Below are 112,905 nucleotides of genomic sequence, written 5' to 3'. Positions count from 1 at the left end.
GACAGACGGGAGGCCGACTTGGAAACGGGCATGGCGAATCCTTCGAGGTGAGAGGGGTGTTGGGTCGCGGTGCCGGGCACGGATCGGCGCGGCACGCGGTGAGGTGATGTCAGTGGTGGTACGGGCAGCCGCGCGGGCGGTGCGGCCCGGGGATCAGTGCTGGGCGCCCAGCGCGGCCAGGGCGGTGAGCAGCGCGGCGTCGGTGCCGGTGTCGTGCGTCGGGCCGGGGCGCTCCGCCAGCTCGTCGAACTGGAAGAGTGTGAGGGCGGTGCCCTGCTGGAGCGCGTAGACGTGGTTGGTCTGCCGGTCGGGGGCCGACATGCCGCCGACTCCGGTCCACTGTCGCGACCATGACGTTCCGTCGGACGTCTCGGCGGTGCGGGTGACGGCTGCGTCCTGGGTGACCCCCTGGCGGGCCTGCAACTGCCGCGACGCGGTCTGGCAGGCGCCCATGTCGGTGACGAGCTGCTGGTAGGCGGCGTGCGCGGCTTCGGGGGTGGCGAAGCTGAACAGCTGCTGCCCGGCCGGGTTCCTGGCCGCGCTGACGTAGCCCTGCTGCTGCCAGGTGGCGGCTCCGGAGACGGCCGCGCACTCGTTGAGGGTGATCTTCCGGCCCTGGATGTCCTGGCTGCTGAGCGGGCCGTCGGGCTTCCACCCGAAGGTCGACGCGATCGGCAGCTTGGCGAGTCCGGCCGGGGCGACGGCGGCCGTCAGCGGGGTCTCCGGGGCCGCGGTGCCCGCGCCCTGCGGTGCCGCCGGGGCCGGGGGTGCCGCGGAGGCGCGGGGCGTGGGCGCACTCGTGCCGCCGCGCGCACCGGGGGCGCTGGTGGCCGGTGCGGGCGCTGCCGTGGAAACGGGCGGGGCCGCCTGGTCCGCCGGGGGCGGCGCGGTCTCGCCTGCGGTCGGCGTCGCGGAGCCGGTAGGTGGCTCAACGGGCTTGTCCGTCGGCGGAGTCGTGGTGGCCGCGGGCGTCCCGGTGGCGGGCGCGGCGGCCTTGGGGGAGTCCGCCTGCGCGGCGGCGCAGGCGGTCAGTGCGGCGGCGGACAGGACGAGGGCGGCGGCCGAGACGGCGGTGCGGGTCGAGCGGCGAGGGCGTGCGGGCATGACGGCTCCCGGGAGGGCGGCGGGTGGAGAAGGAGAGGGCTCGGCGCGAGGGCGTCGGCGGCAGCGGCAGCGACAGCGGCAGCGTCGGCGGCGGCGGGCGCGGTGTCGGCGGCGGGCGTGGCGCCGGCGGATGCGGCGCTCAGCGCCGGTCGAGCGTGAGGCCGTGCGAGGCGAGCGGCCCGTGGACCCGGGTCAGCAGCGCGTGCATCTGGGTCATCGCGGCCGCGGTGGAGGCGGCCCGGACGAAGAGGTAGAGGTCCAGCGACCGGTCCGTGGTCACGGCCCGGACGTGCTCCAGACCCTCGGAGGGCCGGGCGTGCGCCCAGATCAGGTCCTGGACGGTGGCCGGGGCCGGGTCGTGCGGTCGTGCGGTCGGGGCTTGGTTCAGACGGGCCATCACGACCCGCATCGAGCTCAGTCCCACCCGATGACCGAGGAGGCGACGCCGGTGGGGGCCGCCGGAACCGGGGCGGTCGCGGCGGTCGCGGCCGGGGCGGCGGCGAGCAGCAGCAGGGCGGCGAGAGTGGCGGTGGCGAGCGACGAGACGGTGCGGAACATGGCGATCCCCCTGGACGGTTCGGTACTGGACTTCGGGCCGGTCCCGGGGCGCTTTCCCTCGCGGCCCCTTTCCGGTGAGCACCATCCTGCTGGTCCGAACACCCCTGCGGAATGCCTCCGCCCTGGCACCAAGGAGCCCTGGCACCTTGGTGACAGCGGCCCGGGTCCGGACCCTCGCGGAGGCGCCCGGTGGGTCCGGCCGCTGCCACGGGCGCGGCGACTGCGATCGCCACCCCGGTGGCCGGTCGCCTCGCCCTACCCGGGGCCGGTGCCGGTCCTTCGCCCGCGGGCTCGCTCATAGGAGCGCTCATAGGAGCGCCGTGTCGGGCGGGCTGACGAAGAGAAAGGGAGGTTGATCTCACCGACAGGGTGGCGATTATGATCGTCATGGTTGGGGTTCGCCGACACCGACGTAACGCTGGGGGATGCACGGTGCTGGACGTTTTCGGACTGGACACTCGCACGGAGGCCGTCTACCGGGAGATGCTGGAGGGGCCTTCCGGTGGCGTCGCGGAACTCGCGGCAAGGGTCGGTACGACCGAGACGGAGGTGCGGGAGGCGCTCGACCAGCTGGTCGAACTGGGCCTGCTGACGCCGTCCCGGGAGGCCGTCGGCGGACTCCGCGCCGTCAGCCTGGAGGTCGGGCTGGCACATCTGCTGCGCCGGCAGGAGGAGGAGGAACTGGCCCGGCACCACCGGGCACTGGCGGTCGGGAAGGCCGCTGCGGCCCGGGCCATCGCCTCGTACTCGGCGCTGCAGCCGGGCACCAATCTGGAGGGAAACGAGCGCCTCCTCGGACTCGACGCCATCCAGGCCCGGCTGGAGGTCCTCACCCGGGGGCTCAGGGTGGAGTGCCTCTCGATCATTCCGGGCGGTGCCCAGTCCGAGGCGAGTCTGGAGGCCTCCCGGCCCCTGGACGAGGAGGCCCTCGACCGGGGTGTGCGGTTGCGCGCGGTCTACCAGGAGAGCGTCCGCAACGACCCGCCGACGCTCGCGTACGCGCAGTGGACCACCGACCACGGGGGTGAGGTCCGCACCAGCCACGTGCTGCCCGCCCGGCTGCTGATCTTCGACCGGACGACGGCCCTCGTCCCGATCGACCCGGACAACTCCCGGCGCGGAGCGCTGTGCACCACCTCCCCCGGGATCGTGGCCACGCTCGTCGCGCTCTTCGAGCAGACCTGGGAGGCGGCCGTTCCGCTGGGTGCCGCGCGGGTCGGCTCCGGCGAGGACGGGATCAGCGAGGGGGAGCGGGAGCTGCTGAAGCTCCTGGCCTCGGGGATGACGGACGAAGCGGCGGGCAAGCGCCTGGGGGTGTCGCTCCGCACAGTGCGCCGGCAGATGTCGGGGCTGATGGAACGGCTCCAGGCGGCCAGTAGGTTCGAGGCTGGGCTGAAGGCGGCCCAGCGCGGCTGGCTGTGACGACGCGCCACCGCTCCCGCTTCGGCCACCGCTCCCGCGTCGCGCCGCCCTACGCCTCGGCCCCGCTCCGGCCGAGCTCCCGGTAGGCGTCCGCGACGGCGAGCACCCAGGCGATCTCCTCGGGCAGCGAGCGCCCGCCGGCGGTGGCGTCGAGCACGGCGGGCGGCGCGGGGGCGGCGAGGCCCCGGGCCCGGTGCCGGACGGCCGTCCGCAGCCAGCGGGCCTCGACGCGGGCGAGGCCCTCACCCGCGTCGAGGTGGACGTCGGCGCCCGCGGCGGCCCTGGTGTCGACGGCCGGGCCGCCCCCGGCGCCGCCGGCCGTGCCGGTCGCCGGGGATCCGCCGGTGACGGGGGAGTCCTCCCGCAGGACCAGCGCCGCGTCACGCAGGGCGAAGGCGCGGTGCGCGAGCTCGACGGAACGGTCACCGGGCGTCAGCAGACCGCGCAGCCGGCTGCCGGGGGTGCCCAGCACCACCTGCGGCACGGCCGTGGTGACGTCCGCCCAGAGCGGGTGGAGCCGCCACAGCGCGTACTGGTCGCGCAGGTAGCCGGCCAGGGAGCGGGTGGGCGGGATGGTGACGCCGAGCACGAACAGGACGATCATGAGGGCGGGCAGCAGTTCGGAGACGGTGTCGGTGAGCGGGACGGGCTTCCCGTCCGCGTCGAGCCGGGTGGAGTCCCCGCTGCTGAGGACGAAGTAGACGCGGTAGACCGTGTAGACGAGTCCGGTGGCGCTCGCCGCCGCCAGGCAGGTGACCCCGGCGCGCATGGCGCCGGGCGGAACGCTCGCCCGGTTGGACCAGAACAGGACGGCGGCCTGCGCGGCCGCGACCGCGAAGACGGTGTCGAACACCCCCAGGTACAGCTCGACCCCGGGATCGCCGTAGTGCGCGTCGATGCCGAAGGCGCCGTCGTGGTCGTGTGGCAGGGCGAGGAGGAAGAGCAGGGTGAGCGCGACGGCGGCGGCGCCGGTGAACAGCATCCGGGCCCGTGCGGCGCCGGGCCGCTGCGGACGGCCGCGGACGGCCTGGACGTACTCCAGCATGAAGTAGCCCGCCACCACTCCGGCGAGGTGTTTGACCAGCAGCGTGATGTCCCGGACGCCGCTCAGCTCCGCCAGGGCGCGCTCGACGGCAGCGGGCCGGACGCTGAGCCCGGCCGCGATCGCGGCGAAGCCCGCCCAGATCGAGCGGTTGGCCCGGGTGGTGAAGGCCGACGGTGTCCGCCAGAGCACGACGCTCCAGGCGAGCGTCGGCATCAGCCAGGTGAACAGCGGGCGCATCAGGAGTTCCTCCACCGGTGCGGGCGTACGGGGTGCGCGAGGCTCTCGGCCAGGCGGCCGGGGCCCGGGCCCGGGTCGGCGGCCGTGCCGATCAGGCCGGCCAGCAGGAGGGCGATCATCTCCGCCTCCTGCTCCTCGGCGGTCTCGTAGCTGGTCCGGCCCGCGCCGAGGACCTCGCCGACGAGCTCCGGGGTCAGGTCGGGCAGCAGGGAGGCCAGCCGGGACAGGTCGAGGGAGCCCTGGTGCCCGCACAGGACGTGGCCGAGCTCGTGGAGCTTGATCAGGTCCTGGTGCGCGGGGCTGGTGCGTTCCTCGTAGTAGACGACGTCGATGCTGGGCAGCGCGATCCACAGGCCGCAGGGCAGGTCGGCGCCGAGGGCGGGCAGCGGTTCCAGGACGATGGGGCGCCCGCGGAGCCGTTCCAGGGCGGCCCGGAACGCCTCCACGGTGAAGGGGTCCGGCAGTCGGAGACCGGCGAGGCGCCGCTCGCATCGCCGGCGCAGGCCGCGGGGGAACGCCATGGGCAGGAGGCTCTTTCGGAGGTGGCGGGGAGGTGGCGGAGGTGGCGGGGCGGGTGCGGGGCGGGCTGCGCGGCGCGGGGCTCAGGCCCCGGCCGCCACGGGGCCGGGGCGTACCTGCACCCCGGTCATGTCCCGTCGGCCGTGGGGCCGGTCGCCTTGCCGGTCGACCCGTCCGCCGCCCCGTCAGCCGGACGCCTGGTCCGTTCCGCCGCCTGTTCCTCGACCTGGCGCAGGTTGTCGGCGAGGGCCAGCAGCACCCGCAGGCTGCCGTTCGACAGCGAGGAGGCCCGCTGGACCAGGTTGACGACCCCGTCGTTGCCGAGCGCCTGCCGCAGCTCGCCCATGCGCTCCAGCTGCTCCAGCTGCTCGTCCACCACGGCGGCCCTGGCGTCGTCCAGGAAGTAGCTCGCGCCGGCGCTGATGCCGAACCCCCGGCCGAGCCAGTCCAACGTCTCCACCGTGGGGTTGGAGGCCTGCCCCTTCTGGTTGAGGCCCAGGTGCAGGTTGCGGACGGTGTCCCGCGAGATGACGTCCCGGCCCGCCAGGCGGTTGATGCGGTCGGCGAGTTCCCGGTACGCCGGGGGCCGTCCACCGGACCTGGCCGCCTCCCGGGCCATCAGCCGGTCCAGCCTGCCGGCGATCGCCGAGGCGCGGTCGGTCGGCTGATCAGGCCCGCCGGTCGTTGCTGCCGCCACCTCTACCCCCTCCCCGAGCCCTGTCACGATACCGGACGCCCGGCGCGCCGCGTCCGGTCACGGGAGGAGCCTGGCGGTGTGGGCGGCCAGCCGGGCGCGGAGCTCCTCGCGGGGGGTGGCCAGCTCGCCGGCCAGGTGCTCGACGAGGTCGGCGCGGGTGGCGGCGAGGAGGGCGTGGGCCGTGAAGTCGGCCTCCGCCGGGGGGAGCAGCCCGGTCAGCAGGTCGCGGAGGAGGGCGTGCCAGTGGGCGTAGTGCTCGGTGCCGTAGGGGCTGTCGGCTCCGGTGCCCTCCAGGGCGAGGGCGAGGTGCCGGTGGTCGAGCTTGAAGCACAGCAGCGCGTCGAGCAGGGCGGGTACGCGTTCGGCGGGCGTGGCGGCGGGCCCCAGGGGCGGGGGGCCCTCCGCCACGGCGGCGGTCAGGGGGCCGAGCCGCTCCTGGTAGAGGGCGCGGATGAGGCTCGTGCGGTCGCCGAAGGCCCGGAAGAGCGTGCCCTTGCCGACGCCGGCGGCCGCGGCCACGTCGGACATGGTGACGTCCTCGGGCCGCCGGGAGCCGGTGAAGAGCGTGTCGGCGGCCGCGAGGACGGCCGCCCGGTTGCGGACGGCGTCCTTGCGCGGCTTGCGCTCGGGCGGAACTGAGGGATCGGGTGCGCTGACGGGCATGGGCGGGTCCACCTCCGGTTGCGATACGGACCGGCGGTCCGTATCTTTCACTGAAGCGGACCGCCGGTCCGTATCTTATGCGACGGAGGCACCCATGCCCGCGAACACCCCACCGTCGGTCGACCTCCCGCCGTCGGCCGGCACTCCGCCGGTCGAGCTCTTCCGCCACGGCCTGCGTCTGCTCCTGGAGCAGGACGTCCCCGGCTGGGTCGCGCTCTGGGCCGAGGACGGCGTCATGGAGTTCCCCTTCGCGCCGCCGGGCTGGCCGCGGAGGCTGACGGGGAGGGCGGAGATCGCCGCCTACATGCGCGACTACCCCGAGCACATCGAGCTGCACGACTTCCCGGACCTGGAGATCCACCGGACCGCGGACGCGGAGACCATCGTGGTGGAGATGCGCGGGGTGGGTCGGCTGGTGCGGACCGGCGGCCCCTTCGACATGACCTACGTCGCCGTGGTGACCGCCCGGGGCGGGCGGTTCACCTCCTACCGCGACTACTGGAACCCGCTCGCCGTCCAGCAGCCCGGCCTCGGCTTCGCCGGGGGTGCGGCCCGATGAGCGGCACCGGCACCACGCTCGTCATCGGGGCCACCGGCACCACCGGGAGCCGTACGGCCGCGCGGCTGCTGGCCGGCGGACACCGGGTCAGGGCCGCCGGCCGCCGCGGCGCACCGTGGGTCGACGCCCCGTCGTCCGCCGCGGAGGCGGCCGGTGCGCCCTCGTCCGCCGCGCCCTCGGTCGGTGCGGAGTCGGTCGGAACGCCCTCGGCCGCCGCGGAGTCGGTGCGCTTCGACTGGTACGACCCCGCCACCTTCGCCGACGCCGTGGCCGGGGCGGACCGCGTCTACCTCGTCCCGCCCGTCGGCGAGCCGGACCCACTGCCGGTCATGCTGCCGTTCCTGCGCCGCGCCCGTGCCGCCGGTGTGCGGCGCGCGGTGCTCCTCAGCTCCTCGGCCGTGCCCGAGGGAGGGCCCGCGGTGGGGCAGGTGCACCGGGCGCTGCCGGAGCTCTTCGAGGAGTGGGCGGTGCTGCGGCCCTCCTGGTTCATGCAGAACTTCACCGGTGAGCACCTCCACGCCCGGAGCATCCGGGAGCACGGCACCATCCTGACGGCGGCCGGGGCCGGGCGGGTCGGCTTCGTCGACGCCGAGGACATCGCCGCCGTGGCCGCGCACGCGCTGACCGACGAGCGCGCACCCGACCGCGACCTCGTGCTGACCGGGCCGGAGGCGCTCAGCCACGACGCCGTCGCCGCGGTCGTCGCGGAGGTCACCGGGCGGACGGTGGTCCACCACCGTCTGACCCACGGGGAGCTGCGGGAGAGGCTGTCCGCGCTGATGCCGCCGGCCTTCGCCGGGCTGCTGGCGGACCTGGACCGCGCCATCGCGGCCGGTGCGGAGGACCGCACGACGGACACCGTCCGGCTGCTCACCGGGCGCGCGCCGAACGGCTTCCGGCAGGTCTTCGAACGGGAGTTGACGGCGGCTCGGTGAGCCGTGACGTCCCGCCCGGGCCCTTGCCGCCCAGGTCGGGACGGTCGGGTCACTCGGAAGGCCGCCCTCGGTCATTCACCATCTGTTCATTCGGCATCCATCATCTAGCCTTGTCGTATGCCAATCCATCGCGTTCTGTCCGAATCGGTCACCGCGACGCTGCGCGGGGCGGGGTTCCCGATCGCCGACGGCGCGGGCGGGACGGAGGGCATGATGGTGGTCAACCACGCCCACGGCGTGACGGTCTCCTGGCGGGACGGCCTGCGGTCCGCGTCCGCCGAGCCGCCCGCGTCCGCCGGGAGCCGGCCGCACAGCGGTGCCGACGTCCGCTCCCGGCCCTTCCAGCTCACCCTGCGGGTCGCGGCGCTCCTGGCCGACGTCGGCTACTGCAGCGAGCACCTGGGCAACCGCGTGCTGGTCAGCGAACGCGACGGCCGCTGACCGCCCCCGCGAGGGGACCGTCAGCGGCCGTCGGGGTGCCCGGGCCGGGTGTGCCGGGTCTACATCGGGGTCGGCCTGATCATCGCGAACGGGGCGCCCTGCGGGTCCGCGACCACCGTCATCCGGCCGGCCATCATGTCGAACGGCGGGGCCAGCACCGTGCCGCCGCGCTTGACGAGGGCGTCGACGGTGGAGTCCACGTCGTCGACGGCGAAGTAGGTCAGCCAGTGGGCGGGGGTGCCGGGCGGGTCGTTCGCGAGCAGGGTGGCGCCGCCGACGGCGCGGTCGCCCACGTTCAGCGCCCAGTAGTCGACCTCGGCGTCCTCCATCCGCTTGACCTCGATGCCGAGGGCCTCGCCGTAGAAGGCGGTGGCGGCCGCGACGTCGCTGGTGTGCAGTTCGTTCCAGGTGAGCGCGCCGGCCTCGTTGACGATCCGGGCGCCGAAGAAGGTGCCGGGTTGCCAGACGCCGAAGACGGCGCCCTGCGGGTCGGCGGCGACGAGCATCCGGCCGAGGTCGCCGACGTCCATCACCGGAACGATCAGGGTGCCGCCCGCGGCGACGATCGCGTCCTGGGTGGCCTGGGCGTCGCTGCTCGCCAGGTAGCTGGTCCAGACGGTCGGCGGCTCCGGCATGCCCTCGGGGGCCATCGCCGGGCCGATACCGGCGACGGCCTTCCCGGCGAGCTCGCAGACCGCGTACCCGCCGAACTCGGCGGGGCCGGGCTGCCCCTGCCAGCCCAGCAGGTCGCGGTAGAAGTCCAGCGCCTGCTGCTGGTCCTTGGCCATCAGGTCGACCCAGCACGGGGTGCCGGTCGCGTACGGAGTGGTGACCTCGGGCATTCTCGCTCCTTCCACTGGCGGCCCCCGGTGGAGCCCCCTGTCGGTCACCCTTCCGCCGTGGGGTGCGGCCTGCCACCCGACACGCCGCGCGGCGGCGGGCGGACCGCGGTGCGGTGCGGTGCAAGAGCGGTGACGGAGCGTCGGGCACCGGGGCGTCGCGCGTCGGCCCGGCCGCCGGTCGCCCCGGGGGGGCGTCCCCGCGTCCGGGGAAAGGGTGGATCGGTGGCGCGGGTGAGGGTCGGAAGCGTCCGCGACACCCTCTCACCGGCCGGTCGCCGTCACCCCCGGCTGACGCGATGCAAGCCCAAGAGTTGACCTCATGAAAGCGGGCCCGGAACGCCACCTGCGGCGATCCGCGGGCGATCGTTCATCCATAACGAATTGGACAGCGGAAATAACGAAGACTCCTTCACTTATTGACGTGACGGCCCGGTGGCGCTTGACTCCCTCCTCTGTCGCTGCACCGGTGCGGCACAGGACAGGAGGCACCCCCCACATGAACAGACCCATGCGTCGCGCGGCCCAGGGCACGGCCGTGATGTCCCTGGCGCTCACCCTCGCCGCCTGCGGGCAGGGCGATGCGACGCAGAAGCCCCAGGCGGCCGGGAACGACCGCACCATCGGTCTGCTGCTGCCGGAGAACTCCTCCTCGACCCGCTACGAGGCGTTCGACGCGCCGCTGATCAAGGCCGGTGTGGCGGGCCTGTGCCCGGACTGCAAGGTCGAGTACGCCAACGCGGACGGCAACGCGGCCGCCCAGAAGAAGCAGTTCGACGACCTGCTGGCCAAGGGCGTCAAGGTCATCCTGCTCGACCCGGTCGACTCCAAGACCACCGCGCCGTGGGTGGAGGCCGCCGCGGCGAAGGGCGTGAAGGTCGTCGCGTACGACCGGCTGGCCGAGGGCAAGGTCGCCGCGTACGTCTCCTTCGACAACGAGCGGACCGGCGAACTCCAGGGCCAGGCCCTGCTCGACGCGCTCGGCCCGAAGGCCGCGGCCGCCAACGTGGTCATGATCAACGGTGCCGACTCGGACCCGAACGCCGCCAGTTTCAAGGCGGGCGCGCACCGGGCGCTGGACGGCAAGGTCAAGAAGATCGCCTACGAGCAGTCCGGCGAGTGGAAGCCGGACGTGGCCGCGGCGAAGATGGGCGAGGCGATCAAGAGCCTCGGCAAGGACGGCATCCAGGCCGTCTACTCGGGCAACGACGGCATGGCCGGTCCGATCATCGACACCCTGAAGTCGGCCGGCATCAAGAACGTGCCCGTCGGCGGCCAGGACGCCTCCATCGACGCGGTGCGCCGGGTCCTCACCGGCGAGCAGGCCTTCACGATCTACAAGCCGTACAAGCCCGAGACGGACGCGGCGGCCAGCATCGCCGTCCAGCTGGTCGAGGGCCTGGACATCAGCACGGTCGCGAGCTCGGACACCGTCAGCGCCGGGCAGCACATCCCCTCACTGCTGCTCACGCCGATCGTCGTGACCAAGCCGAAGGTCGCGGTCACCGTGGTCGGCGGCGGGCTCTACAAGGCCGCCGACATCTGCACCCCGCAGTACGCGGACGCCTGCGCGGCGGCCGGCGTCAAGTAGCACCCGCGGCGCGACGCGCGAGGACCGGCGGGGAGCGGCGCCCGACAGCGTACGGGCGCCGCTCCCGCCGTCCGTCGCACGACCACCGTGACGGCCACGGCCCGCCGCGCCCGACGGCCGTGACCGGGTGCTCAGCGGACGGCGTCCGGGGCCGGCTGCCGGAGCAGCGCGAGGCGGCTGGCGGTGCGGTCGAGGTCGCGCATCAGGGTGGAGCCGTCCGCGAGGCCGGCGAGCGGGTCGGCGCCGATGAGGATGAGCGGGACGTCGCGGTCGCAGTGGACGTCGACCAGGTTGGCGAACCGCCGGCGGCCGTCCGGGGACGCCTCGACGAGCGGCGGGACGCCGTCCAGGACGAGGGCGGGGAAGCGTTCGGCCAGCGCGAGGTAGTCCTGGACGGCGGTGCGGCCCTCGCAGAGCTCCTCGAAGCCGAACCAGACGAGGTCGTCGCGGACCGCCAGGGCCGGCAGCTCGCGGTGGTGGGCGGTGACCGGCCCGGCCTCCTCGGGGCGGGGCCGGGTGAGACCGGCCGAGGCCTCGTCGCCGGGGCGCAGCCGGGCGCCGAGCGCGAACCCGTGGGCACCGGCCGGCCGGGACCGCCGGAAGTCGGTCGTCCCGCAGACGTCGAGCACGTCCATCCGCTCCTCGATCAGCCGGATCGTCGGCTCGAAGAGGTGGTGGTAGAGCGGGTCGGGCATCAGCCCGGCGGGCGGGTAGTTGGACGTGCTGACGAGGGTGATCCGCCGCTCCAGGAGGGTGCGGAAGAGCCGGGCGACGAGCATGGCGTCGCCCGCGTCGTGGGCGTGGAACTCGTCGAAGACGAGGATCCGGCAGTCGCCGAGCAGCTCGTCCACGGCCCGGTCCACCGCGGCACCGTCCGAGGCCCTGGCGCCGCTGTGGTGGGCGACGCCCTCGTGCAGGCGGCGGAAGAAGTCGTGGAAGTGCAGCCGCCGCTTGCGCGGGGTCGGCAGGCCGTCGAGGAAGGTGTCCACCAGCCAGCTCTTGCCGCGGCCGACGGGGCCCCAGAGGTAGAGGTGGCGCGGCGGCCGGCGCAACCGCCAGGCCGGGTGGGCGAGTTCGCCGGCCAGCCGGCTGAGCCGTTCGACCGGGGCCTCCTGGGCCGGGTCGAGCGTGAATCCGCGCCGGTCGGCGGCCCGCCGGAAGTGGTCGCGCATGGCCTCGTACTGCTGGTGCACCCTGTCCGTCACGGATCCGGACCCTAGCAGGGCGTCAGAACCGGCAGGATCGTGGGGAGTTGCCGGGACGGGCCGGCCCCCGGGCCGTACGGGCGCGGCCCGGGCCCGGTGGGGGGAGGGCCCGGGCCGCGGGCGGGGAGCGGGTGGGGTCAGCCGAAGTCGGGGATCGGGTGGCCCGGGGCGAGGGCCGCGGCGATCCGCTGGGCGATCGTGTGGGCGGTGTGGCCGCCGGGGGCCTTCGGGCCGTTCGTGGTGGAGACGGCGATCGCCAGGTGCTCGCACGGGAGGTAGTCCTGGGAGGCGGAGTACCCGAAGAACAGCGGGTGCTGGGAGATCCAGTCGTCCAGCACCACCACACCCATGCCGTAGTGGGTGGCCTCGGTCTGCGGGATGCAGACGTCCGCCGCGCACGTGTCGGTCGGGTGGCCGAGGCCCACCGTCCCCGGGTTCAGCAGCTGCCGGTAGGAGGAGGGGGAGAGCAGCTCGCCCGCGCCGATGCCGACGGCCCCGCGGGCGAGGTCGCAGATGTCGGTGGTCTGCACCGCGCCGGGGGCGGTGGTCCACGACGGGTTCCAGAAGGTGGACTCCTCGTAGGTGCCGCGTTCGGAGGTGAAGGCGTGCAGGACGGGGGTCGGGATGTCCGGCGTGTAGCTGTTGCGGGTCTCGTGGAGGCCGAGCGGGTCCATGATCTTCTGCTGCAGCAGGACGTCCAGCCGGGTGCCGGTGATCCTCTCCAGCGCGGCGCCGAGGAGGACGAAGTTGGCGTGCGAGTAGCTCCAGTTGGCGCCGGGCTCGTACAGCCGCGGCAGGCCGGTGGAGATGGCCACCAGCTCCTCGGCCGTCCACTGGCGGAACGGGTCGGCGTAGACCGCCTCGCCGAAGCCGGGGGCCTTGACGTAGTCGACCAGGCCGGTGGTGGAGGCGCCGAGCATCCGCAGGGTGATGGCGTCCCCGTGCGGCAGGTCGGGCAGCCAGCGGGAGACCGGGTCGTCGAGGCCGACCACCCCCTCGTCGACGAGCCGCAGCAGCGCGGTGCCCATGTAGCTGATCGCCACGTTGCCGTTGCGGAAGTGCATGTCGGGCCGGGCCGGAACCCCGGTCATGGACTCGCCGAGCGCGGCGGTGAGGACCTCGCGGCCGTCGGCGGTGACCCGCAGGATCACCGACTTGAGGTCCAGCTCCTCCTTGGCCTGCTCGGCGATCCGCAGCGCGTCCAGCGCCGGCCCGCGCTCGGGCGCCGGGGAACCGACGCAGGGGCGGTGGCGGTCGGTTTCACCCGTGGCGCCGGCGGTGGTGGCCGGGGCGCTGACGGCGACGAGGGCGGTGACCGCGGTGAGCGCGGCCAGGCGGAGCAGGGATTTCGGGCGGGTGGGTGTCATGCCCGCAGTATCGGCGGGGGGTGTCGCGGCACCGGCGCGGCGGCCCGCCGCGCCGCCGGAACATCACCCGTCGGGCCCGCGCGGGCCGGGGGCGGAGCCGGAGTGTTGCAGGTCCGTTGCCCACGAAGTGGTGCGGGTCACTGCCGATCGGGCCGGGTCGTGATCGCATCGGATGATGCGTCAGTTCGAGAGGTCCCCCCGTTCGCTCCCGGTGCTCCGCCCCGTCGCGGCCGCCGCGGCCCTCGCGGTGGGCGCCGCGCTGCTCACGGGCTGCGGCTCCGGGTCGGGGCTCGCCCCGGCGTCCGCCGGTGGCACCGGTCCGTGCGGCGCGTCGTCGTCCGCACCGTCCTCGCCCCCGGGGTCGTCGGCCGCCCCGGGGCCGGCGGCCTCCGCGCAGTCGGCGGACGGGCGGGCGCCGGCCACCGCGCGGATCACCGCGGCCGGCGCGTCCTGCGCGGAGTACGAGGTGACCAACACCGGTGATCCGGCCGAGGGGCCCGCCGACGTCACCGTGCTGTTCAGCCGGCTGGCGGCGGACGGGGGCGTGCTGGACACCGAGACGCGCACCGCCACCGGGCTCGCCCCGGGGGCCACCGCGACCGGCCGGATCGACCTGGACGGGCGCCCGACGTCGCGGCCGGGGGACGTCGCGACCGGGCCGCTCGGCCCGATCCGGACGACGCCCGGCGCGGCCCGGCAGGTGAAGGTCTCCAAGGTCCGCAGCGTGCCCACCGCCGAGGCCCCGCGGCCCGGCGGCCCGTGCCCGGCGTCGGGCCTGCGGCTGTACGCGGACGAGGGCGACGCCGCGATGGGCCTGCGGGTGATGGGCCTGCACCTGCGCAACTGCGGGGACTCCACGGTGACCGTGAACGGCTACCCCCGGCTGCAGCCGCTCGACCTGAAGCACCGGCCGATCGACGGGGTGCGGGTCCTGTCCGGCGGCGCCGCGATCGCGAGCGGCACCGGTGCGGACAACCCGCCGCAGGAGATCGCGCTGCGGCCCGGCGAGGGAGCCCGCACCACCCTGGTGTGGCGCAACACCGCCGAGGCCGGCAGCGACCCGGTGAACGCCACCTACCTGCGGGTGCGCGCAGGCGAGGGCGCCGCCCCCGTGATGCTCACCCCGGAACTCGACCTGGGGACCACCGGGCGCCTCGGCGTCGGAGCCTGGGCCAGGGAGGACGACCGGTCCTGACGGCGCGCGGCCGGCCCGCCGCCGCCCCGGCCCGCGGTCACCGCAGGTGGCAGACGACCAGGACCAGGACCTGCCCGACGGCCGGCCCGGCGACGCGGTGCGCGCGTCCGGGCCGACCCGGGCCCCGCCCGGGAACCGGCCCGGCCGCCGACCGCCGTGGCGCCCCCTCAGCAGGGCTTGGGGGAGTACGGCCCGGAGGAGCCGCCGTGCGGGCCGCAGTCGCCCAGGCATTTGGCGGCCTCCGCCATCACCTCCTCGACCGTGTGCTCCCGCAGCTGCTTGCAACGGGCCTCCCGCCCCTGGTCCTGGCACGCCCGCACGGCCCGCCACCCCTCCAGGACGGCCACCGCCTCCCAGCCCTTCAGGACGTGCAGCAGCGTCCGGCACAGGCAGTCGACGTACTCCTGGACGCCCGGGAAGCCGTTCCACACGCCCTTGGCGGCCCGGTCCAGGACCAGCAGGCGCACGTACAGCTCCAGCGGGCTGCGGTTCGGGTCGGCCGCGTCGGCGGTGAGCTGGGCCGCGTCCGCCTTCAGCCGGGCGGCGCGCTGCGGCAGCGCGGTCTGCTCGGCGACCAGCTCAAGGAAGAACGCCGAGGCGGCGTCGATCTCGCTGCGGTAGTGCGCGATCAGCCCCGCGAGCTTGCCGGTCGGGTCGTCCTTGTGCCCCTCGGTGCCGAACTCGCACGGGAACTCGCGGCAGCCGGGCTCCCCGGCACAGGCCTCGATCCGGGTCTGCACCTTCTGCTCCGAACGCTCGGCGCAGTCGCGCTGCTCCTCGTCGAGCCGGCAGCGCAGCTGCTCGCGGATCGCCTTCAGCTGGGCGTCGGCCGTCTTGACGTCGTGCCCGGCGGCGGTGCGGGCGGCGCCGTAGTCCTTCTTCGCGGTGGAGAAGGCGGCCTTGAAGGGCTCCAGGGTCTTGAGGCTCTCCTGGATGACGTCGGCCCGTCGCCGGATGCCCTGCGCCTTGCAGGCGAGCGCGTCGATGGCGTCCGCGTCGCAGCAGCCGGAGTGTCCGGGAGGATGCGTGGTCTCGTAGCTCATGGCGTCTCCGCGGTGCTGGGGGAGCTCCCGGGTGCGGGAGCGGGCGGCCCGTCGAGTCTGGGCCGGGCGGTGTCACCGCACCGTCGCCCGGCCATCGCCGGCCGGCGGCAACGCTGCGGTGACGTCCGGGGCCGAGCATCGGACCATGGCTGGATACCGGGCACTCGCCGCCGTCGGACGCAGCGTGGTCGCGCTGCTGAACCGGCGTTTCGAGGAGGAGATCCCCGACGGCGCCGGGCGGCGGCCGCTCGCCGTCCTCGCCGGGCCGCTGGACTTCGAGCAGGTGGACACCGCCGGTGCGGTGATCCGCCACCCGGCCGTCTCCGTGTACTGCTACCGGCTCAGCATCGACCGGGAGACCCGGGCCGGCTGGGGCGCCGTCTCCGCGCAGGACGGCGTGCCGCGGCTGCCGCTGCGGATGCACATGATGATCGCCGCCTGGGACCAGTTCGTCGAGGCCGAGTTGGAGTGGCTCGGCCTGGTGGCGCGGACCCTGGAGGACGAGAGCATCCTCACCGGGCCGCTGCTCGACCCGAGCGGCGACTGGGAGCCCGGGGACACGGTCCAGGTCGTCTCGGACGAGCTCGCGATGGACTCGCTCAGCGAGGCGTTCCAGGCGATGAGCACCGACTACCGGCTCTGCCTGCCCTACCTGGCCCGGGTGGTGCGCATCGACGGCGCACGCCAGCCCCGCGCCGAGGAGGTCACCACGGTGGCCGCCCGCCTCTCCGGGATCCCGCGGTGACGGCCGGCGCCCGCCGGCGCGACGGGGCGGCCGCCGCGGGCGCGGTCACCGCCGCGGCCGCCGCCACGATCGAGGTCGACGCCGGCCCGGTGGCGGTGCGGCACCGGCTCGCGCTGGCCGTCCGCCCGCTCGACGCACGCACCACCGCGCCCGCCGCCGGCCTCCGCGTCGGGTACGAGGCCCCGCACCCGGGCGGCGCGGTGCGTCCCCTGGAGAACCACGGCGCCTCCGGCTGGGTGCTCCGCCACGGCCCCGGCGGCATCCGCGGCCGCAGCGTCCTGCTCCGGCTGGACGACCCGGCCCGCCGCCTCGTCCCGCGCCGCCTCCGCGTGCCGCTCTGGGCGCTCGACGAGCTCACCGGCGCCGACGACCGCCCGCCCACCGCCGGTTACGTGCCGGCCGCCTCCCGGCTGCTGCGCCCCTGGCTGCTCCCCGGGGCGGCGTACCCGGTGACCGGCGGCCTGACCGGCCTGCGGTTGCGCGTCACCCTCGGCGGCCGGCCGGTGCGCTGGCCGCGGGTGGAGGCCTTCGGCGCCGGCGGGGTGCGGATCGGCTGGGCGCACGGCGACCAGTTCGGCCAGGTCCTGCTGCTGGTGGACGGCATCGGCGGGCTGCCGCACCCGCCGCCCTCCGCCCTCGACGTCGCGCTGCGCACCGCCGTCCCGGACCCGGCGCACCCGCCGCCGGTCGATCCGCGGGACCCGCTGGCCGACCTGGTGGTCGAGGAGGTCGCCCGCAGCCACGCCCCGCCCGCGCCCGGGGACCTCGACAACCCGGTGCTGCGCGGCGTCGCCGCGCCCCCGGGCTACCGGACCGCCACGCGGGACGCCGTCCGGAGCCTGACCGTCGGCCGGGTGCTCCCCGAGACCGACCTGCCGCACGGCTGATCCCGTGACAGCCGGCCCGCGGCGCCCGCGCCGCAGCACCCGACCCGCGACCGAGGAGGCCCGTGCATGCCCGAGTACCTGACCCCAGGCGTCTACGTCGAGGAGACCAGCTTCCGCTCCCGGTCGATCGAGGGGGTGCCGACCAGCACCTTCGGCATGGCCGGGCGCACCGCCTACGGCCCGGTGCCGTACCTGGCCAACGGGCGGGTCCTGGTGCCCGGCCCGACGCTCGTCACCAGCTTCACCGAGTACGAGCGCGCCTTCGGCGGGCTGACCCTGGGCGACGGCACCCCCTGCCGGCTGGCCCTGGCGGCCCGCGCCTTCTTCGCCAACGGCGGGCGCCGGCTGTACGTCTCCCGGGTGTTCTCCTTCGTCCGGACGACCGACGCCACCCCGGTGGTCGACGGCCCGGCCAACTTCGCCTCGCTGACGGTGCCGTCGACGGGCACCGCGGTGCTGCGCTGGTGGGCCCGCTGGCCCGGGCTGGCCGGAGCCGGCATCAGCGTCGCGGTGGCGTTCCGGCGGAGCAAGAACGTGCTGATCCCCGCCACCGCGAACGGCGCGGCCGCCCTCCGGCTGACCGGGGTCCAGCCGGGCGCGGCCGTCGAGGTGCTGCCGCTGGCCGGGGGCAGGCCCCCGGCGCCCGACGACCGGACGAAGCCGCGGGCCGCCGACGTCCGGATCGTGGCCCGGGCCGCCGACGGCAGCCTCGGCTACCTGGCCGCGAACGGCACCGACGTCGACCCGCCGGCCGCGGGCACGGCGGCCTTCCACATCACCCTGGCCGTCACCGTCCGCTCCGGCGCGGACCGGCTGGACGTCTACAACGAGCTCGAACTGGACGAACGGCACCCGCGCGCGGTGACCAGGGTGCTCGGTGCGAAGGAGCCGGCCGACGAGTTCTCCCTGGTCTGGCTGGCCGACCTGACGGCGGCCGCCGCAGCCGCCCCCGTGACCCCGGTGACCCCGGCGGTCCCGCCGCCGCTGGTGGGCCCGCCGGTCCCGCTGGCGGCGGCGCCGCCCACCGCCGGGGACCGGCTGACCGCCCTGCTGTCGCTCGACGCCGCGCACCCCGGCTTCCTCCTCGGCGGCGGTGACGGCCTGGACCCGGGCGTCGCGGACCTGCTGGGCGAGCCCGCCGACCCGGACGACCTCAACCGGCCCGCCACCGGCCTGGCCGCGCTCGGCGAGGTCGACGACATCGCCGTCGTCGCCGTGCCCGACACCGTCGACCAGCCCGAACCGCAGCAGCAGGAGGCGGTGGACGGCCTGATCGCCCACTGCGAGCAGCTGCGCTACCGGATGGCGATCGTCGACCCGCCGAAGGACAGCGCGATCTCCGGAGTGCGCCGCTTCCGGGCCCAGTTCGACAGCAGCTACGCGGCCCTCTACTACCCGTGGCTGCGGATCACCGACCCCACCCGGCGCCCCGACCCGGGCGCACCCGTCCCGATGCTGGACGTGCCGCCCTCCGGGTTCGTCGCCGGGATCTACGCCCGCAGCGACACCGAGCGCGGGGTGTTCAAGGCCCCGGCCAACGAAGTGGTCCACGGCATGGGCGAGTTCGTCACCAACGTCACCTACGACCGGCAGGCCGTGCTGAACCCGGAGGGCATCAACGCGCTGCGCTTCTTCGAGGGCCGGTCCCACCGGGTGTGGGGCGCGCGGACGATGAGCTCGGACCCGGAGTGGAAGTACGTCAACGTCCGCCGGCTCTTCATCTACCTCGAGCACTCCATCGACAAGTCCACGCAGTGGGCCGTGTTCGAGCCGAACAACGAGCGGCTCTGGGCGTCCGTGCGGCAGTCCGTCGAGGACTTCCTGCTCGTCACCTGGAAGAGCGGCGCGCTGATGGGCAGCAAGCCGGAGGAGGCGTTCTTCGTCCGCTGCGACCGCACCACGATGACCCAGAACGACATCGACAACGGCCGCATGATCTGCCTGATCGGGGTCGCCCCCACCTACCCGGCCGAGTTCGTGATCTTCCGGATCGGCCAGTTCACCGCCGACGCGCCGGCCGCCTGACCGGCGCCGCGCCCGCACCGACCCCCGACCGGGAGGCAGCACATGGCCGTCCGCAACAACCCGTACGGCGCCTTCAACTTCCTCGTCCGCCTCGGCGACGCCGGCGGCGAGGACCAGATCGCCGGCGGCTTCTCCGACTTCACCGGCGCGGCCAACGAGGTCAAGTTCTCCGAGTACCGCAACGGCAACGACAAGGAGAACCACGTCCGCAAGATCGCCAACACCAACATCACCGACGACGTCACCCTCAAGCGGGGCATCATCGGCGACCTCCGGCTGTTCAACTGGATCAAGGACACCCGGGAGGGCAACTTCGACCCGCGCACCGTCGTCGTGACGCTCTACGACGAGGCCCGCACCCCGGTCTGCGCCTGGACCCTGCACGCCGCCCAGCCCAAGAAGTGGATCGGGCCCACCCTGGCCGGCAAGGGCGGCGGCGAGGTCGCGATGGAGGAACTGCACCTCGTCGCCGAGCGCATCGACTTCGCCTCGCTGTGAACGGCCCCGTGCCCGGCGGCCCGTCGAACGGCCCGGCGACCGACACGTCGAACGGCCCGGCGGCCGCCCGGGCCGCCGCCCCCGGGCTGCGGCTCGGCGCCCCGGGCGTCTACCGGGACACCCGGCGCCCGGCGCCGGCCCCGCGGCCGGTCCGGCTGGACGTGGCCGGCTTCGTCGGCGTGGCGCCGCGCGGCCCGGTGGACCGGCCGGTCGCCGTCGAACGCTGGACCGACTACCGCCGGGTCTTCGGCGGCTTCGAGGGCCCCGGCCTGCTGCCCCACGCCGTCCGGGCGTTCTTCGCCCAGGGCGGCAGCCGCGCCCACGTCCTGCGGGTCTCCCCGCTGCCCCGCGCCCCCGACCCGGCCGCGCTGGCCGCCGTCGCCCGCTACACCGTCCGGCTGGCCGGCCCGGAGCCCGGCGCAGGCGCCGTCGAGCTCGGCCTGCGGGCCGCTGACGAGGGCAGCTGGGGCGGACGCCTCGCCGTGCGCTGGGAGTTCGACGCCGCCGGGCAGTTCACCGCCCGGGCCGACGGCACCCGGCTCCCGCTGCCCGACGCGCTCACCCTGCCGGCCGGCACGCTGCTGCGGGTCCGGGGGCCCGGACTGCCCCCGGCCGGCGAGCTGCTCCACGTCCGCACCGTCGAGGACACGCCGCCGCGCGGCCGGGCGGCCCTGCTGGACCGGCCGCCCGGCGCCGTGCCGCCCGACGCGGGCCTGACGGTGGACGTCGTCACCGCCACCGTCACCGTCACCGACGCCGACCCGGGCCTCGCCCGTGCGGAACGCCTCACCGGCCTCGGACTGGCCGCGGCGCACCCGCGCTTCGTCCGGCGGGTCCTCGCCGAGGAGTCCCGGCTGATCGCCCCCGACGGCCCCTGGCCCGAGCGGCTGGCGCCACCGGACGCCTCCCTGCCCGCCGTCGACGCCGCCCCGGCCGGCCCCGGCGCGGACCGCTGGGCCTGCGTCACGGCGGCCAGCCTCTTCGGCGACACCCCGCCCGAGCTGCTGCCCGTCGGCGGCGACCAGCGCGTCGACGAGGACGCGCCCGCGTTCGTCGGCATGGACCGGCTGGCCCTGGAACCGGAGGTCGCCCTGCTCTCCGTGCCCGACCTCTACTGGGACTACCGGGTGCCCCCCGCCACCACCGACCCCCCGGAACCGCCCCGGCCCGGCGCCGACGGGCGCTGCCCGCCCCCGCCCGTCCCGCTGGTCTACCCGGCGCCGCCGGAACGGGCGGTGCTGCTCGACGGCCGCGACCCGGAGGCCCTCGCGGAGGTCCTGCGCCGCCAGCGCCGGCTCGTCGACCTGGCGGAGCGCCAGCGCCGTTTCGTGGCCCTGCTGGACGTGCCGCCCGGACTCCCGCTGCAGCTGACCGCCCGCTGGCGCTCCGGCTTCGACAGCTCCTACGCGGCCGCCCACCACCCGTGGCTCGGCGTCGTCGACCCGGCGGACCCGCAGCGGGCCGTCCTGGTGCCGCCCTCCGCCTTCGCCGCCGGGATCACCGCCGACCGCGAACACCGGCTCGGCATCCCCTGGGGCCCGGCCAACGCCCTCGCCGCCGGCGCCGTCACCGCCGCCGACCTGCCCGGCCCCGCCGAGCGCGACGAACTCCACCTGCTCGGCGTCGACGTCTTCGCCGCCGAACCGGACGGCTTCCGGCTGGCCTCCGCCCGGACCCTCTCCCGTGATCCGGACTACGCCCAGCTGAGCGTCCGTCGCCTGATGACGATGCTCCGGCTCACCCTCGAACGCCAGGCCCGCGGCCTCGCCTTCGAACCCGACTCGCCGCAGCTGCGCACCGAGCTGACCGGCACCGTGACACGACTGCTGCGCGACCTGTTCCGGGCCGGGGCCTTCGGCGGGGCCACCGAGGCCCAGGCCTTCTTCGTCCGCTGCGACGAGGAGCTCAACCCCGCCTGGTCGCAGGGGCTGGGCCGGCTGGTGGCCGAGATCGGGGTGGCGCCCGCACGGCCGCTGGAGTACCTCGTCCTGCGGATCGCCCAGGACGCCGACGGCGACGTACGAGTGGCGGGGTGACCGATGGCCGCGCTGGTCCAGGGCTTCAACTTCCGGGTCTCGCTGCGGCTGAGCGGCACCCCGGGGCCGACGGCGACGCCGCCGCCGGCGCTGACCGGGCAGGCCGCCGGGGCGCCCCGCCCCGGCGCCGGGGCACCGGGCCCCGCCGAGGGCCCGGCCGAGCGGCTCGGTGACGGCGGCTTCCAGGAGTGCACAGGACTGGAGCTGGAGCTGGAGCTGGCCGACCACCCCGAGGGCGGCCGCAACGACGGGACGGTCCGCGGCATCGGCCGGGTCAAGCTCTCCCCGGTCGTGCTCAAGCGCGGCATGCTCGCCCCGACCCCCGGCGGCCGGGCCGACACCGCGCTGTGGGACTGGCTGCACGGCATCGCCACCGGCGAACGACGCGCCGCCCGCTACGACGGCGACATCGAGGTCCTCGACCCGACCGGGGCGCGGACCGTCGCCCACTGGCGCTTCACCCGAGGGCTGCCCGTCAAGCTCACCGGGCCGTCGCTCAACGCGCGGACCGGTGAGATCGCCCTGGAGGAACTGCACATCGCCCACGAGGGCCTGCGACTGGAGGGCTCCTGATGGCCGAACTGGCACACGCGACCCTGCAACGCCTGCGGGTGAACCGGGCCTCGGCGAAGGACGCGCCACCGCTGGTCAGCGGCGACGGACCGGCCGTCGGAGTCCAGTTCAACCCCGTCTCGCTGCGGCTCAGCCGGAACAACAACGTCGACCGGGGCGGGACCAGCACCCGCACCCAGAAGCGCCAGAACCCCGCGCAGGAGGGCGCCACCCTCGCCTTCGACCTGGCCTTCGACACCGCCGAACAGGGCGGCCCCGACGGCTACGTGGACGTCCGCGAGTGGACGGCCGTGGTCCGCCAGTTCGTCGAGCCGCCGCCGGACCGGAAGGGCGACCCGCCGCCCGTGGTCCGCTTCGTCTGGGGGACGTTCCGCTTCGACGGGATCGTCACCCAGGTCAGCGAGGAGCTGGACCTCTTCGCCCCGGACGGCACCCCGCTGCGGGCCAAGGTCGCCGTCACCGTCGCCGAGCAGGACTTCGCCTACGAGGCCAACGAGAAGGGCGCCGGTCGGCGCGACGCCCGGGCCGCGACCGACCCGGGCACGCCCCGGCCCGGCGCCACCCCCGGCACCGCAGGGACGAACCGGCCGCAGCAGGTGGTCCAGGCCCTGGCCGGGGAGAGCGCCCAGCAGTTGCTGGCCCGCCTGGGACTCGACCCGGCGGCCTGGCGCGGGGCGATGAGCGGGCTGGACAGCCCGCTCGCGCTCACCGCCGGGTTCGGCGTCCGGCTCGGCGTCGAGGTCGAGGCGGGCGGCGGCGCCGGGCTGACGGGCGGTTTCGCGGGCGCGGCCGCGGCCACCTCGGTCGCCGGGCTCGCCGGGGCCCTGGGCCTCGGCCCGGAGGGCGCACCGGAGGGCACCCCGCCCGCCCCGGGCACCCCGCTCGCTCCGGGGGGCGGTGGGACGGCCGGGGCGGGGGCGGGCGGTCCCGACGACGCCACGGCGGCGGCCTTCGCGCTCTCCGCCGGCGGCGGGATCGCCGCCTCCGTGGCGACGGTGGTCGCCGCCCGGGCGGCCCGGGCCACCGACCAGGCCCGCGCCGCCTTCGCCGTCCCCGCTGCGCCCGGCGCGGCCGCTCCGCCGCCGGGCGCGGAGCCGGCGGACCCCGCCCCGGGCACCCCGGCGGCCGACCCGCGCGCCCTGACCTACGGCCGCGGCGTGCCACTGCGCGGCCGCGCCGACCCGGGCACCCTCGCCGAGGGCGCCACCGGCGGCGCCCGCAGCCTGGCCGGCCGCGCCCGGGCCCAGGAGACCCCACCGCCCGACGGCCCGACACCCCCGTGGGAGCGGCTGCCCGCGGACACGCCCGCCCGCACCGCGGCGGACTGCGAGCAACGCCGTCGTGACGCACCGCCCAGCACCCTGAGGTGGCGGCCCTAGGGTCGGTCTTCGCCCTCCCGGCGTCACCCGCAGACCGACCCGGGGCCGCGTCCGACGAGCTCCCGGCGGGCCCCGACGAGCCCCCGGCGGGCCGGCCGCACCCGGCGGGAACCGGTGGAGCAGTCCCGAGGAGGCCTGCGATGAGCGTGCACATCGGCGAAGTCCACACGGACGTCGTCCCCGTCGGCGCCGCGGCGGCCGCCCCGGCCGCCGACCGGGGCGGCCCGCTCCGGGAGGCGGAGCGGGCCGGACACCTGCGCGCCGCGCTTGAACGGGCGCACTGGCTCGCCGCGCGGGTCGCCGCGGAGGGCTTCGATGACTGAGCCGGCCGTCACCGCCGTCGCGCCGGTCTTCACCGTCGGCGGCGAACTCGTCCGCGACCTCGGCCGGGACTGCGTCCGCCTGGAGGTCCGCGAGGGCGTCGAGGGCCTGCGCACCCTCCAGGCCACCTTCCTGGCCAGCGGCATCGGCGCCAAGGGCCCCCAGGAGCGCCTGCTGCACCTGGACGGCCGCACGATCGACCTCGGCAGCGCCCTCAAGGTCGCCCTCGGCCCCGACGCCGGGCAGCGGACCGTCTTCGAGGGCACCGTCTCCGCCCTGGAGCTGGTCCTCGGCGACGGCGACCCGCCGGTGGTGGTCGCGCACGCCGAGGACGCCCTGATGCGCCTGCGGATGACCCGCCGTTCGCGCAGCTACCCGCGGGCGACCGACGGCGAGATCGCCGAGGCGCTCGCCCGCGAGCACGGCCTGAGCGCCGACGTCGACGTGCCCGGCCCGCGCTACGACGTCGTCCAGCAGCTCAACCAGAGCGACCTCGCCCTGCTGCGGGAACGCGCCCGGCTGCTCCGGGCCGAACTCTGGTGCACCGGCACCACCCTGCACCTGCGCACCCGGGAGACCAGGCCCGGCACCGCCGTCACCCTCGTCCTCGGCCGCGACCTGCTGTCCGCCCGGCTGACCGCCGACCTCGCGCACCAGCGCAGCGAGGTGGTGGTCACCGGCTACGACGCCGCACGCCGCGAACCCGTCGAGGAGCGGGCCGGGCCGGAGGCGGTCGAGGCGGAGACCACCGGCGGCCGCACCGGCGTCCGCCTGCTGGGCCGGGCGCTCGGGCCCAGCACCTCGCTGCGCGTGCGCGAGGTCGCCCTCGACGCCGCCGAGGCGGCGGCCTGGGCGCGCGCCGAGATGCTGCGCCGCGGCCGGCGGTTCGTCCTCGCCGACGGCCTGACCAACGGCACGCCCGACCTCGTCGTGGGCAGCCGGCTCACCCTGCAGGACGTCGGCGCCGCCTTCGACGGCGGCGGCTACCACGTCACCCGGCTGTGCCACGGCTTCGACCTGGAGCACGGCTTCCGCACCCGCTTCGAGGCGGAGCGGGCCACCCTGAACGAGGTGAACTGATGGCCCTGCCAAGCCCGGCCGACGGCGCCGCGCCCGGCTACCACGGCGCCTACCCCGCCCTGGTCACCGACATCGTCGACGAACAGCGGCTCGGGCGGGTCGAGGTGCGCTTCCCCTGGCTCGGCCTGGACGGCGACCGGGACGTCCGCGCCTGGGCCACGCTCTGCTCGCCGTACGCCGACCACGAGCAGGGCCTGCTCGTCCTGCCGGAGGTCGGCAGCCAGGTGGTCGTCGTCTTCGAGGCCGGCAACCTGCGCCGGCCGTACGTGCTCGGCGCCGCCTGGAACGGCCGGGAGAGCCTGCCGCACGAGCCGGAGGCGGCGAACAACGTGCGGCTGCTGCGCTCGCGCGCGGACAGCCGGCTGGAGTTCGACGACACGGCCGGCGCGGCGAAGGTGCGGATCACCATGGCCTCCGGGCACCAGGTCAGCCTCGACGACGCGGCCCAGACCGTCACCGTCCGGCACGCCGGGGGCTGCGAGATCCGGCTGACGGCCGCCTCGGTGGAGATCAGGGCCACCACGTCCGTCGACGTCACCGCGCCCGTGGTGAACGTGGACGCGCCGCTGGCCGCCTTCAGCGGCACCGTCCAGGTCGGCACCCTGGTCGCCGAGCAGATGGTGATGTCGCCGGCCTACACGCCGGGCGCCGGGAACATCTGGTGACGGCCCCGCCGCACGGGTTCCGGCTGCGGGCGCCCTGGTACGTCTGCGAGAGAGGCGGCTTCGACCGCTTCGACCCGCGGGCCGACGCGCCCGCGCTCCAGAAGTACGACGCCCCCGACTTCGTCCGCCGGCTGGTCGCGGACCCGCGCGCCTCGCTCGCCTTCGACCCGGTGGAGGACGTGTACGCCTACCCGGTGGCGGTGCCCGCCGGGCAGACCGGGCGCGGGCGGCTGCGCTTCGCCACCCACACCATGGCCGTGACCCCGCTGCGCAAGCTGTACCAGCCCGCCCACCAGCGCTTCTACGCGGTGGTCGTCGAGCTGTTCTGCGACCGGCCCGGCCTGCCCCGGCCGGGGGCCGCGGCCGACGGGGCGCAGCTGCGGATGGTCCTGCGGCGCCAGGAGCGCACCGTGCCCGACGCCGGGCGGGCGGCGGTGCGCCGGCTGGCGAAACGGCTGACCACCGACCTGCTGGCCGCCCGGGGGCTGCGGCCCGGGCACCTGGCCGACCGGGACCTGCAGAACCTGCTCTGGGCCGACGACGCCTACCGGGCCCGGTTCGAGGCCGAGCACGCGGACCTGCTCGCCGGGCTCGCCCCGCCCGTCGTGCAGAGCTGGACCACCGGCCCGAAGGGGCCGCACTGGGTGCCCACCGGCACCGCCGGCCCCGACGGCCGACCGGAACCGGAGCAGGAACTGACGATGTGGCGGCTGCCGCGCCCGGGCGGGGAGTGCGACCGGGCGGCCACCCGCTCGCTCTGGTTCGGCCTCGTCCCGACCCTCTCCGGCGAGCACGACGACGAGGGCCGGCCCAAGCTGGACGACCAGCACGTCTACGAGATCCACTGCGTCGCCCGCCGGCCGCCGGAGCCCGGCCACGAGCACTGCCCGCCGCAGGAATCCTGGAGCGCGGCCACCGAACCGTTCAGCCTGGCCGCGTTCTACGACCCGGAGGGCACCAAGAACCGCAGGGTGTCGATCACCATGCCGGACCTCAGGGCCCTCGCGGCCCGCGCCGGCCGCCCGGCCGGCCCCGGCGGGGTCGCGGTCACCAGCCCGCCGGGCTCCCAGCTGCCGGTGACCGGCGAGATCCCGAAGCCCGGCAGCGGCCAGGCCGGCGGCACCGACTTCCGGATCTGCACCTTCGCCCTCGAACTGTTCACGATCGTGGCGTTCTTCCTGTTCAGCCTCTTCCTGCCGATCGTGGTGCTCGCCTTCCAGCTCTGGTGGCTGCTCGCCCTGCGCTTCTGCCTGCCCCCGGACGCCGTCGCCCTGGGCGCCCTCCAGGCCTACTTCAACGCCCCCGGCCACGACCTGGAGACGCTGCTCACCGGGCCGGGGGCGGACAACCCCGGCCCGGACGGCCTGGACCGGCTCCTCGGCCGGCCCGGAGCGACGGCCGCCGCGGCCGCCACCGCGGAGTTCCGGCCGACCGCGGCCGGGGCCGACCCCGCCGCCCAGGCCGCGGCCGCCGACCTGGTGGCCGCGCTCGACCCGACCACCGCCGTCGTCGCGGCCCCGCCGCCCGTCGAGAGCTCCCCGCCCGATCCGCTCTGCGGAGGTGACCGTTGAACCCGGACCCCACTGCCCTGGCAGCCTGCTGATGGCGGCCGCGACCGGGGCCCGCTACGTCAGGGCGCCCGCACCCGTGCCCAGGGCGGCGCCGCCCGCACCCGCCGCGGCCCCGGCGGCTCCGGCGGCCGGCGGCCTGGCCGACCGGCTCTCCGGCGTCGTCCCGCGGAGCCCGGCCACCGCGCCCGCCCCGCCCACCGCAGCCTCCGCGATCGCCGCCGAGGTGCCCGAGGACGTGCTGGAACTCCAGGGCGGAGCCCTGGCGCCCACCCCCGCGGTGACCGAGTACCTGGACCGGAAGGGTGCCGAGGGCGGCCCCGTACGGGCCCGGCTGGGCACCCTCGCCGCCGGGACCCTGCACCTGCGCAGGACCGACGAGGGCCTCACCACCGGCCCCGGCCGGGACCACCGGACCCTGCCGCTCGCCCACCCCTTCCTGCTGCCGCTCACCCGGTACGGCATCGAGCCGGTGCTCGCCGTCCGCGTCCAGGGCGGCGTGCTGGAGGGCCACGCCTCCGCGCTGGTGAAGGGCAGACTGCTCACCGGCCCGGCCGACCTCCTCGGTCAGGTCGTCGCGCACGCCGAGCAGCTGGGCCTCGCCGGGGTGGGCGGGCTGACCCTGCCGGCGGTGGAGAACCGGTTGGACGGGCCCCGGCTGCTGGTCCGGGCGAACGGGCTGCACTTCCGGCTCGGCGGCTTCCTCGACGCCACCGGCTCGATCGGCCTCGCCGACGAGCTGGTCGCCTTCGACGCGACCGCCACCGGGACGGTGCCCGGCCTCGGCGCGATCGTGCTGCCGGTCAAACGGGAGCCGGACGGCCGGCTCTCCGGCGAGGCCAGGGTCGAGGTGGCCCTGCGGGGCTTCCAGGGCACGGTGACGGCGGCCTTCGCCGGCGGCGCCGTCGACGTCCGCGGCACCGTCCACTACACCAACGACAAGTTCGACGGGGAGGTGACCCTGGTCGCCACCGACGAGCGGACCGCCGACCGGCTGACGGGCGAGCAGGTCACCGCGGCGGGTGCGAAGGCGGCCGCGCCGCCCGTGGCCGCCGCCGCACCGGTCGAGGCCGACGGCGGTGCCCCGGCCCCGGCCGGACCGCAACCCGGTCCGCGGGTGGTCGCCGGCTGGGGCACCGTCCGGGTGCGACTCGCCGAGTGGTTGAGCGGCGAGGCGCTGGTGGTGGTCGACCACCACGGGGACGTCACCCTGGTCGGCAGGATCACGCCCCGGATGACCAGGCCGCTGTTCGAGCAGAAGGACTACGTCAAGGCGCTGCCCAAGCTGGAGGTCCGCGCCCTCTACGGCATCCCGTTGGTCGGCAACGTCTTCGTGTTCGCCGACATCGGCCTGGAGCTGCTCGCCAAGCTGGGCCCGGCCACCCTGGACCGGATGGAGCTCACCGGCACCTGGTCGACCAAGCCCGAGGTGCTGCGGGACTTCGGCGTCACCGGCACCCTCAACGTCTCCGCGTTCGCCGGCGTCCGGCTCGTCGCCGAGGGCGGCGCGGGCCTCGAACTCGTCGGCCACGACATCAAGGCCGGGGTCGCGCTGAACGCGCTCGCCGGGATCCGCGGCTACGTGGAGGCGACCCCGCGGATCGGCTATCGCGAGGTCGCCGACCCGAAGGCGGGCAAGCAGGGCGAGTTCTTCATCGGCGGCCACCTGGAGGTGGCCGCCCAGCCCTTCCTCGGCCTCGGTGGCGACCTCTTCGTCGCCCTGGTCAGCCCCTGGTGGTCCCCGGCACCGAGCCACCGCTGGACCTGGCCGCTGTTCCAGCTGGAGTACCCGCTCCCCGGCGAGTTCGGGATCGGCGCCGACGTCGAGCACGTCCTCGGCTCCGGCCGGGTGCCCGAGGTCACCTTCGGCGAAGTCGCCTTCAGCGCCGACAAGTTCATGACCGACCTGCTGAACGACCAGGTCCCGAAGAAGACCGGCCGGGAGGAGCGGAAGGCCGGGTCCTGGGGCGAGGGCCCGCGCTCGGCGCCGGCCGCCGGGAGTGCCCCGGCCCGGGCCCCGGCCGCCGCCGGGAAGCCCGCAGCGGGGAAGACGGGGGCCGGAAAGCCCGGACCAGGGAGGGCAGGGGCCGGGAAGCCCGGGCCGGGCCGGGCCGCACCGGCGGCCGCGAAGCCCGGGCGGGCCGGGGGCCGGGGCGCGGACGCCGGCGAAGTCCCCGACCAGGCCAAGGAGAAGCGCTGGCAGGGCGGCCTGCAGGCGATCGGCGCCCTGGCCCAGGAGTCGCTCGCCGACCCCTTCGAGGAGGAGGAACTCCAGGAGGCGCTGGCCGGGATCAGGAAGACCCACGGCTTCACCCGGCTGGCCGCCGAGCGCGAGGGCGGCGAGTGGCTGATCGACGCCCGGATGAGCCCCGAGACCAAGCGGAAACCCCGGCTCAGGGCCACCAACCACGTCTACCGGGGCGGCCCCTACAACGAGTTGGGCAAGGCACCGGCCAAGAAAGGCGGGCGGCGGCGCGCCGTCAAGGGCACCGAACGCAACCACATGCCCGCCTGGAAGGCGGTCAAGGACGCGCAGTCCTCCGGCGGCAAGGCCACCGCGGCCAGGAACAAGCTGAACGGCATCACCCGGTACACGGCCCCCGCCATCGAGATGGACACCGCCGACCACCGCAGGACCAGGAGCTGGGGCTCGGGCGCCGACGCCGCCGACTGGCGCAAGCAGCAGACCGACCTGCTCCTCGCCGGGAAGTTCCGCCAGGCCGTCACCAAGGACGTGAACGACATCCGCGGCTTCCTGCCCGCCGGCCGGAAGGACAAGTACGACGACGCCATCAAGGAGATGCGCGCCACCCTCCCGCCGGGCTGGTGACCGCCGCCCCGCAGCCCGGGCCGTCCGGGCCGTCCGGGCCGTCCGCGCCGTCGGGACCGCCGCGCCGCCGGGGGCCTCCCGCCCTCCCGCCGCCCCGGCCATAACGCGCCGGTGACGCCCCGCCGAGCATCATCGACGGCATGGCAGCAGCTGACGCTCCGGCAGGAGCACCCGCCGAGGAGTGGCTCGGCACCGGGATCCGGCTGCCCTTCCGACCGCAGGCGGGTGCCGGCGGGCCGGGCGGGGGGCTGGCCAGGGTGAGCGGGGCCGAGCTGATCCGGCAGTCGATCGAGACGATCCTGGACACCGAGCCCGGCGAGCGCGTCATGCGGCCCGACTTCGGCTGCGGACTGCGCCGGTACCTGATGGCGCCGAACACCGCCGCCACCCGGGCCGCGCTCCGGGAGGAGATCGAGCGGGCGCTGACCCGCTGGGAGCCGCGGATCCGGGTGACCGGGGTGTCCGTCACCCCGGGGGAGGAGCCGACCATGGTCTGGATCGACATCGGTTACGCCCGCCTCCCGGACCTGCGGCCCGACAACCTCGTGTACCCGTTCTACCTGCGATGACGAACAGGGGGTGAGCCAGCCGTGGCCCTGATCGGTCCGATCCTCGACGACCGCACCTTCGCCCAGCTCCGCGACGAGCTGATCAGACGCATCCCGGTCTACAACCCCGAGTGGACCGACCACAACGCCACCGACCCCGGCGTGGCACTGCTGGAACTGTTCGCCTACCTCGGCGAGTCCCTGCTCTTCCGCTTCAACCAGATCCCCGACACGACCAAGGCCGCCTTCCTGCGGCTGCTCGGCGTCCGCCCGCGGCCCGCCGCGCTCGCCCACGCCCTCCTGGTGCTGGACACCGAGCGGCCCGAGGGCGTCCAGGTCCTGCGCGGGACGGAGGCCCGCGCCGGGGCGGTGCCGTTCGAGACCGAGGGCGAGGTGGTCGCCTGGCCGCTGGAGACCCTCGCCGTCGGCAAGACCGCCGCCCCGCACGCCGAGGCCGACAGCGCCGAGGCCCGCCGCCGGGAGGACGCCGTCGCCGCCCTCCCGGCCGGCCCGCGCAGCCTCGTCGAGGCCGGCACCGCACCCGGCTTCTACGTCACCACCGCCGTCCCCGCCGACCCGCTGGCCGCCGACCAGCCGCCCCTCGACGTCTCCGGCACCCTCGACGGGTGCCTGTGGATCGCGCTGCTCGGCAAGCCCGCCACCGACCCGGCCCGCCTGCGCAACCGCGCCGTCTTCCTCGGCGTCGTCCAGGACGGCGAACTCCCCAGGCCCTTCGACCTCGAGTCGCGCGACCCCGACCGCTCCCGGCTGCGCGCCGCCGACCTCACCACCGACCCGCCCGCCTTCCTCTGGGAGCTGTGGAACGGGCCCGACCGGGCCGGAAACGCCGCGACGGCCTTCACCGACCTCGCCGTCCTCGCCGACACCACCCGGGGCCTCACCGCCACCGGGGTCGTCACCCTGCAGCTGCCCGACGCCTTCCCCACCCACGCCAAGGCGCCCACCACCACCGGCGACCTGCACAGCCCGCCCCCGCTGGACGACGAGAAGGCCGCCGCCCGCGTCATCGGCTGGCTTCGGGTCCGCCGCCCCGCGACCGAGAACGACGCCATCCACCGGATCCGCTGGGTCGGTGCCAACGCCGTCGGCGTCGTCCAGGCCCGCGCGGCCGCCCCGGAACTGGTGGGCACCGGCACCGCCGACGCCGACCAGGCGTACCGGCTGACCAACCGTCCCGTCATCGGCGGCACCGTCCGGCTGGAGGTCGAGGAGCCGGACGGCTGGCAGCCCTGGACGGAGGTCGAGACCTTCGCCGACAGCGGCCCGCTCGACCGGCACTACACCCTCGACCCGGCCGCCGGCCTCGTCCGGTTCGGCACCCGCAGCCGGGTGCCGCAGATCGGCGAGCGGATCAGGGCGCTCTCCTACCGCTACGGCGGCGGCGCGGCCGGCAACGTCCCGGCCGGGGCGATCGGCAGCCTCAGCGGCGTCGCCGGGGTCAAGGTCAGGAACGTGCTGCCCGCCGCCGGCGGCGCCGACCAGGCCTCGCTCGCCGACGCCCTGGACGCCCTCCCCGCCGAGCTCCACCGGCGCGACCGGGCCGTCACCGCCGACGACTTCCGCGCCCTGGCGCTCGAAGTCCCCGGCGTGCGGCGGGCCGAGACGCTGCCGCTGTTCCACCCCGACACCCTGAGCCGCACCGCCGCCGGGGTGGTCAGCGTCGTCGTGTTCCCCACCGAGGACCTGCGCGACCCGGGCGCGCCGCTGCCCGACCTCGCGCTGCTGCGCCGGGTCGCCGCCCACCTCGACCCGCGCCGGCTGCTGACCACCGAGCTCTACGTCGTCCCGCCGACGTACCTGGACGTCGCCGTCTCGGTCGGCGCCCACGTCCGGGACGGCTACCAGGTGGACGCCGTCCGCCGCTGGGTCGAGCTGATCCTCCGCCAGTACCTGGCGCCGGTGCCCCCGTACGGGCCGGACGGCACCGGGTGGCCGCTCGGCCGGGCCGTCCGGCGCGCCGAACTGGAGGCCGTGGCCGTGCAGGTGGACGGCGTCGAGTACCTCGACGGCGAGCTCGGGCTGGCCACCCGCCCCGGCCCGGCCGCGCCCTGGACGGCCGCCCCGCTCGTCCCGCTCAAGGCCTGGCAGGTGCCCCGGCTGGTCGGGATCACCGTCGTCACCGGACCGCCGCTGCCGCCCGGCACCGGCTACGGGACCACCCCGCAGCCCGGCGGCGACCCGGTCCTCGTCCCGCTGCCCCCGGAGGTGTGCTGATGGACGGCGACCGGTCGGTCACCATCCTCACCGACCCCGACCAGTGGGCCCGCTGCGCCCACGACGGCACGGCGCTGACCGACGGGGGCGGGGTGAGCCTCGCCTGGACCGCGGACCCCGGGCCGGGGCCGTCACAGGATCCGTCGCCGGACGCCTCGCCGGGGGGAGACACCGCGGCCGGGCTGGCCTTCGACCGCTGGGGGCGCGCCTATCGCTCGTACCCCGCGCTCGGGCGGGTCGACGTCCTCGACCCGAAGGTGCCCACCGCCCCCGCCGACCACCACCCCGGTGGCCTGCGCAGCCCCCGCGGCCTCGCCGTCGACGGCGCGCAGCGCCTCTACATCGCCGAGTCCTGCGGCGCCGCCGTGCACGTCGTCGACCTCTGGGCCGAACGGCTGCTGCGCCGGGTGCCCGTGCGCACCGCCGCCCACCGCGCCCGCCGGCCCCTGGACGCGGCCGCGTACCGCGACGGCGCCGTCGTCCTGCTGGCCGACCCGCCCGGCCTGGTGCTGCTGCGCGGGCGGCGCGGCCCCGGACGGGGCCCGGCGCTCGGCGGACCGCTGCTCGCCGCGGGCCTGCGGCCCACCCGGGTCGCCGCCCTGGCCGACCGGCTGTACCTGCTCTGGACGGCGCCGCACGGCGGCCGGGCCGTGGTCGCCCGCCCCGACGGCGGCCACCGGCTCGAAGTCGGCCCGGCGAGCGACCTCGCCCTGTCCGCCGACGGCCTGCTCACCGTCGCCGGGCACCCCGGCGAGCCGTTCCGCCGCTACCGGCCGGACGGCGACGGCTGGACGGAGGTCGAGCCCGTCCGGGCCCCCCGCTACGACGGCGGCGCCGTCGAGACCACCCCCGACGGGCGGACGGCCTACACCTCCGACCGGGGCCTCGCCCGGACGGCCGGCCCGGCGGCGCGCCACACCCCGGCCGGGCGGGTCGTCAGCTACCGGCTGGACGCCGGCGCCCACCGCACCCGCTGGGGCCGGATCTTCCTCGACGCCTGCATCCCGCCGGGCACCGACGTCTGGGTGGGCTTCCTCAGCAGCGACGAGGACACCGTCCCCGACCCGCTGCCCTGGACGCCGCCCGTGCAGGGGCGGCGCGCGGTGCGCCACGGTGAGCTCACCCCGCCGCTGCCCTCGCAGCTCCGGCTGGACCGGCTCGACCGCCTCGGCGGCCTGTTCCGGCGCCCCACCGGCCGGGAGTGGCCGTGGGCGCAGATCGCCCCCGACGACGCGTTCGAGACCTACGAGGCGCCGGTCGACGCGCCGCCCGGCCGCTACCTCTGGGTCGTGCTCGACCTCAGCGGCACGGCCCGGCTCACCCCGCGGATCCGCTCGCTGCGGGTGGAACGCCCCGGCCACCGGCTGCTGGCCCAGCTGCCCCGCTCCTTCAGCCGGGACGAGGCCGACGCCGACTTCCTGCACCGCTACCTCGCCCCCGCCGAGGGCCTGCTGCACGAGCTGGACGGGCGGGCGGCGCTGCGGACCGTCCTGCTCGACCCGACCGCCACCCCGCAGGAGGCCCTCGGCTGGCTGGCCGGCCTGCTCGGGCTCGCCCTCGACCGGCGCTGGCCGGTCGCCGCCCGGCGCGCCCTCGTCGCCCAGGCCCACGAGCTGTTCCGGATCCGCGGCACCCTGACCTGCCTGGAGCGGATCCTGCGGCTCTACCTGTCCGTGCCGGTCGCCGTCGTCGAGAACTGGCGGATGCGCGGCCTCGGCGGCGCCGTCCTCGGCAGCGGGCCGGGCGGGCCCCCGGCTCCCGCGGTCGGCGGGGCCACCGCCACGGCCACCCTCGGCCGGTTCGCCGTCGGCGGCCTCCGGCCCGGTGAGGACGGCTACACGGCGACGGCCCACCGGTTCACCGTCCTGATCGCCGCGCCCCTGCAGGGCGAGCCGCTCGACGTCGTCCGCGGCATCGTCGAGGCGCACAAGCCCGCCCACACCCTGGCGGAGATCTGCCCGCTCGGCACCGGCATGCGGGTCGGCCGCGGCCTCTACCTCGACCTCACCTCGGTGGTGGGCCCCGGCGCGGCCTGGGGTCCGGCCGTGGTCGGCCGGGTCCGGATCGGCGAGGACGGCGTGGTCGGCGTCCCCTCGGCGGCCGCGCGGGTCGGCGAGTCGGCGTCGGTGGGGGCGGTGAGGGTGGGATGAGCGCTCCGACGGTGGTGATCGGACGGTTCTCCGCGACGCTGCACGACACGGCGCCCCGGCCCGACGGCGGCCCGCACCCCGGCGCCACGGCCGGCGGGTCCACGGCCGACGGGCTGCGGGAGCCACTGCGGTGCGTCCTCGACGGTGGCCTCGAACGCGCCCTGACGGGGGTGCGGCTGCCGCCGGGCCACTGGTGCGTGCGGCGGCTGCGGCTGACCGTCCCGCTCGACCTCGGCCGGCCCGGGCCGGCCGCCGGGCAGGACTGGTCCACGGCACTGGCCGCCGCGATCGAACGGACAGTCCGCGAGGGCCGCGGCGAGGTCGTCCACTACCGGGACGACGTCGAGCTGCTCGCCGACCTGCTGGCCGGGGTGGCCGCCGGCCGGACGGAGCGGCTCTGGGCCTGGCGGCAGGCGGGCGCCGTACGGCCCACCGACCCGGCGCCCACCGCCGAGCCCCTCGCCGCCGTGCTGGCGGCGCTCGGCCGCGCCCCGCGGCACGCGGCGGCCGCGCTGCTCCGCGCGGCCGGAGCCTGCGGGCTGCCGGCCCTGGACCGGCTCCTCGGCGCGCCGGGCTGGCAGGCCGTGGCCGGGCTGGCGGCGGTGGCGTCCTGGTGCGCCCCCGGCGACGGACCGTCCGGTGACGGCACCGGCGGCGACGCGGGCGCCGGCACCCCGCCGAGCGCAGCGGCCCGCGACCTCGCCCGCACCCTGCTGGCCGGCTCGGCGCTGGCCGCCCTCGCCCGGTCGGCCCGGCTGCGGCCCGGACCGGCGACGCTGGCCGCCTGGGCCGTGCTGGTGGCCGCCGAGGCCGACCCCGGCTCGCTGCACCGCCGCCCGCACCCGGGGCTGCCGCACGCGCTGGCGGCGGAGCTGCGGACGCTGCTCGGGCCGGCCGCGCCCTCCTCGCACGGGCCGGCGGCCACCCCCGTCCCACCCCCGGACACGGATCCCGCGAAAGGTGTCGGGCCGTCGCCCTCCACCACCAGGGCCACCGTGGCCCGGCCGGACCACTCGCCGGCCCCGGCCGCGGCACCGCCCGCTCCGGCGGCCGCCCCGGCCGGGGCACCCGGAGACGGCGGGCCGGCCCCGGACCGCGGCAGTGGCGCACCCACCGCCTGGGCCGGGCTGCTCTTCCTGCTCGCGAGTGCCGCCGACGCCGGGCTCCCGCAACGGGCCCTGGACGACGGCGCGCTGACCGCCCGGCCGCTGCGCTGGATCCTGCACCGCCTCGGGTCCGACCTGCTGCCCGAGGCGGACCCGGCCGACCCGGCCCTGCTCGCCCTGGCCGGCCTCGGCCCCGCGCGGGCCGCGGCCCTGCTCGCCGCCCCGCCGCCCACGCCGGCCGAACGGGCCCGCCTGCGGACCCTTGCCACCGGGTGGGCCGCGGCCACCGCCGCCCGCCTCGATCCGGCGGCCGGTCCGTCCGCCGATGCACCGGCCGGTCCGTCCGCCGGTCCGTCCGCCGGTCCGCCGGCTCGTCCGTCCGCCGATCCGTCCACCGCTCCTGACGCCGCCCCGGCGGACGGCCGCGCCGCCGTCCGTGCGATCGCCCGCCGCGGCGGCGAGGTGGCGGCCGAACCCGGCTGGATCGAGGTCCGGCTCGCCGCGGCCGACATCGACCTGACGGTCCGCCGGGCCGGGCTGGACCTGGATCCGGGGTGGGTGCCCTGGCTCGGCGCGGTGGTGAGGTACGTCTATGCCTGAGCCGTCCGGAGCACCGCTCGGCAAGCCCTCGGACGCCCATCCGGCGCCCGAGGCGGTCAGCCGCGAACTCACCGCCCGGGCGGCCGGCCCGGCCCGGCGGCTCGCCGGGCTGCTCCACGACACCTGCGGCACGGACTCCGGCGACTCCTCCGCCCGCTTCCTGCGGGAGTGGGCGGACGCCGCCGCAGCGGGCGGCCCGGCGGAGCACACCGGCCCGTCGCCGGTCCGTCGTCTCGTGGAACGGCTGGGCCTCACCGCGGCGGAGCTCGACCTGCTGCTGCTCGCCGGGCTCCCGGAGGAGCACGAGGGCCTGGCCAGGACCTTCCGGGCGATGCACCCGTGCGGCGACTCCCACCCGAGCGTCGGCCTCGCCGCCCTGCTGCTCGACCACGCCCACGACCACGCGCGGGACGACGATCCGGACCGAGCCCCCGCCGTCGACCACGACCACGACCCCGACCACGTCGCCGACCGCGCCCCCGCCGTCGACCGAGCTGCGCTGCGCCGCCTCCTCCACGAGGGCGCGGCCGTCCGCACCGGCGCCCTCGTGGTCCACGGCGAGGGCACCTTCCACGACCGCAGCCTGCGGCTGGCCGACGGGCTCTGGGCGGCCCTGCACGGCTGCGCGGCCCTGCCGGGGGAGCTGGCCGAGGTCGAGGTCGGCCCGCCGGTCGCCGGACTCGACGGCTGGCTGGCGCGACCGGAGGCCGAGCGGGCGGTCGCCGCACTGCGCGCCACGGCCCCGCGGACCGTCGTCGTCACCGCGCCCGACGAGACGATCGCGCTGAGCCGCTGCGCCGCCCTGGCCCGCGCCGCCGGGCTGCGACCGGTGGCCGGACGGGTGCGCCCCGAGGACCCGGCGGGGCCGGGCCTGCTCGGCCTGCACGCGGCCGCCCGCGGCGGGGTGCCCGTCCTGGTGGTGGCGCGGCCGGAGGAGGGAGCCGGTCCGGCCCGGCTGGACCTGCGCCGGGTGGTCGGCCCGGTCCTGGTCTGCGCCGGGCCCGGCGCGGTGCGGCCGGGCCCGGAACGGCCGGTGCTCACCGTGCCGGTCGGGCCGATCGGCACCGAGGACCGCCGGGCGGCCTGGCGGGCGGCGCTGCCCCGCGAGGCCGGGCGGGCCCCGCAGCTGGCGGCCCGTCACCCGCTGGACCCGGCGCTGACCGCCCAGGTGGCCCTGGACGTGCGGAGCTGGGCGGGGCTCGCGCCGGGCGGCGCCGCGCCGGACGTCTCGGCCGCGGTCCGGGCCAGGGCGGGCGCCGCCCTCCCGCCCGGAGTGGAGCTGCTCAGCCCCCGGGCGTCCTGGGGCCGGCTGGTCGTGGCGGCCGAGTCGGACCGTCAACTGCGGGAAGCCGTCTCCCGGTTGGCGCACCAGTCGGTGGTGCTGGACGACTGGGGGCTGCGCGAGGCGGCCCGCGCGGACCGCGGCGTGCGGCTGCTCTTCACCGGGGCGCCCGGCACCGGCAAGTCGCTGGCGGCCGAGGTGCTGGCCACCGCCGCCGGGACGGACCTGCTGGTGGTGGACGTCTCGCAGGTGGTCTCCAAGTGGATCGGGGAGACGGAGAAGAACCTGGCCGCCGCGTTCGACGCCGCGGAACGGCTGCAGGCGGTGCTCCTCCTCGACGAGGCGGACGCCCTGTTCGGGGCGCGGACCGAGATCTCCGGCGCCAACGACCGCTTCGCCAACCTGGAGACGGCCTACCTGCTCCAGCGGCTGGACCGCTTCGACGGCCTGGCCGTGCTGGCCACCAACCTGCGGCAGAACATCGACGCCGCGTTCATCCGCCGGATGGACTTCGTCGTCGCCTTCGACCTCCCGGGGGAGGCGGAGCGGCACCGGCTCTGGCGGCTGCACCTGCCGGCCCCGGTGCGGGAGGACGGCATCGACCTGGCCGCGCTCGCGCACCGCTACCCCGTCCCCGGCGGCTGGATCCGCAACGCCGCGATCGCCGCGGCCTTCCGGGCGGCCGAGGTCGGGGGCAGGGTCGGCCGGGGCCACCTGGTCGACGCGATGCGGCGGGAGTACGCCAAGGCGAACCGGCCGTTCCCGGCGGATCCGGCCGCCCCATCCGGCGGGGCCGCGGACGAGCGGGCGCTGCGCGCGCTCGGCGCGGCCGCCGTCCGGCCCACCAGGGAGGAGAGGACATGACGGCCTTCGGCAGCGGCGGCGCACCCTGCGGTTGCGGTGGTACGGCCGGTGGCGGCCCGGGCCAGCCGGGCGGTGCCGGGCCCCCGGGGCCCTGCGGCCCGTGCGGCCCGTGCGGCCCGGGCGGTTCGGCGGCGGGGCCGCCCGACGGCCCGGGCCGGGCGGACGAGCTGCCGGTGACGCCGTTCAGCGCCCTGCGGGTGGCCTTCGGCATGCTGCTCGGCGAGGACGACTTCCGGGTGCTGATGGGCAATCCGCGCGGCAAGCAGATGCTGCACTCGGCCTGGCTGCACGGGCCGGGCGTCGTCTGGGGGTACGGCGTGCGCCTCGACGCCGACGGCGACCGGCTGCGCACCGCGCCCGGCCTCGCCGTGGACGGCTGGGGCCGCGAACTCGCCCTGGAGGCCGAGGCCTGCGCGTCGCTGACCGCCTGGGCCACCCGCTGGGCCGAGGACCACCCGGCCCCCGGCGCTGCCCCGGGCCCGGCGGACGCGGCGCAGCCGCCCTGCCCCGGCGAGGGCCGGCCGGTCACGGCCTGGCTGGTGGCCGAGTTCGGGAGCTGCGCCGGCCGCCCCGTACCGGCCCTGGCCGACCCGTGCGACATCACCCGCCGCCACGACGACTACTCCCGGATCACCGAGACCGTCCGGGTGGTGATCCGGGGCGACGAACCGCCCCGGCGCCGCCCGTACCACCGGCTGCGGGTGCTGCTCGGCCTGGACGAGGTGGCCGGCCCGGAGGACACGGCCGGCCGGCAGGCGGCCGAGGCCGCCGACCGGGTGCGGGCCGCCCCGCCCGCGCAGCGGGCCGAACGGCTGCTGGCGGAGTTCCGGCGGCTGGCCGCCTGCGACGCGGGCCAGGAGGCGCCCGGGCGCGAGGAGGGCGACGCCTGCCCGCAGCTCTTCCCGGTGACGGAGGACCACGCGCCGGTCGTCCTGGCGAAGCTGGACTTCGACGTGCTGACCGGCCCCGGCGGCGTCCGGGTCGCGGACGTGGTGGTGGACCAGCTGGTCCGGTCCGTGCTGCTGCCCACCGGCGCGATCCAGGACCTGCTCTGCGGCCTGGCCCCCGGACTGCTCGGGGAGACCGTGCCCGAGGACGCCGACGGGCCCCGGCTGGATCCGGGCTCGCTGCGGTGGTCCCGCGGCAACACCTGCCTCAGCCTCTGCTTCGACCGGCCGGTGGACCGCCGCTCGCTGGAGCAGGCCGTCACGATCACCTCGCTCTCCGAACACGGCGCGGGCTGGGCGCGCAGCCCGGTGGCCGGGGTGCGGCTGACCGACGGCGGCACCCGGGCCGTCCTCGACCTCGAACACCCGCCGGCGCACCGGCTGGCGCGGGTGCTGATCCGGGGCACCGGACCGGAGCCGTGCTACGGGACGGACCCGTGGGTGCCGTTCGCCGGCCTGCGGGACGGGCCGGCGGCGGGGCGGCACGACGGCCGCGACGCCGTGGTCACCGGGTACCTGCAGAACCACACCGCCGACGCCGGGAGGTCCGAGTCATGACCATCGCCGAGAGCGGCGCGGCCGCGGGGCCGGGCGGCACCGACGGGCCCGGGGCTGCAACCGTGACCCCCACCGCACCGGCCGGCACGCCCGACGAGCGCTCCGCCGGCACCCCGGACACCGCGGGCGGCGACATCGACCGGCTGCGCGCCTTCGACGGGCTGTTCCTGCGGGCCGAGCACCTGAACCGGATCCAGGACTACGCCCGGGAGTTCGGCTCCGCGGTCGGCCGCTCGGGCGGCCCCGGGGTGGTCGAGGGCTTCCAGGTGGCCGTCGCCCAGGGCGAGTTGAAGGTCGGCGGGGGACTGGCGATCGACGCGGCCGGGCGCCCGCTGCGCTCCCGGCACGAGGTGTCGCTGCCGCTGAAGGACCTGCGGCCCGGCAACGACGCCTTCTGGTGGGTGGAGGTGACGCGCGCCGACTGGGACTACGGCGAGACGGCCGTCCAGGGGTTGCTCTGCGAGGACCCGTGCGCGGGCCCCACCACCAACCGGCAGTACACCGCCGAGGGGGTGCGGATCGGCCTGACGGCGGCCCGGATGACCGGGCTGGAGGAGCAGTTGAGCCCGAACCGCCGCAACTGGCTGGCCTCCCGGCTGTTCGAGGCGGAGCAGCGGGACGACTCGCCCTGGACGTCGGACCCGGCCGTCCTGCCGACCGCCTGGGAGCCGCCGGCCGACTACTCGCGCCCGCCCGTCCGGGTCGCGCTGGTGATCCCGGTCGGCCCGGACACCGCGCAGTGGGTGGTGGACGTCTGGGCGGCCCGCCGCGAGGTGGGCGCGCCACCGCCGGAGCGCTGGTGGCAGGGCCGGCTGGGCATGCGGCCGTGGAACGCGTACGCGGCGCAGATCCTCCAGTTCCAGGCGCAGTCGGCGCAGTGGCGCGACACCCGCACGGATGCCGCGGCCGAACGCGCGACCGACCAGATGCTCAAGGAGGTGGAGGCCGAGATCGGCCAGCTCGTCGACCGGGCCGGGCGCGCCCGGTCGGGGATCGCCCTGGAGATGCGCCGGTCCCTGGAGCGGGCCAGGTCACGCATCCGCGACCAGCTGGCGGACGACCGGGCCGCCGCGGGGCTGCCGCTGCCCCCGCTCACCGAACGCGGCTTCGGCGAGCTGCCGCCGGCCGGCTACCTGGCCGTCCGCAGCGACCCGGACCTGCTGCAGCGCGAGGTGCGACGGCTGCTCGGCGACCGGCTGGGCCTGTCCTTCTGCTACGCCACCCGGGCCGACATCGCCGAGGCCGTGCAGCAGGCGCAGCACCGCGACCGGATCCCGCTCGACTCCGGGGCGGAGGTGGACGTGCTGGTCCCGGTGGGCGGCGCGGTGCAGGACGTTGCCTGGACGGGAGGGTGGGTGGCGTTCGTGCGCAGCCGCCGGCGCTACTGCCCGTCGCAGGGGTCGGACCGGGAGGGTCCGGGGCCGACCGCAGCCGGGCAGCACGGGGAGCCGGTCGCCACCCCGGACGGCCCGCCGCCCGCCGGGAGGGATGAGGAGACCGGACCGGCTCCGGACGGCCCGCCGCCCGCCGGGCCGGGCGACGACCGGTGAGACCGGTGGACGAGGCGGAGCTCCCGTCCGCCGCCGTGTGCGTGCTGCGGGTGGAGCCGCAGGCGCCGGGCCGGCTGCTGATCACCGTCACGGCGAGTACCGACCTCCGCTCCTCCTCGGCCGAGTCCCGCTGCCGGACGACGGATGCGGAAACGGTTCTGGCCCTGGTGGCGGCCTTCCTGAGGGGCTGTCGCGTCGGAAGGGGACAGAGCTGACCAGGTGTACGGAGAGAAAGGACGGGTAGGCACGATCTGGTTGCGCACCGTGACGGTCCAGTGACGAGGTGCGCATAGCCTCTTGGCCGGGCTTTCACGGGGAGGACCGCCATGCACGCGCCGTTTCTGGAATCGCCGATCCTGATCCCTGCGCAGGGGAGCGCGCCGACGCTGCACCTGTTCGGCCATCCGCGGGTGGTGCACGCGGGCCGCCGGCTGGAGGTGCCGGAGGGCAGCAAGCGGCTGCTGGCCTTCGTCGCGCTCAACGGCGGGTGGGTGGAGCGCCGCCACGCCGCGGGCACCCTCTGGCCGGAGGGCGGCGACCTGCGCGCGGCCGGCAACCTGCGCTCGGCGCTGTGGCGGCTCAAGGCGGCCGGCATCGACGTGCTCGACTCCGACAAGTGCTCGCTCTCGGTGCGCGAGCACACCGTCGTCGACCTGTACGTCCTGTGCGACTGGGCCGGGCGTCTGATCGCCGGCACCGCGACCACCGCCGACCTGTGCACCTTCCGGTGGCGCGCCGACGCGCTGGACCTGCTGCCCGGCTGGTACGACGACTGGGTGCTGATCGAGCGCGAGCGGATCCGGCAGCGGCTGCTGCACGGACTGGAGGCGCTCAGCCGCCACCTGGTGCGGGCGGGCCGCTGCGCCGAGGCGGTCGAATCGGCGATGGTCGCGGTCGGCGTCGAACCGCTGCGGGAGAGCGCCCAACGGGTCCTGATCGAGGCCCACCTGGCGGAGGGGAACCTCGTCGAGGCGCTGCGCAGCTACGACGCCTACCGCGGGCTGACCAGCCGGGAGCTCGGCGTGGAGCCCGGCCGGGAGCTCGCCCGGCTGCTGCACGCGCACTGCGACCCGGGCCGCCGCCCGGCCCCGCGCACGCCCGACCGGCTCCCGGCCGGCGGCTGAGCGGGCCCGGCCCGCCGCCACCGGCCCGGACGGCCCGGACGGACCGGGCGGCCTCAGAGGCGGTCGGCGTCCACGACGGCCCGCACGAAGTCGGCCGGTGCCTCCTGCGGCAGGTTGTGGCCGACGTCGGGGAGCGTGCGGTGGAGGTAGGGGCCGGTGAAGAACTGGCGGTAGGAGGAGCCGTCGCCGGGCGCGGTGAACGGGTCGCGCCCGGGGTCGAGGGTGACGGTCGGAACACCGATCCGGGGCCGCGCGGCGAGTCGCTCCTCCAGACGGTCGTAGCGGCGCTCGCCCTCGGCGAGGCTCAGCCGCCAGCGGTAGTTGTGGACGACGATCGCCGGGTAGTCCGGGTTGTCGAAGGCGGCGGCGGTGCGCTCGAAGACGGCGTCGTCGAACTGCCAGGTCGGGGAGACGGTGTCCCAGACGAAGCGGCACAGCTCGTGCCGCTTGGTGCGGTCCGCCATGGCGCGGCGGCCGCGCTCGGTGGCGAAGTAGAACTGGTACCACCAGGTGTGCTCGGCGGCGGCCGTCAGCGGCTCCTGCTGCATCGCGCGGTCGGTGATGATGTACCCGCTGACCGCGACCAGCGCCTTGACCCGCTCGGGCCACAGCGCCGCGATGATGGCGGCGGTGCGCGAGCCCCAGTCGAACCCGGCCAGGAGGGCCCGTTCGATGCCCAGGGCGTCCATCAGGGCGAGGACGTCGACCGCGATCGCCGCCTGCTGGCCGTTGCGCGGCGTCCGGTCGGAGAGGAACCGGGTGCTCCCGTGCCCGCGCAGGTACGGGACGATGACCCGGTAGCCGCGCACGGCGAGCTGCGGCGCGACGTCGACGTAGCTGTGGATGTCGTACGGCCAACCGTGCAGGAGGAGGACCACCGGTCCGTCGGCCGGCCCGTCCTCGGCGTAGCCGACGTCCAGCACCCCGGCGCGGACCTGCCGCAGGGCGGCGAAGGACGTGGTGCCACCGGCTGGGCCGCCTCGGGCGTCAGCGGCCGCGCGGGTGTCCGCGGCGGCCGGTCGGCCGGCCAGCGACAGGGCGGTGGCGCCCGCCCCCAGTCCGACGGCCCGGTTGAAGGTGCGCCTGTCGATCATCTCTGTTCCTCCGTCGTACGGTCGGGCCGCCCGGTGCGCGGCGCCGAGCTGGGTTCGCCGCGGCCTGCCGGGGCGACGCTGTCGGCACCACCGACTGTCGACCACGGCGCCGGGCGGCCGCATCCGTCAGTTGACGCTGTCCGATGACCCAATTCCCGCCGCCGCGCCGCGCGCTGGGGCCGCGAACCAGGTCAACCCGGCGCCCCGGTTAGAATGGACCGGCCAGTCCAGTCCTCCGGGGGAGCGCAACGATGCCGGGTCCGCAGACCGCCAGACTGACCGCCAAGGGGGAGGCCACCCGCCGTCGCATCGTCGAGGGCGCCGCCGAGGTCCTGCGCGAGCAGGGGGTGGCCGTCACCACCCTGGACGACGTCCGGAGCCGGACCGGGACGAGCAAGAGCCAGCTCTTCCACTACTTCCCCGACGGCAAGGAGGCGCTGCTGCTCGCCGTCGCCCGCTACGAGGCGGACCGGGTGATCGACGACCAGATGCCCCACCTGGCCCGCCTGGACTCCTGGGAGGCCTGGCACCGGTGGCGGGACGCCGTGGTGGAACGCTACGAGGCGCAGGGCGACCACTGCCCGATGAGCGCCCTGTTCCTGCACATCGGCCGTCAGCACCCGGGCACCCGGGCCGTCGTCGTCGAGCTGCTGAGGCGGTGGCAGGAGGACCTGGGCGCCGGCATCAGGGCGCTGCAGGCGAACGGGCTGCTGCCGCCCTCCCTGGACGTCGACCAGGCGGCCGCCGCGATGCTCGCCGCCGTCCAGGGCGGGGTGTCGATCATGCTGTCGACCGGCAGCTCCCTGCACCTCCGGGCGGCGCTGGACTGGGGGATCCTGCAGCTGCGCGCCGCCGGCGGGGCCGCTGTGGCGTAAGCCCCGTCACGGCAGGAGGAGCAGCTTGCCCGTCGTGCGGCGCGACTCCAGGTCGGCGTGCGCCCGGGCCGCGTCGGCCAGCGGGTAGCGGCCGCCGATGCGCGGGGTGAGCAGCCCGTCGGCCACCAGGCGGAACACCTCGTCGGTGCGGCGGAGCAGGGCCTGGCGGTCGGGGATGTGGTCGAGGACGTTCGGGTACGTCAGCAGGATGCTGTTCGGGAGGTCCATCGGGGTGAGCGACGGGATGCCCATGAAGGGCCCGTAGTAGGCGTGCACCCCGTGCGGGCGCAACGACAGCTGGGAGGACCGGAAGGTCGGGGCGCCGCCGCCGTCGTAGACCACGTCGGCGCCCGTGCCGCCGGTGAGTTCGCGCACCGCCGCCTCGAAGCCCCCGCCGCTGGAGACCAGCACGTGGTCCGCGCCGGCCTCCCGTGCGGCGGCGGCCTTCTCCTCCCGCGAGACCAGCCCGATCACCGAGCCCCCTCGCGCCTTGATCATCTGGGTGAGCAGCTGGCCGACGCCGCCGGCCGCCGCGTGGACGACGGCGACGTCGCCCGGCGCGACCGGGTGGGATTCGGTGGTGAAGTGGTTGGCCGTCAGGCCCTGCAGCAGTACGGCTGCCGCCGTCTCGTCGGCGATCCCGTCCGGGATCCGGACCAGCGACTCGGCGGGCACGGCGAGCAGTTCGGCGTAGCTGCCCCGGTGGTAGGGCCAGGCGACCCGGTCGCCGACCGTCAGACCGTGCACGCCTTCGCCGAGCGCGGCGACCCGGCCGGCTCCCTCCGCGCCCAGCGCGGTGGGCAGCGGCCAGCTCGACAGGGGCGTGGTCCGGACGCCGACGTCCATGAAGTTCACCCCGGCCGCCGTCAGCCGGACCAGGACCTCGCCCGGGCCCGGGACGGGGTCGGGCAGCTCGGTCCACCGCATGACCTCGGGGCCGCCGTGGGTGGTGATCAGTACCGCGTGCATGGGGAGCCTGCTCTCTCGTCATCGGTCGCCCGGTCCGCACCGGGCCTCGACGGAGAAGGTAGGAGCCGAAAAATGGACCCTCAAGTCCAGAATCCGGGCCCTGCGCTCGGACCTGCGCTCCGTCAGGGGTGCGGCAGCGCGAGCACTCAGCCGGACCGCGGTCTGAGCAGGCCGTCGACGAGGACGTCCACCAGGCCGCGGGGGATGGACGCGCCGGTGAGGGCGCGGTAGGTGATCGGGCCGAGCAGGGCGTCGAGGATCGCGTCGGGGGCCAGGGCGGGGGCGATCTCGCCGGCCTCGACGGCGCGGGTGAGCAGCTCGCGCTCCTGACGGCGGCGCGGGCCGAGGTGGCGCTCGTGCAGGAGTGCGGCGGTGGCCGGGTCGTGCTGCGCCTCGGCGAGGAGTGCGAGCAGGACCTTCCCGGCCGGGTCGCGGGTGAGGAACCGCGCGTAGCCGCGCAGGTAGCGCCGGACGGCCTCCGCGGTGGGCTTGCCGGCCGGGACGGGCAGCTGCTTCCCGATGTCCTCGACGAGGGTGTCGAGCAGGATCTCGACCTTGGACGGCCACCAGCGGTAGATCGTCTGCTTGGAGACGCCGGCGCGCCGGGCGATCGCCTCGACGGTGAGGGCGCCGAAGCCGTGCTCGACGAGCAGGTCGTCGGCGGCGTGCAGGACGGCGAGGCGGGCGGCCTCGTCGCGGCGGCTGCCGGAGTGCGCCCGGGGGGCCGGGGGCTGGGAGCTGCGCGGCCCCGGGGGCCGGGAGGGGGTGGCGGGCATGCGGAACACGGTACCGGCTTCGGGAATCATGACCTAGTGTGGACGCGACGTCTCGTCTGGACGTGGCGTTGCGACAAATCCGAAGTCCCTTGCACTGAAGGAGAAGACGTGTCACTCACCACCTCGTCACCCACCCCCCGCCGACGGGCCCTGGTCATCGGTGCCTCGCGCGGCCTGGGGCTCGTCCTGGCGGAGGAGCTCGCCCGCCGCGGCTGGGAGGTGGTCGCCACGGCGCGCCGGAACGCGGACGCACTCCTCGCTCTGGCCGAGGCCTCTGACGGGCGGCTGACGGTCGAGTCGCTGGAGATGACCAGCCCGGAGGAGCTGGCCGCCCTGCGCGAGCGGCTGAGCGGCCGCGCACTCGACCTGCTCTTCGTCAACGCCGCGATCGACCGCGGCGACCTGCCGATCACCGAGGTCGGCACCGAGATGTTCACCGAGGTGATGATCACCAACGCGCTGAGCCCGCTGCGCGCCGTGGAGGCCCTGCGCGACCTCGTCCCGCCCGGCGGGACGGTCGCCGTGATGTCCTCCGACCAGGGCAGCGTCTCGCGCAACACCGAGGAGGGCTACGAGCTCTACAAGGCCAGCAAGGCCGCGCTCAACCAGCTGATGCGCAGCCACGCCACCCGCTGCGCCGACGACGGACGGACCAAGCTGCTCATCGACCCGGGCCACAACCGGACCGAACTCGGCGGGCCCGACGCGCTGCTCGCCCCCGAGGAGAGCATCCCGGCCGTGGTCGACGTGCTGGAGGCCCAAGCGGGCGCGCCGGGCCTGCAGTTCCTCGACCTGCACGGGGAGACCGTCCCCTGGTAGCCGTGGGGGTCCTGGTAGCCGTGGGGGCCGGGCTGGTCCGTTCGGGTCGATTCCGCTGCCCGTTCGGGCCGCGCCGGAGGGGAGTTGACGGCCGGGGGATCGAAACGGCACCCGGGGGCGGCGCGGCTCGGTAGTGTGCCAGGGGTGGAACGAGGGCAGCCCGTCGTCACCGGCATCGCGATCGCGTTCATCGGATACACCAGCACCTTCGCGGCGGTCCTCACGGGCCTGCGCGCCGTGGGGGCGAGTCCGGCCCAGGCGGCCTCGGGGCTGGTGGCGCTCTGCGCCGCGCTCGGGGTGGCCAGCCTCTGGCTGAGCAGACGCTGCCGCATGCCGATCACCGCCGCCTGGTCCACGCCGGGTGCCGCCGTGCTGGCGAGCGCCGGGCACGTGGCCGGCGGGTGGCCGGCGGCGGTGGGCGGGTTCCTGGTCGCGGGCGCCCTGGTGGCCGTCACCGGCCTCTGGCCGCGGCTCGGCGCCAAGGTGGCGGCGATCCCGGCGTCGATCGCCCAGGCGATGCTCGCCGGCGTCCTGCTCGAACTCTGCCTCGTCCCGGTCAAGGCGCTCGGCTCGCACCCCTGGGAGGTCGCCCCGATCCTGCTGACCTGGCTGGTCGCGGTGGTGACCGCGCCGCGGTGGGCCGTCCCGGCGGCCTTCGGCGCCACGGTGCTGGTCGTCGGGGTCCTGGCCGTCCGCGGCCAGGGTCTGCACGGGCCCTGGCTCCCGCAGCTGGCCCTGACCGGGCCCCGGCTGAGCTGGGCCGCGGTGGCCAGCATCGCCCTGCCGCTCTACGTGGTGACGATGGCCGCGCAGAACGTGCCGGGCATCGCGATCATGAGCTCCTTCGGGTACCGCGTCCCGTGGCGCCCGGCGATGGTGGTCACCGGTCTGGGCAGCATGCTGGCCGCGCCGTTCGGCGGGCACGCCGTCAACCTCGCGGCGATCAGCGCCGCGCTGCCCGCCTCGCCGGAGGCGCACCCGGACCCGGCCCGCCGGTGGCTCTCCTCCCAGGCCTTCGGCATCACCTACCTGGGCATCGCCGCGGGGACCACGGCGCTCATCAGCTTCCTCGCCGTCGCCCCGGCGGAGGTGGTCGGCACGGTGGCCGGGCTCGCCCTGCTGGGGACGCTCGGCCACGCGCTGTCGGCCGCGCTCGGCGGGGGAGGGGAGTCGGCCACGGGCGTCCCGGTGGCGGAGCGGACGGCGGCGACGGTCACCTTCGTGGTCGCCGCCTCGGGCACCACGCTGGCGGGCGTCAGCTCGGCCTTCTGGGCGCTGCTCGCAGGCCTGGTGGTGCGGGTGGCCTTCTCGGCGCAGACCCGGCGCTCCGACCCGGGCCCGGCCGCCGCCACGGCCCCGGAGGCCGGGCCGGGCCGGGCGGCGCGCGAGCCGGTCGCCGAGGAGGAGTCGGCCTGAGCACGGCCGAGGAGAAGTCGGCCTGAGCGCCGCCGGGGATGGCCCGGCCCGAGCGCGGCGCGGCCCGGTCACCGACCCGGGCCGCGCCGGCCGTCAGGACCGGGCGCGGACACCCGGCGGAAGGTTCGGCGCCTCCTGCGACAGCGTCACCCAGACCTCGCCGTCGACGACCTCGGCGGCGTGGACCCGGACGGGGGCCTTCGCGGGCGGAGCGTCCACCGCCCCGGTGCGCAGGTCGAACCGGGACATGTGCAGCGGGCACTCCACGACGCAGTCGTCGACCCACCCGTCCGACAGCGCCGCGGTCTGGTGGGTGCAGGAGTCGTCGACGACGTGCACCGCGCCGTCCCGGCCGAGGAAGACCGCGATCGGCGGCGACACCGAGGCGACCCGGTAGCCCTTGTCCTCGGACAGGTCCGACACCGCGCAGACCCTGATCGGATCGATCGGCCCGTTGGTCATGCTCGTCCTCCCCGCTCAGAGTTCGATCGTGTGGTTCTGGTACCGGACCTTGTCCCGGAGCGTCTTCTCCACCAGGGGGTTGTCCGGGACGACGGTCAGCGCCTCCGTGCCGGCGACGGTGATGCCGCAGGCCCGCAGCCCGCCGGCCTTCTCCGGGTTGTTGGACATCAGCGTCACCGAGCCGACGCCGAAGAACTTCAGGATCTCGGCCGCCCCGTCGAAGGACCGGGCGTCCCGCGGGAAGCCGAGCCGCGCGTACGCCTCGGTCTGGGCGACCCCCTCGGCCTTGAGCGAGGCGGTGAGCAGTTCGGCCATCCGGCCGTTGCCCTTGCCGTCCTGGTCCAGCCACACGATGATCCCGGCGCCGGCGCGCCGGACCTTCTCCTGCGCCATCGCCATCTGCTCCCGGCAGTCGCACTCGACGCCGTTGAAGACGTGGGCGGACGTGCAGTGCGAGTGCACCCGGCAGAGCACGCCCTGCCCACCCGCGATGTCGCCCATGACGATGGCGATCGACTCGTTGCGGCCGTCGTAGAAGAGGTACTCGGTGAAGTCGCCGTACCGGGTGTGTATCGGGCCCTGGGCCAGGAGGACTACCACGTCGATCCAATCCGTTGGGAGAGGGAGGATTCTCTGATCCACCGACCGGCTCGGCTCAGGCCGGGCCGCGCAGGTCGGCGCGGTGCGAACGCGCCAGGATCGGCGCGTGGGGCCCGGCCGCGGCGGTGAACCCCGCCGTCACCAGGGAGTACTGCTCGGCCACCCGCCGCCAGGCCTCGGGCGCCGGCCCGTCGAGCCGGTGGTCCGTGGAGTCCAGCCGCAGGCGGGTCACCGGCCGCAGGCCGAGCGCCGTGGAGGTGGTGAAGACGTGCAGCTGCTCGCCGCGGGCCAGGGCGGCGGACAACTCCGAGACGTGGACGTGGCGTTCGACCACCTGCTCGCCCATGCCGGCCAGCAGGTCGAGCACCGTCCGGCGGGTGACTCCGGGCAGGATCGAGCCCAGGGGCGGGGTGACCAGCCGGCCGTTCAGCTGGAGGAACACGTTCGTCGTGGTGCACTCCTGGAGGTGGCCGTCGCCGTCCAGCCAGAGCACCGTGTCACAGCCCGCGGCCACCGCCCGGCGCATCGCCAGTGCCGAACTCGTGTAGTTCCCGGCGGTCTTGACGCTCGCGAAGGCCGGGAGCGTGCGTGGCGCGCCGCCCTCGACGAGGACGGCCAGGCCCTCGGCGGCCGGGTCGAAGCGCTTCACCAGGACGGCGAACACCGACGTCCGGCTCCGCAGGGGCATGAGGTCGCCGCCTGCGGCGAACACCACCGGTCTCAGGTAGAGCCGGGGCTCCCCGCCGTCCCAGTTGGCGCGCACCGCCCGCTCGACGGCCGCGATGAACACCTCGTAGGACGGACAGGGCAGTGCGAGCGCCGCGCAGGAGGCCCGCAGCCGCTCGTGGTGGTCGCGCGAGCGGAAGACCAGGAACTCCGGGGCGGCGACGAACGCGCGCATCCCCTCGAACACCGAGAAGCCGAACTGGATGCCGTCCGCGCTGAACTCGGCCAGCCCGCCCACGTCGTTGGCGGTCAGCACCGGCGGCCCGTACCCGGCGCCGCCGCCCAGGGCGTCCCCGCCACCCTGCTCCTCGCACCGCGACACCGCCACCGAGGGCAGCCAGCCCTCCCCGGCGCCCCGCGCGGGGCGGAGTTCCGCGTCCCGTGGCGCCACGGTCAGGCCGGGAGGACGGGGCAGGAGCCGGCGGTGTCGTAGCCGTGCGCCGCGGCCGGGCCGATGGCGATCAGCAGCTGCGAGTGCGAGAGGTTGTTGAAGTGGATGTCCTTGTCCGCGAGGTTGGTGATCCGGGCCTCGGGGTGCTCGGTGACGAACCGGCTGACGAAGTTCTTCGCCATCACCATGCCGAGGTTGCGCCCGGGGCAGCTGCGCCGACCCTTGCCGAAGGGCAGCACGTACGGCTCGGAGCCCTTGGCCTCGGGCAGGAAGCGCTCGGGCAGGAAGGCGTCGCCGTAACGGGCGTGCAGCGCGTGGATGTTGGGCATCACCCGGGTGCCCTTGCGCAGCAGGTAGCGGCGCCCCTCGACGTCCACGTCGAAGTCCTCGACGATCTTGTTGTTGATGACCGATCCGGGCGGGCTGAGCCGGAGCGACTCGCTGACGCAGGCCTCGACCAGCTCGTCCTTGCGGTCGCCGGTGCTGCCCGCGATCGCCTCGCACCAGGTGGCGTTCTCCGGCTGGAGGACGTACCAGAGGGTGGCGAGGATGGTGTTCTGGACGGTGTCCAGGCCGGCGATGGAGGCCGTCAGGAGGTCGTCCCGGGTGATCTCCAGCGGGATGTCGAGCTTCCCGTTGCCGGTGGCGACCTGCTCCCACACCGTCCCGGGCCCGGGGACGCCCTGCAGCAGCTCCGCCAGGTGGTCCTGCAGCGCCCTGATGTTGTACTGCAGGCGCCGGGCCTCCCGGGTGACCGGCCAGGTCGCCATCGGGAAGTGGACCCGGTTCCAGAAGCGGTTGGAGTAGAACCGCAGGCCGGTGAAGGTCTCGTTCAGGGAGAGCATGAAGGGCACCTGCGACACGTTTCCGCGGCCGTCCTTGTAGGACACCGTGAGCCGCATCGCGTCCTGTCCCCAGACGAACTCGCCCATGACCTCACGGGTGTAGTCGCCCGCGATGGTCTTCATGTCGAGCGGGGCCCGGGCGTCGAACGCCGCGCACGTCCCGGCGGCCCGCCGGGCCGAGAGTTCGTCGATCCGCTCCTGGTCGAAGCCCTTTCCGAGGTTGCGTTTGCGGTCGCCGAAGTGTTCGGTGGTGATCTTCTGGAACGTCATCGCCGAGGGGGACAACTGCCCGAAGGAATACAGGGCGGGCGTGTCCCGGTCGATGTACTTTCCGGTGACCGCCGGGGAGGTGAGGATCTCCGTCGCCTGCCGGTTCACCGCGTAGAGCTGGATGTCGAAACCGCGAATGCTTCCCACGAAATCCGTGGCCGGATGGTCCAGGTAGAGATAGTCCCGGGTCTTGTTCCGGCCGATCAGCCCGGATACGTCGGTCTCGGACCCGATGAGCGGGTAGGTCCGGCTGAACGCGACGCCCTGCTTCTCGTAGTACCGGCGCTCGCGCACCGTGCGTGCCGCCTTCGCGGTGAAGGCCAGCGAGGCGGCGCCGGCGGCCGCCACCGGGACGTACCGTAATAACCTCATGATCCACTCCTCGACGCTCAGGGGCGGGCCCCGGCGAACGGGCGCGCCTCGTCATTGGCTCAGGCGCTCCCGGGACGTCAGGGAGCGTTTTCCTCGAACTCGGAGCCGGAGATCCGGTCACCCCCGACCGGGCCGCACCGGGCCGCCGCACGTGCGGGCCCGTCCGATCCCCCCGTTGATCGTTCCGCGTGCGAAACCCCGTACCGTGCCGATCGTGCCGGCACGGCCGACAGGAGATGACCCGGTCAATATATGAGGCGCGAATCGGTTCGCGCAACGACGCCGTGGTGATCTCGGGAATGGCCGAATTCCCCGGTCAGTCCGACCGGTTGTCGGACGGCCCCGAATCCGCGAACCGCTTTTCCAATTCGTCCCGTGCGGCACTCAACCGTTCACAGACCCCACGGTCGATCCGGCCGTGCCAGACCCCGCCGGATTTGATGGAACTGCCGACGATGGCGCCGTCGGCGTTCGGAACGACGTCCGCCAGGTTCTCGACCCGTACGCCGGAGCCCGCCACCAGGGGCAGGTCGGTGGCCGCGCGGACCGTCTCCAGGTGGTCCGTCAGGGGCGCGTCGCCGAGCCTGGTCCCGGTGACGATCAGGGCGTCCGCGTCGAACCAGGCCGCGTCCCGGGCCTGGTCGGTCAGCGAGCGGTCCGCGGTGATCGCGTGCGAGCCGAGCTTGACCTGGACGTCGGCCCAGACCGTCACGTGCTCGGCGCCGATCGCCCTCCGGTAGCGCGTCATCAGCCCGGCCCGCCCCTCGACGAGGCCCTCGTTGGCCACGTAGGCGTTGGCCCACTGGTTGGAGCGCACGAACCGGGCGCCGGTGGCGGCGGCCACCGCGAGCGAGCGGTCGACGGCGTTGGCCAGGCAGTTGACCCCCAGCGGCACGCCCACGGCGCGCGCCACCTCGGCCGTGGCGACGGCCATCGCCGCCGGCGTCTCGGGGCCGATGTCGTCGGGCTTGAGGAACGGGATGTCCCAGCCGTTCTCGACGATCAGCCCGTCGAACCCCGCGTCGACGAGCAGCCGGGCCTCCTCCGTGGCCCGCCGGACCACCTCGGCCATCCCGCGCTCCGGGACGAACCGGGGCGAGCCGGGGAGCGGCAACAGGTGGATCATGCCGATGAGGGCGAACCGCCGCCCGAAGAGCCGCTCCAGATCCCCGCGCCCCGGGGCGTCGCCGGGGCGGTCGGTCGTTTCCCTGCCGAAGGCTGCCATGGACTCCACCGAGGTCCCGAGGAGGCGCCCGGAGCCACTGCCGGCGATGGCACGGACGTCTCGCACCGTGTGATTGGCCAAGTGAGCTGGGGAAGGCGGTCCCCAGCCTACCCAGTGCGGGGCCGCCGCCGCCGGACAACGGCGGAACCGGGACGGGGTCGGCGCCCGGAACCCTTCGCCGCAAAGTGCATAAAAGATTCATATAAAATAGCTATGCTTCGAGCATGAGTCACCAAGACCCCGCGCCCGACGCCCCCGCCGCCATCGGGTCGGCCCTCTACGGCCTGGCCACCAGGGCCGTGAGGCGCCTTCCCCGCGACATGAGCCTCACCTCCGCCGCCACCCTGGCCACCCTGGACAAGACCGGCCCGCGGCGGATCACCGATCTGGCCGCGGCCGAGGGCGTCACCCAGCCCGCGATGACCGTCCTGGTCCGCGGCATGGAGGAATCCGGCCTGGTCGAGCGGACGGGCGATCCGTCCGACAGGCGGGTCACGCTGGTGTGCCTGACCGAGGCCGGCGCGTCCTACGTCCGGACGCGGCGCCAGGCGGGCGTCGACGCGTACGCGCGGTTGGTCGAAGGGCTCACCGATGACGAGGTCGAGGCCCTGGCGGCAGCCCTTCCGGCGCTGCTGCACCTGGCGGAGCTCGAGAGTCACGCCGGAGCGGAGCCGGAGCAGTCTCCCCGGCCCAAGCGCAGGACCAGCCGATGAGCACCGCGCCGATACGTTCCGGGACACGGGCGCTGGTGCCCGCCCTGATGTTCGTCGCCCTGGTCGTGGCGGCGGTCGGCAGCCTCGGGACACCGCTCGTCACGAGCGTGGCGACCACGTTCCACGTCTCCCTCGACAGTGCCCAGTGGACGCTGACCATCGCGCTGCTCAGCGGTGCCGTCGCCACACCCGTCCTCGGCCGGCTCGGAGCCGGCCCGCACCGGCGGGCCACGATCCTCGCCACGCTGGCGATCGTCGTCGTGGGCAGTGCGCTCACCGTGCTGCCGCTCCCGTTCGCGTGGCTGCTCGTCGGCCGGGCGGCCCAAGGCGTCGGACTCGGTCTCACCGCGCTGTTGATGGGCGTGGCCCGCGACCACCTTCCCGAGGAGCGCAGCGCGGCCACGATCGCCCTGATCTCCGTGGTCTCCATCATCGGAGCCGGCGTCGGCTACCCGCTCGCCGCACTGCTCGCCGAGTTCGGTGGGCTGCGAACCGCCTACGGCCTCGGCCTACTCGTCACCGCCCTCGCTCTCCTGACCGCCTGGCGCTCCGTGCCCGCGGCTCCCGCAGGCCGCTCCGCCCGAGTGAACGTGGCCGGCGCGATCGTCCTGGCGGGCGCGCTGTTCCTCGCCCTGTTCCTGGCCGGCGAGCGGAGCCTGTGGAGCCGTCACCTCGCCGTGGCGGTGACCCTCGCCGTCGTCGCCGTGCTCCTGCTCGGCCTGTGGACCACCTCAGAGCTGCGCAGCAGGACGCCGCTGGTCGACGTCCGGGCGGTACGGCACCCGGCGGTCGCCGGCGCGAACATCGCGATGTTCGTCGGCGGGAGCGGCATGTACCTGCTGCTCACGCTCATCACCCGCTACGCGCAGACGCCGCCCGGCGCCGGCTACGGCTTCGGGCTGACCACCTTCGCCGCGGGGCTGGTCCTCGTCCCGTTCTCCGTGCTGGGGTTCGTCGCCGGCAGGCTCACGCCGAGGGTCCGCGAACGGATCGACGGCCCGCTGCTGCTGGCCGGCAGCGCCGCCGTCGTCGGCTGCGGGTTCGTCGTGTTCGCCACGGCCCGGTCCGGCCTGGCCGAACTGCTGGTGGCCATGGGCGTGCTGGGCCTCGGCGTCGGCAGCTTCTCGGCCGCCATGCCCGGTGTCATCCTGGCCGTCACACCCACGAGCGAGACGTCGAGCGCCATGAGCTTCAACTACGTCGTCCGCAGCGTCGGCTACTCCCTGGGCAGCGCCATCGGCGGCCTGGTGCTGGCGGCCGGCACCGCCACCGGCCGCCTCCTCCCGGACGACGACGCCTACACCACCGCGGCGTTGGTCGGCATCGCCGCGATGGCGATCACGGCGATGACCGGCCTCGCTCTCGCCCGCCGCCGCACACCCGGGACCGGTCCGACCACGGCCCCGGACGGAGTGCCGGTCGGTGCGCCGGGCCGGGGCCGGTCGAGTCGGACCGGGAGCTGAGGACGCCGGCATGCGGTTCCGGGGACCGTGGCCACCGAGCCCCGGCAGGCGCTCAGGTCGGCCTTCGACGGTTCCCCGGTGACCGCGACCGGCTCAGGCCTCGACGGCCTCGTCCACCGCGTCGGCGCCGTCCGCCTCGTCGACCTCCACGCCGTAGGCCATCACGGCCTGGCGCAGACCGCCCGGGTACCCGGCGAGGGCCGGGGTGAAGTCCCAGTCGCCCGCCTCGTCGCGGTCGAACCGGCCCAGGCGCATCGCGGTGTTGGTCTCCGCACCGTCGGCCAGGTGCACCACCGACGCGGGCTGGTCGGCGCCCGCCTCCAGGATCAGCGCCGGCCCGCCGAAGCCCGCCATGGTGGCCCCGGGGTGGTTCTCGGTGTCGGCCGCGGCGACGATGACCAACCGGTCGGCCTCGGCGGGCAGCGCGTCGAAGTCGACCATCAGACAGGCGTTGGCGTCGCCGTAACCGGTCACCAGACGCACCGAACCGTCCGGCGTCGACCCGTTGTTGTAGAACACCAGGTGCTCGTCCGAGAGCGCGGCGTTCCCCCGGCAGACCAGCGCCGCGATGTCGTACTCCTCCTCGCCGGTCCAGTGCAGCAGCAGCCGCGCCGGCTCGGCGGCGACCTCGATCGCCGGCAGGCCGTCCGCCTCCCCGGCGCCGTCCGCGGCGACAGCGCCGGCACCGTCCTGGGCGGCGGCGAACACCTCGTGGAAACCGTGGTGCTTGAGCAGACCGACCAGCTCGGCGCCGTTGATCAGGGTGACCGGCTTGCCCGCCACGAACTGGTGCGAACTCGGCCCGAACCTGCTGGTGGTGACGAGTACGGCCTTGGTGGCCGCCCCGTCGTGCTGCAGCGTCCCGTAGAGGTCCCGGACGGCCGTCGGGGCGACGGTGTCCCGGTACCGCTTCACCTGCACGATCACGTTCCCGCCCCGGAACGGGTCGGTGTCGAGCCCGCGCACGTCCACCCCGCCGTCCCGCGAGCGGGCCGTCAGCTCGACCTTCATGCCCATGGCCTCCATCAGCCGGGCGATCAGCCGCTCGAACTCGACCGGGTCCATCGCCAGCAGCAGCTGGAGCTCGCGCACCCGCCGCGCCATCCGGCCGCGGTCGGCGTTGGTGTCGTCGCGCAGGTGGCGGAAGAGCATCCGCTGCGCGCGGCGCTCGTCGGTGTCGGGGGTGCTGAGGCGGTGGAGCTTACGGCTCCGGGACATGTGGTGCTCCCTTGGCGGTGACGACTGCGGCAGGCGTCACCGTAGGGGATCGGATGACACCGCGTCAGCGCCGTCGCACAAACGAGACCTTTCCGGAGGGATCGGATACCGAGCACCGCCCGCCCGAGGCGGCCTGCGCCCGGCGCGCAGCCGCTTCGTGATCGGCCCCCGGACCGCCGACGACGTGGGGCTTCGACCGTGGCCCGGGTCCGCGGGAGGCGGGGCGGAGTGCGAGGATCACCGTATGCCCGATACCCCCGTCGACGGTGACCCCGGCCGTGATCGTCGTGACCGCGGTGACCGCGATGACCGCGATGACCGTGGTGGCCGTGGTGACCGCCTCCTCGCCGAGCTCGGCGAGCCGTGCCTGGCCGTCGCCGACCGGCAGCGCGGACTGCTGGCGGTGGCCGGCGAACGGGAGGACGGCGAGGCCTGCGCGGTCGGCCTGTTCGACGTCCGGGGGAGCAAGCGCGTGCGGTGGCTGGTGCCCACCGGGTTCCCGGTGCAGGCGATGGCCTTCCACCCGCACCGGCCGCTGCTCGCCGTGGGGACGGGGGACTACGACGGCGGCTACCACTTCGAGGGGGAGCTGCTGCTCGTCCACCTGGAGACGGGTCTGGTGCGGTCGATGATCGAGGGCCACTTCGGCCGGCAGGTGCTCGGGCTGGAGTGGCTGAACGGCCAGGACCTGCGGATCCTGCTGGCGCCGCACCACGACTACCAGGACGCGAGGGCGCACACCGAGGGGCACGTCGCCGTGGTGAACCGGGCGGACTGGACACGGGCCCACGCCGGCTCGCTGACCGGCCGGGACCTGGCCGGCGGCCCCCGGGTGCCCGCCCCGCGGCCGGACGGCCGGGCAGCGGCCCGCCAGGCCGTCGCCCGGCTGACCTAGGGCGTGTCTGTCGGATCACGCCAGGCGGTCGCCGCCGGGGCACGCACCTCGCCGGCTTCTCGTCAGTCGCCGATGCTCCGCATGGACTCCCTCCTCGGCACCGCCGATGCACGCACCCCAACGACGCCCGCTGATCCGACGTGATCCGAAAGACACGCCCTAGGCTTTGTTCGGCCGGGAAACGCCGTTGTCCGCACCCGTCCGCCGGTTGGACGCTGGGCGGGAGCACGAACGACCAGCGCGTACGAGGAGCCGCCGGTGAGCAGTGGATGGGCCGCGGACGTCCTGCTGGGTGTCGTCGTCCTGACGGGCGCGTCCGTGCAGCGGATGACGGGGATGGGGTTCGCGCTGGTCGCGGCGCCCGCCCTGGTGCTGCTGCTCGGCCCGGCACAGGGCGTGGTGCTGGCGAACTGCGCGGCCGGTGCGATCAGCGCGGCCGGGCTGGTGGACAGCTGGCGGGAGGTGCGGGTGGCGGCGATGCTGCCGTTGATCGCCGCGGCCGCCTGCACGGTGCCGGCCGGGGCCTGGGTGGCGGCCCGGCTGCCGGAGCCGGTCCTGCTGGCGGGCATGGGGGTGCTGGTGACGGCGGCCGTGCTGCTGGTGATGGCAGGCGCCCGGGTGCCGTCGCTGCGGGGTGCCGGGGGAGCGGTGGCCGCCGGTGCGGCGAGCGGGTTCATGAACTCCTCGGCGGGGGTCGGCGGCCCGGCCATCTCGCTCTACGCCGTCAACGCGGGCTGGTCGGTGCGGGAGTTCGTGCCGAACGCGCAGTTCTACGGGGTCGTGGTGAACGCCTTCTCCGTCACGGCCAAGGGCCTGCCCCAGCTGACCGCGCCGCTCTGGGTGCTGGTCTCGGCCGCGACGGCGCTCGGCGCGCTGGCCGGCCGGGCGCTGGCCGGCCGGATCCCGGACCGCCGGGCCCGGTCGCTGGTGCTGCTGCTGGCACTGGCCGGCGGCCTCACCGCCCTGGGCAAGGGACTGTGGGGGCTCTGAGGCCCGGGCCTGAGCTGCGGCGGACCGGGTGACCCGTCAGGTCCGGTCCGTCCGGCCCGGCCGGTCAGGCGGTGGCGCGGGAGCGGCGGAGCAGGTAGGTGCCGGAGACGGCGGCGACGACGGCCATGCAGGCGGTGAAGACGAGGCCGGCGTGGGCGAGGCCGAGGGGTTCGGAGAGGAAGCCGACGCCGATGACCGGGATCGAGATGCCGAAGTAGGCGACCACGAAGAGCGCGGAGAGGACGCCGCCGCGGTGCTCGGCGGGGGCGGCCGCGGCGACCTCCCCGACCGCGCCGCGCAGGCCCATGCCCTGGCCGGCGCCGCCCACCAGGGCGCTGAGCAGCAGGGGCGGGAGGGTGGTCCAGGCGAGTGAGGCGGCCAGCAGGGCGAGCCCGGCGATGAGCACCAGGCAGCCGAGGGGGATCGCCCGGGCGGTGCCCAGCCGCGGCACCACGAGCTGGCCGAGGGTGGAGGCGAAGAACCCGGTGAAGACGACGAGCCCGACGACGGCGCGGTTGTCGATGCCCAGGCTCTGCGCGAGGAAGGCCGGGGTGACGGAGGTGAAGACGCCGAGCAGGGAGAAGCCGGCGAAGGCGGCGAGCCCGGCGGGGACGAAGACCCCGCGGACCTCGGGCGGCAGGGTCGGCAGCTTCGGGCGGGCGGTGCGCAGCGGGCGGGCCCCGGCGACGGTCTCGGGCAGCAGCCAGAGGACGGCGAAGGACGCCGTGATCAGCGCCAGGTGGACGACGAACGGCAGGACGAGGGGGTCCGGCGCGTACTCGGCGAGCAGCCCGGAGAGCAGGGTGCCGCAGCCGAGGCCGCCCATGTTGGCGGCGGTGGCGACGAAGCCGGCCCGGGCCCGGCGCCCGGGCGGGGCGAGTTCCAGGACGTACGCGGTGGCGGTGCCGGTGAACAGGCCCGCGGACAGGCCGGACAGCAGACGGCCCAGGACCAGCAGCGGCAGTCCGCCCTCGGCCAGGAAGGCGACGGCGCTGCAGGCGGCGAAGAAGAGCCCGCAGAGCAGGACGGGGCGGCGCCCGACGGCATCGGAGACGGTGCCGACGAGCAGCAGCACGCCGATGACGCCGAGGGCGTAGACGGCGAACACCACCGTGACGGTCTGTTCGGAGAAGCCGATCTCCTCCTGGTAGAGGCCGTACAGCGGGGTGGGCAGGGTGGTGCCCGCCATGCAGACGGCGAAGGCGGCGGCCGCCCCGAGGTAGCCGAGGCGGTCGACGACGGGCCGCGCAGTCTGATGATCGGTCATTCGCCCACGGTAGGTGCCCCTGCCTGCCGTCCCCGTGGCCCACACGGCCCGGCTGGGCCGAACGGGTGCGCCGACGGTACGCGGGTCAGGGGGGCGGGTCGGTTCGCGGGCCGGGCCGGGGGTCAGGGCAGGGTGAGGCAGAACGGGTGCCCGGCCGGGTCCAGGAGGACCCGGACCCGGTCGCCGCCGAGCGGCTGGTGCTCGGGCCTGACCGCGCCCAGCTCCCGCAGCATCGCCTCGGCGGCGTCGAGGTCGTCCACCTCGAAGTCGAGGTGGATCTGCTGCGGCACGTCCTGGCCGGGCCACTGCGGGGTGCGGTAGCCGTCGACCCGCTGGAAGCCGATGAACAACCCGTCCCCGCGGGTGAGCCCGGAGAATTCGGCGTCCGACTTCGGATGCGGGTCGAACCCGGTGGCCTGCCGGTAGAAGGCTGCCAGCGCGACGGGGTCGGCGCAGTCGAGCGTGATCGCGGCGAGCTTCAGCTGCGGCGGGGGCATGGCGGTCTCCCTGGCGGTCGGGGTCGGGGTCGGGGTCGGGGTCGGGGGTCGGGCTCGTGCGCGGGCCTCGCGTGGTGCCGCAGCGCCGCCGCCCCACCGTAGTGATCGGCCCGCCGCCCGCGCGACCGGTTTCCGCGACACGGGGGAGATGCTCGCGCAATACCTGTAGGGGGTATATCGTCCGCGCTGTGACCGCCAGTCGAGGGGGGAACCGACGCGTATGAGCGCCATCCTGCACGCGCTGTCCATCACCGGATCGATGACCTGGGAGATCACCTGGGCGCTGATCCTCGGCTTCCTGCTGTCCGCCGTGGTCCAGGCCGTCGTGCACAAGGCGACCGTCGTCCGGCTCCTCGGCGACGCGCGCCCCCGTACCCTCGCCGTCGCCGCGCTCCTCGGCGCGGCCTCCTCCTCCTGCTCCTACGCCGCGGTGGCGCTCGCCCGGTCGCTGTTCCGCAAGGGCGCCGACTTCACCGCCGCGATGGCCTTCGAGATCGCCTCCACCAACCTGGTCGTCGAACTCGGCGTCATCCTGGCCCTGCTGATGGGCTGGCAGTTCACCGCCGCGGAGTTCGTCGGCGGGCCGATCATGATCGTGGTCCTCGCCCTCCTCTTCCGCGTCCTCCTGCGCGAGCGGATGCTGCGGGAGGCCCGCGAACAGGCGGACCACGGCCGGGCCGGCTCGATGGAGGGGCACGCCGCGATGGACATGTCCGTTCGGGGGAGCGGCTCCTTCGCCCGGCGGCTGCTCTCCCCGCGCGGCTGCACCGCCACCTCGCACGTCTTCGTCATGGAGTGGGCGGCCATCCTCAAGGACCTGGTGATCGGCCTGCTCATCGCCGGCGCCATCGCCGCCTGGGTGCCCGACTCCTTCTGGCAGGCCTTCTTCTTCGTCGACCACCCGCTCGCCGCCAAGCTGTGGGGCCCACTGGTCGGCCCGCTGGTGGCGATCGCGTCCTTCGTCTGCTCGATCGGCAACGTGCCGCTGGCGGTGGTGCTCTGGAAGGGCGGCATCAGCTTCGGCGGGGTGATCGCCTTCATCTTCGCCGACCTGCTGATCCTGCCGATCCTCAACATCTACCGGAAGTACTACGGCCGCCGGACGGCCCTCTTCCTCCTCGGCACCTTCTACGTCGCCATCGTGGTGGCCGGGTACGTGGTGGAGTTCACCTTCGGCGCCCTGGGGCTGGTGCCCGACCAGAGCGACGCGGAGATCCCGATGGAGGGCGTCAGCTGGAACTACACCACCTGGCTCAACATCGCCTTCCTGCTGCTGGCCGCGGCCCTGGTGACCCGTTTCTTCCGCACCGGCGGCGCCGCGATGCTCCGGATGATGGGCGGCGGCCCGGACGACGCCCACGGGGGCGGCCCGGACGAGGCCCACGGGGACGGACCGGACGAGGCCCACGGGGACGCGGACGGTCACGGCCACCGCGGGAGCCCACCGGTCGGCCACTGACCCCGTGGACCGGAGGATCGCGCTTGCCGGGGGAGCGGCTCGGTGGCAGCCTGATTGACCATGATCAACACGCCCACGCAGCCACTGGACGACTTCACCGCGCACCGCCGACTCCTCTTCGCCACCGCCTACCGCCTGCTCGGCAGCGTCGCCGACGCGGAGGACGTGCTGCAGGACGCCTGGCTCAAGTGGTCCGACACCGACCACGGCGCGGTCGCCAACTCCCGGGCCTACCTGGTGCGCACGGTCACCAACCTCTCGCTGAACCGGCTCACCTCGGCCCGCGCCACCCGCGAGTCCTACGTCGGACCGTGGCTGCCCGAGCCGCTGCTCACCACACCCGACGTCGCCGAGGAGGCCGAGCTGGCCGACACCGTCTCCACCGCGGTGCTCGTCCTCCTGGAGAGCCTCACCCCCGTCGAGCGGGCCGTCTTCGTGCTGCGCGAGGCCTTCGGCTACTCGTACGGCGAGATCGCCGCGATCCTCGACCGCAGCGAGGCGACGGTGCGCCAGACCGCCCACCGGGCCCGCGAACACGTCCGGGCCCGGCGCTCCCGCTTCGACAGCGACGCGGACCAGCGCCGCGAGGTCACCGGCCGCTTCCTCGCCGCCTGCGCGGGCGGGGACCTGAACGCGATGATGGAACTGCTCGCCCCCGACGTGACCGCCTGGGCCGACGGCGGCGGCAAGGTCACCGCGGCCCGCCGCCCGCTGCACGGCGCGGACGGCGTCGCCCGCTGGATGCTCGGCGTCCTCGCCAAGCCCCACGTGCGGGACATCGCCCGGCAGCCGGCCGTCATCAACGGGGAGGAGGGCATCCTGTTCACCGTCGACGGCCGCCCCGTCGGCGCGCTCACCTACGACCTCACCGACGGCCGCATCCACCAGCTGCGCTTCCAGGTCAACCCGGAGAAGCTCCGCGGCCTCCACTGACCGCACTGGCCCCGGCCCACCGCCGCCCCGGTCGTCGCCCGGCGGACGCGCCCCGCCGGGCAGCCGGTGGTCGGCGGTCGCCGGGGTGGCGGTTCGGGCGGGCGGTCGGGCGTCGGCGCAGGTCAGGCGGGCAGCGGACCGGGTGTCAGATGGCGTAACGCTGCGGCAACCCACCGGTGGCCCACCCGCCCCTAGGGTTCTGGCTGACCCCGCAGCAGTCCGCCAGGAGCAACCGATGACCAGCGAGAACCCGACCCGGCCCGCAGTGCGCCGGCTGCGCGCCGACCGGGCCCGGCAGGTCGCGGACGTGCTGCGCCACCAGGTGCTCGGCGACGTCTACCGCGGCGGCCAGCTGCCCCACGAGGAGCAGCTGGCCGAGGAGTTCGGCGCCTCCCGCAACACCGTCCGGGAGGCCCTCGACCTGCTGCGCGCCGAGGGCCTGGTCCGCCGGGTCCCCGGTTCGGGGACGCTGGTGGTGGCGGAGAAGCTGCCGCACGGGCTCACCCGCCTGCAGGGCCTCGCCGAGATGCTGCACGAGCACGGCGAGGTGACCAACGAGGTCCGCGCCTTCGGCCCGGTCCGGGCTCCCGGCCCGGTGGCCCGGAGGCTGGGCCTGCCCGAGGGCGGCGACGTGCTGTACGTCGAGCGGCTGCGGCGCCTGGGCGGGCTGCCGCTCTCGCTGGACCTCACCTACCTCGCGCCCGACCTGGGCGAGCGGCTGGACCCGGCCGACCTGGTCGACCGGGACGTGTTCCGGCTGATCGAGGAGGCCGCCGGGCAGCCGCTCGGCGCCGCCGACATCACCCTGGAGGCCGTCAACGCCGACGCGCACTCCGCCACCGTCCTCGAAGTCCCGCGCGGGGCCGCCCTGCTGATGCTGGAGCGGCTGACCACGCTGGCCGACGGGCGCCCCGTCGACCTCGAGTACGTCCGCTTCCGCGGCGACCGGATCACCATGCAGGGCCGGCTGCTGCGCGACCTTTCCTGAGGAACCCCCATGGCACTCGCCGACCACCGCTCCGACGTGCCCGTCACCATCGACGCCTCGCTGTGCATCGACGGCTGCACGCTCTGCGTCGAGGTCTGCCCGCTCGACTCGCTCGCCATCGACCCGGCCACCGGCAAGGCCTACATGCACGTCGACGAGTGCTGGTACTGCGGCCCGTGCGCCGCCCGCTGCCCCACCGGGGCGGTCACCGTCAACATGCCCTACCTGCTGCGCTGAGGAGCCCTCCCGGATGCCCCACGACAAGATCAGACCCGTGCTCGCCGCCGCACTCCTCGCCGCCACCGCCTGCACCGCCACCGCCTGCACCTCCCCGGCCGCGGCCGACGGCACCGTCGAGGTGGTGGTCGGCTACCAGTCCAAGACCATCAACACCGTCACCGCCGGGACGCTGCTGCGGGCCCAGGGCTACCTGGAACAGCGGCTCGCCGAGCAGGGCCGCAAGGACGGCCGGAGCTACCGCGTCACCTGGCAGGACTACGACTCGGGCGCGCCGATCACCGCCCAGATGCTCGCCGACAAGATCGACATCGGCTCGATGGGCGACTACCCGCTGCTGATCAACGGCTCCCGCGCCCAGGAGGCCGGCGGCCCCGGCACCCGGCTGGTCTCCGTCACCGGCTACAACCTGCTCGGCGCGCTCAACAGCGTCGTCGTCCCCGCCGGGTCGGGCGCCCGCACCCTGGCCGACCTCAAGGGGAAGACGGTCTCCACCTCCGTCGGCTCCGCCGCCGACGGCACCCTCGTCCAGGCCCTGCGCCGGGCCGGCGTCGCCGACTCCGACGTCCGGAAGCAGAACCAGCAGCCCGCCGTCGGCGCCTCCGCCCTCAAGGCCGGCAGCGTGGACGCCCTCGCCCAGTTCGTCGCCTGGCCCGGCGCCGTCGTCTTCGGGGACGGCGCCCGGCTGCTCTACGACGGCTCCGCGCTCCAGCAGCCCACGCTGCACGGCGTGGTGGTCCGGCAGAAGTACGCCACCACGCACCCCGAGGTGGTGCAGGCCTTCCTGACCGCCCAGGCCGACGCCACCCGCTACCTCAACGAGCAGCCGCTCGCCGCCGCCGAGAAGGTCGCCGCCGCGACCGGCCTGGCCCCCGAGGTGGTCTACCTCTACAACGGCCCGAACGGCATCGCCACCTTCGCCACCGCACTGCGGCCCGAGCTGCTGGACGCGCTGCGCAGGGACGTGCCCTTCCTCGCCTCCGTCGGCGTGCTCAAGGCCCTCGACCTCGACCGCTTCGTCGACCCGCAGCCGCTCGCGCGCGCCGCCCTGCCGGACGTCCCCCCGGCCAGGATCACCGGCACCGACCCGCTCTGCGGGCGGCCCGCCGACGACCCGATGCTCGCCGGGGAGGTCTGGTACCGGGGCGAGGCCGCCACCCGACCCGCCGCCGACCCCGGCTGCCTGCTGCGCGCGCTCAAGGCCGGCGGCGGCACCGTCCGCGCCGCCTACGTGCCCGACGCCGCCACCGGCACCCGCTGGTTCGCCGACAAGGACCACTGGGTCCAGGACGGGGCCCGGCTGCTGCCCTTCACCACCGAGGACGGCGCCGCCGCCTACCTCGGCGCCCACCCCGGCGCCCGGCCGCTCTCCTACGACCAGGCCCTGGCGGCGGCGTGACCACCGTCCTGGGCCGCCCCGCCGCGCCGCCGGCCCCGCCCGCACCGGCCCCGCGGCCGCTCGGGGGCGGTGGCCGGGCCCGCCGGTGGACGCTGCGCGGCGCCGCCCTGCTCGCCTTCGTCGCCCTCTGGCAGCTGCTCACCGTGCACCGGGTGCGGCTCTGGGTGCGCTTCGACCACCTGCCCACCGCCGACCAGGTCGGGCGGGCGCTGGTCCGCCAGGTCGCCACCGGGCAGTACTGGCAGGACCTCGCCGAGAGCCTGCGGAGGATCGGCGGCGGCTTCCTGCTCGCCGCCGTCCTCGGCGTCGCCACCGGCGTGCTGCTGGCCCGCTCGCGCACCGCCGCCGACCTGATCGGCCCCGTCCTGGAACTGGTCCGGCCGATCCCGGCGATCGCCCTCGTCCCGGTGGCGATCATGCTCTTCCCGGAGAACGAGCAGGGCATCGTCTTCATCACCTTCGCCGCGGCCTACTTCCCCGTCACCGTCGCCACCCGGCACGCCGTGCGCGCGGTGCCGCCCCGGTGGGAGGAGGCGGTGCGCACCATGGGCGCGGGCCGCGCCCGGGTGCTGTGGAGCGTGGTGCTGCCCGGCGCCCTGCCGGGCGTCGTCGGCGGGCTGTCCGTGGGCATCGGGGTGGCCTGGATCTGCGTGATCTCCGCCGAGATGATCTCCGGACAGTTCGGCGTCGGCTACCGCACCTGGCAGGCCTACACCGTGCTCGACTACCCCGGCGTGTTCGTCGGCATGGCCACCATCGGCCTGCTCGGACGCCTCACCTCCGGCGCCGTCGAACTGCTCGGCCGCCGCCTCACCCGCTGGCTGCCGCCCACCCCCGGGAGCGACTGATGCTGCGACTGACCGCCCGCGGGCTCGGCCTCGGCCACGCCGGACACCCCGTGCTGAGCGGCGTCGACCTCGACGTCGTGCCCGGTGAACTCCTGACCGTGGTCGGCGCCTCCGGCTGCGGCAAGTCCACCCTGCTGCGCGCCCTGGCCGGACTGCACCCCGCCGGCGAGGGCGAGCTGCTCGCCGACGGCGCCCCGATCACCGCGCCGTCCGCCGAGCGCGCCCTGGTCTTCCAGGACGACGGCCTGCTGCCCTGGCGCACCGCCCGCCGCAACGTCGAACTGCCGCTCGCCGTCCGCCGGGTGCCCCGCGCCGAACGCCGCGCAGCGGCCGCCGACTGGCTGGCGAGGGTCGGCCTGGGCGACCACCGGCACCGGCTGCCCCGGGAGCTGTCCGGCGGACAGCGCCAGCGCGTCCAACTGGCCCGGGCCCTGGTCGGCGCACCGCGCGCCGTCCTGATGGACGAGCCGTTCGGCGCCCTGGACGCCCGCACCCGCGCCGGGATGCAGCAACTCCTGCTCTCCGTACGGGCGGAGCACCAGTGCACGATCGTCTTCGTCACCCACGACGTGGACGAGGCGCTGCTGCTCGGCGACCGGGTCGCCGTCCTCGGCGGCGGTACCCTCGCCGACCTGCACGAGGTGCCCCGGCCGCGCCTGCCCGGTGCCGCCGCACTCGTCGCCACCGCCGTGACCGGCGCCGCCGCACCCGGCGTCCCCGCAGCCGGTGTCCCCGTGCCCGGTGTCCCCGTGCCCGGCGTCCCCGTGCCCGGCACCGGCGCGACCGCCTCGCCCGGCACGGCCGCACCCCGCGCCGCCTCCCCGGCCACCGACGGGACCGACCCGGCGCTGCTCCGGCTGCGCGAACGGATCCTCGCCCGACTCTCCTGAAAGGCACCCCCATGCACATCCCCGACCCGGCCGGCGCCCGCAGGCTGCACTGCGACGTCCTCGTCGTCGGCGGCGGCACCGCCGGTTCGATGGCCGCGATCAGCGCCGCCGAGGCGGGAGCCGACGTCCTCCTCCTGGAGAAGGCCCACGTCCGGCACTCCGGCGCGCTCGCCATGGGCATGGACGGCGTCAACAACGCGGTCGTCCCCGGCCGCGCCGAACCCGACGACTACGTCGCCGAGATCACCCGCGCCAACGACGGCATCGTCGACCAGCGCACCGTCCGCCGCACGGCGACCCGCGGCTTCGCCATGGTCCAGCGCCTCGAGGGCTACGGCGTCAAGTTCGAGAAGGACGAGCACGGCGAGTACCAGGTCCGCCAGGTGCACCGGTCCGGCAGCTACGTCCTGCCGATGCCCGAGGGCAAGGACGTCAAGAAGGTGCTCTACCGGGTGCTGCGCCGCCGGGACATGCGCGAACGGATCCGGATCGAGAACCGGGTGATGCCGGTCCGCGTCCTCACCCGCGACGGCCGGGCCGTCGGCGCCGCCGGGTTCGACACCCGCAGCGGCGAGTTCGTCACCGTGTCGGCCGGCGCCGTGATCCTCGCCACCGGGCCCTGCGGCCGCCTCGGCCTGCCCGCCAGCGGCTACCTCTACGGCACCTACGAGAACCCGACCAACGCCGGTGACGGCTACGCGATGGCCTACCACGCCGGAGCCGAACTCAGCGGCATCGAGTGCTTCCAGATCAACCCGCTCATCAAGGACTACAACGGCCCGGCCTGCGCCTACGTCGCCAACCCCTTCGGCGGCTACCAGGTCAACCGGCACGGCGAGCGGTTCGTCGACTCCGACTACTGGTCCGGGCAGATGATGACCGAGTTCGCCGCCGAACTCGCCTCCGACCGCGGCCCGGTCTACCTGCGCACCACCCACCTGCCCGAGGAGACCGTCCAGGCGCTGGAGGGCATCCTCCACACCACCGAACGCCCCACCCGCGGAACCTTCCACGCCGGGCGCGGCCACGACTACCGCACCCACGACATCGAGATGCACATCTCCGAGATCGGCCTGTGCGGCGGCCACTCCGCCAGCGGCGTCTGGGTCGACGACAACGCCGCCACCACCGTCCCGGGCCTCTACGCCGCCGGGGACCTCGCCTGCGTCCCGCACAACTACATGATCGGCGCGTTCGTCTTCGGCGACCTCGCCGGCACCCACGCCGCCGCCCACCTGCCCGCGCAGCGGGCCGAACTGCCCGCCGACCAGATCGCCGCCGCCCACGAGCTCGTCTACCGCCCGCTGCGCCACCCCGACGGCCCGACCCAGCCGCAGGTCGAGTACAAGCTGCGCCGCTTCGTCAACGACTACATCGCCCCACCCAAGACCGACGCCAGGCTGTCCATCGCCATCGAGCACACCGAACGGATGCGCGCCGAGGTCGCCGCCATCGGCGCCCGCACCCCGCACGAGCTGATGCGCGCCGTCGAGGTCGACTTCATCCGGGACTGCGCCGAGATGGCCGCCCGCTCCTCGCTCGCCCGCGCCGAGAGCCGCTGGGGCCTCTACCACCAGCGGGTCGACCGCCCCGAGCGCGACGACGCACGCTGGTTCCGCCACCTCAACCTGCGGAAGAACGCCGCCGGCGCCATGGAGTTCCTCACCCGGCCCGTCGCCCCCTACCTGGTGCCCGTCGACGGACTGGAGCCCCCGGGCGGCGCGCCCACCGTCCTCGGCGAGGTGCACCCGCTGCCGGTCGGCCGCACCGGCGCCGCCCCCGGCGCGCCCCGCAGCGCACCGGCCGCCGGCACCGCACCCGCCGGCTCCCCCCGACTGCTCGACCTGCTGCGGACCGCCGAACGGACGCCCAGCCTGGCAGAGTTGACGCCCTACCTGGCGGATCCGGCCGCCGATGTGCGGCGCACCGCCGTCGCCGTGCTCACCGAGGCCGCCCCCGACGGCACCGGCCCCGCCCTCGCCCGGGCCCTCACCGACCCCGACGAGCTGGTCCGGGCCGCGGCCGCCGCCGGGCTGCGCGAACTGGTCGAGGTCCTGGACGCCTCGCTCGGCCCCGCCCTGCAGCGGGCCGCCGGCGCCAGCGACCCGGTCGTCCGGGCCGCCGCGCTGGACCTCTCCCGCGCACTGCGCACCGGCACCGCCGCGCTGTACACCGCCGGGCTCGGCGACCCGGCCGTCCCGGTCCGCCTGCAGGCCGTCCGCGGGCTGGTCGCCCTCGACGCCGCGGACCGGCTGGCCACCGCCGCCGGCGACGCGGCGCGCGAGGTCCGGGTCGCGGCTGCCGAAGGACTCGGCACCGTCGGGCAGTCGACCGCCGCCGCCGTCACGGCGCTGACCACCCTCGCCGCCGACGCCGACCCGCTGGTCCGCGCCGCGGCCCTCCAGGGCGCCGCCGGCATCGGGTGCCCGCCCGCGCTGCTCACCCGCGCCCTGGCCGGCGCCACCGACGGGGCGTGGCAGGTCCGGCGGTCGGCCGCCACCGCGCTGGGCACCGCCGCGGCCCTCGGACCGCTCACCCGCCTCCTCGACGACGCCAACAACGACGTCCGCAAGTCCGCCGTCCGCGCCCTGGCCCCCCACGCCGCCGACCCCGTCGCCTCCCACGCGCTCCGCGCCCGGCTCGCCGACTCCGACGCCGACGTCCGCGCCTACGCCCGCCTCGCCCTCCGCGCCGCCCGCCACCCCGCCTGACGGCGCGACGGCATGCCGGTGCGACGGTGCGACGGCATGACAGCACGACAGCACGACAACACGACGGCCCCGCACGCTCCGAGGTGGAGCGGCGGGGCCCGTCGCCGTCCGCGGCTCCCGGCCCAGGTCTCAGGCCCCGCGCGGGCGGGGCCCGGTGGCGGGCGGGGCGGCGTCCCCGATCGACGCCAGCAGCCGGGCGCGGACGTCCGCGGCCGCCGCCCGGGTGGCCGGGTCCCCGCTCGCCAGGAGCTCGGCGAGGAGCTCGACGGCGGCGGCCAGCACCGGCACCGGCACGGTGGCGGTGCGCAGGTGGAGCAGCTGGGAGGCGGCCCGTTCACCGGCGGTGGTGGTGGGAGCGGTGGGGATGAGGTGCTGGATGCCCCGGGGGAGCTGACTGGTCATCGGCCCATTGTCCCGGCAGGTCCGGCGGCACGTGGGGCGGCGCCGCGCCGCGGACGTGGCCACCGAGGTCGGCGAGCTCCACTACCGGGCGGTGGTCACCGGCCTCGACAACGAGGTGGTCGGCACGATGGACGCCGACCAGCACGATGCCGGGGCCATGGCCAACGGCGTCGCCATCGTGCTCAGCACGGGCGGCGAGATCAGCTCCCACCTGTGACGCCAACGGTGCGTCAGCCGCTCGGGGTGCCGACCTGGTCGCGTTCGAGGGCGGACCGCAGGGTCGTGAGGGCCGCCGCGACCGCCCTCAGGGAGGGGCCGTCGAGGGTGCCGCCGAGCAGCTCGGCCAGGGTGCCGGTGAAGGTGCGCTGTGCCGCGTCGACGACCCGGGTGCCGTCGGCGGTGAGGGCCAGCAGCGAGGACCGGCGATCGGCGGGGTTCGGCTGCCGGGCGGCCCACCCCAGCTTCTCCAGGCGGTCGACGCCCTTGCTGGTCGCCCCCACGCCGATCGCGAACTCGGCGGCGAGGTCCGCCACCCGGCACCCGGGGTGGTCGCGCAGGTAGCTCAGGAACTCGTACTGCGAGGTGACGATCCCGTGCTGCTCGCGGAGCCGGTCGTTGAGGGCGTTGTACAGCCGGGTCTCGCACCGGACGAGGTCGGAGAAGACGCCCGGCAGGTCGCTCGCGGCGTTCTCGCCATCCAATGTGTATTCCACGGCATATAGTGTACGGGAAGCTACTTGCCCTGGGGAGAGTGCACATGAGCAGCGAACAGCGCGCACGGGTCGACGCGATCCTGCGGCAGCCGGGCCCGGAGGGCCCGCAGTCGGTCGAGCAGATCCGGGCCGGGTTCCGGTCCCTGATGGCCGGGATGATCGTGCCCCACGACCGCATCCGCACCACGCCGACCACCCTCGGCGACCGGCCCGCCCTGCGGGTCGAACCGGCCGGGGACGCAGGGGTCGCAGGGGTCGCAGGGGTCGTAGGAGCGGGGGCCGGCGGCGGGACCATCCTGTACTTCCACGGCGGAGGCTGGGTCTTCGGCTCACCCGAGACCGCCCTCGGCCTGACCGGGAACCTCGTCGCCAGGACCGGACTCGGCGCCTACTCGGTCGACTACCGGCTCGCCCCCGAACACCCCTTCCCGGCCGCGATCGAGGACACCCTGAGCGCCTACCGCGCCCTCCTCGACCGCGGCGAGGACCCCTCGACGATCGTCTTCGCCGGGGACTCCGCCGGCGGCGGACTCGCCGTCACCACCTGCCTGGCCGCCCGGGACGCGGGCCTTCCGCTGCCGGCCGCCCTGCTGGCCCTCTCCCCGGGCGTCGACGCGACCCGGAGCGGCGAGAGCATGGACACCAAGGAGGGCGTCGACCCGATCTTCACCCGCGCCGCCCTCGCGCACACCGGGGCCCTGTACCTCGCCGGAGCCGACCCGCACCAGCCGCTGCTCAGCCCGGCCGTCCTCGCCGACCTGACCGGCTTCCCGCCGATGCTGATCCAGGTCGGCGCCAACGAGCTGCTGCTGGATGACTCCACCCGCCTGGCCGCGCGGGCCAGGGCCGCCGGTGTGGACGTCGTCCTGGACGTCACCGCCGACGTACCGCACGTGTTCCAGGCCTTCGCGGGCGTCCTCGACGAGGCGGACGAGGCACTGGACCGTGCCGCGCTCTTCCTGCGCCAGCGCATCGGCGCGGGCCGGTAGGCGTCGGGCGCGCCGACAGCAGCCCGGTGGCCTGGCCCCTGGTCCGGTCCGGGCTGACCGGGCTGACCGGGCTGACCAGCGGTGACCCGAGGGGGGTCGGCCCCGGCGGCCGGGCGGATCCGGCGGATCCGGCGCATCCGGTCGAGGGCTCCGGAGGCGGGTGGCATGATCGCCACCGTCACGATCACCGGACCGACCGGAGGCCAGCGGTGTCCGCACTCCACGACTTCGCCACCTGGGAGCCGCTGCTGCGGATCCTGCGCGGCGACCACGCCGCGGCCCTCGCCGAACCGGGCGGCTACGTGGCGGGGAGCTTCGACCGGCACGGGTACAGCCTTCCCCTGCGGTGGCGGACGCCGCAGCCCGGGGGCGCCACTCCGCCGGAGAACCGGGCGCAGCTCGAAGCGGCCGAGCGGGTGCGGGGTGCGATCGCCGGGGCCGGGATCGAAGCTCTGGCGCTCGTCGCGGAGATCCCGCCGTGCGGGCGGGCGGTGCTCCGCCTGTTCGACCACGGCGCGGCCGTCGAGTCCCCCCTCGGCAACGCCCACCCGGGCGCGCTGCTGCTGGTCGAGGGCGCCGTGCCCGAACCGTGGCGCCGCCTGCCCGAGGCCGTGCCGGGGGCGGGGCCGGCCCCGTCCGCGGACCCGGCCCTGCTGGAGCGGACGCTGCGCGAGCGGATACCCGACGCCATCGGTGCCACCGAGGAGGAGATCGCCGCGGCGGAGGCCCGCCTGGGTGTCGCGCTGCCCGCGGAGGTCCGCGCGCTCTACCGGGTGACCCGCGCCCGGTGGGAGGACTGGGACGGCGACTTCGACGCCGGCCAGCGCGTCGACGACGCCGTCGGCTTCGAGCTGTTCCACCTGGACCGCCTCGCGATCGCCGACGCGTCGTCCCGGTCGTTCCGCTGGGGGACCGCGGCTACCGAGGCGGCCGGCACCGCCCCCGGGGCGGCCGTGCAGGGCCTGGTCGGCTCGCCCGGATGGATCGTCATCGGCGACACGGGCGGCGGGGGACGCGTCGCCGTGGACCTGACGCCGGGGCCGCGCGGCCACCACGGGCAGGTGATCGTGCTCGCCCCCGAGCGGAGCGTCGGAGCCGACCTGCTCGCCGAGTCCCTCACCGACCAGGTGCTGCACCCGGACTGGGACGGGTACGCGGGGCGGGACGGGTACGCGGGGCGGATGCCGGGCCGCGCGCGGGCGGTGGTGCGGCTCCACGGCGAGCGGCCCGGCGAGGTCGAGGCCGCGGCCCACCCCGACCTGGAGGTGCTGACCCTCGGCGGCTGGCGCGGCGACCGGGTCAGCCTCGCGCCCGTGGCCGGGCTGCCCCGGCTCCGCACCCTGTGCGCCGGCCCCGGGGCGCTCGCCGACCCGCTGGAGATCGCCCGGCTGACCGGTCTGGAGTTCCTGGAGCTCCCGCCGGAGGAGTGGCGGGCCCTGCTCGACGCCGGGGCCGTCCCGCGCGGGCTCTCGGCCGCCGAGATCCTCGCCCACACCGACCGGGACCCGCGGGCGGTCGTGGGCCTGGCGAACGAGCTGCTCGCCCTCCGGCACCGCCCCCTGATCACCGAGACCGTGGTGGAGGGCGAGCTCGGACCGCTGCGGTAGCGGCCGCCCGGCTCCCGGGGGCGCGAGGGCCCGGGCGGGGGCGGCTGCAGGGCGGGCCCGCCGCGGTGGCGTACCGTGCCTCCGTCAGATCACCGTACGTTGGGGAGAATCCCGGATGAGGAGCACGTTTCCGCGGCAGCGGGCCGGCGCGGCCACGGCCGCCGTCACCATGTCGCCGAGCCGGCGGGTGCTGCTGGGCGTCGCCCGGTACCCGCGCCGGTCGCCCGTCACCTTCGGCTACGTCTGCCTGCTGCTGGCCAGCCACGCCTGGGTCGTCCACGGTGACGCCGCGGAGCTGCTGCAGTACCTCAGCACCAACCTGGACAACCTGGCGGACCACCCGGTGACGGCGCTGCTCGGCAGCGCGCTGTTCTTCGACGGCACGCTCACCGACCTGGGCTCGCTGTCGATCGGCTCCACCGCCATCACCCTGGGCCTCGGCGTCTGCTGCTGCCTGGCCTGGCTCGAACAGCGCCTCGGCGCGCTGCGCGCCTTCGGTGCCTTCCTCGCCGGGCACGTCCTCGCGACCCTGCTCACCGCGGTGGTGATCACCGTGGCGCTCGGGCACGGCTGGTACCCGGAGGACGTCCGCACGGCCGACGACTTCGGCGTCAGCTACGGCGCCCAGACCGTCCTGGCGCTCTGCACCGCGGCCCTGCCGCTCCGGGCCCGGGTGCCCTGGGCGGTGCTCGTCATCGGGTGGCCGCTCGGCGGCATGGACGTCACCGGCCCGCTGCCCGACTTCACCACCGTCGGCCACCTGCTCGCCGCGCTGATCGGCTTCGCCCTGGCGCTGCTGCCCGCCGTCCGGCGGCGTCTGGGCGCGCGCCGGCAGCGGCCCGAGCACGCGGGCCGGCCGGTGCGCGCTCAGTAGACGTCGCGCACGTAGCGGCGGTCGGCGGCGAGCTGCTTGAGGTGCACGGCGGCCTCGTCCTCGCCGAGGCCGCCGTGGGTGCGGGCGATCTCGCGCAGGGCCCGGTCGACGTCCCGGGCCATCCGGGAGGCGTCCCCGCAGACGTACAGGTGGGCGCCGTCCTGGAGCCACTCCCAGATCCTCAGGCCGTGCTCGCGCATCCGGTCCTGGACGTAGACCTTGTTCCGCTGGTCGCGGGAGAAGGCGAGGTCGAGCCGGTTCAGGTGCCCCGAGGCCCGGAACGCGGCGAGCTCCTCGCGGTAGTAGAAGTCGGTCCGTTCGTGCTGCTCGCCGAAGAACAGCCAGTTCGGGCCGGAGTGGCCGGCGGCCTGACGTTCCTCCAGGAAGCCGAGGAAGGGCGCGATGCCGGTGCCCGGGCCGACCATGATCATCGGCGTCGAAGGGTCGGCCGGGGGCCGGAAGTGCGCGGACGGCTGGACGAACACCGGCACCGGGCCGTCCTCGGCGCCGTCCGCCAGGTACCCGGAGCACACGCCCTTGCGGAGCCGTCCGGAGCCGGTCGGGTAGCGGACCACGGACACCGTCAGCCGGACCTCGCCCGGGTGCGCGAGCGGGCTGGAGGATATCGAGTACAGCCGGGGCTGCAGCGGCCTCAGTACGCCCACCCACTCGTCGGCGCGGGCCCGGACCGGCAGCGCACCGACCACGTCCACCGCCTGTCGGCCCCAACTCCACTTCGCCAGCTCGCCGGTGTTGTCCCGGCGCAGCAACCGCCGCAGGTCGCGGTCGCCGGAGCGCTCGGCCACGAAACGCAGCAGGTCCGGGGTGACCCGGGCGATCTCCAGGCGGCTCCGCAGCGCCTCGCCCAGCGGCAGCTCCCCGGCGCCGGGCGCGGAGCCCGGGACGACGACCGTCTCCGTCGGGTCCAGGCCGGTGACGGCCAGCCACTCCGCCACCAGCTCGGGGCAGTTCTCGGGCCAGACGCCCAGGGCGTCCCCGGCCCGGTAGTCGAGATCGCCGTGCTCGCCCCCGCGGGTGTCGAAGGCGAACTGCCGGACCTCCTTGGTAGAGCCCGGCAGGCTGAGCAGCCGGTTGCCGACCAGCAGGGCGCCGAAGGGGTCGGCCTTGGTGTAGCGCTTGGTGTGGCCCGGCCGCCGTGCCGCCCGGGCGGAGGCGGCTGCGGCGGTGGTGGCGGGGGCGGTCGGGGCGGTGGCGGTCAGGCCGGATGCCGGAGCGGGTGCCGCGGTGGGAGCCGGTCCGGAGGCGTCCGTCCGGTGCGCGGCCAGGGCCGCGACCACCTGGTCCAGCCACCGGCCCGCCGCGTCCCGGTAGTCCGGCTCGCAGTCGGCACGCGGGGCGAGCCGGGTGGCGCCGAGCTCCCCGAGGCGCTGGTCGAGCCGGCGACCGTGCCCGCAGAAGTCGCCGTAGCTGGAGTCGCCGAGGGCGAGGACGGCGTACCGCACCTGCGCCGCGTCCGGCAGGCCCTCGGTGAGCAGCCGCTCCCAGAAGGCGGAACCGTTGTCCGGGGCCTCGCCGTCGCCGAAGGTGCTGGTGATCAGGAGCAGCGGGGGCCCGTCGGCCAGGGTGTCGGGCCCGACCTGGTCCATGCCGAGCAGCACCGGCTGCCAGCCCTCCGCCGCCAGCCGGTCGGCGGCCTCGGCGGCGACCTGCTCGGCGGTGCCGGTCTGCGACGCCCACAGCACGGCCACCCTGCGCGCGGGCGATGCCGTTGCCGTTGCCGTTGCCGTTGCCGTTGACGGTGACGGTGACGCGGCCGCTGTCGCCGTCACGGGGCCGGCGGGGCCGGCGGGGTGATCGGGGTGGTCGGGCCCGACGGCCGCGGTGCGGGAGAACGTCCCGGCCAGCACCCCGTTGATCCACCGGGCCCGCTCCTCGTCCACCGGAGCCTGCGCGGGGAGCACCGGCACCGGGGCGGCGGCCTGCGGGGGAGCGGAGCCCAGCCCGGTGAGGAAGCCGGACAGGTAGGTGCGTTCGGCGGCGGTCAGCACGGGCGGGGCGTGGTCGGCGACGCCGAGCAGCCCGGCCAGCGCCGCGACCTGCGCCGACGGGGCGCCCGCCATGGCGGGGGTCGGCGTGGCGGGGGTCGCGGCGGGGGTCTCCCCGGCCTCGGGCGTTCCTCCGGCTGCGCCGGCTGTACGGGCCTCGGTGACCTCCGGGGCCGCCACCGCCCGCAGGGCGACCGCGCAGACCTTGAGCTCCGGCTGGAAGGACACCGGGTCCACCGCGTCGCTGGTGACGGCGTTGATGCTGAGGTACTCGCCGAAGAGGTCGTTCCAGTGGAACGGCGCGAAGCAGTCGCCCGGGCGGACCCGGTCGGTGACCACGACCGGCAGCACGGCCCGGCCCCGCCGGGAGGTGATCTCCAGGTGGTCGCCGTCGGTGACGTCCAGGGTCGCGGCGTCCTGCGGGTGGACCTCCACGAAGGGCCCCGGGGCGAGCCGGTTGAGCTTGGGGACCCGGCCGGTCTTGGTGAGGGTGTGCCACTGGTGCTGCAGACGGCCGGTGTTGAGTGTGAACGGGTAGTCGTCGTCCGGTAGTTCGGAGGCCGGAAGGTGCGGCCTGGCGAAGAACGAGGCCCGTCCGGTGGCGGTCGGGAAGGCCAGCCGGGGCCGGCTGCCGTCCGGCCGCTCCAGCAGGTCCTGGCTGACCCCGTCGTTGAGGTAGCGCACCGGGTTGCGGTCCGGCCCGTCGGCGTGCGCCGCAGGCCACTGCACGGGTGTCTCGCGCAGCCGACGGTACGTCACGCCCCGCAGGTCCCAGCCGGTCTTCGGGTTCCAGGCCTGCTTGATCTCCTCGAAGACCTCCTCGGCGCTCGCGTAGCCGAACCCCTCCTCGAACCCCATGGCGCAGGCCACCCGGGCGATCAACTGCCAGTCGGGCAGGGCCTGGCCGACCGGGTCGGCCGCCGGCTGCGCCAGGGTCAGGGTGCGCTCCGAGTTGACCAGCACCCCCTCGGACTCGGCCCACATCGCGGCGGGCAGCACCACGTCCGCGTAGGCGTTGGTCTCGGTGTCGCCGAACACGTCCTGGGTGACGACGAGTTCGGCGGCCTCCAGACCGGCGATGACGGTCTTCCGGTTGGCGACGGAGGCGACCGGATTGGTGCAGATGATCCAGCAGGCCTTGACCGTGCCCTCCGCCATCCGCTCGAACAGCTCGATCGTGCCCCGGCCCACCTCGGTGCGCAGCGTCCCGGCGGGCAGGCCCCAGAGCTCCTCGACGAAGGCCCGCTCCTTCGGCACCAGCACCGAGCGCTGGCCGGGCAGCCCGGGCCCCATGTAGCCCATCTCCCGGCCGCCCATCGCGTTGGGCTGCCCGGTGAGCGAGAACGGGCCGCTGCCGGGGCGGCAGATCGCGCCGGTCGCCAGGTGCAGGTTGACCAGGGCGTTGGTGTTCCAGGTGCCGTGCGTCGACTGGTTGAGCCCCATCGTCCAGCAGCTCATCCACTCACCGGCCTCGCCGATCAGCCGGGCCGCCCGTCTCAGGTCCTCCTCCGGGACGCCGGTGATCCCGGAGACCGTCGCCGGCGGGTAGTCCTGCAGGAAGTCGGCCACGGCGTCCCAGCCGTCGGTGAACTCCTCGATGAAGGCCGGGTCGGTGTGCCCGTTCTCCACCAGCAGGTGCAGCAGCCCGTTCAGCAGCGCGAGGTCCGTGCCGGGCCGCACCTGCAGGAAGAGGTCGGCCTTGTCGGCGGTCGCGGTGCGGCGCGGGTCCACCACGATGAGCTTGGCGCCCGCCTTCACCCGGTCCATCATCCGCAGGAACAGGATCGGGTGGCAGTCGGCCATGTTGGAGCCGATGACGAGGAAGACGTCCGCGTGGTCGAAGTCCCGGTACGAGCCGGGCGGCCCGTCCGCGCCCAGCGACAGCTTGTAGCCGCTGCCCGCACTCGCCATGCACAGACGGGAGTTGGACTCGATCTGGTTGGTGCCGACGAATCCCTTCGCGAGCTTGTTCACCAGGTACTGGGCCTCCAGCGTCAGCTGGCCCGAGACGTAGAAGGACAGCGCGTCCGGGCCGTGCTCGTCGAGGACCGCGCGCAGGCGCCGCGCGGTGGCCGTGATCGCCTCGTCCACGTCCGCGGGCACCGGTTCGGCGCCGCGCTCGGCCCGCATCAGTGCCGTGGTGAGGCGCCCGGGGGCGGCGAGCATGTCCGCGGTGGTCGCGCCCTTGGTGCAGAGCCGCCCGGCGTTGGCCGGGTGCTCGCGGTCGCCGGACGCCTTCGCCACCGTGCGGCGGCCCGTCCCCGCCTCCACCGCGACGTCCAGCAGCATGCCGCAGCCGACCCCGCAGTACGAACAGACGGTTCTGACGGGCGCGACGGGCGTGACGGGTGCGACGGGCCTCGCGTTCGGTGCCGGCACCACGGCCCCCTCTCCGGTAGCGGTCCTGCGGTCCCCGCCGTCGACCCGGCCCCCTGCGGAACCCTTTCGCCCGGCGGTGCGGGACGCCCCCGGGGGGCTCCCACGGGCAGCACCCTAGGGAGGCGGTATTAAGGAGAGATCACGTCGCCCGCGCTCCGGCGTAAACCGCAGCTCACGGGTGCGCGCGTGCCGTCGTGAGGGGCCGGGGCGCCCGCCCCGGACGCCCGGGTGGCCGAGCGGCCGAACCGCTCGGCGGTGGTGGGGCGTCAGAACCCCGTCAGGGCCGCGTGAGCAGTGCGTCAAACCGGGCGGCGACGGGCGAGCGGTGGTGGAGGCTGGACCGACCTGCAGGTCCGCAGGCCGTCCCGGAGGTGAGCCGCATGTCCGTTTCCACTGTGTTTCGTCCCGCCGTCCACGCCGCCGGCCCCCGCAGCCGCAGCCTGCGCGCCGTCCTCGCGCAGCTGCTCCACCGCCTCGCCACCAGCCCCCTCGACAGCCCCGTCCTGCACGCCCTGGGAGCCCCGGGCACGCCCATCCGCGCCGCACGGCCCCGGGCCACCTGGCACCCCGTCACCACGCCGGACGGCAGGACCACCCTCGAAGCCCACTGGCACCCGGGCCCGTGACCGCCGCCCCGCCCGTTTCTTGGGGGAGCGGTCAGCCGAACGGCAGGACCGCCGTGCTGCGCCGGGCGAGGGCGCGGGCGTAGTCGGCGGCCTCGGCGGTCAGGGCGCGGTAGACGAGGACCGGGTCCCCGGCCCGGATCAGGGCCACCGCGCACCCGAGGCACCAGGGCCGCGGCGGCGTGACGTCCACGTCCTCGATGGCCGCCTCGGCACAGCCGCACTCGGCACAGGCAGACATGCAACCCCCTCGTGTCTCAGGACCAGGAGGAGCCGCACACGGTGCAGCCCCACCGGCCGCCCATCGTCTGGTAGGTGGATCCCGATCCGCAGACCGGGCACGCCGTCATCGACGGTCCCCGGTCGCCGTCCGGCAGGTTACCGCGACACGGCACCGTCCGCGGGCGGGTCGGAGTCTTGGGGCGGTCGAGCAGTTGGGGCGCTGACATGACGAACTCTCCTCTGGGTGAGGGCCGGATGGGGTTGCGCCCGGCCGGGGCACCTCCAGAAGACCGCGGCAGGATCGGGAAACGGAGCCCCGGACGGCGCATCCGCACGCCGTGTGCGTGCCTCGCACACGGCATGCAAGCCCTGCCCTTCAGCGCCTCTCGACGGATACGGTTGTCACTCCTTGGAGTTGAAAGGCAGCACCGTGTCACATCAGTGTCGAGTCGGGACGGCCATCAGGGCCGCGCGGTGTGCGCTGCGGATGACCCAGGCCGAGTTGGGCCGTGCGTGCGGTTACTCTGCATCTGCGATCAGCAGAGTCGAGGCGGGGAGACTTCGGCCCACGGACGGGCAGCTCCGGGTGATCGCCAGAGTGTTGGGTATGTCGCCTGACACCGTTGACGCGAGCCGACCGGATACGCTGGCCGGGGATGTGACCCCGGGTCAGGAGGATGCGATGCTCCGCAGACAGCTGCTCGTTGCGGGTGTGTCGGCAGCAGGGGTGTCGGTACTTCCGTCGACCGCAGCGGCTTCCCCACGGACGGACGCATCGACGCGGATCGTCGGAGCACTGTACGGGGCTGAACCAGCGGCGCCGGTCTCCCTGGCTTGCCTGCAGACGTCTCTGACTTCGGCCTGGTCGGCCTTCGCGGCGGCGCGCTATGGAAGCCTCGGCGAGATGCTGCCGGGCCTGCTGGGGACTGCGCAGGCGACCCGCGACATGTTGTCCGGCCGGGCGCGGGAGGAGGCTCATGCATGTGTCGCGCGTGCCTGGGTGCTCGCGACCGAGCTTGCACTGAAGGGCCACCACTCCGATGTCGCGTGGCCTGCCGCGGACAGGGCCCTGGCCGCGGCTCAGGCCAGCGGGAATCCGGTGGTACACGGGGAAGCGGCCAGGGTTCTGGCCATCACGATGAGACGCTCTGGACGTCCCAGCGCCGCGGTCGACCTCCTGCGCCGCGCCGCCGGCGCGCTGGCGAAGGAACAGGACGAGGTTGCCCGTGCGGTGGCGGCAACGCTGATGATGACTGCCGCCTACACAGCCGCATGCGGCCAGCGCCGAGGTGAGGCCCTCGATCTGATGACGGGCGCGGAAGACGTGGTGGGGAGCGTTGCGGCCACCGAGTCCAGGCCGAGGTCCGCACTGTTCACGGTGGACGCCACCAGTGCTCAGGTCGATCTGTACTGGATCGGCGTCCATACGGCCCTCGGCACGCCTGATGAGGGCGTCCGGTACGCGGCACAGATCTCGCCGCGCGCGTTGCCGACCGTAGAGCGGCGCGCGAGGTTCGGTACTGACTGCGCGCGTATGTGGCACCACCTCGGCGACCATCGCAGGACTTTCGCCGCATTGCAGTTCACCGAGCGGGTAGCACCGGAGGAGGTGCGCCGTCCGGCTCTGCGGGCGTTGACAGCGGATCTGCTCTACGCGCCCGTGTCGGTACCTGGCGTGCGGGAGCTCGCCGCACGCACAGGGGCGTCGTAGGAAGCGGCCGGCCGCCGCTGGGGCCGGCCGGCCGGGTCACATCATGCGTTCGGCCGTGGCCGCGCGGGCGCGGAGGGCGGTGGCCTCCTCGTGGGCGCCGCGGGCGTCGAGGAGGCGGGCGCGGTACTCCATGGCGTAGGCGTCGCCGAGGGCCTCGGCGCGGAGGAAGGCCCGGACGGCGCCGTCCGCGTCGCCGCTGTCGCGGAGGGCCACGCCGAGGGCGGTGACGGGGTAGGCCTCGTCCTGGGCGAGGATCAGCGGGGTCCAGTGTTCGACGGTCGCCCGGTCGCCGCGGTCGAGGGCCTGGCGGACCAGGCCGAGCATCGCGTCGGGGTCGCCGAGGGCGGCGCTGCGTTCCCAGACCACCTGGGCGCGGTTGGTGTCGCCGGACATCTCGTGCAGGGTGCCCAGGTTGAAGCCGGCGCCGGCGTTCCCGGCGTCCCAGGCCCTGGTGAGCCAGTGGAGCGCGCGGGTGCGGTCGACGGTGACCAGGGCGGCGCCGAGGTTCGCCATCGCGATGACGTCACCGGCCTCCGCCTCCTCCTGCAGCCCGGCCAGCTCGACGGGGAGGGGCTGGTGGCCCGATGCGAGCAGGACCCGGCGCGAGACGATCCCGTCGCCGCCTTCGGCGTCGCCACGTCGGCGACGGAACCAACGGAGCATCAGCGGCTCCCGGAGGGGCGGGGCCGGGCAGGCCGGTGGAGGGCGGCCTCGGTGGGGGTGAGCATGCGCCGATGGTGCCATGCGATCGACCGGTCCCCGCAGGTGGGTGGGGGTTTCGGGGTTCCCGGGCGTCCCGGGGTGCGGTGTGTCGGTGGGGAGTGGTTGCATTCCGACCATGTCTGGTGAGCTGCACGTCGATGATGTCGGGGCCGGCGCCGGTGGACAACCGGCCCCGGGAGGAACGGAGTTCGGGGAGGGGGCGGATCGTCCCGGGGTCGGGCCGGGGCGTCCCGCCGGTGTGCCGGCGGCCGCCGAGGCCCTGCCGACCGGCGGCTGGTGGCTGCCCGGCCGGCGGGAGGACGGCCTGCTCGCGGGCCTGGCCCGGTACTGGACCGCCGACGGGGCTCCGGAGCGGGTGGTCTACCACCGGGCCGGGCAGGAGGTCGCCCGGTTCCCCCGGGGTGAGGCGAGGGCGAACCCACTGATCGAGGCCGCCCGCGACGGTGACGCCGCGTCGGTCGAGCTGTGCCTGGCGGCAGGTCTGGGCGCCTCGCCGGGCGCGGCGTGGCACGCCGCGTACGAGGGGTTGCCGGAGCTGGCGTTGCGGCTGCTGCGGTCAGGGCGGGCCGGCGGGACGGGACACGGCGGCGGGACGGGACGCGGCGGCGGGACGGGACGCGGAGGCGGGACGGGACGCCCCGGCGAGGCGGAACGGGCCGACCGGACGGGACACGGCGGTGCGGTGGACCCGGCCGACGCCGTCGAGCTGGCCGAGGTGCGCACCCCGCCCGCGGCGCCCTCGCCGGGCGTGCCCGAGGACGCCGTGTGGGTGGCGGGCATGCTCGCGTTCGTCGCCGGGGGAGTGGAGCCGACGACCGGGGCGGCGGTCGGCACGTGGCGCTGGTGGACGCAGGCCTGGCACCAGACCTCCGATACGACGGGGCCGAGCTACCACGCCCCCGACAGCTGCTACCACGGTTACGCGGAGGCGGACTTCGTCGACGGCAGGCCGGCGGAGCGCCGGGCGTACCTGAGCTCCGGCAGGCTCTACCGGGTCGAGCGGTACCGACCGGACGGCGCGCGGCTGTCGGAGCGCAAGTACAGCGGCGGGGTGCCGGAGCAGGAGTGGGAGTGGCCGGCCGACGGCACCGTGATCCGCCGCCGGTTCCAGCGCGACGGCGCCCTCCGGGTCGAGCGCACCGAGCGGGACGGCGAGCTCGTCGGCGAGCGGTGGTACGACGCGGACGGCACCCGGACGGTGGAGGTCGGGCCCACCGGGGCCACCGTCGAGGGGGAGCCGGTCGAACGCTGCCGTGCGCTGGGCCCCGGCGGGGCGGTCGTCGCCGAAGGGCACGCCGATCCCGGCACGCGGGGCGGCCCGGTCGGGGTCTGGAACCTGTTCGGGGCCGACGGCGCCGCGCTGGGGGAGGTGTCCTTCGACGGGCTCGGCCTCGCCCGCGACGAGCGGATCGGCAGGTCCGCCCATGCCCTGCAGGCCTGGCGCGCGGCGCCCGTACCGCGCGAGCTGGACGGCGCCGAGGCGGTGCCGTGGGGTCGCCTCGGCACCTTCTTCGGCGACTCGGAGGAGGTGCCGTTCCTGCTCAAGGGGCTGTCCGTCGCCAACCCGGACGCGATCTCCCTGGCCCTGGCGCAGCTGTCGCACATGCTGCTCCACCAGCACACCATCGCGGAGGCCGCCGGGCCGGCGTTCCGGTACATGACCGCGCTGGCCGGGCGCCCCGTCGAGGCCGGTCCCGATCCCGATCCCGGGGCCGTGCTCGGCCTGCTGGAGTTGCTGGCCGGCATCGCGACCCGAGACGGGGACCCCGACGCCGTCCGTGAGCTCAAGCGGATCCGGGCCGACCTCCCCGCCGGAGCGACGGAGCCCGGCGAGCACTACGCCCGCAGCGGCGCCGAGCCCGCCCACCACCACGTCCACACCGCCCTCACCGAGGCCGTACCGACCTGGACCGGGCTGGCCGCCCACCGGAGCACCGGGATCCGGCGCCCGGCCGTCGCCCTGCTCGCCGCGGCGCCGGGCGAGGCGGCGGCCCGGGCACTGCACGACCGCCTCGCCCTCGAACCCGAGCCCGGGATCCGCGCGGAGATCCTGCTCGGCCTGGGCCTGCACGAGCCCGACGACGACACGTTGCGGGCCCTGGAACGGCACCTCGCCGACGACGACCCGCTGCTGCGTTTCTGCGCGGCGCTGACCTGGGTACGCCGACGGCCTTCCGCCGCAGGCCCGGGCGCCCGGCTCCTCGTCGAGGTGCTCCGGGGCGGCCTGGACACCGACGGCTTCGAGGGCCTCTACCTCGGCACGGGCGACCCGACCACCGACACCGTCACCACCCTGGCGCTCCTGCCGCCGGAGCAGACCGAAGGCCTGCTCGCCGGGCTGTGCGCCGCCCTGGACGAGGTCGACCCGGTCGACGCCGCGTCGGTGGCCAACGCGCTGCTCGACATCGTCTTCCCGACCGCGGCCCACGGCGAGGGCGAGCCGCTCACCGACGGCCAGCGCACCGTGATCCGCGCGATAGCCGACAGCACCAACGCCTGGGAATTCAACGTCAACCTGTACGAGGTGCTGGACGTCAACGGCCTGCCCCGCGCCGCCGATGCGCTGCGGGCGCTCGCCGACACCGCGCCGACCGCCGAGCAGTAGCGGCCGCCGAGCGGTAGTGGCCGCCGACCGCCGGCGCCGGGCACGTCCGCGGCCGGCCCCGGACGAGGGGCGGTGCGGGTACCAAAGAACCGATGTTCAAATGTCTGATGTTTGTATAGGGTCTCTTCCATGAGACGCATCAGCGCACCGCGGCGAACGGCCAGCCTGTCCGCCCAGCTCGTGGAAAGCCTCCGCTCGCACATCGAGGCGGGGGGCTGGCCGGTCGGGACGCGGATCCCGCCGGAGCAGGCCCTCGTCGAGGAGCTCGGGGTCGGACGCAGCACGCTGCGGGAGGCGATCGGTGCGCTGGTGCACCTCGGCCTGCTGGAGCCCAGGGCCGGTGACGGCACCTACGTCCGCTCCTCCAGCGAACTCCAGTCGGTCATGGTGCGGCGAGCGGGCTCCGCGGAGCGGGACGACGTGCTGGAACTGCGGACCGTTCTGGAGGAGTACGCCTCGGGCGCCGCGGCCCTGCGCCGCAGCGAGGAGCAGGTGCGGCAGCTGCGGGAGCTGCTGGCCGACGCCGAGGCGGCCGCTGCCGGCGAGGACGCGGTCGCGGCCACGGGCGTCGACGCGCTCTTCCACCGGTCCGTCGTCCGGGCGAGCGGGAACGAGCTGCTGATCGAGGTGTACGACCACCTCGGCACGGCGCTCACCGCACACCTGGGCGGCATGTCCTGGGACGCCGCCCACGCCGAGGAACACGCGGGCCTGCACCGGCGGCTCGTCGACGCGATCGAGGCCCGTGACGCGGGCGGCGCCCGGGAGGCCGCGGGCGCGATCGTCCGGCTCACCCGCGACCACGAAACCGCCGAGGCACGCGCAGCCGAGGAACGCTGAGCCCGCAGCCGACCCCGGTGTCCCGACACCCCGCCGCCGGGGCGGGCGGCCGCCCCAACGGCAATACGGCCCGCCCGAACGGCAACACCGCCCGAACGGCAACACCGCCCGCCCCCACAGCAACACCGCCCGACCGAACGGAAGCACCGCACCCCCGAACATCGACACCGCCCGCCTGAAAAGGCGTTCTCGGCCGCAAAGGAGATCATCCGTGTCCCGATCCCGCCTCCCCGCCGACGAACTCGACGCCCGCGCCGACCGGCGCAGCGCCCACCTGTACGCGACTGACGCCCAGTTCCGTGCCACCGCGCCCCTGGACGCCGTCACCGAGGCGATCCGGCGACCCGACCTGCCGCTCGCCGAGCTGGTGGCCACCGTGCTGGAGGCGTACGCCGACCGCCCCGCCCTCGGCGAGCGTGCCACCGAGCCGGTCACCGACCCGCAGACGGGCCGCACCACGCTGCGCCTGCTGCCCAGCTTCGACACGCTCACCTACGGCGAACTCCGCGAGCGGGTGGACGCGGTGGCCTCCGAGTGGCGCCACCATCCCGAAACCCCGCTGGGCCCCGGCGACTTCGTCGCCCTCCTCGGGCCCACGAGTGCCGAGTACGCCGTGGCGGACCTCGCCTGCCTCCGCTCCGGCGCGGTCTCCGTCCCCCTGCAGTCGGGTGCGTCGGCGGCACAGCTGGCCCCCGTCGTGGAGCAGTCCGGACCGCGCCTGCTCGTGGCGGACCTGGCCCAGCTGGACGTTGCCCTCGAGCTCGCGGCGCGCGCCCCCTCGCTGGGCAGGATCGTCGTCATCGGCCACCGCCCCGAGGCCACCGCCCACCAGGAGCAGCTGGAGTCCGCGCGCGCCCGGCTCGCGGCGCGGGGCCGGGGAGTGGCCCTGGACACCCTGGCGTCGACCGTCGAGCGGGGAAGGACGCTGCCGTCGCTCCCCCGGGTCCCCGACGGGTCGGCGCCCGACGCGCTGAGCGCGCTGATCTACACCTCGGGGAGTACCGGCACTCCCAAGGGGGCCGTGTACACCGAGCGGCTGGTCCGGCAGTTCTGGGTCGACTTCGTGCCCGGCCAGCCGGTGCGGCCCGCCATCGTGCTCAACTACCTGCCGTTGAGTCACATGGTGGGCAGGGGAGTGCTGTTCGGGACGCTGGCCAAGGGGGGCCTGGCCTGTTTCACGGCGTCGGGTGACCTGTCGACGCTCCTCGAGGACCTCTCCCTGGTCCGTCCCACCGAGATCGTCCTGGTTCCGCGCATCTCCGACATGCTCTTCCAGCACTACCGGGCGGAGTCGTCCCGCCGGAGCGGGACGACCGGCGGGACGACCGGCGGGACGGCCGGGGGTGCGGCCGACGGTGCGGCCGACGAGCAGCTGATGGCGGAGCTGCGGGAGGAGGTCATGGGCGGCCGCCTCCTCACGGCCGTCAGCGCCTCGGCCCCGCCGAGCGCCGAGACGACGGCCTTCATCGAGGACTGCTTCCGCGTCAGGCTGCTCGACGGCTACGGGTCGACGGAAGGCGGCGTCGTCACCCTCGACGGCCGGGTACAGCGCCCGCCGGTGACCGACCACAAGCTGGTCGACGTACCCGAACTGGGCTACTTCGGCACCGACGCGCCGTACCCCAGGGGCGAACTGCTGATCAGGTCCGACCGGCTCGTCCCCGGGTACTACCGGCGACCGGACGCCACCTCGGAGGTCTTCGACGAGGACGGCTTCTACCGCACGGGCGACATCATGGCCCGGGTCGGCCCCGATGAACTGCGCTACGTCGAGCGCCGCTCCAACGTCCTCAAGCTGTCGCAGGGCGAATTCGTCGCCGTCTCCCGCCTGGAGGCGCTCTTCGACGCCAGTCCGTCCGTCCGGCAGATCTTCCTGTACGGAAGTGGCACCCGCGCCCATCTGCTCGCGGTCGTCGTGCCGACGCAGGAGGCCCTCGACCGGGTCGACGGGGACGCCCAGCGCCTGCGGCCGGTCCTGCGGGAGTCCCTGCGGAGGCTCGCCGCCGAGGCGGGGCTGAACTCCTACGAGATCCCGCGGGACGTCCTGGTCGAGACCGAGCCGTTCACCCAGGAGAACGGGTTGCTCTCGGGGGTGCGCAAGCCGTTGCGGCCGGCCCTGACGAAGCGCTACGGCGAGCGTCTCGAGGCGCTGTACGCCGAGCTGGCCGACCGTGAGGCGGAGGAGGTCCGGACGCTGCGCCGGCTCTCCTCCGGCCGGCCGGTACCCGCGACGGTGCTCAGGGCCGCGCAGGCGGTCCTCGGGTTGGAGGAGGGCGTCGTGGAGCCCGGCACGCGCTTCCTCGAACTCGGCGGGGACAGCCTCACGGCGCTGTCGTTCTCCGGGCTGCTGAAGGAGGTCTTCGGCGTCGACGTCCCCGTCGACGTGATCATCGGCCCGGTCAACTCGCTGCAGCGGGTGGCCGATCACGTCGAGCGGGCGCTCGCGGCGGAACACCGCCGTCCCACCGCCGACAGCGTGCACGGCCCGGACGCGACGCGACTCGACGCCGCCCAGCTGCGGCTGGACGCGTTCCTCGACGCGCGGACCGTCGAGCACGCCGCACGGCGACGGCCGACCGGTCCGCTGCCCGAGGCCCGGACCGTCCTGCTGACCGGTGCCAACGGCTACCTGGGCCGCTTCCTGTGCCTCGAGTGGCTCGAGCGCGTGGCGGAGCGCGGTGGCACGCTGGTCTGCGTGGTCCGCGGCTCCTCCGCCGAGGAGGCCCGGGCACGCCTCGACGCGGCCTTCGACAGCGGTGACCCGGAACTCCTGGAGCGGTACCGGAAGTCCGCAGCCCGGCACCTCCGGGTGGTCGCCGGCGACATCGGGGAACCGGGTCTCGGACTCGACGAGGAGACCTGGCAGTGGCTGGCCGACACGGTCGACCTGATCGTCCACCCGGCGGCACTGGTCAACCACGTCCTGCCCTACGGCCAGCTGTTCGGCCCCAACGTGCTGGGCACGGCCGAACTGATCAGGCTCGCGGTCACCTCCCGGACCAAGCAGTTCACCTACCTGTCGACGGTCGCGGTGGTCTCCGGGAACGCGGCGGCCGCCGAGGAGTCGGCGGACATCCGCACCGCGTGCGGGGTACGCGACCTCGACGGCGACTACGCCGACGGCTACGCGGCCAGCAAATGGGCCGGCGAGGTGCTGCTGCGGGAGGCGCACGAGGCCTTCGGCCTGCCGGTCGCCGTCTTCCGCTCGAACATGATCCTCGCGCACCCGCGCTACCGCGGTCAGCTCAACGTCCCGGACGTCTTCACCCGCCTCGTGCTCAGCCTGCTGGCGACGGGCATCGCACCCGGCAGCTTCTACGCCCGGGGCGCCGGAACGGGCGCCGGCGCCGGTAGCGCCACCGCCACCGGCGCCGACCGCGGACACTTCGACGCACTCCCGGTGGACTTCACCGCGCGGGCCGTCACCGCGCTCGGCGACGACGCACGCGAGGGCCACCGGACGTACAACGTGGTCAACCCGCACGAGGACGGCATCTCGCTCGACACGGTCGTCGACTGGCTGATGGCGGACGGACATCCCCTGACACGTGTCCAGGACCACGCCGAGTGGGCCGACCGCTTCGAGACCGCCCTGCGCGCCCTGCCCGACCGCCGGAGGCAGCACTCGGTGCTCCCGCTGCTGCACGCCTTCGCCGAGCCGGCGCAGCCGCTCGCCGGATCCGCCCTGCCGGCCGACCGGTTCCGTGCGGCGGTCCGGGCGGCAGCCCTCGGCGACGAGCACGACATCCCCCGGCTGTCAGCGGACCTGATCACCAAGTACGTGGCCGACCTCCGGGCGCACAGCCTGATCTGACACCACCCGTGACTGCCGCGGGGTCCGCCCGAGCCGACGGGCCCCGCGGCCGCTCGACCCGCCGGCCGCGCGGAAAACGAGGTGCCGGAACCGGGGGCGAGTCCCTACCCTCGGCCCCATGCCCCGCGAATCCGCCCTGCTGAACGTCATCGACGTCGAAGCCACCTGCTGGGACGGGCAACCGCCGCCCGGTTCCGTGCACGAGATCATCGAGATCGGCCTGACCGTCGTGGACGTCCCGGCGCGGCGCCGGGTGTCCCGGCACCGGATCCTGGTCCGCCCCGTCCGGTCGGCGGTCAGCGACTTCTGCACCGAACTCACCGGACTGACACCGGCCGAGGTCGAACGGGGCGTCGGCTTCGCGCAGGCGTGCCGGATCCTCGCCGAGGAGCACGGCGCCGGTGAGCGCCCCTGGGCGAGCTGGGGAGAGTACGACCGCCGGCAGTTCGCCCGGCAGAGCCAGGCCGACGGGGTGGCCTACCCGTTCGGCTATCCGACGGAGCGCACCCACACCAATGCCAAGGCCGTCTTCACCGCGGCCCACGGCCTGCGCAGGAAGCCCGGTATGGCCCAGGCCCTGCAGATCGCGGGACTTCCCCTCGAAGGCCGCCACCACAGCGGCGAGGACGACGCCTGGAACATCGCCGCACTCGTCCTCGACCTGGCGGCCCGCGGCGCCTGGCCGGCCCCGGTCGCGGTCGGCTCACGACAGTAGGCCGGTGTCGACAGTGGACCAGTGGGGCCGGTTCGTGACGAGCGTCGGGGCAGGGGCAGGGGCAGGGGCAGGGGCAGGAACGGGAGTGGGAGCGGGGAGGCCGCCATGATGGTCGGGTCGCGGAGCGGGTTCGGACTGGAGTTCCACGTCGAACGGGACCCGGGGCTGCTGTGCGTCGACGTCTTCGTCGGCGGGCTCCACGTGAGCACCTGGGACAACGCGTTCTACCCGCCGCTGCTGGTCAAGAAGCTCGGGGACGAGCTCGGCCGCTTCCGGACGCCGACCGCGCCGCCGGCGGGGTTCACCTCGCCGTCCGAGTCCTTCCTCGCGGCCGAGCGCTGGATGGACGACGACGCCCGTCCCGGGACCGGATCCGGTCCCGAGGAGGCACTCGCGCGGTGCGTCTTCCTGGAATGGGGGGAGTGCACCGACGGGGTGACGGCGCTCGCGTTCCCCGACGGGGACCGGGTGCACCTCGCCTGTCGGGCACGCGGTGGAGGCGGTCCCGCCCGGGGCACCGAGGCCCGGCACGAGCCGACGGTGGTGTCGTTGAGCCGGACGGCGCTCGTCGAGACGCTGGAGCGCGGCCTGGTCATCGCCGAACGCGAGTGGTCCGCCCGGCGAGCCGCCATGGACGACCGCACATGACGGTGGGCCAGGGCGCCGGCACGGGGAAGACGTCATCGGCGAGCGCCGCGTCGACGGCACCGTCCACGTGGTCCCCTGTGGCCCGGTGACGGCTTCTAGGATCTGTGCCATGGCAACACGACTCGTGCAGATCAACATGAAGGCCCTGGACGACGCCGCGCTGGGGCGCTTCTGGGCGGAGGCGCTCGGTTGGGGCGTCGACAGCGAGGGGCCCGGCGTGACCAACCTCGAACCCGTGGGCTTCGCCTACCCCGACCCGGCGGCGATCTGCATCGACCTGGTCGCCCGCCCGGAGCCCAAGACGGTGAAGAACCGGGTGCACCTCGACCTGGCCACCACCTCGCCCGCGCACCAGGCGGAGTTGGTCGCGCGGCTGAAGGACCTCGGCGCGACGCTCGCCGACGTGGGCCAGGGCGACGTGCCCTGGACGGTCATGGCCGACCCGGAGGGCAACGAGTTCTGCGTCCTGGAACCCCGGCCGGAGTACCAGGGCGTCGGGCTGGTCGCCGCGGTGGTGGTCGACTGCACCGACCCGCGGGAGATGGCCCGGTTCTGGGACGCGGCGATGGACTGGACGCTGCACGAGGTCACCGACGAGTTCGCGTCGCTGCGCTCCGCGGCGGGCGTCGGCCCCTACCTGGAGTTCGTCCGCACCCCCGACGCCAAGACCGTGTGGAACCGCGTCCACCTCGACGTCCGCCCCTACCCCGGCGACGACCCGGCGGCGGAGGAGGCCCGGCTGCGCGCCCTGGGCGCCACCGACCCGGGCATCGACCAGTCCGCGATCTCCTGGACGGTCCTGGCCGACCCGGAGGGCAACGAGTTCTGCCTGCTCAGCCCGCGCTGACGTCGGGCGACGGGCCCGCGAGGCTGTGTCGCGAGGGGAGCTCAGGCCCGCCTCGCGAAACAGCCCCGCGGAACAGCCTCGTGGAACAGCCTCGCAGGGATGCAGGATCGCCGGACCACCGGCCTGTCCGGCAATCGGACTACCGGAGCGTCGCGAGGACGCCGCGGGCAGGCGTTCCGTCCGGCCAGGTCCACCCGGCGACGAGGCTCACGGGCGTTCCGTCAGCGGCCTCCGTCGGCCGAAGGACGCGGTTGAGGCGGACGTCGCGGCCGTCCGCGAGGCCCGTTCCGTGCACGGTGACGGTCGGGTCGGGGGTGTCGCTCTCGCGCTGGTGCTGCGGGACCGCCTCGCCGCGCAGCAGGGCGCGCAACTGCGCCGTCACCACCGGGTCGTGGACGCCGTCGTAGATCCACCGGGTGCCGAGCACACCGTGCTCGGAGGTGCCGATCAGGGCCTCGCCCGGCACCCCCTCCAACGCCGCGCCGCGGTAGCCCATCGGCACGAGGTAGGCCACCGGCTCCTGCGCGGTGGCGTCCACGACGACCATGACCTCGATCCCGACCTCCCCGGCCGGGTCGTCCAGGCGGAACCCGCCCGCCACGACCGGTTCCGGTGTTCCCGCGTCGCCCACGTACCAGCTCTGCTTCGGCAGCCAGTCGGCGAGCAGCTCCAGCTTGGTGGGCTTCATGGTGGTGCGGTGGATGGCGGCCATCCGAACTCCCTCACGCTCAGGTCCGGGCCCGTCCTCCGACGGGATGTGACCGAACCTATCCGAACGGCTCGCCCGCCCGGCCGCCCGCGGGCGGCCTCTGGCCCCGGCTCGACACCGCTGCCCTCCGGAACGAAAGCCGGCCCTGAGCCCGCATCGACACCGGTGGGCCGCGGCCGACCTGTTCGGCCGGGAGGCGGCCGAGGCCGCGCTCGAGCTCGGCGTCGCACCCGAGCGGATCTCCGTCGTGGCCGACGGCCCCGCTCCGCCGTCCGGCGTGCGCAAGGCGGGCGCCCTCGACGCGGGCCCGGGCTCCCTGGAGCGGATCGCCGAGCTGATCCGGTCGGGCGAGCTCACGGTTCCGATCGCGGCGACCTTCCCGGTCGAGCGGATCCGCGAGGCCGTGGTGATGCAGGCCGAGAGGCACGTCCACGGAAAGCTGGTCATAGCGTTGTGAACCGGCGCGGGACCGCCCGGGGAGAATCCGCTGAGAGCGTGACGAATCCACAGGGGCGGTGCCACCGGCACCACTTAGGCTGGGGGGGTGAGCACTCATGCGTCGAACGAAGCCCGCGTCATCCCCCTGCGTCCGCAGGCCGCGCAGCCCGGTTCCGGTGGGGAGGGTCGTGCCCCGCAGCGCCCGGCGGGGGCCCAGGATGCGCCCGCGCCGAGGGAGCCGCTCTGGCGGGACCTGGTCGGCGACGTGCTGCGGCGCGAACGGCTCGCGCAGGAGCGCACGTTGAAGGACGTCGCGGAGGCGGCCCGGATCTCCATGCCGTACCTTTCGGAGCTGGAGCGCGGGCGCAAGGAGGCCTCCTCCGAGGTGCTCGCGGCCGCGGCGCGGGCCCTCGGCCTCGGCCTCGGTGACCTGCTCTCGCTCGCCCAGGAGGACCTGGCCCGGTACGCCCGGCCCGCCGCGGCCGCGCCCCGGGTCGGCAGGGTGGGGCAGCCGGGTCGGGCGGTCCACCGCCGTCCGTCGTCCACGACGCCGTACAACGGGCTCTGCCTCGTCGCGTGAGCGGCGTCGGCACCGCCTGACCGGTACTGCCTTAGCGACACTGCCTGACCGGTACTGCATTATCGGCACCGCCTGACCAGGCCGCCGACCGGTGCGGCGGGGACGCCGCCGCGTACCCGCCGCACCGCCAGGTGCGTACCCGCCGCACCGCCCGGCGGCCGTGTGCGGATCCGTGCCGGTCCGGACCTACGCGAACGGCAGCCGCCGGCTCAGCACCTCGTCGGCGAGCCCGTAGGCGACGGCCTCCTCGGCGGTGAGCACCTTCTCCCGGTCCATGTCCGCGCGCAGCGTCGCCGGGTCGTGCCGGGTGTGACGGGACAGCACCTCCTCCACCTGCGCGCGGATGCGGACCACCTCCTTCGCCGCGAGGCTGAGGTCGGAGACCGTCCCCTGCCGGCCGCCGCTGGCGGGCTGGCCGAGCAGCACCCGTGCGTGCTGGAGCACGAACCGCCGCCCCGGGTCCCCGCCGGCCAGCAGCACGGCCGCCGTGGACGCCGCCTGCCCGACGCAGAACGTGGAGATCGGCGACTGCACGAAGGTCATCGTGTCGTAGATCGCCATCAGCGAAGTGAACGATCCACCGGGCGAGTTGAGGTAGATCGAGATCTCCCGCTCCGGGTTCGCCGACTCCAGGTGCAGGAGCTGCGCGATGACGACGTTGGCGACGCCGTCGTCGATCTCGGTGCCGAGGAAGATGATCCGCTCGTTCAGCAGCCGGCTGAAGACGTCGTACGTCCGCTCGCCCTGCGCGGTGCGCTCGATGACGTAGGGAACCGTGTACGAGCCCATGTCACAGCCCCATCCGTCGGCGGGACGAGGCCGGGCGGATGTCGGCGACCGACTCCACCACCCGGTCCACCATCCCGTACTCCCGGGCCTGTTCGGCCGTGAACCAGCGGTCCCGGTCGCCGTCCCGGGCGATCGTCTCCTCGCTCTGCCCGGTGTGCTCGGCGGTGATCCGCTCGATCGCCTTCTTGGTGAACTGGAGGTTCTCCGCCTGGATCTCGATGTCCGCCGCGGTGCCGCCGATGCCGGCCGACGGCTGGTGCATCATGATCCGCGCGTTCGGCAGCGCGAACCGCTTGCCGGCCGCCCCCACCGTCAGCAGGAACTGGCCCATGCTGGCGGCGAAACCCATCGCCAGCGTCGAGACGTCGTTCGGGATGAGCCGCATGGTGTCGTAGATGGCGAGCCCCGCGGTGACGGAACCCCCCGGGCTGTTGATGTACAGGCTGATGTCGGTCCGCGGGTCCTCCGCGGAGAGCAGCAGCAGCTGCGCGCACACCCGGTTGGCCGACACGTCGTCGACCTGGGTGCCGAGCAGGACGATCCGCTGGGCGAGCAGCTGCGCCGCGAGGTGGTCGTCGAAGGGGCTGGGCGGGGTGTCGCCCTCCTGCGCGCGGGGCGCACGGGCGGTGAGCGGACTCATCTGGTCTCTCCTCGTCGGGGCGGGGAAGCTGTCCACTCCACTCTTGACCCCGGGGGCGGCCCGGATACCGTTCCTCTGCCCGCCGCAGATTCGCTACGGGCAGAGGCGGTGGGCGGAGCGGTGGCCCCAGGTGGAGCGGTGGCCCCGGGCCGCCCCACCTCCACGGTCCCCGGCCCCGGCCCCTGGCGACGCGTCAACCGGTGTGAGCCGTCAGCAGCCGTGCCGCGGTGGCGAGGAAGGCGCGCACCCGCGGCGCGGTGCGGCCGGCCGGCACGGCCAGGAAGGTGCGCACCGGTGGGGCGTCGGTGACCGGCAGGTAGACCAGGTCCGCCCGGGAGTACATCGCCGCCACACTGGCCGGCACCAGCGCGACGCCGCCGCCCAGCGCGATGACCTCGAACTTCTCGTCCAGCGAGGAGGTGCGCCGCCGGGGCTCGGCGTTGAGCAGGGTCTCCCCGGCGAGGTCGGCGGTGGTGATCGCGGCACGGCGGGCCAGCGGGTGGGCGGCCGGGAGGCAGGCCACCCTGGTCTCCTCGCCGACGGGCAGCAGCCGCAGCCCGGTGGTGTCGAAGGGCTCCCGCAGGTAGCCGACGTGGGCGCGGCCGTCGCGCAACGGCCGTTCCTGCTCCCACCACGGCACGCCGAGCGGCTCGACCTCCACCCCCGGGTGCTCGGCGGTGAAGGCCCGCACCGCCTCGGCGACCAGCAGCCCCGTCGCGAAGGCGACCACCAGCCGCTCCCCGCCGTGCGCGGCCTCGTTCACCCTGCGCACCGCGGCGTCCACCGCCCCGAACACGTCCTTGCACTCGGCCTGCAGCTGCTCGCCCGCCGGGGTGAGCTCGACGCTGCGGGTGGTGCGCCGCAGCAGCGCGCAGCCGAGTTCCTGCTCCAGCGCCCGGATCTGCCGGCTCAGCACCGGCTGCGCGATGTACAGCGCCTGCGCGGCGCGGCCGAAGTGCCGGTGCTCGGCGACCGCGGCGAAGTAGCGCAGCTTGCGCAGGTCCAGATCCATACCTCAAGGGTATCAATGGGCTGCGAAGGGTATTGGACCCCGCAGACGCCCGGCGCGCAGCATCGAAGCATGATCCTCATCACCACGCCCACCGGCGACATCGGCAGCCAGCTCGTCCGGATGCTCCTCGACAGCACCGACACGGCACTCCGCGTGATCGCCCGCGACCCCGCCCGCATCCCCGCCGGCCTGCGCGACCGCATCGACGTGGTCACCGGCTCGCACTACGACCCGGCGGTACTGGACCGCGCCCTCGACGGCGCGGACGCCCTCTTCTGGAACGCCGCGCCCAACCCGGCCGCCGCCACCCTGGACGAGGTGTACGCCGGGGCGGCCGCCACCGCCGCCGAGCTGCTGGCCGCGCACGGCACCGGCCACGTGGTGACCGTCTCCGCGCTGGGCCGCGGCACGTCGCACCAGGCCGACGCGGGCCTGGTCACCGCCTCCCTCGCCATGGACGACGCACTCTCCGCCGCCGTCCCGAACTTCCGTGCCCTGGCCAACGCCTCCTTCATGGACAACCTGCTGCGCCAGACCGCCCAGCTCCGCGACACCGGCGTCTTCTCCGGCCCCATGCCGGCGCAGTCGCGCCAGCCCACCGTCGCCACCCGTGACATCGCCGCGGCGGCGGCCCGGCTCCTGCTCGACCGCGCCTGGACCGGCTCCGCCGAGGAGCCCCTGCTCGGCCCGGAGGACCTCTCCCCCGACGAGCAGTCCGCGACCGTCTCCGCCGTCCTGGGACGCCAGGTGACCTACCGTCAGGAGCCCCTGGACTCCGTCGAGACCCGCCTCCTGGGCTTCGGCGCGTCACCGGCCTTCGCCGGCGGCATGGCCGCCATGGTCCGCGCCAAGGCCGAACACGGCCTCGACACCGGCATCCCGCGCACCCCGGCGGCGGCCACGGCCGCCCCCACCACCTTCCACCAGTGGTGCGAGCGGGTCCTGAAGCCCGCCCTGGCGCGCAGCTGACCGCGCGCCCGCCCCGAACGCCCCTGCCCCTCACGGGCCCTGGCCCCGCTCCGGGCGGAGCGGGGCCAGGGCCCGCCTCAGGCAGGGGGATCGGGGCGGACCACCGGGTGCGAGGCGTCCCCGAGGAGGTGACCCGTCCGAACCTCCGGCGCGGCAGCGGGTCGCGGCCGTCCTGGACTTGTCGGGTGTTGCTGACCGGGCGACATTCCCTGCATCGTCAACTGTGCTTGCAATAGCCGGACGGGTCAGCCGCCGGTGGAAGGCACTGGTACGGGAAGTCTGCGGCGTGATGGCTCAGGAAGCGGCCGCTGCACTGGTCCTTGCCGACGCGGCCGTGTGCTGCGCAGAAGGCGAGAGCTGCGGAACCGTTGCTGAAGGGACCCGGGTCGTAGATGACCCAGTACCCAGGGCGCAGTGAGGTGAAGTCGTCGCTTCGCAGGACCTGGGCCGTCGGCACGTCGGCCCGGACCTGTGCCAGCCGTTGGTCCCGACCGGCGATGCCTGTGGAGACCGGTTCGGAGTAGAGCTGTGCGATCCAGCTGTCCGTGCTGCCTTCTCCCGCTCCGGCAACGGGTGCGGTGGGTGCTGGTGGGGAAGCCCGCGGCTGGCTCGGCGCTGGTTCCGGGGTCACGGTAGGAGTCGGGACCGAAGCTCCGACAGGGGATGCGGGGGATTGCGCGGCCGGGGAAGGGTGCGAGAGGGCGCCGGTGATGAAGGCTACGGCGATTGCCCCCATGACTCCGATGATCGCCGAAGCAATCTGAACGGTGTGCTGCTTCAGCCATGGGTCGGGAGAAGGAGAAGCCACGTCACGCCCCCTACGTCAGTCATGGGACAGGTGCGCTGACGATCAGTCAGTCACCAGGGTTCAGAAGGTACATGACCTCCGGGTGTGACGAGTAAAGGTCGGGATTTCGTGGCGTGACCGTGGTAGGGCCGTTACCGCCGGAGGGTGGGGCTGTCAGGGCTGGACCTGGGTGAAGTGGGCGAGGGCCTGGGTGGGGTCGGGGCTGAGGAGGCGGTCCAGGCCGGCGGTGGTGATCTCCGCCCATCGGTGGGCTCGGGGCCACATGCGGTCCTCGAATGCGCGGACGGTCGCGTCGAGGTCGCCCGGGCCGGTGGCGATGGACTCGGCGAGTTCGGCGCCCTCGAGCATGGCGAGGTTCGCGCCGGCGCCCAGCGGGGGCATCAGGTGGGCGGCGTCGCCGAGGAGGGTCACGCCGGGGACGTGGGGCCAGGTGTGGTCCACGGGCAGGACGTGGAGCGGGCGGTGGACGAAGGCGGTGCCGTGGCGGAGGAGGTCGAGGACGGGGGCCGCCCAGCCGTCGAACAGGGCGAGCAGGCTTGACCGGACGGCCTCGGTGTCGGCCGGGTCCAGGTGGGCGTGCCAGTCCAGTGGTGCGCGGAACTGGGCGTAGACCTTGACGTGGCCGCCGCTGTTGCGCTGGGCGACGAGCTTGCGGTTCACGCCGTACACGGCCACGGAGCCGTCGCCGACCAGCCGGGCGAGGTCGGGGTGGCGGGTGTCGACGTCGTCCAGGGAGGTCTCGACCGAGGTGATGCCCGTGTAGTGCGGCGTCACCGGCGAGACCGCCGGGCGGACCCGGGACCAGGCGCCGTCCGCGCCGACGACGAGGTCGAACTCCTCCTGCCTCCCGTCGGCGCAGTGGACCACCGCGCCGCCTCCGGTTCCCGGCACCACGCGCGTCACGCTGCGCCCCCACTGGACGTCGAGCGGGCCGAGCAGCAGGTCGCGGAGTTGCCCTCGGTCGATCTCGGGATTGGCGTGGTCGTCCGGGCGGGGCCGCCAGTCGCGCAGGACGGTTCCGTCCGTGTCCAGGATGCGCATGGCCTGCCCCTCGGGTCGGGACAGCGCCTGGAACTCCGTCAGCAGCCCGGCCTTGTCGAGGGCGAGCTGGCCCATGCCTTCGTGCAGGTCCAGCGTGCCGCCCGGGGGGCGGGCGTCGGGGGAGGGGTCGCGTTCGAGGACGGTGACGGGGTGGTGGTGGCGGTGCAGGACGCGGGCGAAGGCGAGGCCGCCGGGGCCGCTCCCGACGACTGCGATGCGAGGGCTCATGGCGATACACCGTATTGGCGCGGTGCGGTGTATCGCAACGGTACGGTGAGTCCATGACTGTCTGGGACCGGCCGGAGCCGCCGACTCGCCCCGTGCCGCTCGACCGCGAGCGGATCGTCGCCGCCGCGGTCGCGCTCGCCGACGAGGGCGGGCTGGAGGCGGTGTCGCTGCGCAAGGTCGCCGGTCGGCTCGACGCCGGACCGATGCGGCTGTACGGATACATCGCCACCAAGGAGGAGCTGTTCGACCTCATGGTGGACGAGGTCCAGGCCGAGATCCTCCCCGAGGAGCCGCCCGGCGACTGGCGGGAGGCGCTGCGCGGCATCGCCCACGGCACCCGGCGGGCGGCGCTGCGCCACGAATGGCTGGCCGACCTGCTCGGCGGCCGTCCGTCCCTGGGCCCGAACGGCCTCGCCGTGACCGAGGCCAAGCTCGCCGCCCTCGACGGCCTCGCCGACGTGGACACCGTCATGCGCGCGGCGGAGACCGTCGGCGCCTACGTCACCGGTGCGCTCAGACGCGAGATCGCGAACCTGCGGGCCGAGCGCGCCACGGGCCTGTCCAAGCGCGACTGGCAGCGCGCCTCCGGCCCGCACGTGACGAGGATGCTGGCCACGGGCCGCTTCCCCGCGCTGACCAGGGCCGTGCACGACGGCACGCACGTGGACGCCGAGACGTCCTTCGCGACCGGCCTGGACTGGGTCCTCGACGCCGTCGCCGCCAAACTCGCCGGGCCGCCCGCCTGATGCTCGGCGCTCGCCGCAGCTGAGCGAGGACGGGGCTGGCGCGGGGTGGGGCCCTGCCTAGCCCTGGGCGAACCCGGACAGGTCCGCCAGCATCGCGGCGACGAGCTCGCGGCGGCTGCGGACACCGAACTTGTCGAAGACTCCGGTCAGGTGTTCCTGCACGGTGTTGGCGGAGATGTGCAGCTCGTCGACCACCTGGCGGGTGGAGTAGCCCCGGATGACCAGGGCCGCGACCCGGGTCTGCGCGTCGGTGAGTCCGTGGGCGCTGAGCAGGACCGCACCGAGCTCCGCCGGTCGGGCCGGTTCCACCACCACGCCGATCTGCGGGCCCACCCGGCTGGTGTGCAGCGCCAGCCACCGGCCCGAGCGCCCGCGGACCCGGACGGTGGACGGCACCGGGCCGGAGGCGGCCGCGAGCACGCTGACCGGGAGCCGGCCCGCGTCCTGCCGGTCGCCGTCGGGGAAGTCGGCCAGCCACTGCTCGGCCTCGGGGCTCATGGCCACCGTCCTGAGGGCGGAGTCGAGCAGGATCAGCCCCACCCCGTCCGGGCCGGCGGCGGCCGGGGAGTCCGGGGAGGACGGCGCGGCGGTCACCGCGGCGCGCAGGCCGGCCGCCAGCACCGGGGCGACGCGCCGGACGAGGGCGAGCTCCTCACCGGTGAAGCCCGCGGAGGACGCCTCCCGGTGCAGGCAGAGCACGCCCCAGCAGCGGTGCCCGGTGACCAGCGCGGCGCGCAGTTCGTCGCCGAGCCCGAGCGGTGCCATGATCTCCCGGTAGCGGGCGCTGTCCGCCCGGTTGCCCCGGGTGGCCCGGTCCAGGGAGCCGACCGGATCCTTCGCCCGGGCGAGGCCGGCGAACTTGTTGACGTCCGCCCGGCCGAACTCGTTGTCGAGGAACAGGGCCGTCGCGGGACCGAGCGGGTCCTCGGCGGTCGCCGAGGTGAACAGCAGCGTCACCGGATCGACGGTCGCGAACAGGGCCGCCTCCGCCGGTACCACCCGGCGCAGACGGCCCAGGGCCTCCGTGCCCAGCGCGTCGGCGTCCAGCCCGCTGCGGCACCGTCGTTCGATGTCGGCGAGTCGGCGTTCCACCGCCGCACCGGCCACGACCACCACCCTACGCCCGGCTGCCCCGGCCCACCCCCTGCTACGCCGGGCCCGGGACGAGCCCGAGCTGGCGCAGCAGCCCCAGCTCGTCGAGCCGGCCCCAGCGTTCGACGATGCGGCCGTCCCGGAGCCGGAAGATGTTGATGCCACGGAGCGTGACGGTGCGCCCGGTGGCCGGTGCGCCGAAGATCTCGCCGCGCTGGGTGCCGCTGGCGCTGAAGTGCTCCACGACCAGGTCGTCCTCGGCGACGAGGAAGTCGGGCATCGCGTGCCAGTCCGGGAAGGCACTGCGGAACAGGACGGCGGCCCTGCGCATGCCCTCACGGCTGGGGTCGGAGTCGACGGGCGGGTCGTGGTTGAGGAAGTCCTCGGCGAGGTACTTGTCGATCGCGGTGAGGTCTCCCTTGGTGAACAGTGCGTCGATGAAGGCGCGCACGGTCTCCCGGTTGTCCGCGGTTCGGCTGTCGTCCGCGGTTCGGCTTTCGTCTGCGGTTCGGGTCTTCTCGATGGCGTCCATGGCCCCAGTCTTCGACGCCGCCCGGGCCCCCGGTACCCCAAGGACCTGGGGTTTCCCGCCACGCCCCGGCACCCGGCGCGGTTGCGCACGGACGGGCCCGCGTCGACCGTTCCGGTCTCCCGGGTGTGAGTGGTCGGCGTACAGTAAGTCCCGGTGAGATGGATCCTGCTGGGCTCGGCCAGTTCGAGGGGGCGTCGGCTCTGCGCGTCGCCCCGGGGATGTACCCCGGATACGCCCCCGGGCCGAGGGCCTGGACGAGGTGACATCCGCCGGCCGACGCGGTGGACCGTGGTCCGTACCTAGCGTCGGTCCCATGAAACGCAGTCTTTGTATCAGCGCTGTCGCGGCCCTGGCGCTCGCCGCCCTCGTCACCGGAACCGGCGCCGGGTTCGCCGCCACGACCACGCCGTGGGCCGCACCGGTGGCCACGCACGCGTTCGACGCCGCACCAGCCGCGGCCGCGGCCGCCGCGCCCACGCGGACCTTCCAAGGCGCGCTCCCCGCGCCGACCGGCCCCTACGCCGCCGGCGAGGACGTCATCCACCTCACCGACGAGAACCGCCCCGACCCGTGGGTGCCGTCATCCGGCCCCCGCCAACTGACCGTCACGATGATCTACCCGGCCGTCCCCGGGACCGGGACCCCGGCCCCTTACATGACCCCCGCCGAGGCAGCCGGAATCATCGAGCACAGGCACCTTCCGCCGAGCACCGGCATCACCCCGCAGACCCTTTCCGGCGTCACCACCCACGCCTTCGACGGCGCGCGGCCGAAGCGCGGCAAGTATCCGCTGGTGGTCCTCTCACCCGCGTACGAGGACCCGCGCATGACGCTCACCTCGCTCGCGACCGAGCTGGCCAGTCACGGCTACGTCGTCGCGCTCGTCGGCCACACCTACGAGGACTACGGCGAGACGTTGGCGAACGGCCAGACGCCGTCGTGCGCGATCTGCAATGACCCGGCGACGATCGACTCCGTCCCCGCCAGCCGCGCGCTGGACGTGTCCTTCGTGATCGACCGGTTGACGCACGGCAACACCGCATGGCGCCTGGCACACCTCATCGACAAGCACCAGATCGGCATGGCCGGACACTCCATCGGCGGAGCGTCAGCCGCCGCCGCGATGATCGCCGACCCGCGCGTACGGGCCGGAGTGAACATGGACGGCACCTTCAAACCGGCCCCGGCGCCCGGACAGGTCGACCGGCCGTTCCTCATGCTGGGTGAGGCCGACAGCGACGACGACAACTGGAGGCAGAGCTGGGCCGCGCTCGGCGGCTACAAGAAGTGGCTGACGGTCGTCGGCGCCGACCACTTCAGCTTCACTGACCTGGAGGTGCTTCAGAAGCAGGCCGGGTTCCCGTCGCCGCCCCTCTCCCCGGAACGCGGGGTGGTGATCACCCGCGAGTACGTGACGGCGTTCTTCGACCAGACGCTGAAGGGGATCCACCGTCCGCTGCTGGACGGCCCCTCGCCGAACAATCCGGAAGTACTCTTCCAGCCCTAGGAGTCTGGGCCCCCGGCGTGACAAGCGGCCTGGTGGCCCGGGCGGGTGCTGTGGTTGCACGCCCTGCCGGAACGCCGGAGGCCCCGGCCTGGATGGCCGGGGCCAGGGCGGCCGTCAGGTGTTGCGGCGTCGGAGGGCTCGGACGCCGAGGCCGTGGGCCATGGAGCAGAGAGCCAGGACGACGAGCGGCCACCCCGCTGGGGAGTCGGCGTGGGCCAACCCGAGCGGGGCGCACTTCGGGCCGCTGAGGCAGTTCACCATCGCCAACTCCAACCACTCCAACCACCCCAACCGCACCGTGCAGACCCGGGCCCTGCACGCCTACCTGCGCTGGCGCAACGCCAACGCCGGCCACCGCGACGTCCTGGCCGCCGAACGCACAGAACGCGCCCGCATCCGAAGCGAGAAGGGCATCCGCTGGGGCGGACGGTCTCTCAAGAGTGCAGCTTGGTCCGACCTGGTGGACCTGTCCGGCCGCATCACTAGAGTTTCGGGCCATGAGTGACGACGTTCATCTGACCGCTTCGGCTTCGGATCCGTCGGGGGCGGGAGGGTGGTGGACGGACCTGCCGTGGCTGGTGAACGCTGATCCGGAGCGGGTTCTGGGGTTGCTGGCTTCCGATGCGGATTCCGATGGGGACTCCGGTGCGCGACTGATGGCTGCCGTTTACCGGGCGTCGGTGGACGTACACCGGGACGTGCCTCCGTGGGTGCGGCGGCAGCTGCTGGCCCTGGACGCGGCTCGGTACGGGGACCGGGAGTTGTCGGCACGGATTGCCGCCGTGTCAGTGGAGGATGTCGACACCGAGCCGTGGCAGGTGCTGTGGTCCACCGGCGCGCGGAGTGACCCGCACGTCCAGATGAACCCGTCCGGCCACACCGGCGGTGTCGACGCGGTGGTGACAACCTTCTCGGACGGCCGCCACGTCGTGGTCACCGGCAGCAAGGACCAGACGGTCCGGGTGCGGGACCTTGAGACCGGCCAACCGGTCGGCGGGCCGATGAGCGACTTCCACGGCAGGGTGTGGGCGATGGCGACGGAGGTCGTGGACGGTCGGCCGTGCGTCGTCACGGCCAGCGACTGGGCGGTACTCGCGTGGGACCCGGCCACCCGCCAGCAGACGGGCGAGCTGCCGGGGATCAACGGTGAGGTGTGGTGTCTGGGCACGGCTGTCGTCCAGGGGCGACCGTGTGCGCTCGCCAGCGACGACGACGTGTCCGTGCGGGTCTGGGATCTGGCCAGTGGGGAACAGGTCGGCGAACTCACCGGACACGACGACTTCCTGATGGCCATCGACACACTGGTCATCGATGACAGGCCCCATGCGGTGGGCTGTATGAGCGGTGGCAAGGTCTGGCAGTGGGACCTGACCACCGGACAACCGGTCGGGGAGCCCCTGCCGGGCCACGACGGCGAGGCGTGGGCGGTCGCGACAGCGGTCGTCGGCGGCAGAGCCCACGCGATCACGGCAGGTCACGACGCCACCGTGCGCGTGTGGGACCTGGTCATGGGACGGGAAGTCGGCAGGCTGGTCGGCCACGAAGGCACCGTGTCCGCGGTGGTGACCGCGGTGATCGGTGGAGAACTCCGGGTCGTCACCGGTGGTTCGGACGGAACGGTGTGCCTGTGGGAGCTGGCCGCCGGGCGGCAGATCGGCCGGGAGCTGGTGTTTCCCGCGCCAGTCCATGCGCTGACCGTGACCCCGGAAGGCTCGCTCGTGGTGGGCTTCGGCGGCGACGTCGCGGTCCTGTCCCTGCATGCCGACCCTGACCCTACTGGACCGTGAGCCGTCGGTGCTGTGACCGGATGGTTGCTGGTTCCGCCCCGGCGATCAGGACAAGACGCAGCCGGCGGCTGCGCAACCCGGCGAACCTACGGTCCGTTCTGTCGGTGGAGGGCAGTTCCCGCCGGGGGCGGGGCCTCGGTGGCCTCGGGCGTTCTCCTGTGCGAGTGGCGTGCGTGTGTTCGCGGCCGGTTTCGGACGGGTGTCGGGGCGTACCCGTCCGAAACCGGCGGGGTGGGTCAGGGGTGGGCGGGGGTGGCGGTGATGCGGTCGCGGATGAAGGCGATCACCTCGGCGGCGCGGTCGGTGAGGTAGAAGTGGCCGCCGGGGAAGACCCGGAGGTCGAACGGGCCGGTGGTGTGGGCCTTCCACTCGGCGGTCTCGGGGACGGCCGCGCGGGGGTCCCGGTCGCCGACGAGGGCGGTGACCGGGCAGGACAGCACGGCGTCGGGGCTGCTGCGGTAGCGGCCGACGGCCAGGTAGTCGTTGCGGACGGGCTGAAGGATCATGTCGAGGAGTTCGGCGTCCTCCAGCACGCCGTTGCCGGTGCCGTCGAGGGTGCGGAGGTCGGCGACGATCTCGGCGTCGGTGAGGTCCAGGAGCTCCGTCGAGCCCAGGGAGGGCGACTTACGGCCTGAGACGAACAGATTGGCCGGAGGTCGACCGTCGCGTTCCAGCCGCAGCGCGACCTCGAAGGCCACCAGAGCGCCCATGCTGTGGCCGAAGAGGTCCAGCGGGGTGTCGTGCCACGGGTCGAGGGCCCGGACGATGCCGTCCGCGAGGCGGCCGATGTCGCCGATCCCGGGTTCGAGTCGGCGGTCCTGGCGGCCCGGGTACTGGACGGCGAGCACTTCGATGTCCGGGGCGAGTGCGGCGGAGACGGGGTGGAAGTAGACGGCCGAGCCGCCGGCGTGCGGGAAACAGACGAGCCGTCGGGTGGCCGTGGGGGAGGGGTGGTAGCGGCGGCACCACAGGCCGCTGTCCGCGACGGGGGCAGTCATCGGTGGTCCTTTCGGTTCGGGTGGGGAGGGTGTGACGGGAGCGACGACTTGTCATGTCCCGCGCTTGTCGTGGAGATGGATCAAACCTGCGGTGGATTAATTTCGGGCTTTGACTCGTTCCGGCTCATTCCTCCGGCACATGACGACTGCCTGTTGGCGAGCGGCGGGAGCGGACCATAGATTCACCGGAGATCCAGCCTGCGGCGTCGAGGGGGACGTGCCGCGGCTGTGACCGGGCCGGCGCGTCCGCCGCCGTGGCCCGTCGCCCCGTTCCGTCGCCACGAATCGAGGCCGCCCGTGCAGTTCGGAATGCTCGGCCCGCTGTCCATCCAGGTGGACGGAGCGGAGCGTGAGGTGTCCGCCCCCCGGCAGAGAGTGGTGCTCGCACTCCTCCTGGTCAACGCCAACCGCGTCGTCTCGGTCGACCGGATCGCCGCCGCCGTCTGGGACGGCGGCCCGCCGCCCAGCGCCGCGGCCACCGTCCGCACCTACGTGATGAGACTCCGTCAGGTCCTCGGCGGCCAGGCCGGAAGACGGATCCTCACCCGCGCCCCGGGCTACCAGATCGAACTCGACGAGGACGAGACCGACCTCGGGCGCTTCACCGCGCACCGCAGCCGGGCCGCCGCCCACATCCGGGCCGGAGAGCTGGAACGGGCCTCGGTCGAGTACGCCACCGCGCTGTCGCTGTGGCGCGGGGAACCGCTGGTCGACATCCCCTCCCGCACGCTGCGCGACGTCGAGGGGCGCTACCTCCACGAACTGCGGCTGCAGACGCTGGAATCCCGCCTGGACGTCGACCTCGCCCTGTGCCGGCACGCCGAGATCATGCCCGAGCTCTGGCGCGAGGTCCGGGAGAGCCCGCTGCGCGAGGCCCTGGTCAGCCGGCTGATGCTGGCCCTGTTCCGGGCCGGCCGGCAGTCCGAGGCGCTCGCCCTGTTCCAGCTGACCCGCACCGCCCTGATCGACCAGCTGGGTGCCGAACCGGGGCCCGAGTTGCGGGAGATGCAGCGACGGATCCTGGCCGCCGACGACCCGCTCGCCCCGGCCGCCCCGAAGGCCGACGCCGCCGGGTCGGAACCGCAGCGCCCCGGCGGGTACCGGGCCGAGCCGCGCTGGCCCCGGCCCGCCCAACTGCCGGCCGGCCCGCCCGCGCTGGTGGGCCGGGCCGCGGAGGAACGGGAGCTCGCCGACCGGCTGCTGGCCGAGGTGCCGCCCGGCGCGACCGCGGCGCCCACCGTGATCACCGGCAGCGGGGGCATCGGCAAGACCGCGCTCGCCCTGCGGGTCGCGCACGGCGTCCGGGACCGGTTCGGCCACGGTCAGCTCTACGCCGACCTCGGCGGGACGGGCGACCCGGCCGAACCCGGCGAGGTGCTCGGCCGCTTCCTCGCCGACCTCGGGGTCCCCGCCGAGGAGATTCCCGCCGACCAGGAACAGGCCGCCCTGCTCTACCGCTCGCTCACCGCCGACCGCCGGGTCCTGGTGGTGCTCGACGACGCGAGCAGCGCGGCCCAGGTCCGCCCGCTGCTCCCCGGCTGTCGGGCCGGCCGGGTGGTCGTCACCAGCCGGCACCGGCTCGCCGACCTGGACGGCGCGCGCACCATCGCCCTGGCACCGCTGGACGAGCCGGCCTCCCTGGACCTGCTCGGCTCCATCGTCGGCCGCCGACGCGTCGAGGCCGAGCCGCACGCGGCCCGCGCCGTCGTCCGCCGGTGTTCCGGCCTCCCGCTCGCCGTCCGCATCGTCGGCGCCCGCTACCTGGGCCGCCCGAACTGGGACCTCGGCCGGCTGGCCGCCCGGCTGGCCCGCTCCGCGCACCTGCTGGACGAGCTGCGGGTCGGTGACCTCGGCGTCCGGGTCGGACTGGAGAGCGGCTACCGGAGCCTGCAGGGCGACTCCCGGGACCGGCCGGCGCTGCCCGACCCGGCCGCCGTCTTCCGGATGCTGGGCGCCATCGGTGCCGAACACACCGACGCCGGCATCGTCGCGGGCCTGCTGGACTGCCAGGTCGACACCGCGGAGGCCGTCCTGGAGGCCCTCGCCGACGCCCACCTGCTGCACGACCGCGGCTGCGGCCGCTACCACCTGGACCACCTGCTGCGCGCCTACGCCCGGGAGCGGGCCGAGGCCGAGGACCCGCCCGAGCGCCGGACGGAGACCCTGCGCCGGCTGCTCAGCGGCTACCTGCGGATGGCCGAGGACTCGCTCGCCCCGCCCGGCGGGCAGGGCACGGTGGGCCGGGTGCACGGCCCGGCGTTCGGCCCCTGGGAACCGCACCCCAACACCGTGGACTGGTGGCACGCCGAGCAGGCCAACCTCAGGTCCGCGCTGGAGCTGGCCGCCACCGCCGGGCTCAACCCGGTCGGCCACCGGCTGCGGTCGATGCTCGGCCGGACCGTCGGCAGCGCGACGTAGCGCCGGACGGGCGGGAACCCGACGTAGTGCCGGACGGGCGGGAACGCAGCGTAGCGCCGGACCGTCGGCAGCGCGACGTAGTGCCGGACGGGCGGCGGCCCGGTGCCGCGCCGGAGCGTCGGCACCACGGTGCGGGGCCGGACCGCGGGCAGGGCGACGCGCCCCGAGTGCCAGCAGTCCGGACCCGCACGAGCACCCCAGCCAGGACGACAGCCACAACGAGCACCGCGGACAAGGAGAGCCATGGCCCAGCAGGTGACACCCACGCAGGAACTCTTCGACTACATCAGGCGGAACTCGCTCAGGGACGACCCGCTGCTGGCCGCGCTGCGGGCCGAGACCGCCGAGCTGCCGGGCGGCGAGGCCCTGCAGGTGATGGCCGAGGAAGGACAACTGCTCGCTCTCCTGGTGGGGTTGACCGGTGCCCGGGCGATCCTGGAGATCGGCACCTACACCGGTTACAGCACGCTCTGCATGGCCCGCGCCCTGCCGCCCGGCGGGGAGCTGGTGACCTGTGACATCACCGACCGCTGGCCCGACATCGGAGCCGTCTACTGGGAGCAGGCCAAGGTCGCCGACCGGATCGACCTGCGGATCGGCGACGCCGTCGAGACGCTGGCTACGCTCCGGGCCGAACGCGGACCGGAGTCCTTCGACCTGGTGTTCGTCGACGCCGACAAGGCCAACTACCTGCGCTACTACGAGGAGTCGCTGCCGCTGCTGCGGCCCGGCGGCCTGCTGGTGGTGGACAACACGCTGTACTTCGGGCGGGTCGCCGATCCGGCCGCGCAGGACCAGGACACCCTCGGCGTCCGGGAGCTGAACGCCGCGCTGCACACCGACGACCGGGTGGACATCTCGCTGCTGGCCGTCGCCGACGGCATCACGCTGGTCCGCAAGAAGCCGTGAGCCCGGGGTGCCGGGCGGCGACCCCCGACGGGGCCGTCCGCCCGGCACCGCGCCGCCCGGCTGCACGGCGGTCAGGGCGCGGTCGCCCGGTCGCCCGCGGTGCGCCCGGCGGCGAGGTCCGGCGCGATCAGGCGGACCGTCGGCGAACCGGGACGCGGCGAGGGCACCAGGTGCAGCACCTGCACACCGCCCTCGGCCCCCGCGGCCGAAGCCCCTGCCGGGTCCGGAGCTCCCGCCGGGTCCGAAGCCCCTGCCGGGTCCGGAGCCTCCGTCGGGTCCGGAGCCTCCGTCGGGTCCGGAGCCTCCGTCGGGTCCGAAGCCTCCGTCGGGTCCGAAGCCCCCACGGCCGGAGCCCCAGCCGCGTCCGGAACCTCCCCGGCCCGCTGCGCGCCGCCCCCGGTGCATCCGCAGTCCTGCTCCTCGAACCCGGCGAAGCGGTACGCGATCTCCATCATCCGGTTGCGCTCGGTGGCCCGGAAGTCCGCCGTCAGATGGACCCCGGCGGCGGCCGCCCGGTCGATCAGCCAGTCCAGCACCGTCGTGCCCGCCCCGAAGCTGACCACCCGGCAGGAGGTGGCGAGCAGCTTGAGGTGCCAGCGTTCCGGCAGCCGCTCCACCAGCAGCACGCCGACCGCGCCGTGCGGCCCGAAGCGGTCGGCCATGCTGGCCACCAGCACCTCGTGGTCGGGATCGGTGAGCAGCTCGCGCAGCCGCCGGTCCGAGTAGTGCACACCGGTCGCGTTCATCTGGCTGGTGCGCAGGGTGAGTTCCTCGACCCGGGAGATGTCCTCCCCGGTGGCCCGGCCGATCCGCAGCTCCAGCTCCAGCGAGCGCAAGAACTCCGCGTCCGGGGCTTCGGAGTTGGCCCGTTCCTCGTCCCGGCGGAAGCCGGCCTGGTACATCTCCCGGCGCCGCCGGGCGTCCGCGGTGACCACCGCGGGGCTGAACTCCGGCAGCTCCGCCAGCTGCGCGGCCTCCTCGGCCGGGTAGCAGCGCACCTCGGGCAGGTGGAAGGCGACCTCGGCGCGCTCGGCGGCGCGGTCGTCCACGAAGGCGATGGTCCCCGGGGCGAACCGCAGCCGCTCCGCGATCCGCCGCACCGACTCCGACTTCGTCCCCCAGCCGATCTGCGGCAGCACGAAGTACTCGGCGAGGCCGAGCTGTTCGAGCTTCGCCCAGGCCAGGTCGTGGTCGTTCTTGCTGGCCACCGACTGCAGGATGCCGCGGGCGTCCAGCTCGACCACGACCCGGCGGATCCCCTCCGCCAGCTCCACCTCGCCGTCCTCCAGCAGGGTGCCCCGCCAGAGCGTGTCGTCCAGGTCCCAGACCAGGCACTTGACGGTCTTGACGATCGGTGCGCTCACCCTTCCTCCCCCCTCGGTGCGACGGCCAGCGCGTGGTCGGCCAGCAGCAGCCGGCACAGCTCGCTGCTGCCCTCGATGATCTCCATCAGCTTGGCGTCGCGGTACGCCCGCGCCGCGACCCCGCCGTCCCGGGCGCCGGCCGAGGCCAGCACCTGCACGGCGGTCGCCGCGGCCCGGGCGGCCTGCTCCGAGGCGACCTGCTTGGCCAGCACGGTGGCGATGACCTGCTCGGCCGAGCCGGCGTCCCAGCAGCGCGAGGCGTGCTCGCAGACCCGGGTCGCGACCTGCTCCGCGACCAGCAGGTCGGCCAGGTGCCCGGCCACCAGCTGGTGGCGGCCGATCGGCTGCCCGAACTGCTCGCGGGTGGCGGCGTGCCGGGACGCCGCCTCCAGACAGGCCCGCAGGATCCCGACGCAGCCCCAGGCCACCGACATCCGGCCGTACGCCAGGGCGGTCGTCACCAGCAGGGGCAGCGGCAGCGCCGACCCGCCGAGCAGCCGCCCGGCGGGCAGCCGCACCCCGTCCAGCCGGACGTCGGCGTGGCCGGCCGCCCGGCAGCCCATCGGGTCGGCGACCGGCTCCACGTGCACCCCCGGCGCGTCCGCGGGCACCAGGACGGCGGCGGCGCCGTCCTCGTAGCGGCCGAACACCACCAGCAGGTCGGCGTAGCGGGCGGCGGTCATCCACCGCTTGTGCCCGTCCACCACCAGTTCGTCGCCGCTGCGCCGGACGGTGGTGGCCATCGCCGCGAGGTCGCTGCCCGCCCCGGTCTCGCTGAAGCCGACCGCCGCGAGCCGGCCCGAGGCGAGGTCGGGCAGCCAGGCGCGCTGCTGCTCGGGCAGCCCGAAGCGCTGCACCGTCCAGGCCGCCATGCCCTGTGAGGTCTGCACGCTGCGCACCGAGCTGCACAGCCGGCCGGTCGCGGCGGTGAGTTCGCCGTTCTGCAGGCTGCTCAGGCCGAGCCCGCCGAAGGCCTCAGGGAGCTGGGCGCACAGCACGCCGGCGGCGCCCAGCTCGCGCAGCAGCGGCAGCGGGAGGACTCCGGCGAGGTCCCACCCACCGGCCCGGTCGCCGATCCGGTCGCGGACCGTGGCGGCCGCGATGGCCAGGGGGTCAGCCATGCTGCGCCCCGGCGGCCTGCTGGAGGCGGCGGACCATCGCTGTCATCACCGTGACGGTGCGGAAGTTCTCCAGGCGCAGGTTGGCGCCGCGGATGCTGATGCCGAAGGACTTCTCCAGGTGCACCACCAGTTCCATGGCGAACAGCGAGGACTGCCCGCCGTCGCCGAACAGGTCGGTGTCGGGCAGCCAGGACGTCCTGGTCCGGGACTCCAGGAAGCGCAGCAGCTCCTTCTGCACGGTCTCGTCGTCGGTGGGCCCGAGCGGGCCGGGGTTCGTGTTGGCAGCGGCGGTCATCGCATGTCCTCCTCGTAGGTGTAGAAGCCCGCGCCGCTCTTGCGGCCGAGCGTGCCCGCGCGGACCTTGTCCAGCAGCAGGTCGCAGGGGCGGCAGCTCTCGTCCCCGGTGCGTTCCAGCAGCACCAGGAGCGAGTCGACCAGGTTGTCGATGCCGATCAGGTCGGCGGTGCGCAGGGGCCCGGTCGGGTGGCCGAGACAGCCCTGCATGAGGGCGTCCACCGCCTCGACGCTCGCGGTGCCCTGCTGGACCACCCGCGCGGCCGTGTTGATCATCGGGTGCAGGATGCGGCTGGTGACGAAGCCGGGGGAGTCCCGGACCACCACCCGCTCGCGGCCGAGGGCGCCGAGCAGGTCGTCGACGGCGGCCATCGCGGCGTCCCCGGTCCGGGCGCCGCGGACCACCTCGACCGTCCTGATCAGGCTCGGCGGGTTCATGAAGTGGGTGCCGAGCAGGTCGGCCGGGCGGGCCACGGCGTCGGCCAGCTCGTCGATCGGGATGGACGAGGTGTTGGAGATGAGCAGCGTCCCCGGGCGGACGGCCGCGGAGACCTCGGCGAGCAGCCGGGCCTTGAGCGCGGCGTCCTCGGTGACCGCCTCGATCACGGCGCTCGCCCCGGCGACGTGCTGCGCCGACCCGGTGGTCAGCAGGGTGCCCGGTTCGGTGTCGGCGGGCAGCCGGCCCATCAGCTGGGCCAGCCGCAGGCCGTCCGCGATCCCGTGCTCCGCCCGGGCCAGCTGGTCCGGGTCGGTGTCGACCAGGATGACGGAGACGCCGTGGCCCAGCGCCAGGGTGCTGATGCCGGTGCCCATCACCCCCGCTCCCAGGACGACCAGCCGCTCGGTGGGCCGTGGTGTCGACGTCA

Annotated in this window: 102 protein-coding genes and 2 pseudogenes (3 of these 104 only partly in view); 62 read left to right on the top strand and 42 right to left on the bottom strand. The window is 75.1% G+C overall.

The window, feature by feature from the left end; genetic code table 11:
- From AB0N04_RS09270 to AB0N04_RS09255, 4 genes are all read right to left on the bottom strand, one after another.
- Positions 1-32: the beginning of a hypothetical protein gene (locus AB0N04_RS09270; protein WP_363363834.1), read on the bottom strand. The gene continues 1,471 nt to the left of window position 1, outside the view; only the first 32 of its 1,503 coding nucleotides appear in the window; the start codon lies at positions 30-32; its stop codon lies beyond the left edge, outside the window.
- Between the two features lie 121 nt (positions 33-153).
- Positions 154-1,104 carry a hypothetical protein gene (locus AB0N04_RS09265; RefSeq protein ID WP_360216205.1) on the bottom strand — a complete coding sequence of 317 codons (951 nt, stop codon included), beginning with the start codon at positions 1,102-1,104 and terminating at the stop codon, positions 154-156.
- A 139-nt stretch (positions 1,105-1,243) separates the two neighbouring features.
- Positions 1,244-1,501, bottom strand: a complete 258-nt coding sequence (locus AB0N04_RS09260) for a hypothetical protein (protein WP_363363831.1) — start codon at positions 1,499-1,501, stop codon at positions 1,244-1,246.
- Between the two features lie 17 nt (positions 1,502-1,518).
- On the bottom strand, positions 1,519-1,662 hold the full coding sequence (locus AB0N04_RS09255; protein WP_360216199.1) for a hypothetical protein: 144 nt from the start codon (positions 1,660-1,662) through the stop codon (positions 1,519-1,521).
- Between the two features lie 432 nt (positions 1,663-2,094).
- Between AB0N04_RS09255 and AB0N04_RS09250 the strand changes: the two genes are divergently transcribed.
- The gene (locus tag AB0N04_RS09250; protein ID WP_360216196.1) at positions 2,095-3,084 is read left to right on the top strand and encodes a helix-turn-helix transcriptional regulator; all 990 of its coding nucleotides are present in this window, start codon (positions 2,095-2,097) and stop codon (positions 3,082-3,084) included.
- A 49-nt stretch (positions 3,085-3,133) separates the two neighbouring features.
- Here AB0N04_RS09250 and AB0N04_RS09245 read toward each other — a convergent pair whose 3' ends face one another.
- The 4 genes from AB0N04_RS09245 to AB0N04_RS09230 all read right to left on the bottom strand — a co-directional run bounded on the left by AB0N04_RS09245 (position 3,134) and on the right by AB0N04_RS09230 (position 6,245).
- A complete protein-coding gene (locus tag AB0N04_RS09245) occupies positions 3,134-4,381 on the bottom strand; it encodes an MAB_1171c family putative transporter (protein WP_360216193.1) in 1,248 nt (415 codons plus the stop codon).
- A complete protein-coding gene (locus AB0N04_RS09240; protein ID WP_360216190.1) occupies positions 4,366-4,887 on the bottom strand; it encodes a regulator component in 522 nt (173 codons plus the stop codon). Before AB0N04_RS09240 ends, AB0N04_RS09245 begins: the two co-directional genes overlap by 16 nt.
- A gap of 125 nt (positions 4,888-5,012) precedes the next feature.
- Complete coding sequence (locus tag AB0N04_RS09235; protein ID WP_360216187.1) at positions 5,013-5,582, bottom strand: hypothetical protein; 570 nt, start codon at positions 5,580-5,582, stop codon at positions 5,013-5,015.
- A gap of 57 nt (positions 5,583-5,639) precedes the next feature.
- Positions 5,640-6,245: a TetR/AcrR family transcriptional regulator gene (locus tag AB0N04_RS09230; RefSeq protein WP_360216184.1), complete on the bottom strand. Its 606-nt coding sequence runs from the start codon at positions 6,243-6,245 to the stop codon at positions 5,640-5,642.
- 94 nt (positions 6,246-6,339) lie between these two features.
- Between AB0N04_RS09230 and AB0N04_RS09225 the strand changes: the two genes are divergently transcribed.
- The 3 genes from AB0N04_RS09225 (at position 6,340) to AB0N04_RS09215 (ending at position 8,180) form a co-directional block, all read left to right on the top strand.
- Positions 6,340-6,804 (top strand): nuclear transport factor 2 family protein, encoded by a 465-nt coding sequence (locus tag AB0N04_RS09225; RefSeq protein WP_360216181.1) that lies wholly within the window; start codon positions 6,340-6,342, stop codon positions 6,802-6,804.
- Positions 6,801-7,739, top strand: coding sequence for an ergot alkaloid biosynthesis protein (locus AB0N04_RS09220; protein ID WP_360216178.1), 939 nt, complete (start codon positions 6,801-6,803; stop codon positions 7,737-7,739). The genes AB0N04_RS09225 and AB0N04_RS09220 overlap by 4 nt, the downstream gene beginning before the upstream one ends.
- Positions 7,740-7,856: 117 nt before the next feature.
- Complete coding sequence (locus AB0N04_RS09215; RefSeq protein ID WP_360216175.1) at positions 7,857-8,180, top strand: hypothetical protein; 324 nt, start codon at positions 7,857-7,859, stop codon at positions 8,178-8,180.
- A gap of 59 nt (positions 8,181-8,239) precedes the next feature.
- Here the strand turns inward: AB0N04_RS09215 and AB0N04_RS09210 are convergent, their stop codons facing one another.
- A complete protein-coding gene (locus tag AB0N04_RS09210) occupies positions 8,240-9,022 on the bottom strand; it encodes a VOC family protein (RefSeq protein WP_360216172.1) in 783 nt (260 codons plus the stop codon).
- A gap of 496 nt (positions 9,023-9,518) precedes the next feature.
- Here AB0N04_RS09210 and AB0N04_RS09205 point away from each other — a divergent pair, with 496 nt between their 5' ends.
- The gene (locus AB0N04_RS09205; protein WP_360216169.1) at positions 9,519-10,610 is read left to right on the top strand and encodes a substrate-binding domain-containing protein; all 1,092 of its coding nucleotides are present in this window, start codon (positions 9,519-9,521) and stop codon (positions 10,608-10,610) included.
- Between the two features lie 131 nt (positions 10,611-10,741).
- On the opposite strand, the gene zapE is transcribed toward AB0N04_RS09205, so the two are convergent.
- The 3 genes from zapE to AB0N04_RS09190 form a co-directional block, all read right to left on the bottom strand.
- Positions 10,742-11,815: a cell division protein ZapE gene (gene zapE / locus AB0N04_RS09200; RefSeq protein WP_360216166.1), complete on the bottom strand. Its 1,074-nt coding sequence runs from the start codon at positions 11,813-11,815 to the stop codon at positions 10,742-10,744.
- A gap of 137 nt (positions 11,816-11,952) precedes the next feature.
- Entirely contained in the window at positions 11,953-13,182 is a 1,230-nt protein-coding gene (locus AB0N04_RS09195) for a serine hydrolase domain-containing protein (protein WP_360216163.1), read from the bottom strand.
- 180 nt (positions 13,183-13,362) lie between these two features.
- Positions 13,363-13,659: a hypothetical protein gene (locus AB0N04_RS09190; RefSeq protein WP_360216160.1), complete on the bottom strand. Its 297-nt coding sequence runs from the start codon at positions 13,657-13,659 to the stop codon at positions 13,363-13,365.
- Here AB0N04_RS09190 and AB0N04_RS09185 point away from each other — a divergent pair.
- Positions 13,649-14,377, top strand: coding sequence for a DUF4232 domain-containing protein (locus AB0N04_RS09185; RefSeq protein ID WP_360216157.1), 729 nt, complete (start codon positions 13,649-13,651; stop codon positions 14,375-14,377). The two genes, AB0N04_RS09190 and AB0N04_RS09185, sit on opposite strands and share 11 nt — an antisense overlap.
- A 167-nt stretch (positions 14,378-14,544) precedes the next feature.
- Here the strand turns inward: AB0N04_RS09185 and AB0N04_RS09180 are convergent, their stop codons facing one another.
- On the bottom strand, positions 14,545-15,420 hold the full coding sequence (locus tag AB0N04_RS09180) for a hypothetical protein (protein WP_360216155.1): 876 nt from the start codon (positions 15,418-15,420) through the stop codon (positions 14,545-14,547).
- A gap of 145 nt (positions 15,421-15,565) precedes the next feature.
- Here AB0N04_RS09180 and AB0N04_RS09175 point away from each other — a divergent pair, with 145 nt between their 5' ends.
- From AB0N04_RS09175 to AB0N04_RS09080, 20 genes are all read left to right on the top strand, one after another.
- Positions 15,566-16,165 (top strand): DUF4255 domain-containing protein, encoded by a 600-nt coding sequence (locus AB0N04_RS09175; RefSeq protein ID WP_360216152.1) that lies wholly within the window; start codon positions 15,566-15,568, stop codon positions 16,163-16,165.
- Positions 16,162-17,052: a hypothetical protein gene (locus AB0N04_RS09170; RefSeq protein ID WP_360216149.1), complete on the top strand. Its 891-nt coding sequence runs from the start codon at positions 16,162-16,164 to the stop codon at positions 17,050-17,052. Before AB0N04_RS09175 ends, AB0N04_RS09170 begins: the two co-directional genes overlap by 4 nt.
- 66 nt (positions 17,053-17,118) lie before the next feature.
- On the top strand, positions 17,119-19,077 hold the full coding sequence (locus AB0N04_RS09165; protein ID WP_360216146.1) for a phage tail sheath subtilisin-like domain-containing protein: 1,959 nt from the start codon (positions 17,119-17,121) through the stop codon (positions 19,075-19,077).
- Positions 19,078-19,119: 42 nt separating this feature from the next.
- Positions 19,120-19,575 carry a phage tail protein gene (locus AB0N04_RS09160; protein ID WP_360216143.1) on the top strand — a complete coding sequence of 152 codons (456 nt, stop codon included), beginning with the start codon at positions 19,120-19,122 and terminating at the stop codon, positions 19,573-19,575.
- Positions 19,572-21,611, top strand: coding sequence for a phage tail sheath C-terminal domain-containing protein (locus AB0N04_RS09155; protein WP_360216140.1), 2,040 nt, complete (start codon positions 19,572-19,574; stop codon positions 21,609-21,611). The genes AB0N04_RS09160 and AB0N04_RS09155 overlap by 4 nt, the downstream gene beginning before the upstream one ends.
- Positions 21,612-21,614: 3 nt before the next feature.
- Positions 21,615-22,184: a phage tail protein gene (locus AB0N04_RS09150; RefSeq protein WP_360216137.1), complete on the top strand. Its 570-nt coding sequence runs from the start codon at positions 21,615-21,617 to the stop codon at positions 22,182-22,184.
- Positions 22,184-23,563, top strand: coding sequence for a hypothetical protein (locus AB0N04_RS09145; protein ID WP_360216134.1), 1,380 nt, complete (start codon positions 22,184-22,186; stop codon positions 23,561-23,563). The genes AB0N04_RS09150 and AB0N04_RS09145 overlap by 1 nt, the downstream gene beginning before the upstream one ends.
- A gap of 140 nt (positions 23,564-23,703) precedes the next feature.
- Positions 23,704-23,886: a hypothetical protein gene (locus tag AB0N04_RS09140; RefSeq protein ID WP_360216131.1), complete on the top strand. Its 183-nt coding sequence runs from the start codon at positions 23,704-23,706 to the stop codon at positions 23,884-23,886.
- Entirely contained in the window at positions 23,879-24,964 is a 1,086-nt protein-coding gene (locus AB0N04_RS09135; protein ID WP_360216128.1) for a contractile injection system protein, VgrG/Pvc8 family, read from the top strand. The genes AB0N04_RS09140 and AB0N04_RS09135 overlap by 8 nt, the downstream gene beginning before the upstream one ends.
- Positions 24,964-25,629: a phage baseplate assembly protein V gene (locus AB0N04_RS09130; RefSeq protein ID WP_360216125.1), complete on the top strand. Its 666-nt coding sequence runs from the start codon at positions 24,964-24,966 to the stop codon at positions 25,627-25,629. Before AB0N04_RS09135 ends, AB0N04_RS09130 begins: the two co-directional genes overlap by 1 nt.
- Positions 25,626-27,200 carry a hypothetical protein gene (locus tag AB0N04_RS09125; protein WP_360216122.1) on the top strand — a complete coding sequence of 525 codons (1,575 nt, stop codon included), beginning with the start codon at positions 25,626-25,628 and terminating at the stop codon, positions 27,198-27,200. Before AB0N04_RS09130 ends, AB0N04_RS09125 begins: the two co-directional genes overlap by 4 nt.
- A gap of 31 nt (positions 27,201-27,231) precedes the next feature.
- Positions 27,232-30,027, top strand: a complete 2,796-nt coding sequence (locus tag AB0N04_RS09120; RefSeq protein WP_363363814.1) for a hypothetical protein — start codon at positions 27,232-27,234, stop codon at positions 30,025-30,027.
- A 140-nt stretch (positions 30,028-30,167) separates the two neighbouring features.
- Positions 30,168-30,596 (top strand): GPW/gp25 family protein, encoded by a 429-nt coding sequence (locus AB0N04_RS09115; protein WP_360216116.1) that lies wholly within the window; start codon positions 30,168-30,170, stop codon positions 30,594-30,596.
- Positions 30,597-30,617: 21 nt separating this feature from the next.
- Positions 30,618-32,810, top strand: coding sequence for a putative baseplate assembly protein (locus AB0N04_RS09110; protein ID WP_360216113.1), 2,193 nt, complete (start codon positions 30,618-30,620; stop codon positions 32,808-32,810).
- On the top strand, positions 32,810-34,960 hold the full coding sequence (locus AB0N04_RS09105) for a phage tail protein (RefSeq protein ID WP_360216110.1): 2,151 nt from the start codon (positions 32,810-32,812) through the stop codon (positions 34,958-34,960). Before AB0N04_RS09110 ends, AB0N04_RS09105 begins: the two co-directional genes overlap by 1 nt.
- Positions 34,957-36,666 (top strand): hypothetical protein, encoded by a 1,710-nt coding sequence (locus AB0N04_RS09100; protein WP_360216107.1) that lies wholly within the window; start codon positions 34,957-34,959, stop codon positions 36,664-36,666. The genes AB0N04_RS09105 and AB0N04_RS09100 overlap by 4 nt, the downstream gene beginning before the upstream one ends.
- Complete coding sequence (locus AB0N04_RS09095; protein ID WP_360216104.1) at positions 36,659-38,812, top strand: ATP-binding protein; 2,154 nt, start codon at positions 36,659-36,661, stop codon at positions 38,810-38,812. Before AB0N04_RS09100 ends, AB0N04_RS09095 begins: the two co-directional genes overlap by 8 nt.
- 173 nt (positions 38,813-38,985) lie before the next feature.
- Positions 38,986-40,317 (top strand): hypothetical protein, encoded by a 1,332-nt coding sequence (locus AB0N04_RS09090; protein WP_360216101.1) that lies wholly within the window; start codon positions 38,986-38,988, stop codon positions 40,315-40,317.
- On the top strand, positions 40,314-41,867 hold the full coding sequence (locus AB0N04_RS09085; RefSeq protein WP_360216098.1) for a hypothetical protein: 1,554 nt from the start codon (positions 40,314-40,316) through the stop codon (positions 41,865-41,867). The genes AB0N04_RS09090 and AB0N04_RS09085 overlap by 4 nt, the downstream gene beginning before the upstream one ends.
- Positions 41,868-42,193: 326 nt before the next feature.
- Positions 42,194-42,991 carry a BTAD domain-containing putative transcriptional regulator gene (locus AB0N04_RS09080; RefSeq protein WP_360216095.1) on the top strand — a complete coding sequence of 266 codons (798 nt, stop codon included), beginning with the start codon at positions 42,194-42,196 and terminating at the stop codon, positions 42,989-42,991.
- A 53-nt stretch (positions 42,992-43,044) separates the two neighbouring features.
- Here the strand turns inward: AB0N04_RS09080 and AB0N04_RS09075 are convergent, their stop codons facing one another.
- Positions 43,045-44,085: an alpha/beta hydrolase gene (locus tag AB0N04_RS09075; protein WP_360216092.1), complete on the bottom strand. Its 1,041-nt coding sequence runs from the start codon at positions 44,083-44,085 to the stop codon at positions 43,045-43,047.
- Positions 44,086-44,336: 251 nt separating this feature from the next.
- On the opposite strand from AB0N04_RS09075, the gene AB0N04_RS09070 reads away from it, so the two are divergent.
- Positions 44,337-44,960 (top strand): TetR/AcrR family transcriptional regulator, encoded by a 624-nt coding sequence (locus AB0N04_RS09070; RefSeq protein WP_360216089.1) that lies wholly within the window; start codon positions 44,337-44,339, stop codon positions 44,958-44,960.
- Between the two features lie 6 nt (positions 44,961-44,966).
- Here AB0N04_RS09070 and AB0N04_RS09065 read toward each other — a convergent pair whose 3' ends face one another.
- Both AB0N04_RS09065 and AB0N04_RS09060 read right to left on the bottom strand, forming a co-directional pair.
- Complete coding sequence (locus tag AB0N04_RS09065; RefSeq protein WP_360216086.1) at positions 44,967-45,929, bottom strand: quinone oxidoreductase; 963 nt, start codon at positions 45,927-45,929, stop codon at positions 44,967-44,969.
- A gap of 146 nt (positions 45,930-46,075) precedes the next feature.
- A complete protein-coding gene (locus AB0N04_RS09060) occupies positions 46,076-46,705 on the bottom strand; it encodes a TetR/AcrR family transcriptional regulator (protein WP_360216083.1) in 630 nt (209 codons plus the stop codon).
- A 108-nt stretch (positions 46,706-46,813) separates the two neighbouring features.
- Here AB0N04_RS09060 and AB0N04_RS09055 point away from each other — a divergent pair, with 108 nt between their 5' ends.
- Together AB0N04_RS09055 and AB0N04_RS09050 are read left to right on the top strand one after the other, a co-directional pair.
- On the top strand, positions 46,814-47,524 hold the full coding sequence (locus AB0N04_RS09055) for an SDR family NAD(P)-dependent oxidoreductase (RefSeq protein ID WP_360216080.1): 711 nt from the start codon (positions 46,814-46,816) through the stop codon (positions 47,522-47,524).
- 144 nt (positions 47,525-47,668) lie between these two features.
- A complete protein-coding gene (locus AB0N04_RS09050) occupies positions 47,669-48,940 on the top strand; it encodes a benzoate/H(+) symporter BenE family transporter (protein WP_360216077.1) in 1,272 nt (423 codons plus the stop codon).
- Between the two features lie 93 nt (positions 48,941-49,033).
- Here AB0N04_RS09050 and AB0N04_RS09045 read toward each other — a convergent pair whose 3' ends face one another.
- The 5 genes from AB0N04_RS09045 to AB0N04_RS09025 form a co-directional block, all read right to left on the bottom strand.
- Positions 49,034-49,402, bottom strand: coding sequence for a non-heme iron oxygenase ferredoxin subunit (locus AB0N04_RS09045; protein ID WP_360216074.1), 369 nt, complete (start codon positions 49,400-49,402; stop codon positions 49,034-49,036).
- A 15-nt stretch (positions 49,403-49,417) separates the two neighbouring features.
- On the bottom strand, positions 49,418-50,002 hold the full coding sequence (locus tag AB0N04_RS09040; RefSeq protein WP_363363803.1) for a GTP cyclohydrolase II: 585 nt from the start codon (positions 50,000-50,002) through the stop codon (positions 49,418-49,420).
- A 55-nt stretch (positions 50,003-50,057) separates the two neighbouring features.
- A complete protein-coding gene (locus tag AB0N04_RS09035) occupies positions 50,058-51,056 on the bottom strand; it encodes an aminotransferase class IV (RefSeq protein ID WP_360216529.1) in 999 nt (332 codons plus the stop codon).
- A 65-nt stretch (positions 51,057-51,121) separates the two neighbouring features.
- Positions 51,122-52,606, bottom strand: coding sequence for a cytochrome P450 (locus AB0N04_RS09030; RefSeq protein ID WP_360216526.1), 1,485 nt, complete (start codon positions 52,604-52,606; stop codon positions 51,122-51,124).
- 316 nt (positions 52,607-52,922) lie between these two features.
- Positions 52,923-53,831, bottom strand: coding sequence for a BtpA/SgcQ family protein (locus AB0N04_RS09025; RefSeq protein ID WP_360216523.1), 909 nt, complete (start codon positions 53,829-53,831; stop codon positions 52,923-52,925).
- A gap of 224 nt (positions 53,832-54,055) precedes the next feature.
- Here AB0N04_RS09025 and AB0N04_RS09020 point away from each other — a divergent pair, with 224 nt between their 5' ends.
- Positions 54,056-54,544 carry a MarR family transcriptional regulator gene (locus AB0N04_RS09020; protein ID WP_360216520.1) on the top strand — a complete coding sequence of 163 codons (489 nt, stop codon included), beginning with the start codon at positions 54,056-54,058 and terminating at the stop codon, positions 54,542-54,544.
- Positions 54,541-56,007, top strand: a complete 1,467-nt coding sequence (locus tag AB0N04_RS09015; protein WP_360216517.1) for an MFS transporter — start codon at positions 54,541-54,543, stop codon at positions 56,005-56,007. The genes AB0N04_RS09020 and AB0N04_RS09015 overlap by 4 nt, the downstream gene beginning before the upstream one ends.
- A gap of 93 nt (positions 56,008-56,100) precedes the next feature.
- Here the strand turns inward: AB0N04_RS09015 and AB0N04_RS09010 are convergent, their stop codons facing one another.
- A complete protein-coding gene (locus AB0N04_RS09010; protein WP_360216514.1) occupies positions 56,101-57,225 on the bottom strand; it encodes a restriction endonuclease in 1,125 nt (374 codons plus the stop codon).
- Positions 57,226-57,469: 244 nt separating this feature from the next.
- On the opposite strand from AB0N04_RS09010, the gene AB0N04_RS09005 reads away from it, so the two are divergent.
- On the top strand, positions 57,470-58,120 hold the full coding sequence (locus tag AB0N04_RS09005) for a hypothetical protein (RefSeq protein WP_360216511.1): 651 nt from the start codon (positions 57,470-57,472) through the stop codon (positions 58,118-58,120).
- Between the two features lie 258 nt (positions 58,121-58,378).
- Positions 58,379-59,110 carry a sulfite exporter TauE/SafE family protein gene (locus AB0N04_RS09000; protein ID WP_360216508.1) on the top strand — a complete coding sequence of 244 codons (732 nt, stop codon included), beginning with the start codon at positions 58,379-58,381 and terminating at the stop codon, positions 59,108-59,110.
- A gap of 64 nt (positions 59,111-59,174) precedes the next feature.
- Here the strand turns inward: AB0N04_RS09000 and AB0N04_RS08995 are convergent, their stop codons facing one another.
- Positions 59,175-60,377 carry an MFS transporter gene (locus AB0N04_RS08995; protein ID WP_360216505.1) on the bottom strand — a complete coding sequence of 401 codons (1,203 nt, stop codon included), beginning with the start codon at positions 60,375-60,377 and terminating at the stop codon, positions 59,175-59,177.
- Between the two features lie 122 nt (positions 60,378-60,499).
- On the bottom strand, positions 60,500-60,874 hold the full coding sequence (locus tag AB0N04_RS08990; RefSeq protein ID WP_360216502.1) for a VOC family protein: 375 nt from the start codon (positions 60,872-60,874) through the stop codon (positions 60,500-60,502).
- A 220-nt stretch (positions 60,875-61,094) separates the two neighbouring features.
- Between AB0N04_RS08990 and AB0N04_RS08985 the strand changes: the two genes are divergently transcribed.
- The 8 genes and pseudogenes from AB0N04_RS08985 to AB0N04_RS08950 all read left to right on the top strand — a co-directional run bounded on the left by AB0N04_RS08985 (position 61,095) and on the right by AB0N04_RS08950 (position 70,339).
- The gene (locus AB0N04_RS08985) at positions 61,095-62,333 is read left to right on the top strand and encodes a permease (RefSeq protein ID WP_360216499.1); all 1,239 of its coding nucleotides are present in this window, start codon (positions 61,095-61,097) and stop codon (positions 62,331-62,333) included.
- Between the two features lie 60 nt (positions 62,334-62,393).
- Positions 62,394-63,266 (top strand): RNA polymerase sigma-70 factor, encoded by an 873-nt coding sequence (locus AB0N04_RS08980; RefSeq protein WP_360216496.1) that lies wholly within the window; start codon positions 62,394-62,396, stop codon positions 63,264-63,266.
- A 235-nt stretch (positions 63,267-63,501) separates the two neighbouring features.
- Entirely contained in the window at positions 63,502-64,254 is a 753-nt protein-coding gene (locus tag AB0N04_RS08975; protein WP_360216493.1) for a GntR family transcriptional regulator, read from the top strand.
- 9 nt (positions 64,255-64,263) lie between these two features.
- Entirely contained in the window at positions 64,264-64,491 is a 228-nt protein-coding gene (locus AB0N04_RS08970) for a ferredoxin family protein (protein ID WP_360216490.1), read from the top strand.
- 13 nt (positions 64,492-64,504) lie between these two features.
- Positions 64,505-65,890: an ABC transporter substrate-binding protein gene (locus tag AB0N04_RS08965; protein WP_360216487.1), complete on the top strand. Its 1,386-nt coding sequence runs from the start codon at positions 64,505-64,507 to the stop codon at positions 65,888-65,890.
- A gap of 92 nt (positions 65,891-65,982) precedes the next feature.
- Positions 65,983-66,738 carry an ABC transporter permease gene (locus tag AB0N04_RS08960; RefSeq protein WP_360216538.1) on the top strand — a complete coding sequence of 252 codons (756 nt, stop codon included), beginning with the start codon at positions 65,983-65,985 and terminating at the stop codon, positions 66,736-66,738.
- Positions 66,738-67,394, top strand: a pseudogene (locus tag AB0N04_RS08955) (ABC transporter ATP-binding protein); the annotation flags it as partial. The gene AB0N04_RS08960 and the pseudogene AB0N04_RS08955, both read left to right, overlap by 1 nt.
- Positions 67,395-67,639: 245 nt before the next feature.
- A complete protein-coding gene (locus AB0N04_RS08950; RefSeq protein ID WP_360216484.1) occupies positions 67,640-70,339 on the top strand; it encodes a fumarate reductase/succinate dehydrogenase flavoprotein subunit in 2,700 nt (899 codons plus the stop codon).
- 129 nt (positions 70,340-70,468) lie between these two features.
- On the opposite strand, the gene AB0N04_RS08945 is transcribed toward AB0N04_RS08950, so the two are convergent.
- The gene (locus tag AB0N04_RS08945) at positions 70,469-70,741 is read right to left on the bottom strand and encodes a hypothetical protein (protein ID WP_360216481.1); all 273 of its coding nucleotides are present in this window, start codon (positions 70,739-70,741) and stop codon (positions 70,469-70,471) included.
- A gap of 7 nt (positions 70,742-70,748) precedes the next feature.
- Between AB0N04_RS08945 and AB0N04_RS08940 the strand changes: the two genes are divergently transcribed.
- The gene (locus AB0N04_RS08940) at positions 70,749-70,958 is read left to right on the top strand and encodes a hypothetical protein (protein ID WP_360216478.1); all 210 of its coding nucleotides are present in this window, start codon (positions 70,749-70,751) and stop codon (positions 70,956-70,958) included.
- A gap of 13 nt (positions 70,959-70,971) precedes the next feature.
- Here the strand turns inward: AB0N04_RS08940 and AB0N04_RS08935 are convergent, their stop codons facing one another.
- Complete coding sequence (locus tag AB0N04_RS08935; protein WP_360216475.1) at positions 70,972-71,454, bottom strand: MarR family transcriptional regulator; 483 nt, start codon at positions 71,452-71,454, stop codon at positions 70,972-70,974.
- Positions 71,455-71,498: 44 nt separating this feature from the next.
- On the opposite strand from AB0N04_RS08935, the gene AB0N04_RS08930 reads away from it, so the two are divergent.
- The 3 genes from AB0N04_RS08930 (at position 71,499) to AB0N04_RS08920 (ending at position 74,924) form a co-directional block, all read left to right on the top strand.
- Positions 71,499-72,443, top strand: coding sequence for an alpha/beta hydrolase (locus tag AB0N04_RS08930; RefSeq protein ID WP_360216472.1), 945 nt, complete (start codon positions 71,499-71,501; stop codon positions 72,441-72,443).
- Between the two features lie 209 nt (positions 72,444-72,652).
- Positions 72,653-74,050, top strand: a complete 1,398-nt coding sequence (locus tag AB0N04_RS08925; protein ID WP_360216469.1) for an SMI1/KNR4 family protein — start codon at positions 72,653-72,655, stop codon at positions 74,048-74,050.
- 115 nt (positions 74,051-74,165) lie between these two features.
- Complete coding sequence (locus tag AB0N04_RS08920; RefSeq protein ID WP_360216466.1) at positions 74,166-74,924, top strand: rhomboid-like protein; 759 nt, start codon at positions 74,166-74,168, stop codon at positions 74,922-74,924.
- Here AB0N04_RS08920 and AB0N04_RS08915 read toward each other — a convergent pair.
- Positions 74,918-79,309, bottom strand: a complete 4,392-nt coding sequence (locus AB0N04_RS08915; protein WP_360216463.1) for a bifunctional nitrate reductase/sulfite reductase flavoprotein subunit alpha — start codon at positions 79,307-79,309, stop codon at positions 74,918-74,920. The genes AB0N04_RS08920 and AB0N04_RS08915 overlap by 7 nt on opposite strands.
- 380 nt (positions 79,310-79,689) lie before the next feature.
- Between AB0N04_RS08915 and AB0N04_RS08910 the strand changes: the two genes are divergently transcribed.
- Entirely contained in the window at positions 79,690-79,935 is a 246-nt protein-coding gene (locus AB0N04_RS08910; protein ID WP_360216460.1) for a hypothetical protein, read from the top strand.
- Between the two features lie 31 nt (positions 79,936-79,966).
- Here the strand turns inward: AB0N04_RS08910 and AB0N04_RS08905 are convergent, their stop codons facing one another.
- Positions 79,967-80,173 carry a hypothetical protein gene (locus AB0N04_RS08905; RefSeq protein ID WP_360216458.1) on the bottom strand — a complete coding sequence of 69 codons (207 nt, stop codon included), beginning with the start codon at positions 80,171-80,173 and terminating at the stop codon, positions 79,967-79,969.
- A 411-nt stretch (positions 80,174-80,584) separates the two neighbouring features.
- Here AB0N04_RS08905 and AB0N04_RS08900 point away from each other — a divergent pair, with 411 nt between their 5' ends.
- Positions 80,585-81,865: a helix-turn-helix transcriptional regulator gene (locus AB0N04_RS08900; protein ID WP_360216535.1), complete on the top strand. Its 1,281-nt coding sequence runs from the start codon at positions 80,585-80,587 to the stop codon at positions 81,863-81,865.
- A gap of 36 nt (positions 81,866-81,901) precedes the next feature.
- Here AB0N04_RS08900 and AB0N04_RS08895 read toward each other — a convergent pair whose 3' ends face one another.
- On the bottom strand, positions 81,902-82,528 hold the full coding sequence (locus tag AB0N04_RS08895; RefSeq protein WP_360216455.1) for a hypothetical protein: 627 nt from the start codon (positions 82,526-82,528) through the stop codon (positions 81,902-81,904).
- Between the two features lie 298 nt (positions 82,529-82,826).
- Between AB0N04_RS08895 and AB0N04_RS08890 the strand changes: the two genes are divergently transcribed.
- The 6 genes from AB0N04_RS08890 (at position 82,827) to AB0N04_RS08865 (ending at position 92,057) form a co-directional block, all read left to right on the top strand.
- Positions 82,827-85,193, top strand: coding sequence for a hypothetical protein (locus AB0N04_RS08890; protein ID WP_360216452.1), 2,367 nt, complete (start codon positions 82,827-82,829; stop codon positions 85,191-85,193).
- 129 nt (positions 85,194-85,322) lie between these two features.
- Positions 85,323-86,033 (top strand): FCD domain-containing protein, encoded by a 711-nt coding sequence (locus AB0N04_RS08885; RefSeq protein ID WP_360216449.1) that lies wholly within the window; start codon positions 85,323-85,325, stop codon positions 86,031-86,033.
- Between the two features lie 211 nt (positions 86,034-86,244).
- Positions 86,245-89,847, top strand: coding sequence for a carboxylic acid reductase (gene car, locus AB0N04_RS08880; protein WP_360216446.1), 3,603 nt, complete (start codon positions 86,245-86,247; stop codon positions 89,845-89,847).
- A 118-nt stretch (positions 89,848-89,965) separates the two neighbouring features.
- Positions 89,966-90,562 (top strand): 3'-5' exonuclease, encoded by a 597-nt coding sequence (locus AB0N04_RS08875; protein ID WP_360216443.1) that lies wholly within the window; start codon positions 89,966-89,968, stop codon positions 90,560-90,562.
- Between the two features lie 105 nt (positions 90,563-90,667).
- Entirely contained in the window at positions 90,668-91,210 is a 543-nt protein-coding gene (locus tag AB0N04_RS08870; protein WP_360216440.1) for a hypothetical protein, read from the top strand.
- Between the two features lie 109 nt (positions 91,211-91,319).
- Positions 91,320-92,057, top strand: coding sequence for a VOC family protein (locus AB0N04_RS08865; RefSeq protein ID WP_360216437.1), 738 nt, complete (start codon positions 91,320-91,322; stop codon positions 92,055-92,057).
- A gap of 139 nt (positions 92,058-92,196) precedes the next feature.
- Here AB0N04_RS08865 and AB0N04_RS08860 read toward each other — a convergent pair whose 3' ends face one another.
- The gene (locus tag AB0N04_RS08860; protein ID WP_360216434.1) at positions 92,197-92,769 is read right to left on the bottom strand and encodes a 1,4-alpha-glucan branching protein; all 573 of its coding nucleotides are present in this window, start codon (positions 92,767-92,769) and stop codon (positions 92,197-92,199) included.
- Between the two features lie 244 nt (positions 92,770-93,013).
- On the opposite strand from AB0N04_RS08860, the gene AB0N04_RS08855 reads away from it, so the two are divergent.
- Entirely contained in the window at positions 93,014-93,223 is a 210-nt protein-coding gene (locus tag AB0N04_RS08855) for a zinc-binding dehydrogenase (RefSeq protein ID WP_360216431.1), read from the top strand.
- An 87-nt stretch (positions 93,224-93,310) separates the two neighbouring features.
- A complete protein-coding gene (locus tag AB0N04_RS08850) occupies positions 93,311-93,784 on the top strand; it encodes a helix-turn-helix transcriptional regulator (RefSeq protein ID WP_360216428.1) in 474 nt (157 codons plus the stop codon).
- 186 nt (positions 93,785-93,970) lie between these two features.
- Here AB0N04_RS08850 and AB0N04_RS08845 read toward each other — a convergent pair whose 3' ends face one another.
- From AB0N04_RS08845 to AB0N04_RS08835, 3 genes are all read right to left on the bottom strand, one after another.
- On the bottom strand, positions 93,971-94,573 hold the full coding sequence (locus AB0N04_RS08845) for an ATP-dependent Clp protease proteolytic subunit (protein WP_360216425.1): 603 nt from the start codon (positions 94,571-94,573) through the stop codon (positions 93,971-93,973).
- 1 nt (position 94,574) lies between these two features.
- Positions 94,575-95,213, bottom strand: a complete 639-nt coding sequence (locus AB0N04_RS08840) for an ATP-dependent Clp protease proteolytic subunit (protein WP_360216422.1) — start codon at positions 95,211-95,213, stop codon at positions 94,575-94,577.
- Positions 95,214-95,406: 193 nt separating this feature from the next.
- Positions 95,407-96,225, bottom strand: a complete 819-nt coding sequence (locus tag AB0N04_RS08835; RefSeq protein ID WP_360216419.1) for a LysR family transcriptional regulator — start codon at positions 96,223-96,225, stop codon at positions 95,407-95,409.
- Between the two features lie 69 nt (positions 96,226-96,294).
- Here AB0N04_RS08835 and AB0N04_RS08830 point away from each other — a divergent pair, with 69 nt between their 5' ends.
- Positions 96,295-97,194 carry an NAD(P)H-binding protein gene (locus AB0N04_RS08830; RefSeq protein WP_360216416.1) on the top strand — a complete coding sequence of 300 codons (900 nt, stop codon included), beginning with the start codon at positions 96,295-96,297 and terminating at the stop codon, positions 97,192-97,194.
- 961 nt (positions 97,195-98,155) lie between these two features.
- On the opposite strand, the gene AB0N04_RS08825 is transcribed toward AB0N04_RS08830, so the two are convergent.
- Complete coding sequence (locus AB0N04_RS08825; protein ID WP_360216413.1) at positions 98,156-99,271, bottom strand: NAD(P)/FAD-dependent oxidoreductase; 1,116 nt, start codon at positions 99,269-99,271, stop codon at positions 98,156-98,158.
- 53 nt (positions 99,272-99,324) lie between these two features.
- Between AB0N04_RS08825 and AB0N04_RS08820 the strand changes: the two genes are divergently transcribed.
- Positions 99,325-100,017: a TetR/AcrR family transcriptional regulator C-terminal domain-containing protein gene (locus AB0N04_RS08820; protein WP_360216410.1), complete on the top strand. Its 693-nt coding sequence runs from the start codon at positions 99,325-99,327 to the stop codon at positions 100,015-100,017.
- Between the two features lie 57 nt (positions 100,018-100,074).
- Here AB0N04_RS08820 and AB0N04_RS08815 read toward each other — a convergent pair whose 3' ends face one another.
- Both AB0N04_RS08815 and AB0N04_RS08810 read right to left on the bottom strand, forming a co-directional pair.
- Positions 100,075-101,124 (bottom strand): LuxR C-terminal-related transcriptional regulator, encoded by a 1,050-nt coding sequence (locus AB0N04_RS08815; RefSeq protein WP_360216407.1) that lies wholly within the window; start codon positions 101,122-101,124, stop codon positions 100,075-100,077.
- Between the two features lie 40 nt (positions 101,125-101,164).
- A complete protein-coding gene (locus tag AB0N04_RS08810) occupies positions 101,165-101,641 on the bottom strand; it encodes an ester cyclase (RefSeq protein ID WP_360216404.1) in 477 nt (158 codons plus the stop codon).
- A 313-nt stretch (positions 101,642-101,954) separates the two neighbouring features.
- Here AB0N04_RS08810 and AB0N04_RS08805 point away from each other — a divergent pair, with 313 nt between their 5' ends.
- From AB0N04_RS08805 to AB0N04_RS08795, 3 genes and pseudogenes are all read left to right on the top strand, one after another.
- On the top strand, positions 101,955-103,148 hold the full coding sequence (locus AB0N04_RS08805; RefSeq protein WP_360216401.1) for an alpha/beta hydrolase: 1,194 nt from the start codon (positions 101,955-101,957) through the stop codon (positions 103,146-103,148).
- Positions 103,149-103,353: 205 nt separating this feature from the next.
- Positions 103,354-103,653, top strand: a pseudogene (locus AB0N04_RS08800) (hypothetical protein); the annotation flags it as partial.
- Entirely contained in the window at positions 103,646-104,935 is a 1,290-nt protein-coding gene (locus AB0N04_RS08795) for a hypothetical protein (RefSeq protein ID WP_360216399.1), read from the top strand. The pseudogene AB0N04_RS08800 and the gene AB0N04_RS08795, both read left to right, overlap by 8 nt.
- Before the next feature lie 236 nt (positions 104,936-105,171).
- Here AB0N04_RS08795 and AB0N04_RS08790 read toward each other — a convergent pair whose 3' ends face one another.
- On the bottom strand, positions 105,172-105,933 hold the full coding sequence (locus AB0N04_RS08790; protein WP_360216396.1) for an alpha/beta fold hydrolase: 762 nt from the start codon (positions 105,931-105,933) through the stop codon (positions 105,172-105,174).
- A 297-nt stretch (positions 105,934-106,230) separates the two neighbouring features.
- Between AB0N04_RS08790 and AB0N04_RS08785 the strand changes: the two genes are divergently transcribed.
- The gene (locus AB0N04_RS08785) at positions 106,231-108,351 is read left to right on the top strand and encodes a BTAD domain-containing putative transcriptional regulator (protein WP_360216393.1); all 2,121 of its coding nucleotides are present in this window, start codon (positions 106,231-106,233) and stop codon (positions 108,349-108,351) included.
- 243 nt (positions 108,352-108,594) lie between these two features.
- Positions 108,595-109,260 carry a class I SAM-dependent methyltransferase gene (locus tag AB0N04_RS08780; RefSeq protein WP_360216390.1) on the top strand — a complete coding sequence of 222 codons (666 nt, stop codon included), beginning with the start codon at positions 108,595-108,597 and terminating at the stop codon, positions 109,258-109,260.
- Between the two features lie 71 nt (positions 109,261-109,331).
- Here the strand turns inward: AB0N04_RS08780 and AB0N04_RS08775 are convergent, their stop codons facing one another.
- Positions 109,332-110,612, bottom strand: a complete 1,281-nt coding sequence (locus AB0N04_RS08775; protein WP_360222791.1) for an HAD-IIIC family phosphatase — start codon at positions 110,610-110,612, stop codon at positions 109,332-109,334.
- An 8-nt stretch (positions 110,613-110,620) separates the two neighbouring features.
- Positions 110,621-111,745 carry an acyl-CoA dehydrogenase family protein gene (locus AB0N04_RS08770; RefSeq protein ID WP_360222777.1) on the bottom strand — a complete coding sequence of 375 codons (1,125 nt, stop codon included), beginning with the start codon at positions 111,743-111,745 and terminating at the stop codon, positions 110,621-110,623.
- Complete coding sequence (locus AB0N04_RS08765) at positions 111,738-112,040, bottom strand: acyl carrier protein (protein WP_360222780.1); 303 nt, start codon at positions 112,038-112,040, stop codon at positions 111,738-111,740. The genes AB0N04_RS08770 and AB0N04_RS08765 overlap by 8 nt, the downstream gene beginning before the upstream one ends.
- Positions 112,037-112,905 carry the 3' portion of a 3-hydroxyacyl-CoA dehydrogenase family protein gene (locus AB0N04_RS08760; protein ID WP_360222783.1) on the bottom strand. It continues 1 nt past the right edge of the window, so 869 of the gene's 870 nt are visible here — the last part of the coding sequence; its start codon straddles the right edge of the window (only 2 of its three bases are visible, at positions 112,904-112,905); it ends in the stop codon at positions 112,037-112,039. The genes AB0N04_RS08765 and AB0N04_RS08760 overlap by 4 nt, the downstream gene beginning before the upstream one ends.
- Positions 112,903-112,905 carry the 3' end of a type I polyketide synthase gene (locus AB0N04_RS08755; protein WP_360222785.1) on the bottom strand. The gene runs 6,318 nt beyond the window's last position, so the window shows 3 of its 6,321 coding nt (coding positions 6,319-6,321); its start codon lies beyond the right edge, outside the window; the stop codon is at positions 112,903-112,905. The genes AB0N04_RS08760 and AB0N04_RS08755 overlap by 4 nt, the downstream gene beginning before the upstream one ends.

This window comes from Kitasatospora sp. NPDC051702 (genome assembly GCF_040681575.1).
Taxonomy (GTDB): domain Bacteria; phylum Actinomycetota; class Actinomycetes; order Streptomycetales; family Streptomycetaceae; genus Kitasatospora.
The sequence above is the reverse complement of the archived record's forward strand: the minus strand, read 5'-3'. Positions and strand labels throughout refer to the sequence as shown.

Coding starts and splice junctions, on each gene's coding strand:
- AB0N04_RS09120 (WP_363363814.1), top strand. CDS start 27,232: ATGGCGGCCGCGACCGGGGCCCGCTACGTCAGGGCGCCCGCACCCGTG.
- AB0N04_RS08895 (WP_360216455.1), bottom strand. CDS start 82,528: ATGCTCCGTTGGTTCCGTCGCCGACGTGGCGACGCCGAAGGCGGCGAC.
- AB0N04_RS08860 (WP_360216434.1), bottom strand. CDS start 92,769: ATGGCCGCCATCCACCGCACCACCATGAAGCCCACCAAGCTGGAGCTG.
- AB0N04_RS08840 (WP_360216422.1), bottom strand. CDS start 95,213: ATGAGTCCGCTCACCGCCCGTGCGCCCCGCGCGCAGGAGGGCGACACC.
- AB0N04_RS09135 (WP_360216128.1), top strand. CDS start 23,879: ATGACTGAGCCGGCCGTCACCGCCGTCGCGCCGGTCTTCACCGTCGGC.
- AB0N04_RS09265 (WP_360216205.1), bottom strand. CDS start 1,104: ATGCCCGCACGCCCTCGCCGCTCGACCCGCACCGCCGTCTCGGCCGCC.
- AB0N04_RS08885 (WP_360216449.1), top strand. CDS start 85,323: ATGAGACGCATCAGCGCACCGCGGCGAACGGCCAGCCTGTCCGCCCAG.
- AB0N04_RS09115 (WP_360216116.1), top strand. CDS start 30,168: ATGGCAGCAGCTGACGCTCCGGCAGGAGCACCCGCCGAGGAGTGGCTC.
- AB0N04_RS08965 (WP_360216487.1), top strand. CDS start 64,505: ATGCCCCACGACAAGATCAGACCCGTGCTCGCCGCCGCACTCCTCGCC.
- AB0N04_RS08830 (WP_360216416.1), top strand. CDS start 96,295: ATGATCCTCATCACCACGCCCACCGGCGACATCGGCAGCCAGCTCGTC.
- AB0N04_RS08795 (WP_360216399.1), top strand. CDS start 103,646: ATGAGTGACGACGTTCATCTGACCGCTTCGGCTTCGGATCCGTCGGGG.
- AB0N04_RS08870 (WP_360216440.1), top strand. CDS start 90,668: ATGATGGTCGGGTCGCGGAGCGGGTTCGGACTGGAGTTCCACGTCGAA.
- AB0N04_RS08920 (WP_360216466.1), top strand. CDS start 74,166: ATGAGGAGCACGTTTCCGCGGCAGCGGGCCGGCGCGGCCACGGCCGCC.
- AB0N04_RS09180 (WP_360216155.1), bottom strand. CDS start 15,420: ATGAGCTACGAGACCACGCATCCTCCCGGACACTCCGGCTGCTGCGAC.
- AB0N04_RS09070 (WP_360216089.1), top strand. CDS start 44,337: ATGCCGGGTCCGCAGACCGCCAGACTGACCGCCAAGGGGGAGGCCACC.
- AB0N04_RS09105 (WP_360216110.1), top strand. CDS start 32,810: ATGGACGGCGACCGGTCGGTCACCATCCTCACCGACCCCGACCAGTGG.
- AB0N04_RS09260 (WP_363363831.1), bottom strand. CDS start 1,501: ATGGCCCGTCTGAACCAAGCCCCGACCGCACGACCGCACGACCCGGCC.
- AB0N04_RS09075 (WP_360216092.1), bottom strand. CDS start 44,085: ATGATCGACAGGCGCACCTTCAACCGGGCCGTCGGACTGGGGGCGGGC.
- AB0N04_RS09085 (WP_360216098.1), top strand. CDS start 40,314: ATGACCATCGCCGAGAGCGGCGCGGCCGCGGGGCCGGGCGGCACCGAC.
- AB0N04_RS08910 (WP_360216460.1), top strand. CDS start 79,690: ATGTCCGTTTCCACTGTGTTTCGTCCCGCCGTCCACGCCGCCGGCCCC.
- AB0N04_RS09160 (WP_360216143.1), top strand. CDS start 19,120: ATGGCCGTCCGCAACAACCCGTACGGCGCCTTCAACTTCCTCGTCCGC.
- AB0N04_RS09150 (WP_360216137.1), top strand. CDS start 21,615: ATGGCCGCGCTGGTCCAGGGCTTCAACTTCCGGGTCTCGCTGCGGCTG.
- AB0N04_RS08865 (WP_360216437.1), top strand. CDS start 91,320: ATGGCAACACGACTCGTGCAGATCAACATGAAGGCCCTGGACGACGCC.
- AB0N04_RS09230 (WP_360216184.1), bottom strand. CDS start 6,245: ATGCCCGTCAGCGCACCCGATCCCTCAGTTCCGCCCGAGCGCAAGCCG.
- AB0N04_RS09065 (WP_360216086.1), bottom strand. CDS start 45,929: ATGCACGCGGTACTGATCACCACCCACGGCGGCCCCGAGGTCATGCGG.
- AB0N04_RS08780 (WP_360216390.1), top strand. CDS start 108,595: ATGGCCCAGCAGGTGACACCCACGCAGGAACTCTTCGACTACATCAGG.
- AB0N04_RS09100 (WP_360216107.1), top strand. CDS start 34,957: ATGAGCGCTCCGACGGTGGTGATCGGACGGTTCTCCGCGACGCTGCAC.
- AB0N04_RS08875 (WP_360216443.1), top strand. CDS start 89,966: ATGCCCCGCGAATCCGCCCTGCTGAACGTCATCGACGTCGAAGCCACC.
- AB0N04_RS08835 (WP_360216419.1), bottom strand. CDS start 96,225: ATGGATCTGGACCTGCGCAAGCTGCGCTACTTCGCCGCGGTCGCCGAG.
- AB0N04_RS09255 (WP_360216199.1), bottom strand. CDS start 1,662: ATGTTCCGCACCGTCTCGTCGCTCGCCACCGCCACTCTCGCCGCCCTG.
- AB0N04_RS08770 (WP_360222777.1), bottom strand. CDS start 111,745: ATGGCTGACCCCCTGGCCATCGCGGCCGCCACGGTCCGCGACCGGATC.
- AB0N04_RS09025 (WP_360216523.1), bottom strand. CDS start 53,831: ATGGCAGCCTTCGGCAGGGAAACGACCGACCGCCCCGGCGACGCCCCG.
- AB0N04_RS08950 (WP_360216484.1), top strand. CDS start 67,640: ATGCACATCCCCGACCCGGCCGGCGCCCGCAGGCTGCACTGCGACGTC.
- AB0N04_RS09165 (WP_360216146.1), top strand. CDS start 17,119: ATGCCCGAGTACCTGACCCCAGGCGTCTACGTCGAGGAGACCAGCTTC.
- AB0N04_RS09240 (WP_360216190.1), bottom strand. CDS start 4,887: ATGGCGTTCCCCCGCGGCCTGCGCCGGCGATGCGAGCGGCGCCTCGCC.
- AB0N04_RS08930 (WP_360216472.1), top strand. CDS start 71,499: ATGAGCAGCGAACAGCGCGCACGGGTCGACGCGATCCTGCGGCAGCCG.
- AB0N04_RS09145 (WP_360216134.1), top strand. CDS start 22,184: ATGGCCGAACTGGCACACGCGACCCTGCAACGCCTGCGGGTGAACCGG.
- AB0N04_RS09015 (WP_360216517.1), top strand. CDS start 54,541: ATGAGCACCGCGCCGATACGTTCCGGGACACGGGCGCTGGTGCCCGCC.
- AB0N04_RS09080 (WP_360216095.1), top strand. CDS start 42,194: ATGCACGCGCCGTTTCTGGAATCGCCGATCCTGATCCCTGCGCAGGGG.
- AB0N04_RS08810 (WP_360216404.1), bottom strand. CDS start 101,641: ATGGACGCCATCGAGAAGACCCGAACCGCAGACGAAAGCCGAACCGCG.
- AB0N04_RS08985 (WP_360216499.1), top strand. CDS start 61,095: ATGAGCGCCATCCTGCACGCGCTGTCCATCACCGGATCGATGACCTGG.
- AB0N04_RS08990 (WP_360216502.1), bottom strand. CDS start 60,874: ATGCCCCCGCCGCAGCTGAAGCTCGCCGCGATCACGCTCGACTGCGCC.
- AB0N04_RS08995 (WP_360216505.1), bottom strand. CDS start 60,377: ATGACCGATCATCAGACTGCGCGGCCCGTCGTCGACCGCCTCGGCTAC.
- AB0N04_RS09010 (WP_360216514.1), bottom strand. CDS start 57,225: ATGTCCCGGAGCCGTAAGCTCCACCGCCTCAGCACCCCCGACACCGAC.
- AB0N04_RS09130 (WP_360216125.1), top strand. CDS start 24,964: ATGGCCCTGCCAAGCCCGGCCGACGGCGCCGCGCCCGGCTACCACGGC.
- AB0N04_RS09220 (WP_360216178.1), top strand. CDS start 6,801: ATGAGCGGCACCGGCACCACGCTCGTCATCGGGGCCACCGGCACCACC.
- AB0N04_RS09030 (WP_360216526.1), bottom strand. CDS start 52,606: ATGAGGTTATTACGGTACGTCCCGGTGGCGGCCGCCGGCGCCGCCTCG.
- AB0N04_RS08765 (WP_360222780.1), bottom strand. CDS start 112,040: ATGACCGCCGCTGCCAACACGAACCCCGGCCCGCTCGGGCCCACCGAC.
- AB0N04_RS09215 (WP_360216175.1), top strand. CDS start 7,857: ATGCCAATCCATCGCGTTCTGTCCGAATCGGTCACCGCGACGCTGCGC.
- AB0N04_RS09140 (WP_360216131.1), top strand. CDS start 23,704: ATGAGCGTGCACATCGGCGAAGTCCACACGGACGTCGTCCCCGTCGGC.
- AB0N04_RS09045 (WP_360216074.1), bottom strand. CDS start 49,402: ATGACCAACGGGCCGATCGATCCGATCAGGGTCTGCGCGGTGTCGGAC.
- AB0N04_RS08945 (WP_360216481.1), bottom strand. CDS start 70,741: ATGACCAGTCAGCTCCCCCGGGGCATCCAGCACCTCATCCCCACCGCT.
- AB0N04_RS08820 (WP_360216410.1), top strand. CDS start 99,325: ATGACTGTCTGGGACCGGCCGGAGCCGCCGACTCGCCCCGTGCCGCTC.
- AB0N04_RS08845 (WP_360216425.1), bottom strand. CDS start 94,573: ATGGGCTCGTACACGGTTCCCTACGTCATCGAGCGCACCGCGCAGGGC.
- AB0N04_RS09210 (WP_360216172.1), bottom strand. CDS start 9,022: ATGCCCGAGGTCACCACTCCGTACGCGACCGGCACCCCGTGCTGGGTC.
- AB0N04_RS08970 (WP_360216490.1), top strand. CDS start 64,264: ATGGCACTCGCCGACCACCGCTCCGACGTGCCCGTCACCATCGACGCC.
- AB0N04_RS08805 (WP_360216401.1), top strand. CDS start 101,955: ATGAAACGCAGTCTTTGTATCAGCGCTGTCGCGGCCCTGGCGCTCGCC.
- AB0N04_RS09205 (WP_360216169.1), top strand. CDS start 9,519: ATGAACAGACCCATGCGTCGCGCGGCCCAGGGCACGGCCGTGATGTCC.
- AB0N04_RS08825 (WP_360216413.1), bottom strand. CDS start 99,271: ATGAGCCCTCGCATCGCAGTCGTCGGGAGCGGCCCCGGCGGCCTCGCC.
- AB0N04_RS09005 (WP_360216511.1), top strand. CDS start 57,470: ATGCCCGATACCCCCGTCGACGGTGACCCCGGCCGTGATCGTCGTGAC.
- AB0N04_RS08790 (WP_360216396.1), bottom strand. CDS start 105,933: ATGACTGCCCCCGTCGCGGACAGCGGCCTGTGGTGCCGCCGCTACCAC.
- AB0N04_RS08975 (WP_360216493.1), top strand. CDS start 63,502: ATGACCAGCGAGAACCCGACCCGGCCCGCAGTGCGCCGGCTGCGCGCC.
- AB0N04_RS09020 (WP_360216520.1), top strand. CDS start 54,056: ATGAGTCACCAAGACCCCGCGCCCGACGCCCCCGCCGCCATCGGGTCG.
- AB0N04_RS09195 (WP_360216163.1), bottom strand. CDS start 13,182: ATGACACCCACCCGCCCGAAATCCCTGCTCCGCCTGGCCGCGCTCACC.
- AB0N04_RS09060 (WP_360216083.1), bottom strand. CDS start 46,705: ATGCCCGCCACCCCCTCCCGGCCCCCGGGGCCGCGCAGCTCCCAGCCC.
- AB0N04_RS09175 (WP_360216152.1), top strand. CDS start 15,566: ATGGCTGGATACCGGGCACTCGCCGCCGTCGGACGCAGCGTGGTCGCG.
- AB0N04_RS09095 (WP_360216104.1), top strand. CDS start 36,659: ATGCCTGAGCCGTCCGGAGCACCGCTCGGCAAGCCCTCGGACGCCCAT.
- AB0N04_RS09225 (WP_360216181.1), top strand. CDS start 6,340: ATGCCCGCGAACACCCCACCGTCGGTCGACCTCCCGCCGTCGGCCGGC.
- AB0N04_RS08980 (WP_360216496.1), top strand. CDS start 62,394: ATGATCAACACGCCCACGCAGCCACTGGACGACTTCACCGCGCACCGC.
- AB0N04_RS08905 (WP_360216458.1), bottom strand. CDS start 80,173: ATGTCTGCCTGTGCCGAGTGCGGCTGTGCCGAGGCGGCCATCGAGGAC.